Source organism: Bythopirellula sp., assembly GCF_041737835.1.
In the GTDB taxonomy this organism is placed as follows: domain Bacteria; phylum Planctomycetota; class Planctomycetia; order Pirellulales; family Lacipirellulaceae; genus Bythopirellula.
In genome coordinates, this window is the sequence record NZ_JBGSQY010000032.1 from 1 (window position 1) to 114,392 (window position 114,392).

Here is a 114,392-nt window from a genome sequence, read left to right on the forward strand (position 1 = left end):
CGCTGTTGGTGTTGGCCAATGGAGCACCGTGACCAACGGCAGCAGTGTTGCCAGCCTGAAACTCTTGCGGCAATGACTTCGGTTTGTCTTCTACTGTTGCCATGACTTATCAAGATTGCTGATTTGTTATTGAGACTGACACCCGCATCTAACGGCCTCCAGGTGTCAGGCCATCACTGTTGTGCCTTGTTTTCCAGTGCTATTCTCGATTTGGCCAACGGACTCAATATCCGCAGTGCTAATTAAGTCGTGATTCGCTGGCATCACGTTTGATTGGTTCGGCTCACTGGTCAAATTTTCAGTATCAGTTTTGTTAATCCCACCATACCCCTGGATCAGCGTTATTACATCAGCGAAATTGTCAGCCTTCGTCTTCACTGGTCCGATAGTCACTGTCCCGTTGCTAGGCCACCAGTTGGCTATCCGGTGCTTACCCTTGTTGAACATGACATGGCAGTGGTCCCAGCGTTTCCCGCTCACTTGGCTGACTCTCAGGTCCAGGCCATGCGCTGCTGCTTGCTGCTTGTACTCAGCAAACTTGTTATCCACTTTGAGAGCTTCGCCCCGTTTGGGCCTCGCAGTGGCGGCCTTCTTCGTCATCAACTTTCCCCGGCTTGTTAGCCTTCTTCCACAGCGGGAGCAACACGGAGCAAGCAGTCCCTTCTTCCACTCAGAACGCCGGGTGTTGGTCACTGTTTTGCAGGATTCACAAGTCGACTGATACATTTGGAAAACCTACTGAGGGGTCTGAGCGTACCTCCCCCTTGGAATCTGGCGTTGCGACTACTGTGTCTGCTAAACGAGCCTTGCGGCCAACCGTCAACGCTCACTGTCGTTGCTTGCTGTTAGTCCAAGTGGGGACAACTACTAACAGCAATTCCGGTAACTCCGATCTTCCACCGCGTCACGAGAAGTCTTTCAACCGCTCGTGCGTCGAGACACCACCCATCACAGTGGCACGGGTCGCATGGTTCGTTCGTAGGCATTCCTCACCATTTGCAAGATTTCCTACTTGTTGGGAACCTATGTTGCGATATAATTATCGCAGTCGATGCTTCCACTTTCGACATATGTCAACTTGATCGCCGCCAAGTGAGTCAAATTGACACTCTGGTATTCAACCGCCACGGGAATCAGCACCCGTGGCGGTTTTTGTTTGTTCTTCTAGCGTGTCCGCCTGCGATTCCAGCCACGCGGCGATATTGCGAATCTCACGCGCAATGCCTTGGGGAGAATCATCAACCGACAGATAGTTGTGTCACGACTGGGCCTCCCGTAATTCAGGGTTAATGGTCTCTGAAATCTTTCCCAAAAACTTTTCGGCAAATTCTCTTTGCTCTGACTCGGAACACAATCTCCAGCAGCGGAGGAGTTCTTGCAGGCGGGGTTTTCTGACCCTGCCAACCCGCGCTAGTGCTTTTGAGAGGCTCAGCTTTCCTTGCTCGACTTCTGCGACAAGATCGTCGGAAGCGAACCGCAGTAGTTGATCGGCTTCGTGAATTGCTGCTGTCGACAGGCCCATTAGCTCTGCGACGGCTTTGGTGGAATTATGCTTGCCGTCGGTACGTCCAAGGGACGGCTTCAGCATTCTGAAATCGTTCTTGAGCCTGACGGCGATCAGAGCGCGTTGACTGCGATTAAGCCCTTCAGCCCGCTTCTGTTCGGCGGCTACATGGTCGATAAGTTTCATTAAAAGTGCTCCTTCACTCCGGGTCTCAGGCGTCCCTTGTGTCGTTTCGTCGGCTTCGGTGCTGGCGGTTGCGAAGATCGTCGCCGTTCAAAGTCTGCGACATCCTCTAGGCGGATTCTCCAAAGTGGTCTACGTCCTGAATCTGAAACATTGATTGCGGCCAGTTCGCCACGCTTAATCCAGCCTAGAACACGTTCATGCTTTACCCCCAGACGACGAGCATATTCGGGCGGGCTTAGGGTTTCTTGCATAGGTTGGCCTCCCCGTGCAAAGCAAACCGGGCAGCTCGTGCAGCTACTTTGTATGGAACGCCTTTACGCATCAACACGCTGCAAATAATCGCTGCGAACGTGCCTTGCAGATCGTAGGTTCCGCCGATTTCTTGGATGTTAGCATCGCGAAGCAGGCGATTAAGCACTACTTCGTTGAGGCGAGTGACTTGCTGAAGCTCGGCGTGCGTAAAGCAGTCCCGGCCATCGCCCACCCTCTCGAATAGCTTCGCAAAGTGGCACAGGTCGATAACGTGAAACTCAGCACCCCCGCCTTGTTGGGCTGGGTCAGGCGTGAAGATCGCTTGATCGGATGCCAGCCAGACTTGACGGCGAGTGGCGACTAAATACCGCATGCCCGCATCAATGGCGGTTTGTAGATGGCTCGGCACTTCGGCAAAAAAAACAGACATCGGCTTGATTCCTTTTGTGCTGAAAGAATCATTACCGATGTCTGATTTGGCGTCTGTGACGGCAAAGTGACGACTTTGTCACATTAGTCTGCGATACCCTCGATGATTGTCCTTCATCTCCACGAACCCCATCGAGCGCAACGGAAACGCAGGGCGAAGATGCTTGCGGATAACATCGTTTGAATGCAGCCCGTTCAACTTGTCTTCGATTTCACGACCGGAAAGAAACTCTTCTCTGTCGAGTACAGCAAGAATCTCGCGCTCGACTTGCTTCAGGCAACTTGTATCTGGTCCCTGTAACATCCTCACCGCATCACGCAAAGACACATCCGCAGCGGTCGAACGGTTCATTCCCCCTTCGGTACACAACCAGTCTGTGACTTGATCGTAGGTTTCGAGCTTTCGACCAAAACGCTTTGCCCAGAGATGGCGAATAGCGGCGAGATCATTCCCCGCCAAGGCATCGCCAACCAGGGCGAGAGCTTTTTGCTTGTCTTCACTCATCGCCCCGCCCTCCCTTCACGGGCTGCCATGCAGGAGCATCGGCACCACGACGAAACAACCAACGCCGGACATGATTCGACACCGCAACGAGTCGATCATCGTCACGGCCTTCGATGTAGCTTTCGCTGATATGGCTAGACGCATGACCCATCAAAACATTACTGGCACCAGCATCACCGGCACCGTCGCTGACAGTTCGATGGCAATGGCGTAGGCTATAAAAACTCAAACCCGGTCGGTACATCCCCAGCGAGTCCAACAGCGAGCGGAAGTTTTTCGACAGTGGCGAGTCTGCCGAATCCGTTTTCGACCATGCGTAGCCAGTCTCCTGAAGTAGCGCCAAGCCTTCAAATTCGGGCCGTGCGGGCTTGGGGTTTATTGCCATGGCTTCTTTCAAGGCGGCAGTCGTCTCAGGCCACAACGGGCATTTTCGAGCTACTGAAGTTTTCGGTCGTGGGAACGTCGCCCAGCCACGGCGAAGATCGAGGGCGGCAGTCTTCAACTTGCCGATGTCGCCATTGCCATACCCGGCGTTAATGCCCAGCAAGATTGCCGCCCGCATCCCAGGTGAAGCAGCCTTCAGCAGTCGCCGGATTTGGCGTGCCGTGAACATCCTCTCACCCTTCGCCTGACGATGTTCCCGTAGCACCTTCAGGGATGGCCGCTTGAATGTCGAACCGAACTTAACTGGCCGGTCGATCAGATCGTCCTTGTAGGCAAAATTAAACACCACCTTGATTCTCGTGATTTCGTTCCCCAGGGTCACGGGGCCACTTTTCTCGGCGATGTCAGATCGCAGGTTCCGAAAATCAGCGGGTGTCAGGTCGACAACAAGCCGGTTCTTGCCAAAGGCCTTGATAACCCGCTCGCAGGTCCGCTCGTAGTCGTCCAGGCTACGCTTCGATAGTTCTCCAGCCGCCACCATTTTTTCCTTGGCGTCGTAGAATTCGTTGCATAAATCCTGAACCGTCAGCCCGTCGGTACGTGTCCTAGGTTCGCGGCCTGCGAGAAGATCGTCCTTTTGATCGAGCCACAGATTGTTGGCTGCCTCTCCCTTGGGGTCGGTTTTCCACGATCCAAAGTAACGGAGTTGGCCCTTTACCTTTTTGGCCCATCGACCGGAGGCATGCGGGAAGAGTGGGAAGTCTTCACGGGGCTTACTTGGACGCACTTTTGCTGTAGAATCAGCCATTCGTTGCACCTCATTCGTTTAACAGTGAGTAGGTGTGACTGACACCCGTTGGCCGTAATCCAGCGGGTGTCACTTAGATGGCTTTATTGTAGGGTGGTGTCAGATCGGGAGTCAACTAGAAAACGACAACCAGAAAAAATCGACGTAAACCCTTACAGAATAAGAACTAGAGCCCGTAGCTCAGTCGGTAGAGCATCGGACTTTTAATCCGTGGGTCGTGGGTTCGAATCCCGCCGGGCTCAGTTTTTTTCTTTTCCCAGCCTATTCGCCGCGGCTGCCGCTAAGCCACTTAGCAAGAACAAGCCCACGAGGTTGGGGAAAATCTGTAGGGCGTTGAGAATATCGCCCCAGGCCCACACGGTGTCGACTTTGGCCACCGCGCCAAAGGGAATCAGCACGCAGTACAGCCAGCGGTAGGGCATGATGATTCGCGGGCCGAAGAGGTACTCCAAGAATTGCTCGCCGTAGAAGGCCCAGCCGATGAGTGTCGTGTAGCCGAATAAGAGCACTGAGATCGCCAGCATCCAGCCACCCACGGTCGGCATCGCCATGTTGAAAGCATCGGCCACAACAGCCGCACTGGTTTCGCCTTTGTTCCATACACCGGTGAGCAAAATCGACAAAGCGCTGATCGTTGAAGTGACAAAGGTGATGATGAAGACTTCCATCACTGCGTTGAGACCTTGCTGTTCCGGTCGAGAACTTTTGGCCACGCCATAGACGACCGCCGCGGTGCCGTAACCCGCTTCATTGGCGTAGGCCCCGCGTGCGAGACCGTAGCGCAATGCAGTCCAGATGCTCACGCCCCCCGCCACGCCAATGCCGGCGCGAAAGGAAAACGCTTCACGAAACACGAGCGACAACACTTCCGGGAGAGCGGTGATATGCATGCCGATCACGATGAGCCCGCCCAACAGGTAGAGCCCCACCTTGAGCGGAGTGAGCCACTCGGCCACGCGGCCAATCGACTTCACCCCCCCCACGATCACCAGCCATGTCAGCACGGCCAACACACAACCGATGGCAAACCGATTGGGATTGATATTCGCGCCCCACACGATCCAATCATCGAATTTCACGACCGAGCGATCGAGTTGGCTCCCCACGGCGACCGCCACGGAGTTGGGCTGAGTGAGTGGTGTGGTGAACAAACAGGCGAGTCCGGCGATCAGCGCGAATATCCACGCGAGGGCGGGCGACTTGATGCCATCGCGCAAGTAATACATGGGGCCGGCTAATGTTTGCTCGCCGTTGGAGATGCGGAATTCCAAACCCAGCACGGCTTCGGCGAATTTGACTGCCATCGCAAAGAAGCCATAACACCAAATCCAAAACAAAGCGCCCGGTCCGCCGGATACAATGGCCGTGGCGACACCGGCAATATTCCCCGTGCCAATCGTGGCCGCCAGCGCCATCATGAACGCCTGAATGGGCGAGAGCGCACCGGTGGTGCTCGATTGCTGTGACCGGAGCATCGTGCGAGCGGCTTCGGGCAAACGAACAAGTTGGACAAATCCAAGGCGGAACGTGAAGAACAGTCCGGTAAACAGCAGAATGCCGACGGTCCAGGGCATGAACATCGCATCGGCGGCGGACTGGATCAGCGCGGAAAAATAATCCATCAATCTCCCCAGGCCGCCAAGCTCTCAATTGGTTGAAATCGTGGCCGCATTCTAACGGCTGTGACGTGTCGGGGGAAGTTGAATGAACGAGTGGATACGCGTGTTAAATCTTGGCTTTTCGCGAAGTAGAAACTTGAAAGCAGAGCATGGTGTGAGCAAGATAACGACATCCCTAATCACCATTCACGCCCCTCATGCGTTCGCAAATTCTGCTTAGTCTTGCAGCTTTAATCAGCCTGTTGGCCAGCAGCATTCTGACAGCTGAAGAAGCTCAAACGCTCCGGGTGTTGAGCTACAACATCCACCACGGCGAGGGTCGCGATTATATTGTCGACCTGGAACGGATCGCCCGCGTCATACGTTCAGCGAAACCCGATCTCGTGGCGCTGCAAGAAGTGGATTCCGGCACGGAGCGAACCCTGGGGCTTGATCAACCGCAGGAACTTGCGCGACTGACGGAAATGAACGTCCTCTTTGGCGATAACATTCCGTATCAAGGGGGACGCTACGGAAACGTGCTGTTGTCGCGGTTTCCGATTGTGAGACATGAGAATCACCCGCTTCGGAGTTATTACGATGGTGAACAACGGGGCGTATTGGAAGTTGAAATTCAATTGCCGGATGACGAAGCGCTGCTGTTATTCGCAACACACTTCGATTCCCGCCCCAACAGTTGCGAACGGCTCGCTTCGGCCAAAGAAGTGAATGCCCTGATCGAGAATCGCGGCGACACCCCTGCCCTGCTGATCGGCGATCTGAATGCCTTACCGCAAAGCCGCACGCTGCGGATTCTTGGGCAACACTGGACGCGAGCGGGCTGCCGTTACGCACCGACGTATCCGGCGCCCTGCCCCTACAAGCAGATCGACTACGTGATGTTTCGCCCAGCCAATCGTTGGCAGGTTCTGGAAACGCAAGTACTTGGCGAAACAATGGCCTCGGACCATCGCCCCACCTTCGCGGTCTTGGAACTGAGCGACTCTATCGACCAACCGAATGTCGACCAACCCAGCGACGACTAACCCAAAAACGGATCTTCGCCGCAACTGGGGCAGGCTAAGCGTTGCTGCTGTTCTTGATATCGCTCGCGTAACTCATCCTGCGATACTTCGCAGGCAGGGACGGTCTGGTCGGAAGAACGCGAAACCTCGGTGCGGTCTAGAATCTCAGTCATGGCGGATCTCCAAGTTGCTGGGCCGCCTGAATTATAACTGATCTTATGTACACTACAAGTCAGTACGAGCGAATTACCACGCCATCGGCTTGTTGCGGCGGTGGGCCATCCCGCGGACGGGACAGGGGGCGGATCGTTTCTTGAAGTTGCGCCGTTTGGCACGCGAACGATCGGGCTCGGTCGCGCTGCGATGACGAGGAGCGCGTGAAGAGAATTGGACAGACGATTCATCGTCGTTGTCTTGCAGAAACTGTTCAGCGTTCATTAGTCGTATTCCCTGTTCTAAATACCTTGCCTTATCCTGTTGCGCCCGGCCCGCGAACAGCTTGAACAGTGCCAGCAAAGGCAATGGTCGTGCCAAAACCAGCTTCATGCCAACTGAATAAACACTTAACCGATTCTAAATCCAAACGGGGATAGGATTTTCTGCCGAATTGAGCAGCCTCGTTCGCCCTCAATCCGAGGAATTTTTTCTGACTTGTCGCCTATCATGCTGGATCAAGGTGAGACATCTTGCAAAAGAGTGGATGCCACGAAAAATGTCGCAAAGTGTTTTTGGATAAACACTTAAACGCAATTGACCGCATGATCGATTCTTGACCATCAAGAAAATATAATCGCAAACCATTGCTATAAAAAGACTTACGGGCGCATCACCATATTGGGGCCATCGTTTCACCAAAATGGTGAAACTTACAATGACCCAGACGGCGAACGCCCAACCAGTGCGGCGGTGTTTTTTGGTTGCTCAAAACAGGCGTTTGAGCGCTATCTCGCTACAAACAGCTAGGTGCTAACCGGTAAGGGAAAACCATGTCGCAAGCGGGAATTCAGGCAAAAACGCCTGGGTATGGGTCTCGCTAACGAGATCCAGCGACTAGCTAAGCACTGCGGGGGAGGGAAGAGCTTATGCCTCGAAGGAAACGCCGACCATCGAGATGATGGTCATTGGGAGAACCCAAAATCAAACTTGCGGGGGTTGGGTGATTAGCGCGTTCCTATCGTCCGAGGTGTATCGACTGCTTAGAGCAAGCTCCGTGCCAGAGCCTGAAAACACCTCCTTACGCTCGAGCCAAGAAACTGCCAAAATGACACGTTTCCAGAGGCGACGCGGAAGTGAGCAGTAACTTCCTGATTCGTCAAAACCTTGGGAAAACTCGGGGGTTATCGAGACTCGCAGCGGGATTGGCGAAGCTGGCACGGTGCTTGCGTTTTGAGGTACGCACGTAGCGGTACGCCTGCCAAATTGGCGAGAGAGTTTTAACATCCGCACGATCAAATCACACTTTAATCGCGGCCGCCGACAGGTGGCCTGACATCAAATTTCCGGCTCGGTAGAGCCAGTCAACGTATTTCTGAGGAGTAAAACGTGGCCAAGTTAATGCTATTCGAGGATGAAGCACGCAAGCCCTTGGCGGCAGGCGTCGAAAAACTCGCCCGTGCCGTTCGCAGTACCCTGGGCCCCCGCGGCCGCAATGCGGTGCTCGACAAGGGTTGGGGTTCTCCCAAGGTGACCAAAGACGGCGTCACCGTCGCCGAAGACATTGAGCTCGACGATCCGTTCGAAAATCTCGGCGCTCAGTTGGTGAAAGAAGCCGCCAGCAAGACCAACGACGTTGCCGGTGACGGCACGACGACCGCGACTGTACTGGCCGAAGGCATTTTCCGGGAAGGTTTGAAGATGCTCGCCGCGGGCGCCGATGCGATGGCCTTGAGCCGTGGCATCGCCAAGGCCGTGGAAGCCATCTCGGCCGCGATTGGCAAGATTGCCGAGCCCGTCGATGTTTCCAATAAGAAGAGCCTGCAACAAGTGGCCACGATTGCCGGCAACAACGATCCTTCGATCGGCAACGTGTTGGCCGAAGCCTTTGCCAAAGTGGGCAAAGATGGTGTGATCACCATTGAAGAAGGTAAGAGCAACGAAACGACTGTCGAAGTTGTCGAAGGCATGCAGTTTGATCGCGGTTATCTTTCGCCGCACTTCGTAAACAATGAAGACGACCTTTCGGTCGAATTTGAAAACTGCTTGGTGCTGGTTTACGAAGAGAAAATTTCCAACGCCAAGAGCTTGGTTCCCATTCTGGAAGCCGTTTCCAAGGCTTCGAAGCCACTGTTGATTATCGCCGAAGACGTCGATGGCGAAGCCCTCGCGACTTTGGTGGTCAACAAGATGCGTGGCATCGTGAACGTCTGTGCCGTGAAGGCCCCCGGTTATGGTGATCGTCGCAAGGCGATGCTGGGCGATCTGGCCACCTTGACCGGCGCGACCGCCATCTTCAAGGACCTGGGTATCAAGCTCGATGCCATCCAGTTGTCCGATTTGGGCAAGTGCCGCAAAGTGATCATCAAGGGCGACAACACCACGATGGTGGGTGGCGGCGGCAAGAAGGATGACATCCAAGGCCGTGCCGAGCAGATTCGCCGTGAAATCGAAACGACCGACAGCGATTACGATCGCGAAAAGCTGCAAGAGCGTTTGGCGAAGTTGGCTGGCGGTGTGGCTCAAATCAACTGCGGTGCCGCGACCGAAACCGAAATGAAAGAGCGCAAAGCTCTGTTGGAAGATGCTCGTGCCGCGACTCAAGCCGCCTTGGCCGAGGGGATCGTACCCGGTGGTGGTGTGGCTTTGCTACGGAGCGAAAAAGCTCTTTCCAAGCTAGGCCTCGAAGGCGACGAAGCCTTGGGCGTCGAGATCATCCGCAAGGTGCTCGACTATCCGCTGCGTTACATCGCCGAGAACGCCGGTGTCGATGGCGCGGTCGTGGTCAATCGCGTGCGTCAATCGAAGGGTAAAAACGACGGTTACAACGCCGACAAAGATGATTACTGCGACATGGTCGCAGCCGGCATCATTGATCCCGCCAAGGTGGTTCGCACCTCGCTGCAAAACGCCGCGAGCGTGGCCTCGTTGCTGCTCACCACAGATTCATTGATCGTGAATGCTCCCAAGGAAGAGGAAGAAGCCGCCGGTGGTCACCATGACCATGGCATGGGTGGAATGGGAGGCATGGGCGGCATGGGAATGGGTGGCATGGGCGGCATGCCGGGGATGATGTAAGGAGGAGTGAGTAAGTGCAGGGGTGAGTAAGTCAATTAATACTTACTCACTTACTAACCTACTCACCTAGTTTCGCGATCCTACCTAATACGATTTAAATCAATACAAAACATATTCGAATAAGGAACTACCAATCATGGCCAAAATCAATCTTCGTCCTTTGGACGACCGAGTTGTTGTGAAGCCTTCGGAAGCTGAAGAAGTCACCGCGGGGGGCATTGTGCTGCCCGATGCGGCTCAAGAAAAACCCCAACGTGGCAAGGTGATCGCCGTCGGCGGCGGCAAGCTGCTCGACAGCGGCAAGCGCGGGGAATTGTCGGTCGCGGTGGGCGATGAGGTCATCTACGGCAAGTACGGCGGATCGGAAGTCGAAGTCGACGGCGAGGAATACAAGATCCTCCGCGAGAGCGACATTTTGGCCAAAGTTGTTTAATTGTCAGTGGTCAGTCGCCAATCGTTAGTTGATTTCAAGCCACAACTGACCACCTACGACTGACATTGAACCCAATACAACGCTTGACACTTTCGTTAGGCACAAATTAAGGATTTCTTAACGTGGCAAAACAATTGATGTTCGAAGATCACGCTCGCAGCAAATTGCTCAAAGGCGTGGATAAGCTGGCCGATGCGGTCGCGGTGACGATGGGTCCTACGGGCCGCAACGTCATTATCAACAAGTCGTTTGGCGGACCGACCGTCACCAAAGACGGCGTGACCGTCAGCAAGGAAATTGAGCTGGAAGACCCGTTTGAAAACATGGGTGCCAAGCTCGTTCACGAAGTGGCCGACAAGACTTCGACGCTCGCCGGCGACGGCACGACGACGGCCACCGTCCTCGCTCGTGCGATCTTGAAGGAAGGGACCCGCAATATCGTAGCGGGCAGTAATCCCATGGCCGTGCAGCGCGGCATTCGCAAAGCCGTGGAAGCCGCCGTGGAATACTTGGATTCGATCTCCAAGAGCGTCACGAGCAAAGAGCAAATCGCTCAAGTCGGTTCTATCAGTGCGAACAACGACCGCGTGATTGGCGATCTGCTCGCCGATGCGATGGAAAAGGTCGGCAAAGACGGCGTGATCACGGTCGAAGAAGGCAAGTCGATGGAAACGACCCTCGAATTTGTCGAAGGCATGCAGTTCGACAAGGGTTTCCTATCGCCGTACTTCATCAACCAACCGGCCGATATGGAATGCGTGCTGGAGAACGCCTGCATCCTGATTCACGAAAAGAAGATCAGCAATTTGCGCGACTTGCTGCCGATTCTTGAGCAAGTGAGCCAAAAGGGGATGCCGCTGTTGATTATTGCCGAAGACCTCGAAGGGGAAGCCCTGGCAGCCTTGGTGGTGAACAAGCTGCGTGGCATTCTCAACATCTGTGCGGTGAAGGCCCCCGGCTTTGGTGACCGTCGCAAGGCGATGCTTGGCGATATTGCCACATTGACCGGCGGCACGGTGATCAGCGAAGACCTCGGCAAGAAGCTCGAGAATATCACTCTGGCTGAATTGGGCCGCGCGAAGAAGATCACCGTCGCGAAGGAAGCCACCACGATTGTGCAAGGTGCCGGTGCGAAGGCCGACGTCTCGAAGCGGATCGATCAGATTCGTAAAGCGATTGAAGCTTCCACCAGCGATTACGATCGAGAGAAGCTGCAAGAACGCTTGGCGAAGCTCACCGGCGGCGTGGCGATTGTTTCGGTTGGTGCTTCCAGCGAAGCCGACATGAAGCAAAAGAAGGCCCGTGTGGAAGACGCTCTGCATGCGACTCGTGCAGCCGTGGAAGAAGGAATTCTCCCCGGCGGCGGTGTGGCTTTGCTGCGTGCCAAGGAAGCCGTGGCAGCCGCGAAGTCGGGTTGCAAGGGCGACGAGAAGATTGGTGTCGATATTGTCCTCGGCGTGCTTGATGCTCCGCTCAAGCAAATCGCCGACAACTGTGGACTGGATGGCAGCGTGATCGCCGACGAGGTGAGCCGCAAGCCGCAGAACACTGGTTACGATGCCAACAAGGGTGAGTACGTCGACATGGTCAAGGCAGGCATCATCGACCCGACGAAGGTCGTGAAGACGGCCCTGTCGAACGCGGCCAGCATCAGCGGTTTGATGCTCACCACCGAAGCGTTGGTCACGAACTTTGATTCCAAAGACAGCGACAAGCGCGGCGTGGTTGGCAGCGTCCGCTAACGCACCGTGAGTTTGAACGAATAGGCCGGGCCGCTTGGTCACCACGACCAGTGGCCCGGTTGCATATAGTTAAGATGTTGATGTCACGAATGGTTCGCTCACTCGTGCTGCAAAGCACTGCGGGGCAAGCCAGCAGTGGCACCCCGGTTTGTAAGAACGGATTGCAATACGGAAATCATGGCTACCAAGCGTTGCTATTACGAAGTGCTGGAAGTCGAGCGTACTGCTACGCAGGGTGATATCGCTACGTCGTATCGCAAGCTGGCCATCAAGTATCACCCCGACAAGAATCCGGGCGACGAAGAAGCCATCGGACGATTCAAGGAAGCATCTGAAGCGTTCGAAGTGTTGCATGATGCCGACAAGAGGTCACGCTACGACCGCTTTGGCCATGCCGGTGTGAATGGCAACGGCAGCGGGCACTTCAGCGACGTTGAGGATATTTTCTCGGCGTTCGGCGATATCTTTGGCGATCTGTTTGGTGGACGACGGGGACGCAGCCGGCTTCGCAAGGGGCGCGACGTGCGCTGCACGGTGTCACTCACGTTGCAGGAAGCGGCGGAAGGGGCGCGCAAGACCGTTGAGTTCCAACGCCACGAGCCTTGCGAAACGTGTGAAGGAAGCGGCGCGACCAAAGGAAGCAAACGGGAAACCTGCTCCTACTGCGGCGGCCATGGCCAGGTCGTGCAGCAGGCGGGCATCATCCGCGTGCAAACAACCTGCCCCGCTTGCCATGGCGAAGGCACGTCGGTATCGTCGCCATGCAAAGCCTGTCGCGGCTCGGGTCAAAAACTGAAAAAAGTTCATGCCGACGTGCAAATCCCTGCCGGCGTCGACGAAGGCATGCAGGTGCGGATCTCGGGTCAAGGCGAGCCAAGCCCCAACGGCGGACCTCCGGGGGATTGCTACTGCTTTGTATCGATCCTGCCGCACCCGCTGTTCGAGCGGGAAGGACGGCACCTGATTTGCCGCATACCCATCACGTATCCCCAGGCCGCGTTGGGAACGAAGCTGGCAGTCCCCACTCTTGACGGTCCGACGGAAGTCGACATCCCCGCCGGAACACAGACGGGCGATGTGTTTCGCTTGGATGGTAAGGGAATGCCCGACCCGCGGGTTGTGGGTCTCGGCGATCTGCTCGTGCAGGTGAATATCGAAGTTCCCAAAAAACTGACGGCCGAAGAAGACAAACTGCTGCGGCAACTTGCCGAGCTAGAGCACAAGAACGTCGCCCCCGCGCGCAAGAGTTTTTTCGACAAAGTGAAAGAATACTTCAGTCCTGAAGATGAAGAGTGAAGTTGAGGAATAATCATGGCGGTAAATCCAACAACAGAAAACGACGAACCCCTCGAGGGGAACACCGAAGACGCGCTCGATGCGGCGATGGCCGACGTGGCGGGTCTTGATGCGGTTTCGGATGGTTCCAAGGACATGGCCTCGGAACTGGCGGCTGAGAAAGATCGCTCGCTGCGGCTGCAAGCGGAAATGGAAAACTTGCGGACTCGCACGGCGCGTGAGATTGCCGAGCAATCGCGTTATTCGACGATTTCGCTGATTCGCGATTTGCTGCCGGTGGTGGATAACATCGATCGTGCGATCGAGGCCGCGAACAAATCGCAGGATGGCGGGTCCTTGCTGGAAGGTTTCAAGCTGGTTCGTCAGCAATTGATCACGGCGCTCACGCAGCACAATTGCGTGCAGATCGAAGCACTCGGCAAACCGTTTGATCCGCAGTTTCATGCGGCCATCATGCAGCAGCCGAGTGATGAAGTCCCCGCCAATCACGTGTTGCTTGTGGCCCAAGCGGGTTACAAACTGCACGACCGCGTGGTTCGCCCCGCGCAAGTGATTATCTCCACCGGCCCGGCGGCTGGTTGATCTCAAGCTCATTCACGGATTCGAAAACTATGCCCACCTACGATTACGTTTGCGACGCCTGCGGCCACGAGTTCGAGGAGTTTCAATCGATCACCGAGCCCGTTCTGCGTAAGTGCCCGGAATGCAAGAAGTTGAAACTTCGGCGGTTATTCGGGACCGGGGCGGCGGTTGTGTTCAAGGGTTCCGGCTTTTATCAAACGGACTATCGCAGCGAGTCTTATAAGTCCGGCGCCGAAAAGGATAAGCCGAAGAGCGAATCGTCGGAGAAGTCTGACAAATCCGACTCCAAAAGCACGGAAAAGAAGCCCGAGGCCAAGAAAGACGCAAAGCCCAAGAATTCTAAAAAAGATTCGTAATTTTTGGAGCGCTAAGCCGCGAGTGGCGAATATTGAATGCGTTGTCCTGTTTGTAAAAAATCTTTCGATCAAAACAATTCTACGACGCTGCCGTTTTGCAGTGCGCGCTGCCGTACGATCGATTTGGGTCGCTGGCTCGATGAGGGCTATGCACTTCCGGATATTCCCGATCCCGAGGATGATGAAACGCCGGAAGACGAGCCGCATTTGAATGGCAACGGTGCGTAATGAACGGAAGCGGGACGCTACCGGCTAACGGCCTGGGGCGCTATAATGCGGCCTGACATTTTGCCCATTCCGCGCAGACCCTCGCCATGATGAACCCCTCGGGATCGATCTACGAAATTCGCTGGAACGAGCTCTGCCCGTGGCTGATTCTCGCCAAGGCGTTGCGAGTGAGCCTGCTGATCCGGGTGTTGCTCTATGCGTGGCTGGGATTGATGCTGACGCAGTGGGGTTGGTCGGCGATTGAATCGATGGCCGGTAATTCACAGCCGCAACTGGAACGCTTGGCTATTGATCCCGTGACAGTTGATCTACGTGTGTCGGATGCTGAGAATTTTGGCTGGCAGAATTACTATTGGCTCCGATATTCCCAAGGTCCATTAGCACGAGCTTGGTCTTGGTTGAGTTGGCCGATAGTCCTCATATTTGATCAAAACACAACCTTCGTCTCGGGTTTCTTCAAATTGCTATGCGGCCTTTGGGCGATTGCCGTGTGGGCCCTCTTTGGTGGAATGATTGCGCGAACTTCGGCCCGTTATTGCACTCGCGATGAAATCGTTGGGCCGCTGCAATCGGGACGAGCTGCGATAACCAAATGGCCCTCGACGGCGGGTGGGCCGTTGATCGCCTTGCTCTTCGCGCTGCTGCTGACGATTCCCTTGGCGATTGCTGGAGTCTTTCTTCGCGCCGATGTGCTGGCGATGGTCGGAGGACTGCTGTGGGTCTTCGCCCTCGTCTGGGGAATTCTGCTGGCGATCGTGCTCGTGGCGCTTTGGTTTGGCTGGCCGTTGATGTGGGCCACGATTGCTGTTGAGCGGAGCGATGCCTTTGATGCCGCCAGCCGCACGGCTGCGTACATTTATCAGCGCCCGCTGCGGCTCGTGTTTTATGTGATTGTCGCTTCGATCCTGGGACTCTTCGGCCAACTGGTGGTGTCGGGCTTCGCCGCGGCGGGGAGTCACCTGACCGATTGGGCCGTGAGTTGGGGCGCGGGCAACGAGCGGATCGTACAACTGGCCGAACCACCGATTCCTGGCGATGTTTCGCCCACACTTGCGGGCAGCGCAGCGATGGCAGCGCGGTCGATCTCCTTCTGGAAAGAAATGCTCGCCAGCATCGCGGCAGCCTATCCGCTGGCTTTTTTGTTCTCGGCCAGCGTGGGAATCTATCTGTTGCTCCGTCTGCACATCGACTCCACCGAAATGGATGAGATTGTGCTGGAGACGGGTGAGGAATCGGCAGCTGCAGCAGAAATCAAAGCCAGCATCCCCGAGATATTGGATGATCCCGAGGATATTAGCGGCGGCAGCTAAGCGGAAGTCTCAGCAATCAGCTGAGCAACAATCGCATCGGCATCACGATCAAATTGGCCACGGGTGGCAATGATATCGCAAAGCGCTTCACGAGCTGCTTGTAGCGATGCCTCATGCACGTGCGGCCCACAGGCGGCGATGGTCACACTTGGCTTCGCCGTGCGGAGTTGCGAAACGGCCTCGCCGATTCTTAGCCCGGGCAAACGCAGATCGATAATAACGCTGCGGCAATCGGTGTTCTCCAACTCAGCCACGGCTTGGGCGACATCGCCGCAATTGGTCAATGTCGCGCCGCATTTGTTTGCGGCACCTTGCGTGCGAGAAAGGAGCATCAAGTCACGGCTTAATAGAACGACGCCCATGCTTAGATCGCACCCGGGCCGCGCGTGTTATCGCTCACTTGAATGGCCTCTTCGATGGGCAGGACGAAAATTTTGCCGTCGCCGATTGTTCCTTCGGAACTCGTACGGCAAAGCTGCAATAGGCAATCCACGGTGCGGTCGACGAAATCTTCGTTCACCGCGATTTCGAGTTCAACTTTGCGCAGTAGATTGGTGGCATATTCGTTGCCGCGATAGGTTTCCGATTGCCCCCGCTGCCGCGCAAAGCCCATCGCATCGCTCACGGTGAGGCGCGTGACGCCAATCCGTTTGAGGGCTTGCTGGACAAGATCGAGTTTTGTCGGTTGAATGACCGCGATGATCAGTTTCATGGAATTGCCGGGCCGTCGTAAAATGCAGTTATTAGCATACTCGGCCCCGCTCAGACGGCAAAGTGCAGGATGAACGACGGAATTACGAATCCGCAAGAAGAAAGCGCTCGGGCGATGCTCGCCTCGTGGTTAAACGAGTCGGAATTGCTTGAACTACGAATCACGGAAATTACCGGAGGCCTGAGCGGTGCGCGATTTTGGAAGATCGCGCTAAGAGAGCAGTTGTTTTGCCTCCGCTGCGACAAGAGCGTCCAGCTCGCAAAATCAAAAGAACTTCGGAAAATTTATCCCCTTATCGAATTCGTAGATCGGCAAGGTTTTTCTCAGGTTCCCCTCCCGCGGCAGACTTTGGCAGGCGAAACATTTGTTGAAATGCCAGGATCCGTTTGGGAACTTGCGCGGTGGTTGCCTGGGGAAGCGATCAAAAATCCTACTCATAAGCAAGCCTTAGCTGCCACGAAAGCTCTCGCCCAGTTTCACATCATCGCTGCTCAATACGAACGACATCCTGCCGCAATCGCGCCCGGGCTAAAACAACGTCTTGAGAAATTCACCGAACTACACGCGGGGTTACTGGCCAAAGTCTCTGCGGCCGTAAAACAGACACAACCGTCTGAACTCCGAACACTTGCTGGCCTCGTATTGTCGCAAGTGGAATCGACGTTGCCCGAAGCAATCAACTCCGTGCAAGCTTCGCAACAAATAGTTCCCATGCAATGGTGCTTGTGCGACTGTCATCTTGGGAATTTTCTCTTTGTCGGCGATCAGGTAAGTGGGATGCTTGATTTTCAGACAGCGGGGGTGGGCTCGGTTGCCAGAGATCTCGCGCGTCTCTTAGGGAGCATGACGGCACAGAACGCGGGACTATGGCGAGAATGTCTCACAGTCTATCAGCAACTTCGCCAGCTCTCATCCGAGGAGCTGCCACTCGTTTACACATTCCACATGAGTGGCACGGTGGGAGCTGCCGCCAATTGGCTCAGGTGGCGATTTCTGGACGATCTACCGGTGGCGGATGCGGCAACTACCCAAACAAGGTTGAGCGAGCTGAGCATGCGAATGGCAACACTACGCGACTGCAAACAGGCGATCTCTTCGCTTTTAGGCCCAATTTCGTAACTCAGAACCTCTTAGGGCATCAAAACGTACAGATGCTAGCTGCAATCCTGGTATGACAACTGGGGGATGGCCGAATGTCGGCCTTGCTGGGATTTTTCCGCGGCATATAGAATAAACGGATTCTACCCCGGGCATGGAACGCACATGGGTGGACTTCCGCCTCGCCGCAAGGAACAAATAGGGATGTTTGCAACCTACGCTTTAGCCTCTCGTCGCTTCCTGTGGGCCCGCATGGCCCTTGTCTGCGGCCTGCTGCTGTTGCCTTCGCTCGTGATTGCTCAGGGATTTGAGTTTCCTGACACCTTTAACAGCCCGGGAGCGTTTGGCGGTAAACGCGATGCCGAAGTCACCGTGTCGGCGGAATTCACGCCAGCTCAGGGCAAACGCCCCGCGTTGGTGTTCGTCACGGCCAAGATTGCCAATGGCTTTCATGTGTATGCGTTGGATCAAGGAACATTGCCAGACAACGGCGGTGGTCCGATGCCGACAACGATCACGCTTGATAGCAACGATCAATTGAAGTCTATCGGCACTTGGCAAGCGGTGACTCCACCCGACACCCACGTTGATAACGAAATCTGGACCGGGCTTGAGCTCCGGGAACATTCGAACTCGGTGACTTGGTTTATCCCCGTGGACTTGGCTCCCGGTGTATCCCCGGCGAGCGTCACGGTCACCGGCAAGATTTCCGGCCAAGCTTGTAATCCCCAAACTTGTGTCCCATTCGAAAGCACGTTCACTGCCAAAGAGGGGACTGGAATAGCCCTTCCCGAAACGGCAACTTTCGCAGCTGCGCCAGCCACATCGCCCAGCGTGCCAATTCAAACCCAGGCCGCGCCCGTCACTGGTGCTCCGGCAACAACACTTCCGTTCACTTCCTTGGCGCCCGTGGAACCGGCTGTTCCGACGGATCCCGTGGTTGTGCAGTCCGCTCCGAGTCAATCGTTTATGTATCTGCTGGGCCTGGCGTTTCTCGGCGGGTTGATTCTCAACGTGATGCCCTGCGTGTTGCCGGTGATCGGACTCAAGGTGTTTGCCTTTATCGAACAAGCGGGGCAAAGCCGCTGGAAAATCTTCGTGCTGAACCTGTGGTATTCGTTGGGCGTGATTAGCGTGTTCCTGATTTTGGCGGTGCTGTCGATCACATTCCAACTCGGTTGGGGCCAATTGTTCCAGTATGCCGAATTCAACATCGCGATGGCCTCGGTCGTGTTCGCAATGGGACTGAGCTTCCTGGGTGTTTGGGAAATCCCCATTCCCGGCTTTATTGGTACGAGCAAAGTCACCGATTTCGGCCGCAAAGAAGGTTACGAAGGTGCGTTCGCCAAGGGGACAATCACCACGCTGCTTGCCACCCCTTGCACAGGCCCGTTCATGGGTTCGGCTCTAGTGGGAGTGATGAACCGGCCGCCGTATCAAATCGTGTCGGTCTTTTTTGCCATTGGACTGGGCATGGCAAGTCCCTATTTGTTGATCGGGGCGTTTCCGCAGCTGGTCCGCTTCCTGCCCAAGCCGGGCGAATGGATGAATACATTCAAGCAATTCATGGGCTTCGTGCTGATCGGCACGGTGGTCTATTTGCTCACCTTGCTGAAGCCGCACTTTGTCGTGCCGACGGTCGCATTCTTGTTCGGCATTTGGATGGTCTGCTGGTGGATTGGCCGCGTGCCGTTAACCGCCCCCGCCAACCGTCGTTGGAATGCTCTCGGCGAAGGCATTGTGATGGGAACTGTCATCGGCTTGGTGTCATTTTTCTGGCTGTCCCCCATTTTGGAAGAACGGCTTACTCGCGATGCCAATCGATTGGCGGATGCGCGTTTTGAAGAACTGATGGCAACCGGCACGGGCGTTTACACGGTGCGCAACGAAGCGTGGCAACCATACAGCGCCAAGAAGCTGGAATGGTTGCTTGCCCAAGGCAAGACCGTGGTGATCGATTTCACTGCCGATTGGTGTCCTACTTGTAAGCTCATGGAAAAGACGGTCCTCAAGACCGATGCGATGTCTGAGTATTTTGAAGACAACGAAGTCTACACCTTGGTAGCCGACTGGACACACCAAGACTCGTCGCCGGAGGTGACCGAGAAACTCAAAGAGCTGGGCGCACAGCAGATCCCACTCTTGGCGATTTATTCGCCGCAGAATCCAAGCGAGCCCATCGTGATCCCTGGTACCTACACTGTGGGCGGCTTAACAGCCGAGCTCGACCGCGCACGTGACACCGAACGCGGCGTGGCCAAGGTAGCCCCAAGCGCGGGGGCGATGAATTCCTCGGCGGGTGGCTTGAGGTAAGCAGCCCAAACGGAAAAGTCTGGTTTGCCTCCTAAATTTGGTCTATAGTTGGAATATGGACCAGACGATTCCAGCTATCTCTCCATGACATGACCCAAATCGAAGCCCTACAAGCCGAAATTGAAAACCTATCCAGCGAAGATTTTGCCCAGCTTCGTGAATGGATCGCCGAGCGCGATTGGCAAAATTGGGATCAACAAATCGAACGTGACTCCGCAGCCGGCAAGTTGGATTTCCTCTGGGAAGAGGCACAAACAGCAAAGCGGCAAGGCAAATTGCGAGAGCTATAAGTGCATCGAACGACGCCTCAATTATGGCAACGATTCGACAATCTTCCTGAGGACATACAGCATCTAGCGCGAAAAAATTTCGCACTTCTCAAAGAGGATGAACATCATCCGTCGCTCCAGTTCAAAATAGTCGGCAAGTATTGGTCGGCGCGGGTGGGACTTCACTACCGCGCTCTCGCCGTGAAAGATAATTCCGATTTCATCTGGGTTTGGATTGGTCCTCACGCAGAGTATGACAGGCTGATCAAGTGACGAATTGTTTGCTCACGCCCAGTGGCATTCGCCGCAGCCGTCGACGATCTTGCCAATTTGCCAGTTCGCTAGACCGTGGCCGGTGAGCTGTTGCTGGATGCTCTCGGCAAAGTACTCGCTCACGACGAGACACATGCCGATGCCCATGTTAAAGACGCGGAACATTTCGTCGTCGTCGACTTCGCCTAGTCGCTGGAGCCATTGAAACACCGGCGGGATTGGCCAACTGTCGCGGACGATTTCGGCATCGGCATTCGCGGGAAAAACGCGGGAGAGGTTTTCGTGAAGCCCGCCGCCCGTGATGTGGGCGATGCCATGAACAACCGACTTCACCTTGTAGTGATTGAGCACGTCGCGAACGGCACGGGTATAAAGCTGCGTCGGCGTCAACAGCACGTCCGCCACGCTGCCGCCACAACCCTCGGCTGCGTCATCAATCGAAAGTCCAGCGTGATCGAATACAATCTTACGAACGAGGCTAAAACCGTTGGAATGCACGCCCGTCGAGGCAATGCCGATCACCACGTCGCCCGGCACGATGGCTTTGCCGTCGAGCAGGCGTGAACGCTCGACAATCCCCACACAGAAGCCAGCCAAATCGTAATCGCCGCGTTGGTAGAGATCGGGCATGATGGCGGTCTCGCCACCCACCAGTGCCATGTCGCTGTCCAAGCAGCCACCGCTAATCCCCCGCACGATATCTTCGAGCAGTTGTGGATCGTCCTCGGCCATGGCCACGTAATCGAGAAAAAACAGTGGCTCGGCACCACAGCAAAGCGCGTCGTTCACACACATTGCCACCAGATCGATCCCCACGGTGTCGTGGCGACCAGCCATTTGGGCGACCTTGAGTTTGGTGCCGACGCCGTCGGTGCAGGAGACCAACACGGGCTCTTTGTAATTCCGCGAAAATAATCCGCCGGAAAAATCGAGCGAGAACAACCCGGCAAAGCCGTTATTCCACGGTAAAACCCGCGGGCAATGGGTCCGCCGCATCAAAGCGGGCAGGCGCGACATAGACTCTCGATAGGTTTCGAGGTCGACTCCTGAATCGCGGTAGGTTATTTTTGACATGGAATTGCACTATCTCTTGCGGCAAGAACGGGCAATTCTACGGTTGGCCGTTGGCGGGTGTCAACGACCGAGCGACAGATGCGCGGCGGAGTTTCCGGCTCGTGCCAGCCGCGTCGATTATGCCTACAATATCAGGCCGAATTGGCCGTCGAGCATGACCGCTGTGACGTCTATCCCACGTGGCTAAGGTAGTGTTGCGATAGCACTCGCCCGACTTAATCCACTCACACGACCTCGCCGGAAGGCAAGGATGACAACAAACATAGGAAGCAACGAAGCTCTGCAGCGGGGAATCTAAATTTTGATGCGTGCTTGAAGCAAATGTCGAAAGTCAATGGTGTCGTCGGGTGCGATCTTGATCGCCACTTGTCCGTACGCCTGGAAACGGGTCGTCGTTTCGTCATTGATTCTCCGCAGAGAGCATTTAGCCCATGATCAGTCTTTGGACGCCCACGTTTACTTCCGCCGGCGCTTCGCGGTTCGTTATGCCCACTACGCACAATTACATGCAGTTTCACTACCCGTTGCCCTATGGAGCGATCCTCCAAGAAGCAGGGGTGCAGTTCGTTGTTTACAGCCGCTCAGCCACAGCGATGCGGGTGCTGTTGTATCGCCGCGTCACCGACCGCGAGCCGTACCGCGTCGTCGAATTCAACCCCGCGACCGATCGCTGGGGTGATATTTGGAGCGTATTCGTCCCCGGCCTCAAAGCAGGTCAGCTTTATCACTTCCAGGCGGACGGCCCGTTCGCCCCGGAAGAAGGTTATCGCTTCGATCCACGAGCACGCTTAATCGATCCCTACGCCCGCGCCTTGGCAGGTGAGTTCATGCCCGCCACCGACGGCATAGTTCGTCCGCCACGCTGCGTGGTTGTCGATGACATGTTTGATTGGCAGGGAGATCGGCACCTTCGCCGGCCGTTCTCGGAAACCGTCATCTATGAAATGCACGTCAAAGGCTTCACCAAGGCGGGCTCAAGCGCCACCAAAAGCGGGGGCACGTACGAAGGGGTCATTGAAAAGATTCCCTACCTCAAGTCACTCGGTGTGACGGCCGTTGAATTGATGCCGGTGCATGAGTTTCCCATCCTCGATCCGTTTGGCGCAAAGCCCGAGCGGCAGAATTACTGGGGATACGATTCCATCGCATTTTTCTCGCCCCACCGGGGTTATATGCACGGCGACAAACCGGGCGATCAAGTGCGGCAATTCAAAGAAATGGTCCGAGCGCTGCATGCCGCGGGCATTGAAGTGATTCTCGACGTCGTGTTTAACCACACGGCGGAAGGGAATCACATGGGCCCCACGTTGAGCTTCAAGGGACTGCAAAACAACGTCTACTACATGCTCAACGATGACGGCACGTACAAGAACTACTCAGGCTGCGGCAACACGGTGAACGGCAACCATCCCATTTGCCGTGAAATGATTTTCCACTGCCTGCGTTACTGGGTTTACAACTATCACATCGACGGTTTCCGCTTCGATCTGGCATCGATTCTCAGCCGCGACCGGAACGGCGAACTAATGCCCAACACGCCGCTTGTGGAAACCATTGCCGAAGACCCGATGTTGGCCGACACGAAGATTATCGCCGAAGCTTGGGACGCCGCGGGTGCTTATCAGGTTGGCTCGTTTGCTAAGAGTCGCTGGGCGGAATGGAACGGCCACTATCGCGACGACATCCGGAAGTTCTGGCGTGGTGATGCCGCGATGACGGGCCGTTTCGCCACGCGGTTGTCGGGCTCCAGCGATCTCTACCAACACAGCGGTCGTGATCCGTACCATAGCATTAACTTTATCACCTCACACGACGGCTATACGCTCAACGATCTGGTGAGCTATGAGCAAAAGCACAATCAAGACAATCTCGAAGGAAATCGCGACGGCGAAAACAATAACTCAAGTGCCAACTACGGCGTCGAAGGCCCCACGCGGCGTAAAGCGATTGTCGATCTCCGCCTACGCCAAGCCAAGAACATGATGGTGTCGTTGCTCCTGAGCCACGGCACGCCGATGATTGTCTCGGGCGATGAAGTCCTGCGTACCCAGCGTGGGAACAACAATGCCTATTGCCAGGACAATGCGATCAGTTGGTTTGATTGGAAGCTGGTCGAACGCAACGAGGAAATGCTGCGATTCTGTCAGGCGGTGATTGCCTTCCGCAAAGCTCAGCCCACGGTGCGCCGCGAAACCTTCTTGACTGGGCACCCGCACAAAGCGGGCGAGCTGGCAGATGTCAGTTGGTACAACCCCGATGGTTTGCCGATGGACTGGAGCCGGGCGTCGCAGAGTTTCATTTGCGTGTTCGGCACAACGGGCTTGGAATCTCCGGCGGCGAAGAACGTCATGTTGCTGATGCACCCCGGCCATGCCACGCAGAAATTTGTGATTCCCGCGGACTTGCGCAAGCTGCCCTGGAAGACATTTATCGACACGTCCGCCGAAACCCCGCGTGACATCTATCCGAATGCCGATGGCCCGACGCTGTCTGCCAAGGGTGAGTTGCAGTTAATTCATCACACTTTGCAATGCTACGTGGCGTAGGGCTGGAGCGAGTTCCGCGAAAGCGTTAACCTGTATAACGAGCCGGGTCGTCACAGACCCCGATCAATTTCGGGCTCGAGGACGAGCCGGCTCGTTTTGTAGGCAGGAGGAACTTTCGTGGACAAGAATTCGGTTTCCATCATCGGAATTGGCGACGACGGACTCGACGCAGTCCCCAATGCCGTCCGGCAACTCATTCTGTCGGCTGATCTGTTGGCCGGCAATGAACGCACGCTGGCTCTTGTGCCAGAAGCGCCCGGCAAACGGGTCACAGTGGGCGCCGATCTCGATGCTTTAGCGAAGGAAATTAGTGCCGCCGGAGACGCCAAGGTCGCCGTCCTTGTGACGGGTGATCCGCTATTCTATGGATTGGCTCGATTTCTCTGCGACCGCCTCGGCAACGAGCGTTGCGAAATCATTCCCCACGTAAGCAGCATGCAGCTCGCGTTTGCGCGGGTGAAAGAAAGTTGGGACGAAGCCTACCTCACCAATCTAGCCAACCACAATCTCGACGCCGTGGTCGAAAAAATCCGCGTGGCTACTAAGGTTGGTTTGTTCACAACCGAACAAATCACGCCATCGCAAGTCGCCAAGAAAATGCTCGCCCGCAAGATCGATTATTTCGTGATCTATGTGTGTGAAAACCTGGGCGCCCGTAACGAGCGAGTCACGCGCGGCACGGTGGCTGAAATTGCCGATCAAGCGTTTGAACCGCTCAATGTGATGGTTCTCGTTCGCAACGCCGACGTGCCCGACCGCCCCCGGCAGTCGCGGATTCGCAGCATGTTTGGGAATCCTGACGAAGAGTTCGTGCAATCAACTCCCAAGCACGGTTTGCTCACCCCCGCCGAGGTGCGTGCCGTGGCGATGGCCCAAATGGCGCTTCATCACAATAGCATCGTATGGGATGTTGGCGCTGGCTCGGGTTCGGTGAGTGTGGAAGCCGCGCAACTTGCCCCCGGCGGTCACGTTTATGCCATCGAGCGAGATAAAGAAGACGAAGCTCTGATTCGCCAGAATGCCGACCGCTTCGGCGTGGTGAATGTCACGCCTGTTTTGGGGACCGCCCCCGAAGTGTGGGCTAACTTGCCGAATCCCGATGCGGTCTTTATCGACGGCAGCGGCAAGGAAATCGCCCGCTTGGCGGAACTGGCGTTTGATCGCATGAATTCGGGCGGCCGATTTGTCGCCAATGTCGTCAGCATTCAAAGTCTCGACGAAGTGACCGAAGCCTTGGGCAAAAAGACGTCGCATGTCGACGTGTGGATGGTAAACATCTCACGCGGGAAGACCCAATTGGATCGGCTGCGATTTGAGGCTTTGCCGCCGACATTTGTGGTCGCCGCGGCGAAGCCGTAGAACTTGAGTTTACGGCGTTAGCAGGCAACGAAAGCCCGCTTGCTCAAAGTGCCGGTCACTTGTGAAGGCCTCAGTGATGCCGCGGTCTCGCATCACCAGAAAGCTCGCGCAGTCGACGAGGCCCCAAGATTTATCAGAATACCCAGCAAAATCTGCAAGGGCTGGTAAGAGAAAAGAGCTTTTGACGACAACCACCTCAACGCTGGGTGCTCTTAACATCTCTTCAACAATCTGCACAAACTGACTTTTCCGGGTCTTTAACCGTGCCAGGCCATTGCCTGTCTCAGCAATAATCCAATCTGTTAGCACGACGCGTCGATTATCGTGCATTAATTCCAACCAAAACTTGCGTGCCTGTTCGTGGGAGCTCTCTGACGCATTGATTAGTGCGAGCCATCCGTTCGTATCCAGAAAAACACTACCGCTCATCGGTCACCTTGGGATGGCCATAAAGGTAGTGATCGATATTCACTGCGAGGTCAGGAATCCCTGTCTCAATGGCCAAGTCGGTCATGCGGAACAGAATGTCATCCTTTGGTGAGCGGCTTGCTTCGGTAACTTGTTCACTCACTAATTCGACGCGCACGGGTGAGCCTTCCGGAAGTTGCACGCCGGGCTCAAATACAATCACGCCGTTTTGTACGGTTCCTTGGTATGTCATCGCAAATTTCCTCGTTTGCTACCGCAATCCTGCAAGCCCACAGGTCAATTGTACTCCACGGGCTGCCAACGGCCAAAACACGGCTCAAGTATGATAATCGGCGTTCAGTCGCACGTATTCGGCGGTGAGGTCGGTTGTCCAGAAGCGGGCTGATTGATCGCCTTCTTCCAAGAGCAAGAGCACCGCTGTATTGCGGTCGTCTTTCATCGATTGTGAGACGACTTCGGGATCGAACTTCACCGGGGCCCCATGCTCGTAGAGCAAAATCCCGTTGACCAACAGGCTCACCTTCGTGGGATCGAATGGCACGCCGGAATAGCCGGCTGCTGACACAATACGCCCCCAATTGGGGTCGCAACCTGCGATGGCGGTCTTCACGAGCGGGCTATCAGCAATGGTTTTGGCCACTTGCACGGCCTCTTTGCGGGTGCGGCTGCCGTGAACTTCCACGGTAATGAGATGCGTGGCCCCTTCGCCGTCGGCGGGGATCGATTGGGCTAGGTCTTCGCAGACTTCGACAAGCGTGGCTTGGAATTTGGTGAGCGAACTTCCTGACAGTTCAGGGCCACCCGCGGCACCATTAGCTAGAAACAGCACCGTGTCGTTCGTGCTCGTGTGGCCATCGACACTGATGCAATTGAATGACTCATCCGCCGCATCTTTGAGCCCTTCTTCCACCGCAGTTTGGCTGAGCTTGGCATCGGTCAATACAACTGCCAACATCGTCGCCAAGTTCGGGCCGATCATCGCTGCACCCTTGGCGATGCCGGTCACGCAAATGGGAACGCCGTCGAGTTCAATCTCGCGAGTTTTTACTTTGTGAACTGTATCGGTTGTGAGAATCCCTTGGGCCGCGTTCATCAGGGCGTCACTGTCGGCGGCAAGCTTCTGCGCGGCATCGACAATTCCCGCCGAAATCTTTTCGAGTGGCAACATCTCTCCGATAACACCGGTCGACATCACCAACACGTCCTTCTCGTCGAGATCGCAAACTTGCGCCGTCTTGGCGGCCATCGTGGCAGCGTCTTTATCGCCTTGAGTACCCGTACAAGCGTTCGCACAACCCGAGTTGGCCACGACCGCGCGAATCGTCTTGGAAGGGGTTCGCGACTGGCACAATCTCACCGGCGCGGCAACGACCAGATTCTGCGTGAAGACCCCCGCTGCCACGGCCGGGGTTTCAGAAACGATCAGCGTGAGGTCTTTTTTGTTGGGGTTTCGCTTGACGCCGGTGTATACGCCCGCCGCCTTGTAACCCTTGGGTAGCCTGTCCGTCATGTCGCGCCTCTCGCCCAGATAGGATTGCCAGTCGACGCCGGGGCTGCCCAGTCGACGCCATCCACAATCTAACCAAATCCGCCCATAAAAGTAATGCCGCTAGAGTAACGCTGTGGTCTCGGGAAAGCCATAGACGACGTTAAAATTCTGCACCGCGGCCCCCGACGCCCCCTTGATCAAGTTGTCGATCACGCTCACGATCACCGCCTTGCCGCTAACCACACGGGCCGTGACGTCGCAGAAATTCGTGTGGCTGACATCCTTTGTCCCCGGCAAGGACTCGACAACCCGGACGAACGGTTCGTTCTTGTAAAATTCCCGCAAGGTCGCGAGCAAACTTTCGCCCGTCGTCCCCACAGGAACGTCGGCATAGGCCGTCACTAACTCTCCGCGATCCATCGGGATCAAATGCGGCGTAAAAATGACATTCGTCTCGACATTAGCCCACGTGCTCAGGATCTGATCGATCTCGGGCGTATGCCGATGCTTGCCGATGTTGTAGGGCGTGAGATTCTCGTTCGCTTCGGGGAAGTGCAGATTCGCCTTGGGGGATCGCCCTGCCCCACTGATGCCGCTCTTGGCGTCGATAATGATGCCGGAAGGCGAGATCGCTTTCGCTTTCAATAACGGCGCTAGCGCAAGAATCGCTGCGGTTGGGTAACAGCCAGGATTCGCCACCAATTGGGAACCACGAATCTGTTCACGGAACAGCTCAGGCAAGCCGTAAGCAATTTTGCCCAAGCGTGCTGGGTCAGGATGCACAACCTGATACCACTTTTCGTAAACCTGCGGATCGTTCAAGCGATAGTCGGCGCTAAAGTCGATAACGCGGCAATCCGCGGCGAGCAGTTCGCTAATCACCGCTGCGCTCGCCCCATGGGGCAAACAGCCGAACACACAATCAGCCCGCTTGGCGACTTCCGCAGGTGAAAGATTCTCCAGCCGCAAATCCAGCCGGCTCCGCAGCGACGGATGCACGTCGGCCACGTGCAAGTTATCTTCCGAGCGCGTGGCGAGCGCGGTCACCTCCACCTCGGGGTGACGCAGCAAAAGTTCCAACAACTCGCGAGCCGTGTAACCGGTCGCGCCAAGTATCGCCACGCGAATCATACAAATTCCTGTGTTATTATCGGCGCGGACATCGCCGCTAAAGCCCCGCAATTATAACCGGCAAATAGGCTTATCGCTACGTTTGGCACGATAAGATGCTCAGGGAAGACACGGCTGAAAATTGCTGGTTCGCAGGCAGAAATCCAACAACCAAAAGCAGTTACGGTACTTAGTCTGGCACTCAATCCGCTCACCCGCGTAACCGGAACATACTATCCGCACGGCCTTTCAAAACTCACTTTTTGCGGCAGCCCCTAGGCTGGGGTTCAAACTCCGCCCAGCCGGGCTGCGTATCAGATCGAAACCACCCGCCGGGACGAGCTCGTTCTACTCTTTTCGTGGCAGGTATTTCCCGCCAACTTGTTGATATTTCCCCGCATTTCATTGTATTATGAAGATCTGCAACTTTGATCGTGAGGCCGATCATTCTCTCCCTTTGTCGCAGAGAATCTCGGAACCATCGGCCCCACACCGCACCTCTGGAGGCCGCTAATGAATCTTTTGAAATCCTGCGCACTCTCTCTAGCCACGCTTGGCTCGTTTTGCGCTGTCGCCCTTATTCCCACCTTGGCCTCGGCGAGTTTCGTCAATCTAGGCCCAGCTGGCGACTTTAATGTTTACGTCATCAATGACAACACCCAATCCGGCAGCGATGCCGAAGGCCGCGTGGCCGTGGGTCGCGATGCTCTGTTTGGAGCATTCTCGGTGGCCAGCAACTTGGGTTCGTCAACCGACAACCTGATCGTTGGCCGCAATCTCACAAACAGCAACAACACACTCAAAGGTGGCTTGCTGGTGAACGGCAACGTCACTTGGACCAATCCAACCATTACCGGACGCGTTTCGGTCAATGGCAATGCTAACTTCAATGGCGGTGGCGGTCAGATTGGCACACCGGTCACGGTCGGCGGGACTTACTCAGCACCGAATTACTATCCGGCTGCCACGGTGGGAACAACTCCCCAGCCCTTCAGTTTCGACGACGTCTCCAGTTATCTCACCGACCTGTCCGACTTCCTCGCCGCCCAACCGATCAACGGTTCGACGAACATCAGTTTCAACAACATCGTAATGACCGGCAGCGACTCTTCGTTCAATAATTTTTACATCACGGCCGGTCAACTTGCCGCCGGTACTGGTCTGACGATCAACGCCCCCGCGGGATCGACCGTCGTAGTGAATGTTGATGGCTCGGCCGCCGATTTCGACAATCAAGGTATTTTTCTGAATGGCGTCGACAAGCAGCATGTGCTTTACAATTTCAGCAACGCCAGCACGCTCGGCATCTCGGGTATCGGTGTGTTAGGTTCGCTCTTGGCTCCACGGGCCGATGTGAATTTCGGCTACGGCAATATTGACGGCACTTTGATGGCCTACAATCTTACGGGCCCTGGCGAATCGCATCACTTTCCATTCCTGGGTGAGCTGCCGCCGATTGTGCCCGAGCCATCGAGTCTAGTACTCTTGTGCTTGGGAACTTTGGGATTGCTGCGACGGACTCGCTAGTTTTTTAACAGCTAGACCTGCAATGCCTCGAATTCTTGCGAGCTTTAACTCGCCAAGGATTCGAGGCCTTTTTAATACAATCAATCAGGAATTCCAAGCATGATGGCCCGGTAGGTCAATTCATTGCCCATAGCAGCATTGAGTAACGCTATTGCCATGAAATATTCCGCGGCGGCATCGATGGCCAGCAATTCAGCATCGAAGGCAGCGATTTCACGTAAGTTGACGGTCAAGATATCGGAATCGCCGCGAGCTAAACGCTTTCTTTCCGCATCGGCCATTTCATCTGCGAGCTGAGCACCTCGCTTTGCCTGTTTCAGGGCTGCTAAATTCGCATCCAGTGCCGTGCGGTAGTTTTGCACCTGAGCAACGATGGTTTGCTCTAAAAGTTGCCGCTTTGCTGCTAGCTGGGCCAGTTTACCCCGAGCTGTTTGGAGTTTTCCCAATGCCTCACTGCGCTGAAGAGGTACGTCAAGCAAGACGCCTGCTTCCAACTCGGCAGGCGATTTATCTCGCTTGAAGCTCGTCGGTGCTCCAACGTCCTGTGACGCCGTGAAGAGCCCAGTCATCGAGGGAAGTGTCAGATTGGAAGCTTGCTCGACTTCGACTCGTTGCTTTTCTTGTTCTAAACCGATGAGAATTAGTTCCGGCCGCGAACTCAACGCTATCGCAATCTGTTCTTCCTCGATGTCTTGTGCAAGCTCTTCCTCAACGGGAAAACCCGACGGCATTTGTTCTTGGGAAGCCAGCAGCGGGATTCCACGAGGATCGCGCAAGTACAAAGAGAGTTTGATGACCGCTTGTTGAAGTTTTCTCTCTGACTCGATGAGCTTGGCTTGTCGAGAAACGATCAATCGCTCGTTATCAACGATATCAATGGCCGCGATTTCGCCTTTCGCAACGCGTTGTTCGATGCCTGCTTGCCGTTCGACGGCGAGGTCGAGGTTCTGCTTGGAAATTTTGACACGCTGTCCGGCGGCGACCCATTCCCAATAGGCGATCGATGCGGCGCGAACTGAATCGATGACTTCCAGCTGAAAAATAGGTTCCGCCGACGCATTATCCAATTGCGCCAACAGGACTGCGGCGCGGCGTTTATCAATATCTCGGTCTCTCACAAACGGGACCGCGACCCCCACCTTAAATTCGCCCCCTGCGTTGGTCTGTCGTTCCAAATACCAAGGTTCAAACGACCCACGCCCTAATCGGTACTCCGCAAAAGTTTGCGTACCGTTCCATTGATACTGTTTGACGCCGAGTCGATAACGATAGTTCTCATAATATCCCAGCGGCTCGGTCATGATGTCGCCAAAGAGCATCTGGTCAAACTCGCCCGATGCGCTCAATTGCTTTCCAGCCGTAATCTGCTGTTCTCGGGCTGCGGCATCCAGCGACGGATAGCTAGCAAACACGGCCGTAATCACGTCATCGAGGGAAATAGGCGCATCCGGGGGCGGCAGTACTTCTGGAATAGCAGCGGGATCAATTTCGACCTCGGCTGGATTCAGTAGCAACTCCGAGGGCGCGGGCAGTTCCGTCGTTTGGCTCGCTTGAACGACAGGCGACTGAACTGTCGCATTCAAATCCTCTAAGAAAGTTGCCTGCAAATCGAGCGCAGTCGGCTCTGCCTGAGTTTTGGCATCTGACGTGAGGGAATCTATTGCTAGCGGTTCCGTTTTCGCGATGGTTGTTTTCGCGATGGTTTGTTGCGCGCGGACATCATCACGGGCAGAGCGACAGCCTATCGCTGCCGCCGAAATTGCTAGCAGGATCCAGAGAAGAGTCTTCAAAACTTGACCTTGGGAACTTTACTTTTTGAATCGTCGTCTTTTGGTTCCGAAGATGACACAACCGGAGGAAATCCGTTCAATTGACGCCAGAATTCGTAGCCCAAGGTTACCTGGTTTAGCAAAACCCACCCGTTTGCCCGGACACCTTGGCGGAGATAGTTGTCAGATGGCCATTCCGAGGCGTCATCGGGCAATGCCAGCACACGAAACTGACCTTTGCCATTGTCCGTTGCATCGACGTTGACAATGGTTCCGCCGAAGGTACCCACGGCAACGGAAGGCCAGCCAGCAAATTGCACGGCAGGCCAACCCTCAAACTGCAAGCGCACATGCTTGCCCGGTGTGACCAAAGGGGCGTCGTTTCCAGAGAGCCAAATTTCAACGGCCCGATCCGCGGTTTCTGGTACGAGGACAAATAGCGGATCTCCCTGCTTAACAAGTTCCCCTCCCTCGTTGGCCAGAAGTCGCACAAGCGTGCCATCACGAGGAGCAGTAATGACCTGGTTACGCTGCTTGGCCAATTTCCCTTCGATCTCGCTGAGTTCTTTTTCGGCGATCGCGACGTCGCCCAGGGCTTTTTGACGTTCGGCTTGAGTGGTAGCGATATAACCCGTTGCCTCGCGCTCTTTTTGGCTGAGCATGGACTTTTTGGCTTCAAGCGCGCTTTCCGCCGAAGCAAGATAAGCGCTCGCTTGCTTGAGCTTGGCATCGGCTTCGTTAAGCTTTCGCTGCGCGATTTCCACATCCTGGGGTGAGGCCAGGCGATCTGCCAACAAGCTATTTTTTCTCTCAAAATAGGCCAGAGATTGTGTGTAAGCCGCTTCCGCGGCAATGATCCCCTGATTTTCGGCAATCACTTTTTGCTCGGCCATCTCGACTTCTTGGCGAGCGCCTGCGATTGCCATTTTTTGGGCATCCGTAATTGCTTGCAATTTTTCGGCATAAGCCGAGGCAACAACCTTTGCCGCATCGAGCTTTTGTTTGACAGCATCACGCTGCAGTTCGTACCGCTGCAGAGCTTGGGGATCGACGTCGCGTATCTCGACGATTTTTTGGCCCTTTTTTACCTTCGCACCTTCACGGATTCCTTCACCCCATTGATAGACGACGCCTGAAATATTGGCCTGAACCGTTTGTTGGCGTTCCAAAGGTGCATAAGCAACCACTTTACCGGTTCCTTTTACCGATTGTTGCCAGGGGGCAAACAACAGCGCAAACATGGTCATCACCATCAGTAGCATCAGCGCCTTGGCGATTCTTCGGGGGGTTCGTGGTGATGTGACCAATCGCAGTGCCGGGATGGCCCGCTCTTGATAGTGAGCATGCATGCGCAAAGCCCTTCTATATATGATGAAGCTTATAATTCCTGAGCCGTGGGAGAGCCTAAGGGTGAGATCGTCAACGTGCCGTCCAGGGAAAGTTTCAGTTGCCGTTCAAAGTAAGCGAGGACGTCCTGCCGGCCCGTTCCAATAATGACAGTCACGTCATACCCTGGCTCAAGCAATCCTGGCATAACTTTTCTCAGCGCATGGTCAGTCAATTTATCGAGCAGGCCATCGACAATCAACAAGCGAGGATGACCAGCCAAACCGCGAGCGATCATCAATTGCACGACCTGATCCGAGCAAAAAGGAGCGCCGTTTGTCTGGACCGTCGAAGCCAAACCGTCAGGCAAATTGAGCATGTCATCAAGCAAACTGATCGATTGGAGCGAATTGCGCATGTCCGACTCGCTCACTTCGCTGCGCCCGATATGCAAGTTTTCAGCAATGGTTCCAGCGAAGACTTCGATATCGCGTAGCAGCACGACTTGAGCACGTAAACTATCAAGCCGCAGGCGGCGAATATCGTGGCCATCCACTTCAACTTGCCCATAGATGGAAGTCTGATAGCCAGCCAATCCTTCCAGGAGTTCTGCTCGTCCTGCTAAAGACTCGGCAACGATTGCCCACTTTTGCCCGGGCTTAATTGTGATCGCTGTGGATTCCGCGGAATGATTCGTCGCGTCTGAAGCATGAGGCCCGTTGTGAATGCGCACCAAAATTCCAGACTCCGTTCTTGGCAGTTCAATGCCGTCGATACGCTCCAGGGGCATGTCTAGCAAATGACCCAATTTGTCCATCGATGCCATGACGTCATAAAATCCTTCAAGATGCTTGCCTATTTTTGCAAATGAACCAACGATCAGGGTCACAATCAATTCGGCGGCCACAAGTTGTCCCAGGGTCAGTTGTCCATTAATGACCAGCCAACCTCCTAGGCCCAATAGCACGGTGCTTGCGAGCGCCTGCACGAACAATGCGCATACGATTTGACGGATGAGAATTCGGAAATGGCTGGCCCGAGCAATCAAGTATTCGGTGACAAATCGATCAGCTCTGTCGAGTGCGAAAGCTAGCCCGCCTCGAGAGCGAAAGAGCGTTGGATGTCTTGCTAATTCCTCGAGCCAACTTGCTGTCTTGTACTTCTGCCGCGATTCATCGATGCTAGTCGCAACGGCATTACGGCCCAAGAAAAAAACGATGACCGCCATCAACAGGATTAAGAAGGCGTCGAAACCCAAAAATACCGGGTGGTAGAAGGCAATGACGATCATTCCCACTATCGTCTGAAGGACCAGTGATGTCCCGTCGAGCAGGAGTTGTGTTGTCACCTTTTGAACCGTAACCATTTCAAAGTAACGATTCACAAGTTCGGGACCATAATGCGTTTTCCAAAAATCGGCCTGCACGCGGGGGATCCTGTACGCCAGATCAGCCGTGACGCGAACAAACAGCCGTCTTTGAATAATTTCGGCAACATAAGTTTGCACCGCACGTAGGCAGGCTGAAAATGCCATAAAAACAAACAGTATCGCTGCTAGAACAATCACCGGCTGCACGAATTGACCGAACGCAACTGTATTGACCAAGGCTTCGATCGCAATCGGTGTGGAAAGCGCGAGAACACCGACAAACAAGGCAAAGACAAGAATGACTGCGATATCGCTTTTTTCGGGCGCGAGCAAAGTCATGTATCGCGCGAGCGGTTTCCGTTCGTGGTGGTCCTCCGAGGCAAGGGCACTGCACGGATAGCAAGACTGTAGCGACAACCATTGGACTGTCCCTGTCGCGCTTTCAAGTAAGGATCGCATGGCTTTTACACTTGATCGACGAAAATCACCGTTGGCGTTCGAATCCACAAGTTGTATGCGGCCATCGCCATGATCGACGAGCAACAGCCAGCTGAGTTCCCCACCGGCGTTACACCAGACGGCTCCTACAGGCGCCCCGTAGCGAACGAGGTGACCTGCCTCCTCCGGAGATATTTTTAAATGGTCGATGCGGATTTTTAGAGACGGGCCTGTAGCGATTAACTTGGCTGTATAATCTTCCAGATCAAAAGATTCCCCGTGTTGATCAGAGTTCAGACCACCGATCACTCGTCTGAGTTCAGCGCGATCAATTTGAAGATCCATTTCGATCGAAGCAAGAGTCAGAAACTCTAATACTGCCTCGGTCGACTGCGACTGCTGACCTAGAAAATCGCCAGGACGTTCCATAGCACCTGAATTCATGAGTGTCTCTCAGCTGGATTGCTCCACCAATGACATGCTGCCATCAGTAATCAGTTAGTTAAGCTGCTCGGCAACGCTCTCACGATTCATAAGTCTTCAGAAGGACCCCGCATTCATTGGACTTGATAAACCTGGAAGCTTTGCAAAATTAAGGACCCAGTTTACAAGTAATTCCAAAATGTTGCGTCCCCACTGATAAGAGGACAAATCCAGTCCTAAGTCGAGAGCAATTCGGGATGAGCTTCCCCAGATTATCGCTGCATTGAGAGGCTTTCCGAATGCCCCTAAAGATAAAACGGCGTGCGCCGAATTAAATTCTAATTCCTTGCCTCACTGCCTCATGCAGCTAAAAAAATAGTTGCTGCCGAAGCTGAAACTTGAGCGTGCGATGAGGGGCTCGAGCTTGTATAGATTTTCTCGATGGAAACGATAGTTTTTAGTTAGTGCGCAGTAGGACACGGACGCGTTGAGCGGAAGGGGCCGGAGGCCCAATAGTCTAAAGCCTAGTTTTTCCGCCTCATCCATCATGGTGCGTAAAACCTAGTGGGCGATGAGGGACTCGAACCCCCGACATCCACGTTGTAAGCGTGGCGCTCTAACCAACTGAGCTAATCGCCCGATCTTGTTTGCCAAGCTTGGTTTCCCAAGAATAGGACAGTATCTTGTGCCAGAAGGTGACTGTCAATCCAACGGATTTTCGAGGAGTGGTCCACGGTGCTGGAATTGCTAACCTGTTTGCTACTGGCCGTGCATTTGCTGGCCATGAACCTCGCGAGCGCGGGCCCGCTGGTGTGTGTCTGGCTGGGCTGGCGTGATGACGGAGCAATCGTTTCTCTCGGGCGACGGTTGGCGTGGTGGTCGGTGGGTGCATTCGTGATCGGAATGCTCACCGGCGGCGGCATGCTACTCTCTGCCAACAGCACGGGTTTGTCAGCGGCGCTGGCTCGCTTTCCCGCCAGGGCGTATTGGTTTGCCGGTGCGGAGTTGCTGTTCTCGCTCGTGGTGATGCTGTTGATAGCCGGAGCCTGGAGAAAATTGAATCGCTGGGGCCTAGCTGTTCTCGCATTCATCACAGCGACCAATTTGCTTTATCACTTTCCGCCGATGATGACCGTCATTGGCCAACTCGCGTCCAATTCGCGCTGGGCGAGCGAGGGCGTCATCGATCGCCCTACCCTTCTGTCGCTCATGGGACGGCACGAGGTGCTGGCCCTCTCTTTTCACTTTGGAATGTCGTCTTTTGCAGTCGCGGGAATCGCCGTCTTGCAGTTGATCTCGCAACAGGCTAAAGAACCAGCAGGCATCACAAAATCGCGTGCTCGCGGAGCCGCGATCCTTGCCCTGACAGCAACGCTGGCCCAAATCCCGATTGGCCTTTGGCTGCTAATGAGTTTGCCAACTCCCGCGCAAACTTCGCTGATGGGCGCAAGCCTGTGGGCATCACTCACTTTCATGGCCGCACTGATTACGTCGCTGGGCTTACTGCAAAGATTAGTGATGGTTGCGATTGGCGAAACAGATCGGCAAAACCTGAAAAGAGTCGTTTCGCTCTTATGCGGTGTCGTGCTGTTGATGACGCTCTCGCTGCGTAGCTCGCGGCCCACCCCTCGGATGGATGCAGAAACAAAAACAGCCTCGACCCAAGCGGCCGAGGCTGAATAGTTTTTTTGGAAATTACGCTAAGTTAAAAATTACTTGGCGGGTTCTTTCTTGGCGTCTTCCAGCGGACCGCCGGGGAGCTTTCCTTCGCTGATCAATTCGCCAAAAGTGGGGCTTTTGTCGTCTCCCGCCACGCTGTGCATGTCGGCAACCTTCTTCAGCGATTCCACGATTTTCTCGGGATTCTTCATGTCAGCCTTTTTATCGAGCAGCTTCGCGAGCTCTTGGCCGTAGGCGTTTTGATTCTTGCGAAGTTTGCCCTGATGACAAGTAAAGCAACCTGCCTTCTTCACTTCCTTACCAAAGTCAGATTCTTTGTCGGAAGCGTAAAGTGTAATGAATTCTTTTTGAAATTGCGGAATGGCCTGCGCGGGCTTAGTTAATGTCACCAAAGCCAAAACCGCAAGACAGAGAACGAAAGCAATCTGGCGCATAAAGAAAAACCTCTTCGAATTAAGGGTTCGTGAAACAACCAGTAGAATCGCGTCGGAAAGTGATGTCAAGTTAACCGATTTTTATTCAGTGCCGCGACTCGTCGCAGCTTTATCCCATGTGCTTAACGATCGCGTCGCCGAATTCGCTGCACTTCACCAACTTCGCACCGTCCATCAAACGTTCAAAGTCATAAGTGACCGTCTTCGCGCTGATCGCTCCGTTGAGTCCCTTAACAATCAGGTCGGCCACTTCAGTCCAACCCAGGTAACGGAACATCATCTCGCCCGAAAGAATGACCGAACCGGGGTTCACTTTGTCCTGATCCGCATACTTGGGAGCCGTGCCGTGGGTTGCTTCAAAGATCGCATGGCCGGTGTCGTAGTTAATGTTCCCACCAGGGGCGATGCCGATGCCGCCCACACAGGCCGCCAGGGCGTCGCTGATGTAGTCGCCGTTGAGATTCAACGTGGCGATGACGTCGTAATCTTCGGGCCGGGTCAAAATCTGTTGCAGCATCGCGTCGGCAATGACGTCTTTAATGACGATCTTCTTGCCCGTTTTGGGTGATGTGAGCTCACACCAGGGACCGCCGTCGAGTTCCGTCGCGCCGAATTGTTCCTTAGCGCACTGATAGCCCCAATCACGGAAGCCACCTTCGGTGAACTTCATGATGTTGCCTTTATGAACCAGCGTCACCGAGCGGCGATCGTTATCAATCGCATATTGAATCGCTGCCTTGACGAGCCGCATGGTCCCTTCCTGGCTGACGGGCTTGATGCCGATGCCCACCGTGTTGGGGAAACGAACTTTCTTCCAACGATCGGGAAACGCTTCGGAAAAGAGCTTGCTGAACTTCTGGCAATCTTCGCTGCCAGCTTGGAACTCGATGCCCGCGTAGATGTCTTCGGTGTTCTCGCGGAAGATCACCATGTCGGTCTTTTCGGGTTCACGAACCGGCGTGGGGACACCCGTGAAATACTGAACCGGTCGCAAACAGACATATAAATCGAGAATCTGTCGCAGCGCGACATTCAGCGAACGAATCCCGCCGCCAACCGGCGTGGTGAGCGGCCCCTTGATACCGACCAGCAACGTGCGAAAAGCATCAAGCGTTTCGTCGGGCAGCCAGTTCCCCACGGCATTGAAAGACTTTTCGCCGGCGAGGACTTCCTTCCAGACGATTTTCCGCTTGCCGCCGTAAGCCTTTTCGACCGCGGCATCGAACACACGTTGGCTGGCCCGCCAAATATCGGGCCCCGTGCCGTCTCCTTCGATGAAAGGAATGATCGGGTGATCGGGCACCAGCAGGCGGTCCCCTTGCTTGGTGATTGGCTGGCCTGCGGCAACGTCAGTCATCGTCGTGTGCTCCAAATCTCAGAAATCATTTCCAGAAAAACTACCGACCAATGATCGGCGTGGGACAAGCAGCCGATTTTCGGTTGACTCCCGCAAGTGAGTCAATGGGCTCAGCCCCAGACATGACGACGTTTTCCCGGAGTTGTCCTGTCAGAATCCCACTCCTATACTCGGCCAAGAGGATCTCGCTCGCATCATTCTCATCCATTTGGCTTATCACAAAGGGAATCTGTCATGTCGTTTTCGTCCAATCGCCGAGATTTCTTGGCAACCATGGCCGCCACAGGAGCCGGCCTTTCGCTAGGGAGTTCGCCGATGACGCGTTTATTTGCCGAAGAGTCCACGAGCGAGCCGTTCAAAATTTCGGTGGCTGAGTATTCGCTCCACAAAATGATCGCCAAGGGGGAACTCGATCCCCGCGATTACGGCCCATTTTGCAAGGAGAAATTCGACGTCGATGGCATCGAATACTGGATGGGACCCTACGCCGATAAGGCCAAAGATCTCGCCTATATGGATGAAATGAAGAAAAAATCCGAGGATGCCGGGGTCAAGCAGCTGCTAATCATGGTCGACATCCCCGATGGGAAAGGAGATCTCGGAAATCCCGACGAAAAACTGCGGCAAGTTGCCGTTGAAGAGCACTATCAGTGGGTCGAGGCCGCCAAACGCATGGGCTGCCACTCGATCCGCGTGAACGCCCGCTCGGCCGGCTCCAAGGAAGAGCAGGCTAAGCTAGCAGCCGACGGCCTGCGCAAGCTCAGCGAATTCGCCGCTCCTTATGGCATTAACGTCATCGTCGAAAACCACGGCGGCTATTCCTCGGACGGGGCCTGGTTGGTGGGGGTCATGAAGGAAGTGAATCTTCCCAATTGCGGGACTTTGCCCGATTTCGGCAATTTTTTCGTCGATCGCGAAAAAGGCGTCGAATACGACAAGTACAAGGGTGTTGAAGAGCTGATGCCCTACGCCAAGGCCGTGAGCGCCAAGAGCCACGTCTTCGACGCCGAAGGGAACGAATCGGAAATCGACTATTACCGGATGGTCAAAATCGTTCTCGATGCGGGCTACCACGGCTACCTGGGCATCGAATGGGAAGGCCAGACGCCCGAATCCGAGGTCGAAGGGGTTCTGTTGACCAAGGCTTTGCTTGAGCGGATCAGAAGTGAAATGGCTTGAGCCAAACTTAAAGAAATCAGCACTTCGAAAAAAGGCGTCCCTTGGGACGCCTTTTTTCTTGGAATCACCGAGGATTGCAGCTTCGATGACGCGTCTCTCGGACGGGACACCAGACTGGACACCCGAGAATTCGGGAGAGACTGCTGTGCACAAAAACTAGGCACGAGTCGCAGCGCATGACCTAAGCAGGTGCTGCCCAAAAATAGGCACGCATAGGCCATCGACGTAAGTGCAAGCACTGCAAGGGCCTACGTGATGCATTTGCCCGATAGCAAATAGTGGAAGCAAACACGGAGGCCGCAGCGGCCCTTCGGCCACAAATCCTGCTGAATGCGTAAGGAGACCATTAACATGCTAGCCCAATCTCAGGAAACCTATCGGGAAGTCCTACAAGTCGCCGACAACCTTTATCGCCAAGACCCCGACTGGGTCACCTTCTTTCGGGAAGTTGTTGGCATCGACGGCATCATCCGCAAGAAATTCCCCTCTTTTGAAGAACTGACCAAGTTCGAGCAAACCGACGAATTCGACCGGATTCAGAAGATGCTGGTAAAACTCCGCGAAAAGCGAAATGCTTCGGATCCCGAAACCGAGCCCACTCGCGTGATTACGGTTCGCCTACCCAAGAGCATGCACGAATATCTGCGAACCGAGGCTCACGATCTGCGGACCAGCATGAATAAGCTCTGTATTTCCAAGCTGCTCCAGGTGATCGGCGAGGAAATGATCCCCAACGAGCGTTCGGCCACGCCTGAATCGGCCCCGGCTCCTGCCCCGCGGCCAGTTACCAACCACAACCACCTGGGCGGCCCGGCCACGACGTCGTTCACACAGTCGACACCCTCGGCTCAGGGCGGTTACCAACCCAATTTGCAGAACACGCCGCAGCCCCAAACCGCGACGATGCCGTTCAAGCCGTCCCAGCCACGCTTTTAATTAAGCGTTGCAATGAAATTTCGTAGATAGCAGCAGGATAGCCTCGGCCGAACTTATCGGCCGGGGCTTTTTCGCGCGCTCAATTGGATTTTCCACAGGAGGGAGCAGAGTAAGCGGAGACAGAATTCCGGGCAGCGGAAGCAAGATGTTGCTATTGTAAATGCAATCGGATTGCATTTACAATAATGCTAGCTATTTCCTAAGGTCATTCTGAGAGGAGTTCTGCGACTCGAAGAATCTGGCTTCAATCATTTCACGTTTTCTATACGTGGAAGTGCTGCAGACTAGATCCTTCGGTCGGCAAGCCTCTCTCAGGATGACCCATGGGCAATTTTTTCTCTGCTTCCTCTGCTCACTCCTGTAAAAGAAAAATCCGGAGAGGACCATAAGCCGGGTTCTGTCTCGCCGAAGCGAGTGGCGACCATTCCTCTACGACCACGGTTGCCCGTGGCCTCTAGCAACCTACCCGAGAGTCATGGCGAGTCGGACCGACTCTGCTCTCTGCTTGGTCTTGCACCGGGTGGGGTTTACCGAGCCAAGCGAGTCACCTCGCCTGCTGGTGCGCTCTTACCGCACCTTTTCACCCTTACCGCGCGAACGCGGCGGTTTATTTTCTGTGGCACTTTCCCTAACCTCGCGGCCGGTGGGCGTTACCCACCACCCTGTCCTATGGTGCCCGGACTTTCCTCCCGCCCGCGCAAGCGCGAACCGGCGATCGCCCAGTCCTCTCCGGAAGTAATATGATAACCGAAAACAGGGCGAGGCGTAGCTCGTCGGCTACCGTACAATAACTAAAAAGTTCTAAACTTGCTACATGAACGCAGAATCCTTACTTCATCGCATCGCCAAAGTCCTAGCCGAATATCGTCTGGAAGCAGTGATGATTGGCAATTCCGCTGCGGCCTTGCATGGAGCGCCGGTGACCACGCTCGACATCGACTTCATGTTCCGCAAAACACCCGCCAATTTGACCAAACTCAAAAAAGTGGCGCGAAGTTTGGATGCGAGTATTCTAAAGCCCTATTATCCTGTCTCTGATTTCTATCGAGTTGTGAACGACGACAACAGCATGCAACTCGACTTTTTGGTGAAGCTACATGGCATTCGCTCGTTTGAGGGTCTCAGAACCCGGGCGACTCGCGTCGACTTTGGCGATAACTCGCTACTGATTGCCAGCTTAGCGGATATAATCAAAAGCAAGCGAGGCGGGGACGTAACAAAGACCTCGCCGTGCTCGATATCTTGGAGCAAACTCAGCGTGAACAAGAAAACAACAACGAAAAGTAATTCGCGCAAGCCCGACGCGCTTCGTCGAGAAAGCGACCGTGCGCTCGTGGAACAAATTCGCCGGCTCTTGGCGCTCCCCATGAACAAGCGGACTCACTTCCTGCGCGTGCGGCATCCGTCGGGAGGTTCGCACCTTTAGAATTCGCAACGACTCATCGAATACTTCTTTTCTTGGTTACTATCATGAGTGACGTACCCACCACTCCGGTTGCAGCACCTTCATGGCGATTTAGCATCCGCTCGTTGCTGATAATTACGGCCGTGGTATCCGTCCTTCTTGCACCGTTTCATTGGTTGGGAGTGGGTTACTTATTCAACATCATTTTTTCTTCAATCTTAATTGGCACAAGCGTTTCTGTGCGACACACTTCTGGCCTGAGCACAGCGGCCATCATTAGCGCCGTCGGAATCTTGGTTTCGTTTCCGGCCATGTTCTTGGAATTGATGATCGTGCAAGGGCTTTCCGGAACGCCATTCTTAGCCGGCGTGGCTAATTTTGCGGCCTGTCTTATCTGTATTCCGTTTAAACCAAAAACGCTCATCTACACATCCGTATTGTGCATCGCAGGACTCGTCCCATATGCGATCGTGATTCCCGACCGCTACGTGAGATATCGCGAGCTTGTTGACCTGGCCAAGACATATCCCTTGGAATCGTTAGAAACTCGACTCGCGTTTGATCAAGAGATTCCCTTAGCGAGGTCTTCGCAAAAACCACAGTTGAGTTCTGCGGTCGACGCATCGCTCGTCGACTTTGAGCAGCGCTCGAACCATCATTATTACCGTCGTGCCTGGGCACTTGAGCGACTCCACGACGAGACTTATCAGCGATTCACAATTGCAGAGAATTTTGGCGCACTCCGCATGGGATATCTATCGAAACGAGACATTCAGCCACCTCGCCGTGAACAAATCAAGTTGCCTATCCAATTCGGAAGGCCAAAAACTCCGACACCTCTGATCTACGAAGAAGTTCATGCGGTTTCGATAACGAACAGCTTTAATCCCGACATGCTGGGCTTTTCCCCGAGTCGCCGAACAACCGCTGGGTTTGAACCTCACGGCCCTGTCGATTTGGAAGAACGCCTCAACGGAATTCGACCCTATGCGGATCATCACCTACAACTTGTCCGTCTCGAACTCGTCGGCTTGCTGAAACACGATAAGCCCCGTGTCTATATCGCAGAAACAATTCCGTTGATGAACGAGCTAGAGACACTTCCCCACCGTTCGCTCAACGCCTTTGAAGCTCAATCGCTACCGCAATTGGCAACCGAACGCGACACGGTAATTAAAGAAACATCCGAAGGTGCCGTAATGCTCGGTGCGGTGCGTGCGGGTAATGATTGCCTGCAATGCCACAATGGCCCACGTGGCAGACTCTTGGGAGCGTTTTCTTATGAATTTCGCGGTATTGCTGAATCGGCGAACGTCGCGGAGTGACGACTGGGCTGGTAAGTTCGCCGGCTTCTTCAATATTCAAGTGTGGCATTTCATGGAACTTCAATGGAATGGTGGCCGTAGGCTCAAGCAACAAACCTTGCTTGGTAACACCTGCACTTAGCCCGTCGTTAGCAGTTTGAACAATGTTGATCACTTTCGAATCAGCCCTTCGATTTGCCAGATAATTTACCAGACCGCGCGAATGATTCTGGCGCGAACTGTTTCGCGACTAACAAGAATCCCCCTCTCTAGAACTGACAGGTACGTTCAAACACTACAATAGAATAAAAACTTAGTAATTGTGGGCAACTATTTTCGATCTAACATATAACCATTAGCGTATTAATGTCTGATCGATCCCTACCATGAGTGCGATTAGGGAGTATGAATTTCCCGCACTTTCTATGTGTCTTGCCGAGCTAGGCCAGGCAGTTCATAATTCGTCGCATACGGATAACCGAATCAGTTTTTAATTGCGGCGAACACCCATGGCGAAATAGGGTATATTAAGAATACTGATTCATCTAGGGTACTTTCGTTAATTGATTTTCCGTTAATGGGAAATCGAGAATGCGGTTAGCAGTGTGTACATGAACGATACAGGCTGACCACAATGTGTCGTGGTCAGGTACCCACCTGTCAGGCAGCCAGGGATGCTTTCGTTCACAAGTCAGTTATTAGTTGAGTTACCAAACAAGAGATTATGTCAAGCAACATGAAACACAGAATTGCGGCACTGACCCCCCGTCAGCTCGAAGTCGTGCGGTTGGTCAGTCTGGGATGCATCGTCGAGGAGATCGCGAACATTCTCGATCTAGCCGTGAGCACGGTCGACAATCACAAGGCCGCGGCGATGAAGACCCTTGGAACCGACAAGGCGACTTTGTTGACCCGTTTGGCGATCAAGTACAAGATCAGCCCGATGGACGACAAGTTGACGGCTGCTGAAAAACGGAAAAGCGGCCGCAAAAACGACGGCTGGAACTAAGTTTCCTGGCCGATCTTCAGCAGTTTCTGATGCAATTTATGCATTCCCGTCCGTTGCTGCGCTACGATTTGAGACGGTGCGGTCGAGTCGGATCGTTAAAAAATCACGTCGGGGGGATGTCGTAAAATCTTCATCCCCCTGTAAGTGTTGCAATTGGCACATGGTCTCCGAGCGACCGCTAGCTGCACTTGAGGTGGCGATTGGCAGTAAGACGTAGGGACTGGGAAATTTCTGCGTAGCGGATAAAGAATTTGCGTCAGGGACTTCCGCTAGCAAACCCCCGGCATTAGATTCGCGTAGAGACAAACTATCGGAACGGAGCGAACGTGCCTGTCGCGGGGCGGGACGGTCGCTGACCAAGGGAGTTTGAACTGGAGGCCTCTCATGCTCAGTCCAGCATTGTTGATCGCTTGTGTCGGTTTTGTCGTCTATTGCACTCTTGATATCGTGCGCTCACTGCCCGGCAGTAGCGAAAGTTAAAGCCCGGTAGAAGTGAGAGCTAAGCGTCTGCTGATTGAGCGTCGCTTTTCACATCATTTTTATCCGGCCAGCACGATCTGCGCTTCTTTTTTCACGCCTACTATGGCAGGCGCGGGAGCTCCCCCTATGGTGGGGTCGTCGAGGCGTTCGATCATGACCTGGGTTTCCAGCGTTGAAGTCACGCCATTGCCACGATATGTCCCACTCGTGGGAGCCGCATCAGCGGGGTCACGCGCTGCAGCCACCGCTACGTGGCGGTCGGAAACGGCCAACCCAATCGTGGGATCAAATCCGCGCCAACCGGCACCGGGTAGATAAACCTCGGACCAGGCATGAAGATGCCGCTCGTCGCGAAAATCGCTATAGCCGTACCCGCTAACAAACCTCGCGGGTAATCCGACCAAACGGCAAATCTCGTTGAACAGGATCGCTTGATCTCGGCAGGCACCGCTGCGCTGCTGCCAGGTGGTCTCCGGATCATAGGCGGCACCTTCCTGCCGGACAACGGTTTCGCAGTCGCGATAGATTCGCCCTGTGAGTTGTGTGAGAAACGCCAGCGTGTCTCCACCCGATTCCTGCAACACTTCCGAAGCCAAGCGGCGCAATACGTCCGAGTCGGTCATGGGGGCGGCAAAGTAATTCCACAACGGATTGGACTGGTCGCAATGCCGTAGTGGCAAAGTCACCGCCTCGGGAGCCATCAAGAAATTGAACGGATTATTGAGCAGCGTTTCGACCACGCATTCAGTGGTGACGATCAGATTGGCCGTAAAACCTTTAAACCAGCAACGGGTGACGTCGTTGCCATGCAAATCTTGAAAGTGAGTGATGCCCGTCGGCTCGGGCTGAATTCGTAAGCGAAACCGCTCAAGTCGCTGGAAACTATCGTTGCGGGGCCGCAGGCGGATGGTCAGAGGTTCACAGTAAACAGCTTTGTCATAGCGATACGTCGTAATGTGCCGAATTTGAAGTAACACGCTGGGTTCCTTGACTGGGTCATTGGACAAAGGAATGGAAGGCGGAAACTAACTCTGCGACTGCAATTGCTTGTTGTGGTTGAGAGATTGAAACTGCTTCATGCTGTTGCTGTACGATTCAATGGGCCGCATGGCAAAAAAGGTTTCGTAGATCGCGTCGCTCAAATCATTGAGCCGCGTTTGCAAATCGTCGACGAACTCGTGCAAACCACGGGAAATGATTTCCGGAGCTCGGGCATAGGCTAGGCTCGCGTGGAGGTGGCCCAACTGCTGCTCGGCGGGATTGCTAAAGCCCCCTAAAGCGGCCCCCGAAATCGCGTGGAGCGATTCATTCGCTTTCGTCAGGCAATACAGCACCGCCCGGGGAAATTCCCGGTCTAAAATCAGAAAATCAACCACGCGGTCGGGCTTAATCTGCCCGTGACGTTGGCGATACATCTCAAACGCGCTGGCCGATCGCAGGAGCGCCGTCCAGTGCAAATCGTCATAGGCCGTGCCGACGTCCTCGGGGCTGGGCAAGAGCATCAGGTATTTCACGTCCAGAATTCGCGAAGTCTTATCGGCCCGCTCGATCAGGTGAGCCATCCGGCATAAGTGCCAACCTTCGCCGTGCGTCATCGTGGCGTCGGTCACGCCGACAAAATGCTGTCCGGTGTAGCGGATCTGCTCGTAGAAATCGACCAAATGCTCCAGGCTTTGGCTTTTGCCGTGCGTTTCTTGCACCATCAAGTAGAAGCGATTGATGTGCTCCCACATTTCCGACGAAATGATCTCGCGGATGCTACGGGCATTCTCGCGAGCCGCGTACAAGCATGAGATGATCGAATTGTGATTTTCGTGATCGCCGGTCAAAAAATGGAGCACATTCTGCCGGGTCGCATCGGTGTACCGTTCTTGAAACTTGTCGTAATCGCCGGTCGTCAGCACCAATGGCAACCATTGCTCACGCGCATTGCCGGGCAAGTCGAGAATCAAATTCAGATTCACCGAAATGAAACGGGCGACGTTTTCCGCCCGCTCGACATAGCGGCTCATCCAGTACAAAGATTCAGCTACACGACTGAGCATCGGACTTACTCTCCATCCAAAACCCAGGTGTCTTTGCTGCCGCCACCTTGCGATGAGTTCACCACAAGCGAACCCTTGGTCAGCGCCACGCGAGTTAACCCGCCGGGCAAAACATGAATTCCACGGCCGTAGATAATGTAGGGCCGCAGATCTACGTGCCGGCCTTCGAGACCATTTTCCGTGAGGATCGGCACGCGCGACAATTCCAGCGTCGGCTGAGCGATGTAATTGCGGGGATTAGCTTTGATCAAATCGGCGAACTTAGCCCGCTGCTCGGCGGTTGATTGCGTGCCGATGAGCATGCCATACCCACCCGATTCGTTAGCCGGCTTCACGACGAGCTTATCCAAATTGGCCAGCACATAGTTCCGCTGCTTCTCATCCCAGCACAAATACGTGGGAACATTGGGCAGAATCGGCTCTTCCTTGAGATAGTAACGAATGATGTCGGGGACGTAGGCGTAGACGACCTTATCGTCGGCGATCCCCGTGCCGGGTGCGTTCGCCAAAGCAATGTTGCCGTTGCGGTAGACGTTAAACAGTCCCGGCACGCCAAGCATCGAATCTTTGCGGAACGCCTCCGGATCGAGGAAATCGTCATCCACCCGGCGATAAAGCACGTCGATCCGCTCAAAGCCGTAAATCGTCCGCATGAACACAAAGCCGTTATTCACGACCAAATCCCGGCCTTCGACGAGCCGCACGCCCATTTGCTGGGCGAGATAGGAATGCTCGAAATAAGCCGAGTTATAAATACCCGGCGAAAGCACCGCCACGGTCGGTTGGTTGGACTGGCCTTCCATCAAATACTGGAGCGAATCCAACAACTTGCTGCAGTAATCCACCACGGGTTTGACACGCAATTGTTCGAACAACTGCGGGAACGTCTGCTTCATCAATTGGCGATTCTGTAGAACATACGACACACCCGAAGGGCAGCGCAAGTTGTCTTCCAGCACATAAAGCTGACCGTCACCCCCACGGACCAAGTCGGTGCCCGTGATATGGCACCAGATTTTTTTCGGGGGGTTCAAGCCCACGCATTGTTGCCGGAACGATGGGGCCGACAGAATAACATGATCGGGAATGACCCGATCTTTAAGAATTTGCTGACGATGATAAATATCGTCGATGAACATATTGAGCGCTAAGATGCGCTGTTTGAGACCACGATCGATCCACTGCCACTCTTTGCTCTCCATGATGCGGGGAACAATATCGAAAGGGATCGTTCGCTCGGTGCCGCGTTCGTCGCCGTACACATTGAACGTTATGCCCAGCCGCACCATAGCCCGATCAGCCGATTGTTGGCGAAGCCGCAGCTCTTCGACAGACATTTTCTGGAGATGATCATAGAGCAAGTCGGCCTGCTTCCGCGGCCGGCCTTCCTCATCGAACATTTCGTCGTAGAACCCCTCATTTGCATACTGGGGTAACGTGTCTGACGTAGCCAACGGTCGAGATTCCAGAGTTTGAGAGGCTACAGACATGGAGTTAGGACTTCATTGCATGGTAGAAAGAGAAGGGAGCGCACTCCTAGCGCCTCGCCTGATTCTATGCATGCAAATCGTGCGCCCACATCCGCAACCTCGAAATAAGTGTCCAACTGTTAAGGAGTTAGATTGTAGCAACTTCGCCGGGACTCGCAAAAGTGCCTGTTTCACTTGCAGTTCAGAGCGCGACTTTGTTGCATTGACCGATCACGATGGCCCATCCTGCACAGCTACCAATTGATGATTTACTCACCGATTGCGACATTCGGCGGACCCGTCGATCAGGCCCAGGGGGACAACATCGCAATAAGGTCGAAACCGCGGTGGTGATCGAGCATCGTCCCACAGCCATCCATGCCGAGGCGAATGAACGGCGTAGCCAGGAACAAAACCGGCAAGTCGCTCTTCACCGGCTACGAATCAAACTTGCGATCACACATCGCACAAACCCAGCGTCGGTGCCCTCGGAACTCTGGCAAGCTCGCACCGCAGGGGGCAAACTCTCAGTGAATGGCGAGCACGACGACTTTCCGGGACTTTTAGCCGAGGCGCTTGATTGGATCGCCGTCGCTGAATTTGATCTGGCGGGCGCTGCGAAATCTTTAGGGGTTAGCAGCTCGCAATTGGTCAAACTTCTGAAAATCGAGCCGGAAGCCTTGTCGCTGGTCAACCGCGAACGCCAAGCCCGCGGCCACAGTCCCTATCGCTAGCGCAGCCCCTACCGCTAACCGGTCGGCTCGTCAGCCAGGACCCACTTCTTTACAATGCCAGATTGCCTACCTCCAACGACCCGCACAGCTTTCATGACCACAATTCTATTTGATATCGACGGCACACTGATCAACACGGGTGGCGCGGGGAAGATCGCTTTTGCGGAAACCTTCCACGAGCTCTTTGGCATCAGTGAAATTTCGAGCAATGTGGGATTCGCGGGCCGCAGCGATCGTGCGATTGCCCAAGAATTGATGCAAGTCCATGGCATTGATGCCACGCCCGAGAATTGGCAGTTGTTCACTACCGCTTTCTTACCCCGACTAGAACAAGTCTTGCCCCGCTCTGCCGGTGAAATTCTGCCTGGTGTCGTGGAATTGCTCGATGAATTGGCCACGCTGCCACATGTGTCGATTGGATTGCTCACGGGTAATATCGCCGTAGGTGCTCGAGCGAAACTTTCGCATTACAAATTGTTCGAGCGATTTCACTTCGGCGGTTATGGTGACGATTGGACCGATCGCTGCGACATAGCTGTGGCAGCACTCGACGCCGCCAAGCAACATGCCAATGGTCACGGAGCGCGAAATGGCAAGGTCGTCGTTATTGGCGACACGCCTGCCGACGTGAGATGCGCCCGGGCCATCGATGCCTATGCCGTCGCCGTGGCAACCGGCGGCGCTACGTTGGACCAACTCGCGGCTTGTGAGCCCGATCTGCTGCTCGCTGATTTGACTGACACAGAACTACTCATGGCGCATGTGAACTCAGTGATCGCCCCCTAATGGCCGCGTCAGAAGCTCCCGACAATCGCCGAAGTTGGTCCTTTGCCGAGCGCCACGGCTTGTTGATCGTCGGTATTTCGCCGGTGATTGCCAACGTGGTCGGCAGCATCTTCAACATTCTCTACAATCAGCGGCAAATCTGGCCCATTCTTTCTGAAGCCCAGCAGCATCGGTTCGATCAATGCTGGCTGGTTTACAACGCGATTATCTATCCGCTCGCAGTGGCCTGCTGGGTTGCCCCACTGATTTGGCTGCGGCCGATTCATCGCAATCTGCTGCAAGGATTCCCCGTCGATGAATCGCGGCTCTTAACGGCTCGACGGAGCGTGATCAACTTGCCTTGGTGGATCCTAATCGTTGCCGGCTTGAGTTGGTTATCGTGTATCGCCGTCTTTCCGCTCGCACTCGCGACCGTGCCGGGAGAACTGAAATCCGAAGTGGTATGGCACTTAGCCGCCTCGTTCGTGACGGCATCGCTCATTGCCGTGAACCACAGCTTTTTTGCCGTGGAGTTGCTCAGCCAACGAGTTTTGTATCCCGTATTATTTCGCAATAGCAGCCCAGCGAATGTCCCCGGTGCCGTGCCGCTGAACATCATTGCCCACGGCATGATGTTCACGATCTCCGCGGTTGTGAGCCCCGTTGTTTCGCTCGTGCTGCTACTGCTCGTTCCCCAAGCCTCGAAAGACGCTCCCTTTTTCGGCGCCGCCGTGGGTGTGGTCGCGATCATCTTCGCGCTCACAACGGCTTGGATGTTGGGCCAACTTGTCGTCGGACCGGTCCGACGGCTCGGTGAAACGGCCATCAAAGTCAGCGAAGGCAACTATGATGTTCGCGTCAATTTGCTGCGGGCCGATGAGTTTGGGCCCTTGATCGAACGCTTCAATTCGATGGTGCAAGGCCTACGTGACCGCGAACGCTTACAAGAAACCTTTGGCCGTCATGTCGGGCAAGTTGCCGCACGTCAGATTCTCGCGCAAGGTGATGGGCTCGTCGGCAGCGAGCAAGTCATCACCGTCATGTTCGTCGACGTCCGTAATTTCACCGAGCATTCCGCCAAACACACACCGCAAGAAGTTGTGGCGGCGCTGAATATCTTCTTTCGCGATGCCGTGGAAACCGTCGAGGCCAACGGCGGGATGGTGAATAAATTTTTGGGCGATGGTTTTATGGCGTTGTTCGGCATTGGACCACAGCAACCCGATCACGCGCGGCAAGCCGTCACGGCCGCACAGCAGCTATTTCACTGTCTGGACAACGTGAGCACAGAACTCGCGAAAGTTGGTTGGCCGGGGCTTAAGATTGGAGTCGGCATCAATTCCGGCCCCGCGATTGTCGGTAGCATCGGCTCGCCTAAACGGCAGGAATTTACCGCCATTGGCGACACGGTGAATATCGCTTCACGCGTCGAGGCTCTCACCAAAACCGTGGGGCAACAGCTGTTGATCACGGAACAAACCAAAGCCCTGCTGCCAGCAGAGTTCCAAACGCTGCCGCTGCCACCTCAAGCAGTCAAAGGCAAAGGCGAACCACTGCAGCTCTATGCTATCGCCGAGAAATCCGCGTGATTTCATGGGGTTACAGCTGCCGTCGGCACAATAGTCCTAATCGTCAAAGTTTGCCTGAGTGGTGCTTGCGGAAAAAAGCGATCAACTGTTGCGCCCGGCATAAGTGGTTTTCGATAACAAACGCAGTCGGTGGGATCAACACAACTGCAACAGTTATCATGCTTCGACGGTTTTTCGCAATTCTTGGGCTCATACCGCTGATGACGTTTGGCGTGGGTTGCAAATGCCCCTGTGCCAAGTGCGGCGTCCCGCGCACCCCGTATGCACCTTGCGTTTACTCAAGTTGCGAATGTGAATCACCCCCACCTGATCTCGCCCAGGAAATTCCGTTGGAATGGGTGCCTCAACCGCTCCCCGCGCCATCGGAAACCTACGAACTCATCAACGCCGAAACAGCCCAATGCAATGCCGCTGCCAATGCGACCGTAGCGAACATGGTCGAGCTCGAACGGCATTGGGCCCAGGTCATCATCGAGTGCGATACCAAAGGCGTTGCCGAGAACTATTGCCTCGACCGCGATTTGTTGTCGCTCCACGCCTGCTCGGTCAGAAACAACGCCGCCGCCTCCGCTCTTACGGCATTCTATCAACTCGGCGGGCTGGAAGCGCAAAAGCATTACCTCGAGCATGCGCTCAAGGAAGTCGAGCTCACTTACAATCGCATCGACAAGCTGCGCGAAGCCGGTATGAAGGTTCCCGACGGGCTCGATCGCGCGACCGTGGGGACTCAATATCGCGATCTCGAAGACAAGCTCGCGCAGCTCGATTTGCAGCGACTGCAACTCAACGGCCAGCTGCAAACTTTGGTCGGCTGCCCGCTCAACGAACACAAATTCTTCTGGCCCCACGTCGACTGGCAGCCGGAACTAGAAACGGTCAATGTCGACATGGAGCTGACTCTCGGCCTGCAAAACCGACACGACTTGCGTGGGCTCGGCATCGTGCTCTGCAACATGGAGAAAGTCACGTTGCCAGTCACGCGTGGCGTGCTCGCGTTCGCGGATTCCACGCTTGGCACGGTTGAGCCGCGTGAAGGTCTGATCCACACGATTCGCTGCCTGCATTGCTACGAACATGAAGTACCCGTCCGTTGCCGGCAACTCGCCATGTTCTACGAAGATACCGAAACCAAAGCCTCGGCCGAAATTAAGAGCGCAGCATACAAGATTGGCTTGCAGCAAAATCGCATCGTGTTGGCTCAAGAAACGGTTCTAGATTTGCGCAAGCGAGTCGAAGAATTGGAAAAAACTCGCGATTCCGATGATGTGCCCGTGTTTAAAATCAGCAGTGCACACACCGACCTAGACCAAGCCGAAGCTAACCTGATCGAGCAGATCGTCGCTTTGAAAATCGCTCAAGTGGAACTCAAAAAAGCGCAAGGCGTACTTGCCAACGAATGTGGCTTCCTCCCTCAACTCTGCCTCGAAGGTTGCTGTAATGGCGCCTGCATGCGTTGCGAAGGGGGACTGATCTGCGAGGAGTGCAAATCCGGCAAATGCTCGCGTTGTGCAACCTCGAAACCCGCCTGCGAACGCTGCGAATAGTACAGATTTTAAGTCAAAATATCTTCTACAGCGTTTGTCGCAGGCCTCACGATTCGCCTGTCGGGCGCGCTGTTGGCAATGGCCCTCACGGCTTATGCTTTGGTGTTTCACGTTGTGACCAAAGCACACTTTGTTTAGCAAGAAGGCAGTGATTGCCTTGGAACGTGTAATGTGCTACAATTGAGCAGTTGTAGCACAAATGGTTCTGTAGGATTCTAACAATGGCCTCAGTCATTCATGCACGATTAGACGACGACACAGCCAGTCTGCGTGACGAATTGCAAAAGCAACTGGGCTGGAGCGACTCACAAATCGTCCGCGAAGGAATTAAATCTCTGGCCGCTCTCGTGCACAAAAGAGGCCAGCGAATCATTATCGGTTTGGGTAAGTTTGAATCCGGTATAAGTGACTTAGGTTCTAACAAAAAGCATTTGCGAGGCTTTGGCAAGTGAAACCAGTATTGTTAGATACTGGGCCCATCGTCGCGATGTTAGATCGTTCTGAGAAACGCCATCGTGATTGCGCTGACATTGCGACACAACTCGAAGCACCTCTCATCACCTGCGAAGCTGTCATCGCCGAAGCATGTTATTTGCTGGGCGGTATTATAGGGGCTCCTGAAGCAGTCTTGGAAAACATCGAACGTGGTGTATTTCTGGTGCCCTATCATATTGCCGGGCGTGCAACCAAAGTATCACGGCTTATGAAAAAGTACTCAGACCTTCCCATGGATTTTGCTGATGCTTGCCTCGTCGATATGGCTAATGAACTTGGAACGGGACAAATTCTTACGTTAGATTCTGACTTTCAAATTTATCGCTGGGGACGTAACCGAGCGTTCGACGCATTGTTGAAACTATAGAGCTACGATCACAGCGATTCTTTTACGGGACGCATCCATGTACGCCAAAGCGATCACGCCCATCTTGAATGTTTCCAATCTGTCGGAGAGCTTCGCGTGGTTTGAAAAACTGGGGTGGAGGAAGCTCTGGGATTGGGGCACACCCCCGGCGTTTGGTGCAGTCGGTTCGGGGGAATGCGAAATCTTCTTGTGCGTGGGAGGTCAGGGTAATCGCGGCAAGGGTCCTGGCAAAGCAACCTTTGGCCCCGACGGGGACGAGACGGCTGACAAAGGAGTCTGGATGTCAATTTGGGTGGACGACGTCGATGCCGTTCATCAGCGATGTGTGGAACAAGGTCTGGATGTGGCTTGGCCTCCGACCGACATGCCCTGGTGCGTGCGCGAGATGCATGTCCGCCATCCCGATGGCCATGTGTTTCGGGTAAGTCGCGGACTCGGCGAGTAAAAGTCAAAACCTTGGCACGCAATTCGCATCTCTTGGCAGTGAATTTTTTCACTCGCATGAGGAGCGACTGCCATGGACTCGATCAACAAGAACCAGCCCGAACAAAATCACGCCGACTTGAGCGGTGACAGAGCCGTCGAACAAATCAAAACGATTGTCGATAAGGCCCAAAGCTGTTTCTTTTGTAGTGCTGTCCGAGCGGAAGGCTCCACCGGCGCGCGACCGATGAATGTTCGCAAAGTTGATGACGCTGGAAATCTGTGGTTCTTGAGCCCGATCGATAGTCATAAGAATCAGGAGATTGCGCTCGACCCCGAAGTGACCCTGTACTTCCAAGGCTCACCCCATTCGGACTTCTTGGAGATTCATGGCCGCGCGACGATCACCCAGGACAAAGCCAAGATCAAAGAGCTATGGCACCCGACGATCGGCACTTGGTTTACCGAAGGAGTCAACGACCCGCGGATCACGGTCATCAAGGTCACGCCCAGCGAAGGCTACTATTGGGATACCAAACACGGCAACGCCGTGGCGGGGATCAAAATCATGATCGGGGCACTCATCGGCAAAACGCTCGACGATTCGATCGAGGGGAACCTGAAAGTTTGAAAATTACGGCTAACGGTCGGGCGTTATGAAGCTCCTTTTTCTGGTACCGGCTCTCGTTTATACTTTTCTCTTTCGATCAGCCGCTATTTATTCCGCCGAAGGGATTCGCCATGCCGACCGTTGCCGAGGAACGTGTTCTTGTCTTGCCGACTCGTGAGTTTCACGCCCTGGGGCACTTTCAAGGCTTCTCGGCGGACCTCGACACGTATCTGCCGGCCCTCTTGGATAGCCAAGAGCTCAGCTACCGCCCTCGCGGCGAGATGGAACAAGATCCCAGCTTCAAGCAATTGATCCCCTACATGGTGTTTCGTCATACCGACGATCAAGGGGTGGCGCGGTTGTTTCAATACACACGCGGCGGCGGGCAAGGGGAGAAGCGGCTGCACGCCAAGCGAAGCGTCGGCATTGGCGGTCACATCTCCACCGACGATTCCGAAGCCGGCAGCATCGCCGATGTTTACCGCGTGGGCATGCTGCGCGAGTTGGAAGAAGAAATCGCCCTCGATACGGCCTACACGGAAAAATGCGTCGGCTTGATCAACGACGACGAAACCCCCGTGGGTCAGGTCCACCTGGGGGTCGTGCATCTGTTCGACGTGACCGAACCCTTGGTGCAGCCACGCGAGACCGAAATCCTCGAAGCCGGTTTCCGCCCTGTGGATGAAATCCTAGCCGAACTCGACCACTTCGAATCGTGGTCGCAGATCGTCGTCCGGGCACTGTTTGGCCGCTAAACCACAAGTGACTGCTTGCGGCTTAGCTGGCGGGGCTGCGTGCTTCGGTATACGCTTAAAGTATGCCCGCCCCTACGCTCATTTACATGGACAATCACGCCACGACGCGGACTGATCCCCGCGTGGTCGAGGCGATGCTCCCCTATTTTTCCGAGGAGTACGGCAACGCCGGAAGCGTGAGCCATCACTTCGGAGATTTTGCACGGACGGCTGTCGAAGAAGCGACGGCTTCGATTGCATTTAATATCGGCGCTCAACCGGAAGAGATCGTTTTTACGAGCGGTGCCACCGAGAGCAACAATCTCGCCATTCGCGGCGTGGCAGAACGCAACCAGCGCCACGGCAAACATCTTATCAGCGTTCGCACGGAACATCGCGCGGTGCTGGAACCTTTGGAACGGCTTGGCCAACGCGACTTCACCGTCACCTTGCTCGACATCGAACAACACGGCTCGCCCCGCGCGGGTTGGCTCGATCCCGCGCAACTCGCCGAAGCAATCACCGACGAAACAATCTTGGTGAGCGTCATGCTCGCCAACAACGAGATCGGCGTGATTCAACCGATTGCCGAGATCGCCGCCGTGTGTCGGCATCGCGGGGTGCTGCTCCATTGCGACGCCACCCAAGCCGTCGGCAAGATTCCGCTCAATGTGCGAGATCTGGGTGTCGACCTGATGAGCTTCTCGGCGCACAAAATTTACGGCCCCAAAGGAATTGGTGCGCTGTACGTGCGGCAAGGGAGCCCGATGGTCCGCTTCACTCCGCTAATTACCGGCGGGGGACAGCAAGGGGGACGCCGTAGCGGCACACTGAATGTGCCGGGAATCGTCGGGTTCGCTAAAGCACTGGAACTTTGCGAGGCAGAAATGGCGCACGAGGAAGCACGTCTCACAGGATTGAGAAATCGACTTTTCGCTGGACTTCAGCAAAACCTCACTGGCATTCAATTGTGCGGCCCACAACTTGAATCGCCGCTTGACCATCTCTTACGCTTGCCAGGCAACTTAAATGTCGCTTTCGGCGATGTCGATGGCGAAGCCTTGCTACTGGAAATGGGAAGCCTGGCCGTGAGTTCGGGGGCAACCTGCTCGTCGCACGAGCCGGGGCCAAGCCATGTTCTCTTGGCGCTGGGGCTCAGCGAAGATCTGGCCCGCAGCAGTTTGCGGTTTGGGCTGGGACGGTTCAATAGTCCCGCTGAAGTGGACAGGGCCGTGCAAATTGTCACGACAGCAGTCAAAAAGCTGCGAAAAATGGGCTAGAGCAGTTCGGGCTTTTCTCGCAGGATTTTTTGCTATAATTTGGTTGCAGGCGGAATTTGTGCTTCGCCACTGGAAATTTGCATCCGCATTGATCGAGGATTCTGAAATGAGCGTTATTTTGACCGAGAAAGCCGCCAAGGAAGTTAAGCGGATTATTGAAGATCAGAAGCTCGAAGACGGCACGCTGCTACGAGTGGGCGTGGCTGGTGGTGGGTGCAGTGGTTTCAGCTACTCACTCGGCTTCGACAAGACTTACGACGAGACCGCCGACTCGAAATTCGAGTTTCATGGCATTCCCGTGGTCGTCGATAAGAAGAGCGCTCTATATCTCGATGGGACAACCGTCGATTTCTATGATGGTTTGGAACGGCGTGGCTTCACGTTCGAGAATCCCAACGCAGTGAAAACCTGCGGTTGCGGTAGCTCGTTCCAAGCCTAAGTGTCTGAGCCTTCTCATAGCCAGCTGTATAACCGGCACGACCGTTTCCATGTTGCTGCGCTCTTTCGTTGTGCGGCAATTTCGCCGCTACAGTCCGCGTGCCCCTCATTTTTTGAGATAAGTTTCAGGTAGGACATGGATTGGCTCCCCACCCTCGGGGGACACACCTATTTGGATGGATATCTCATGAAAACTTTTCTCAAGCGCCTTCTGATCGAGGAAGATGGTCCCACTGCCGTCGAGTACGCTGTAATGCTTGCGTTGATCGTTGCCGTTTGCATCACCTCCGTGGGTTTGTTGGCCACGGAAACCGGCAACAGCTTTGACCGTTCAGCCACGGAACTCAATTCAGTGCTTGGTTCATAGCTATAGCGTTACCGCGTACAGGCAAATTTGCTCCTCATGAAATCAGAAATCACTAATTGCCACTAAAGTCCAGTCGATGGGTGGTCGATCTTATTTTTGTTGGTTCAACCAACCCAGCGACCATGCTCCGCGCTCTGCCGCTATGTCGCACACGAGCCAAGTGTTCTGCTAACACATGGGCTCTCCTCGCCACAGGGAGTTACTGCCCCAATTTCCTGGAGGAGAGCCTTTTTTATGCGCTGCGTGCCAGCTACAGAATGAGCATGGCATCGCCGTAGCTGTAGAAACGATATTCATCGGCGATAGCCAACTCGTAAGCACGGCGAACCAACTCCGTTCCGCCGAAGGCTTGAACCAACAACAGTAAGGTTGTTCGGGGAAAATGAAAGTTCGTGAGCAAGCCGTCCACGAGCTGGAAATCATACGGGGGACGAATGAATAAGTTGGTATCACCTTGCCACTTCTGTGCAGGCTGTGCTTTGTCATCGCTCAGGCTTTGCTCACGGGCGGCAGATTCCAACACCCGCGTGACGGTTGTGCCCACGGCGATATTCCGCCCCCCTTTGCCGCGGGTGAGCGTGATTTCTTGCGCCGCGACTTCGCCCAACTCGCCCCACTCGGTGTGCATCGGATGTTGCGATACGTCCTCAACGGTAATCGGGCGAAACGTTCCCATGCCGACGTGCAACGTCACGGCCGATAAGCCAATACCCGATTGTTCGAGCGCTTTGAGAAGTTCCTTAGTAAAATGCAATCCCGCGGTCGGTGCCGCCACGGCACCGGGAGTTCGTGCGAACACGGTTTGATAGTCGGCAAAGTCGGAATCGACCGAATGGCCTTTGCGAATATAAGGGGGCAATGGCACGTGCCCAACTTCATTGAGAACTTCGAGCGTGGGTCGATCCCCTTCGGGGCGTGCGAGCCAAATCCCTTCCTCTTGCTGCTCCAGCAGCCAAAGTTTAATCGAAGTCTTGCCGTTGCGATCGACGAGCGTGATTTGCTCGGGGGGATGCAGGTGACCTCGCGTTTTACACACAAGCCGCCAATCCCCTTGGGAATTCGTTCCCAAATAAAGACCCTGCCACCGTCCGCCGGTGCTCACACGGTTTCCTCGTAACTGAGCGGGGATCACTTTGGTGTCGTTAAGAATCAACCGGTCGCCTGGCGCCAGGATTCGTGGCAGATCGCGAATATGAGCGTGGCTGATCGACTGAGCTTCGCGATCAAGAACCATCAAACGCGCATCCGCCCGATGCTCGAGCGGTTGCTGAGCTATCAATTCGGCAGGCAATTCGTAATCGATCCATGGTTCCATGTGTACTCGCAAATCCAGGCTCAAGACGAAGTGAGTAAATATTGTATGATGATGGGGAGAGGCTGGTCGCGGGTGTGGCCGGTTCCATGCGAAAGGCGGATTGTACGTGGCCGAGCCAACCTGCCATATCCCTGTTTTATTTAACGAAGTTTTGGAATGGCTCGCCCCTGCGCCGGGGAAGATTTTTGTCGATGGCACGCTCGGCGGAGGAGGACACACCGAGGCCCTCGCTCGTGCGGTTGGTCCCACGGGTCTTGTCGTGGCGGCGGATCTCGATCCCGCGGCACTCGTTCGCTGTGAAGTCCGGCTAGCGGGCTTACCCGTAAAACTCGCGGGCACGAATTACGCCGACATTCCTGAAGTACTCGACGATCTTGAGATCCAAGGGGTCGACGGCATACTCCTCGATTTGGGACTTTCCAGCGATCAATTAGCCGATGCGGAACGAGGTTTTTCGTTTCAACTTGATGGCCCGCTCGATTTGCGTTTCGATCCAGAACGAGGCGAATCCGCGGCAGAGTTATTGTCACATATCGGCGAGCAACGATTGGCGGACATCATCTATCAGTACGGCGAAGAACGCTGCAGTCGCCGCATTGCGAAAAAAGTTGTCGAAACGCGGCGAAACGCTCCCATCCGCACCGCGGGACAACTTGCCGAATTAGTGCGGAGTTGCGTCCCCCGCACGCCAGGCCTGCGTATCGATCCGGCGACACGAACATTCCAAGCCCTGCGAATCGCGGTGAATCAAGAACTTGCATCGCTGGAAAAATCGCTCGCCACGTTTCCCGGATGCTTAAAGCCTGGAGGGCGACTGGCGATTATCAGCTTTCATTCGCTTGAAGATCGCTTGGTGAAGCACGCCTTTCGCAATGACGAACGCTTGGAAGTACTCACCAAAAAGCCCATTCTGCCTTCCGAACGTGAGGAAGCTGAGAATCCCCGCGCACGCAGCGCGAAACTCCGCGTCGCCCAGCGGCGGGCCTAAAAATGTTAAGTGTTCCGCCCACCTGCGGTTCAAGCCGCTAACCGTTATAATCAGCGTATCACCTTACTTTGGAGAAGTATCAATGGCTCGCCTGAAAGATTTGTTTTCGTTGGGGGCATCGCTCCTTGCACTCGCCACGGGTTGCGGCCACAGCGTGCCGGGAATTGCTCAAGAGGAGTCTGCTTTGAAATTCAACATGGAATCGCTAGACGGCGAAAAGGTCGATCTGAGCAAGTACCAAGGCAAGGTCGTGCTGATCGTCAACGTTGCCAGCAAGTGCGGACTCACTCCACAATACGAACAACTCCAAGCCCTCCATGAAAAGTATGCCGACCAAGGGCTCGCCATCTTGGGCTTCCCTTGTAATCAGTTCCTAGGACAAGAACCCGGCACAGCCGAGCAGATCGAAGAGTTTTGCCGTGCGAACTATGGCGTCGAGTTCGACATGTTTGCTAAGGTCGACGTCAAAGGCGACAAGGCCTGCGATCTTTATAAAATGCTGACGGCTCTCGACACCAAGCCGACCGGTGCGGGAGAGATCAGTTGGAATTTTGAAAAGTTCGTTCTCGACCGCAATGGATTCGTCGTGAGCCGTTTTGGCCCGCGCACCAAGCCGGATGCCCCCGAGGTGATCGAACTGATCGAAGCAGAACTCAAGCGCGAGCCCGCCGCCAAGCCAGCCATTGCTGAGAAATCAGCCCAGTAATTCCAACCGCTTAACGAATGGCCGGCAGTGTCATGGGCTGATAACCGACAGGTACGCTCACCGTTTGTGCCGGCACGGGAATCACTTGCGGCACACCCGTCGAAGGATACGCCGGTCCGTTGTTGACTTGCAGTGGCCCACTGGGTGCGTAGGGTGTAGGCGTAATGTCGTTGGCCACCGACACATTCATAACGGGCTGTGTAGCAATCGGGGCCGTCCCCGCCATCGGTGCGCTGAACGAAATTGGCGAGCTTAACGCCGAGGTCATCGCGGCGGTAGCCTGCTGCACCTGCGTTCCGCCGGTGATGTTTGTCAGCATGGTATGGGCTTCGGCAAATTGTGGATTCGCCGCCAAGGCCTTGTGCAAGAAGGGCACGGCCTCGGCAGTTCGTCCACGTTCCTGCAAGAGCGCAGCCATGTTGTAGTTGGCAACAGCCGGATCGTAAACGGCGGCTAGCTGGGTTGCCGCCTGATCGAGTTGATTCATTTCGATCAGCACTTTGGCAATGTTGTTGCGATAGAGCTGCTTCTCGGGAAGCATTTTGACGGCCTGACTGAGCAGCTCATACGATTTTTGCATGTCGCCGCAGCGGGCTTGGCACAGAGCCAAGTCGTTGAGCGCCCGGGCATCTTCAGGATGATTATTGACGGCTTGCTGATAAATCCTGAGTGCTTCTTGCAGATTGCCTTCCCGATCTTCCAGGCGGGCAAGCCCCAGCAACGCGTCGAGGTTCTTCTCGTCGATCTTGAGCGCTTGCTGATACATCGATCGAGCGTGTGCCGCATTTCCACCCTGATCGCTCATCTGTGCCATGGCAACGTAGAGCGACGGAGTCGTTGGCCCACTGGCAAAGCCCAGCGAGATCGGATCGGTCTTCGACAGATCCTCGACTTCCGACTTCTTGGGGGCGAGCGACTTGAACGGGGCGGTCACCTTTTCGGTCCAGCTCGTCTGGCTGGTCACAGGCGGCGCGGTTTCGTTCTTGCTGGAAACGCCGGGAATGGCACATCCGGTCGCGGCCACAAGCAACGTCAATTGCATTAACCTAAATGGTCGCACGACTTCACCCTCCCTGGTGTAAGTTCGATCCGCCTCGAAAAGATTCGTAACAGAAAAAGTTTTCTGCCTTTGGGCAGTCGTTGTGTTTATCAGTTTGCCGTAGTCGTACCGCCCGAATCAGGCGGTAATACCGGAGCAGGTTGATTGGTTTGGAATCCGACAAATACGTGATCCACGGAAGCCGCCGTGCGGCCTTCGGAAACAATGTGAGTGTCATTTACCATGGCGGGCTCAAGTGTAGGGCTCTGATGCCCTGCCCAGGACTGCACCGCGGCAATGCGTGCGGTGGTATCCTCTTGAGTGTGGCCACGTTGAACAAATATCTGACGGCGTTCTTCAGGGGCCTGCGTAAGGATCCACTTGGCCTTCAATTTACCTGCTGATGTCAGATTATTTGTCCCGGGTTCAAAGTGATAATCACCGAGCAAATTCTGTCGCCGCCAGCCGTTGTTGATCATCGCCGTGTAGGCGCTGTTTACATAGCAACGCGACGTGGGAATGTATTGGGCAGGCCACATATTATTGGAATGGTAGCCAGCTTCCATGCGCCAGCAGAATCCATGATTCTGCTGGTAAGTCCCGCAGCTCTGGCAACTCATGGGGCTGCACTGCCCCGAGTTGCACGCGCACTCTTGGGCAATAACCGAACCGGCGCTGATTACCAGCGAACACATCAACAGAGCCAACGCAATGTTCTTCATCGTGGGGGTCCACCAGGTTGTGAGTCGGTTAAGACTCGCGGCGAAACTGAATTGGTCGATGCGAGTCCGAACAATTCACCGGGGGCCGTCACCTCGGGGTCACGGCATCCTTCGTCGTTATCGACCTGGCTAGCGCAGTCGCTACGCTACTTTTGGATCAACCGGCATTGTTTGCTCAGTTTACCCAAAGTCGTGCTAGCAGTGCTGTTGAAATGGCTACTTCGTGCCGTTCATCGATGGGAACAACTCATTGATCATCGTGATAGCAGCAGGACCAACCAGCACCACGAAGATCGCCGGGAAAATGAAAATCACGAGCGGGAAAATCAGCTTCACCGCCGTCTTGGCGGCCTTTTCTTCGGCCAATTGCCGGCGACGAGTTCGCATCGAATCGCTTTGCACGCGCAGCGCTTGTGCCACGCTCGAACCAAATTTGTCGGCCTGGATTAAAATCGCCGACAACGCTTTGAGATCATCCACACCGGTGCGGGCGCCTAAATCGTGGAGCACTTCATTGCGGGCTCGGCCCATCTGCAACTGCAAATTGCACAAGCTAAACTCCTCGGCAACGATGCGGTATGACTTTTTCATCTCTTCGGCCACTTTGCGCATCGCCTGATCCAAGCCAAGCCCCGCTTCAACGCAAACGACCATCAAGTCCAAAGCATCGGGCAAACCATAAAAAATATTGTCTTGTCGGCTCTTGGTGCAAAACCAAATGACAATCTCAGGCGCAAAAAACATGAGCAGCCCGATACCGCCGGCATAAGTAATCGAATCGATATCAAATCCGCGAGTAAGAATGACGGCTCCACCGCCGATCAAAAACCCGCCCAAGAGGCCAACCATTTTGCAGGCCCAGAAGACTTCCGGCCCCTTAGGACCACGGAAGCCTGCCTGATTGAGTTTCAACCGGGTTTTGCTCACTTCTTCATGTGTCTTTGGCTGTAAAGGTTTGGAGAGTGCGGGAGACGCCATCTCCAACACTTTGCTCATCGCACTTGTTTTGCCTTTTCCGTCGCGTACCAAATCCCCTCTTCGGCCGTTGGGCTCGCGGAGTTCGGCCAAACGTTCTTCAGCGCGTGGCTTGTGGCCGGCAAAGAAGTCAAGCAACCACCACACCGCTGCGGCAGTGGCGCCGAAGATGGCCAGGTTCATGACCAATGGTGAATCCCAAATGCTTGTAGCGAATAATGGCATATCAAACTCGAATGTTGACAATTTTGCGAATGGCTAAGGCCCCGAGCAACTGCATAACGATCCCGCCGACGAGCATTCTTTTACCCAGTTCGTCGGTAAACAACAGCGACAGATATTCAGGGTTCATGCGATAAACAGTGATGAACAATAACGGCGGCAAAGCCAACAACACGATGCCCGACAAACGACCTTCACCCGTCAGAGCTTGGACTTGGCCCCAAATGGCAAACCGCTCGCGGACCAAGTGGCCAATCTTGTCGAGAATCTCAGCTAAGTCACCGCCCGTTTGACGTTGCAGTATCACTGCCGTGACAAAGAACTTCAGGTCCAAGTTGGGCACCCGCTCGCTCAAATTATTCAACGCTTCTTCAAACGGGATACCCAGGTTTTGTTCTTCAAACACGCGGCCAAATTCCGACGCGATCGGGTCAGACGATTCCTGCGAAACAAGATGAAAACCTGCGGCCAGACTATGCCCGGCACGCAGAGCACGGGCCACGAGTTCTAAAGCCTCGGGCAACTGTGCCGCAAATTTGGCGAGCCGCCGTTTGCGGCGAAATAGCAGCCAGAAAAATGGCAATGTCGCAAAGGCGATCCCAACGGGAGGGGCAATCAACACGTTCGCCCCTGACGCTCCCACCAAGACCGACGAGCCGATGCCTAAGCCAGCACAGATCGCGACAAAGGTCCCCACGGACATGTGAACTTCGGCCTGGTCAAACAGCAGCGAGAGATTGAGCCAATTCGACAAGGCAGCTTCGAGGGCGCTCTTGCCGAGCTTCTCGCGTTGCAGCATCTGGGCGATTTCAGAAAGATTCGACGGATCGCTACGGTCACCTTTAGTAAGTGACGCCAATCGACCTTCCATTTGCGATACGGATTGATCGCGGAAGAACACGGCGATCCCCACGATCAATGCAAAGACGCCGACAAACACGGCGCCAATGATGAAGACACTTGGAAGCATGACCGACTCGCAATGATTGGGTGATTGATTTGATTGACAATCAAAATGGCTCGCCGGGGCCCCCCTCTTGAGCCCCGGCAAGCATGGTTAATCTCTTAGCATGATGCGTTCGCGGAAAGCGCTCGCCGGCAACCGTACGCCGTGAGCCTCAAGCCGCGGAATAAAAGTCGGACGAATTCCCGTCGACTGGAAGTAACCGGTCGCGCGTCCGTTGCCGTCGACCCCTTCTTGCACGTAATTGAATATGTCCTGCATCACGATCGTGTCTTGTTCCATGCCGATGATCTCGGTGATCGCGGTCACCTTACGAGGACCGCCGGAAAGACGGTTCACCTGCACGATCAAATCCACGGCACTGGCAATTTGCGAACGCATGGCCTTCACGGGCATATCAAAACCGCCCATCATGATCATCGTTTCCAAACGGGCAATCGCGTCTCGCGGCGTGTTGGCGTGGCAAGTGGTCAGCGAGCCGTCGTGGCCGGTATTCATTGCTTGCAGCATGTCCAACGTCTCGGCCCCACGGCATTCGCCGATGATGATGCGGTCGGGTCGCATACGCAAACAGTTACGTACCAAGTCGGTCGCCGAGATGCGGCCTTTGCCTTCGATATTGGCTGGGCGCGTTTCGAGACGCACGATGTGGCTTTGTTGGAGTTGCAATTCCGCCGCGTCTTCAATGGTCACAATACGGTCTTCGTTGGAAATAAAGCTCGACAACGTGTTGAGCAGCGTCGTCTTACCAGATCCGGTACCACCAGAAATGATGATGTTCAAATGGGCCTTCATCGCACCTTCAAGCAGCATCACCATCTCGGGGGTCATACTTTTGTAGTTCAGCAAATCTTCGAGCTTGAGCGGATTCGAGCCGAAGCGGCGAATCGTGACGCTCGGGCCGTCGAGGGCCAACGGCGGGATGATCGCGTTCACGCGGGAACCGTCCGGCAAACGGGCATCGACCATCGGGCAAACCTCGTCAACCCGGCGGCCCACTTTCGACACGATACGGTCGATGATCTGCATCAGGTGCTTGTCGTCGCGAAAGGTGACCGACGACTTTGTTAGTTTGCCACCCTGTTCAACAAACACATTCTTAGGACCGTTGATCATGATTTCGCTGATCTTTGGTTCTTTGAGCAACAATTCCAACGGACCCAGGCCGAAGGTTTCGTCGAGCACTTCATCGATCAAGCGATCACGTTCCTGACGATTGAGGAACGTGTCTTCCGTATCGCACAAATGCTCAACCACCAAACGAATTTCACGGCGCAGCACGTCGCCCTGCAATTCACCAACGTGCGACAGATCAAGCTTATCCACCAACTTCGAATGAATGCTCTGCTTGAGCTTTTCAAACTCGTGCTGCTTATCTTGAGCAGCAACGGCGGGCATGGTTGTATTGAGTTTTGTCATGAGTTGAAAGTCCCAAATGCTTGATCGCGTGGAGAGGCTTTGGCCGTGAAACCGCCCATGCGGCCACGTATCGTGAAAAACCAGCAGAAATTGCGTCAAGCAAAGATAGCTTACGCCCGGTCAACTCGGGGCAGACGAAGTAGCTTCCCACAAAGGGCGAGTTGAAAGCTGACGAAAAGACGGGTTGGGACGGTTATGCGTGAGCAGCGGAAGCAATAGCCACGATTCAACGAATAGCAGGTCCGTCCGAGTTGGTCCTAGCTCTTCGCCGGCCAGAGATTCAGCCAACGGCGGCTCTTGGAATCCTTGTCGCCGGATTCGCCGTCCTCGCGTTGCTTGCCGCAGAGCGAGTCGGCCAGTTGCATGATCGAGCTTGTAATGCCCGCCTTGGGAGCATGTTGAATCAACGGTACACCGTTATTGCGCACCTCAACCATCACGCGATAGTCATTGGGAATTTGCCAATAGATTTCCCGACCGATCGTTTCCTGAGCTTTCTTCAAGCTGATCTGGCCCGTGTCTTGTCCCACACGATTGATGATGATCCGTACTTTATTACGCAAAGCTTCGTCGCCATCGAACGTCATCATCAATCGAACGACGTTCCGCAAACACGGCAAATCTAGCTGCGTGATTAACAGAATGTCATCAGCCATATAAATGGCCTGCATATCGAGCTCTCCGAAAGATTTCGAGAGGTCGATCACAATGTGCGAGTACGAAGTTTTCAACAATCCCAACACGCGCTGCAAACTGTCGGGCGTAATCAAACGCACGTCTTCCAGCTGTACGGGGCGAGGAAGCAGATGCACGCCCGAAGAGTGCTTAGTCAGTGATTTCTTCAGCAGCGTTAGGTCCAAGCGGGCGACATTTTGCGCCACGTCGGCCAAGCTGTATTCGGGAATCGTGTCGAGAAACACGTCGCAGTCGCCCAAGGCCAAGTCCAAATCGACGAGCACGACCGAGTTGTCGCGGTCCGAGGCCAAGGCACAGGCCAGATTCACGGCGACGCTCGATGTCCCCACGCCCCCGGTCGCTCCGGCGACGGCGATAACGCGGCAACCCTGAACGGCAGTTTTCTTTTCGCCAGGACTATGCCGCTTCACGCGGTTCAAGGCTGAGACAAGATCTTCTTCCTTAAGCGGTTCGGTGAGAAATTCCTTAGCCCCAGCCCGCATCGATTCGAGAATCAAGCGGCCGTCGGTCGAACTGCTCGTTACAAACAAAGTGCAAGTCGGCACTTTGGCAACGATTTCTCCGATCAGGCGAATCGCCTTCTCGGGATCGTTGTCCATGGAGACAATACCGATTTCAGGATTTGTCTGCTCCACAACGTCGGCGAAGAACTCATAGCGCGAGCATTCCGCTTCGAGCCACACGCTCTCAAGCCCTAGCAAGATTGCTTTGAGGCTGTCACGCGTGGCGTCGTTGGGATCGACTACCGCAATGCGAAGCACGTTTGCCATGATAGAAATTCAAGTTCCCGGATCCGTCGCGGAATGGTTAGTCACAATGCCAACAGGCACATACCAGAGACACCCCTAGCGCCGACTCCTCTAATCAGTGCTAACGTAGCTTATTTTTCCATGTCGTAGCCGATGGGCCCGATTAACCCCGGCGTTGACGTGGCACTGCGAATGGGCGCCGTCAGGGTGGGAGTTTGCGGAGCTTGCTGGTTGCGCTGAACCATCGCCTGCGCATCCTGCCAAGGCGAGGGGAATTTGATCGCCGACGGATCGGGCATCGTTTCCTCAGGCGTTTGCACGGGGACAGGTTGTGACGGTTGTGCTTGTGGTACATAGGGCTGACTTTGTGGCGGCAGAGCTGGAACCTCCACGGCTTGCGGCTCACCCACACTATTGTAGGCAGGCTGGTAGTATCCTTCCGCCGGCACAGGTTCGGCACCGTAGGCTTCAGCCGGTGCAGGCATCGGCATATAGTTCGAGCCACCGTCGCTGCTCACGCTGTAGCCACTTGGTTGAGTCATATTATACGAGGTTGCACAATTCATCGGGCAACCACTAGGAGCACACGCTCCACAGGCCGGAACTTCCAAGTGACCGCCAAAATAGAGCTGGCAGTTGTTCGGCGAAACAGTTTCCATGCCAGGCCCGCAAGGTGGCACTTCGTGGGGCTCCATGCCGTCGGCGAACTCAGGAGTCACCATGATCAAGAGTTCTACTTCGTTGGTCTCTTCGCTCACATCACGGAACAAGGCCCCGAGATAAGGAATATCGCTGATGTAAGGAATACCGCGTTCCTGGGCTTCGACCCGGGTCTGCACCAAACCGGCAAGAGCCAAGGTTTGTCCCGCCTTGAGTTCCACACCGGTGTCAACTTCACGCACCTTCAAACCAGGCACGGTAAAGCCGTTCTGCTGGACGCCGATCGCGGGATCGCGTTCGCTAATCTTGGGACGTACCTCTAAGCGGATATTCCCGTTGCCAAGCACAATCGGTACGAAGTTAACCTCTGTACCGAAGGTCTTAAATTCAATCGTGCTTTGGCCCAGACCCGAGGGAACGATGATGGGAAATTCGCCGCCGACATTAAAGTAGGCCGGGCGTCCACTCACGGTTGTGATCGTCGGATCCGCCAATATCTTGGCGACCTTGTTTTCTTGGAGTGCTCTCAGAAAGCCAAAAAAGGCATTGTCACCATCGATCACACCAAAGGCGACGTTCGATTGTCCAACGGTACTTTCGATGGTTCGACCACTGATTGAAAACGCCTGCAGCAGTCCAGAAAGGTCAGTGACAACACCTCCATTAGGGCTAAACGCGGCGAAATTGGCACCCAATCTGCGCAACTTGGTTCGCGAAACTTCCATCACTTTGACTTTCAGCAGAATCTGCTGCACGCCACCCACCGTGATGTTATTCACGACCTTCGGAGCATAATCTTCCGCCAAACGCAAAATCGGTCCGACAACTTCGGGCCGCTCGACATAGCCTTCCAGCACCAAGCTGTTGGTCAGCCGCACGACTTTGACCGAGGATTCAGGGAATAACTTCGCCAAGGCGAGTTCCAATTCACGTACGTCGCCGTAAATCAGCACATCGACGGTATAAACGTGGTCGTCTTCATCCCACAGGTTGACCTGGGTCACACCCGGCTTGCGTGCGGCAAGTTGAACTTGATTGGCACTAATCGGGGTGACGGTCACCAATTCCGGATTGTTCACCACCATCCGCGGAATCCGTTTATCGAGCGTGAGGATCCGACTCGAATTGACGGTCATCTCCATGCGCTCAGTGGGCTGCGTGATATTGCGAACCACTTGCGCATCCTGGCCAATGACGTTATTGCTCAAACAGCTCAAGACCGCCAGGCTCACCAGGGTGGTAAGCGATAACCAACTGAATTGAGTCTTGCGCGGGGTGGATTTAAGGTACATCCTTGTACTTCCTTCGCGTGGAGTAGGCCGGGCCTGCGAGCGTGATTAACACGTCACACACCGGCTTGGGAAAACCGTGACGTCCTTGTCCGGCTTTCGTTCCTGTCTCTTATTTGTCATCCAAATCAATGGGGAAACCCGAGTCCGGATCGGGTACAAAATCTCCCTCACTATCTCCCTCACTGCTGCCACTGGCAGTATCTTTTTCTTTGTCATCTGACTTGGTATTTGTCTCTTCGTTATCGCTGCTGACGTCTGCGTGGCTCTCTTCAGCATCCAACGGTTCACCCGTGGTCGCGTCGAAATCGACTTTGCTCACTTCGTTCGGATAGATGATTTTCATCTGGAACGGGGGCACAACTTCAGCCACGGGAATGTGCTTTAAATCTTTTTCGATCGTCGTGACGGCTGGTTCTTCGTCCTTGTCAAAGGCTTCGCGTTCTTTCTCACGGCTGCTCGCGTCGCTTTTGGCAAAGATGTCGTCGAGCGATTGTTCCGCGTCGTCGACGATCACATCATCCTCGGGATTCCGAGGTATCAAACTGATTTCGCCCATGTTTTCGGCGGTCGTGATCCGGCTTGCTTGTTGAGGTGTCATCACCAACGAAACCGTCTTCGCCACGCTCCGTTCCTCGGTGCCTTCCGAAGAACGCTGTACGGCTTGGTCGACTGCATAGACGCGGATATTCTGCAGAATGATCTTGGTAAACGGGTGAGTGATACCGGCTCGCTCGTTGCGCTGCACGAAAAGTTGAATATCCACGCGGTCGCCCGGACTTAACAGACCGGCCGCGCTTTTACGAGCATCCACCGATACTGTTTTAAGCCGCATTCCAGGCGGAATGCCGGCAATCGGGTCGTGAGTTTCGCCCTTGGCCAAGAACTTGCCGTCGTTGAGCGGTTCGCCCTGGAAAATGATCGCTTTAGGCCGGCGGCCTTCGATGTCTTCCCACTTCGTGACGGCGCCATTAGGAACTTTGTCCTTGGGCCATTCCTGGAGACTGACCATGCCGTCGTCGACGGGGTCACCCAAGTTGATGTTGTGCAGCGCCACATAGATGGGCACCGTTTCCACCGCAACTTGTTTCTTGTTATGGCTGTCGAGAACCTGGCTGATGCCGATCGAGGCCACCAGACCGCAGCCGAGCGCAAGCACTAAAAGAATAAGCGATTTTGGACGCATCATACCCCCCTGGCATGAGGTCGGAATATCTTGTCCGTCAGTGGCCGTGACACGCTGTCGCGAACCAACAAAAGCTCGTCCGGGAACTCTTGTGACGTCTGCCTAATCAACACTCTGCTAAGTAACGCCAATCCGCACTCAGCAGCCTTCTCTGTAGCGCAAAGTCCGCAACCCGTGGGTTCACCGACCGTACACTGTCAGAATTTTCGGCAGAGTCTACCTAACCAGATCAATGATTTGATAAAATTCGCGGGTTCTTTCGGTTGTGCTGGCACGCGTTCTTAAAGTTGCATGCCGTGCCACGCGAAGTAGGCAATCGAGCCAATCGCGATGGGAATCCCGTAAGGCAGCAGGAACATCCGTGGCTTACGTTCCGCGGCGATCTCGGCTAGTTTCTCGGGATCTTTCACCGTGATAATCTCGTTATAGATGCCCCAGAACTGGTCGCGATGCTTGGCCCAGCTCTTGGTCCACAGGACCATACCGATAGCAATCACGCCGCCGACCAAAGCGGAAACCGCAAAAGCATAGAACGTAACAGTCGGCCACATCCAAGCCCCGACGCCCGCTAGCAGTTTGACGTCGCCGGCCCCCATGCCACCGATCGCGTAGGGTGGCAGCAACAAGGCCAAGCCAACTGCCGTGCCGCACAGGCTATAGCCCAAGCCTTCCCAACCAGCAAACGGCGAGAACGCAGCACTGTAAATCCAACCGCTGATAATGAACGGGTAGGTAATCCAATTGGGTACCTTGAGCTGATAACCGTCAATCACCGCAGCGACGACCAACGTGATGGTCACAACCCATACATGCCAGGTTTCAGTAAACCAAGTCAACAGCTCTTGATATTCAGACATCACACACCCATTTTTCAAGTTAAGTAAAAAATTTCGTTCGCCAGAGGGAATCGTTGGCAGATCATGCTCGTCGACGAATCGCTTGGCTTAGGCTCGTGGCGTGAAGAGAAACGACACCACAAACGTCAGCATGGCCACGCAATAGCAAGCCAACTGAAACGCATTGGCAAACATTTGTTCGGGGATCAAGCTCAACATGGTGACACTCTCAATAACCAGTCCCGGGCAATAAAGCCTGCGCGTCGGCAAAGCCTCTGCTCGAAACCTAGCTCACAATTTGAAGGAAAAACAAGAATTTCATCGCGCGGACTGATCGCTTCAGCGTCTAGTCCAGCAAAACCAACACAAACGTAAAAAAACCTCTCGGGACCGTAGTCCCGAGAGGAGTTGTCAACATCGTTTTTCGTATGTTTGGCTCCCTGAAAGGCAAGCCCACATCGATCAGCTAGGAGCGGCCAAGCTGTTCGCAACACCTTCAAACGTCGTGTTGGCGTTGGTGCCGACCGAACGAATCGCTGTCAAGCAGACGATCACGATCAGGGCCAGCATCACGGCATACTCGACGGCGGTGGGGCCATCTTCCGAGACGAGGAAACGTTGTACCTTCTTAGCGAGACTCTTCATTGCATTCCTCCAATTCCCGGTGTCGTGGATCACGACACCTTTCAGGTTGTCAGGAGCTTTCGTTGCTCCCGTTAATTAGCTCTAACACCACTCTTCCAGCTTCCAAGCCTCAGAGCCTGCATCAGCGGTATTAGAGCCAGACATTTAAACAAGTGCGCGTCTCATCTCGCATGGGCTGTGCTTCCGCTGCGTCGCTATTTTGCATCCTTTCGGCAGCCAGGCTAACGCCGATCTTTCAACCGTCGTCCCTCGGCTTTGCGCCCCAATCTTGCGATTGGTTTGCCTTTATCGAGGATGATGACGCAGCAGGCTCGATTCTGCTCTGCCTCTCTTGCTCCACCACTTCCGTGAAAAACCGAACGGTTCAGGAGAAGAAAAGTTTCGCAGGTGGCGCCTGCAGCGCTCACCTTTTGTAGTCCGCTAACAACCTGTTAGTCGAACCACACTTGAAACCTATGTCAGATTCGTCGGGAGTCAAAACCTTTCAACCCTGGCCCGCGAAAATTTCCTTTCGCCCTGGCCTACAACATGACTACCCCGCACGACCCGCCCTGAAGGCTCGTTTTCCTCGCAGAAAATCAGCCCTTTTGCTGCTTTTTCGCAACCTAGACTTGTCATGTGTCGTGTTTCGCCAACATTGAGCCGCGGTACTTTCGCCGTGCAGTGAATGAATATCAATCGCACATGCATCGAACGACTTCGCCGCACCGATCGTTGCGGCTACAGCGCGCACGGTGTGTGGGCTGCGGAACCCACCGCGCTTGCGTGCTTGGCGTTGATGCATAGCGGCGAACACGCTGCCGCTCAAAATTTTTCGACGCAACTCGCCGACGTGCAGCTCAGTGATGGCGCTGTTCCCACTCAGGCTGAAGGCGATTCCCCTTCTTGGACCACAAGCTTGGCGATTCTCGCTTGGTTAGCAATCGATGGCTTTGAAGAAAACATTGACCGCGCGATTGCCTGGACCTTGCAGGCTCACGGCAAGACGATCCCCAGAAATTCTGAAATTGGTCACGACACAACACTGCTCGGCTGGTCGTGGGCCGCGAATACGCATGCTTGGATGGAACCAACATGCATGTTTGTCGTGGCACTCAAAGCAGCTGGCATGCGCGATCATGAGCGCACGCAGGATGGCTTGAAACTCGTGACAGACCGCTTGCTCTCCACGGGTGGCTGTAACTTCGGCAGCACGGTCGTACTCGGCCAAGCCACGCTTCCCCAAGTTCAATCCACGGGTCTCGCCATGCTTGCCCTCGCGGGTGAAGTGAATACAGACCCGCGCGTTCAATTGTCGCTTCGCTATTTAGAAGAGAATTTGAATCCACATACAACCACCGGCTCGCTCTGCTACGGCCTGATCGGTCTCACGGCTCATAATCGCCGACCACGGAACGCCGACGCGTTAGTCCAAGCGGCTTTAGAACGCGAACTCACTCGCGAGCCAAGTGCCTACAAGCTCGCACTCATGGCGTTGGCCAGTTCCCCCGACTTATCGTGGCTCCCCCAACGCCCAGAGGTCGCCCAAGCATGAGCGAGCCCAAACCCAATACGAACGCCCCCAGCCGCCGAGCATTCCTCGCCGCGGGTGGCCTAGCCACTTGCGGCTTAGCGGCTACGGCATTAGCACGCCGCGCTTTTCTCCCCACCGCCAAAGTCTTCATCGCCAAAAACCAGCGCTACGATGGCCCACTCGCCACCACCATCCGCGACGGCCTCACCGCTTGCGGCTTAACTCCCACCCAGTTCCGCGGCAAGCGTGTGCTCCTCAAACCCAACATGGTCGAGCCCACGCGATTGATCCCGCACATGACCACGCATCCCGCGGTAATCATCGCCGCAGCCGAAGTCTTTCGCGGCTGGGGCGCCAAAGTCACCGTCGGTGAAGCGCCGGGGCACGTGCGCGACACGGAAATGGCCCTAGTGGAATCCGGCGTTGCCGAAGCACTCTCCGATGCCCGCTTGGACTTCGCGGATTTGAACTACGAAGAAGCCCGCTGGTTTGCGAACCGTGGCCGAGTGAGCCCGCTCAAGGGAATCTATTTTCCCCGTTCGATTTGCGAAGCCGATTTCGTGGTGTCGATCCCGAAGATGAAAACGCATCACTGGGTCGGTATCACTTGTTCAATGAAAAATCTCTATGGCACTTTACCAGGAATCAAATATGGTTGGCCCAAAAATGTTCTCCACCACAATGGAATCCCCGAGACGGTCGTCGATATCAATGCCACCCTGCCCCGCACACTATCAATCGTCGACGGCATCGACTGCATGGAAGGCGACGGCCCCATCCTCGGAAGCGTCAAGCGTATGGGACTTGTGCTGGTGGGAACCAATCTCCCAGCCGTCGACGCCACCGCAGCACGAATCATGAGTCTGCGTCCTGATCGCGTAAGCTACTTGCAACTCGCCGCGGATCGCTTAGGTCCGATCGCCGAAGATCGCATCACCCAACGCGGCGAGCGCTGGCAAGATTTGGTGAGCCCGTTCCAGATTCTCGACCAACCACACCTGACGCCCTTGCGGGCGGACGGGGAGTTGGTGAGTTAAGAGTTTCGCATCCCCCCAAGCGTCTACGCAAGGTCTTTACCTCGTTCTAACGCCGCAAAGTAAACGATTTTATCCGCCACGACGGGAGCGCTTCAATAGGATTGCGCCATATGCTTCCTAGGGACACTAAGTTGTCCAAAACAAAAATGTTCCTTATTCGATTGGAGAAGCAGATGTACGCTACGATTCGACCTCTGGTGCTTTTGTTGAGTACGATGATTTCGCTCGGAGCAAGCAACGCATTGGCAAAGGACGCTGCCTCAAATAACGATGACTTGCAGAATGCAGTACTATCGGCCAATGATCAATTCTACACAGCCCTGAATGCGATTTTCGTCGGCAACATGGAACCGATGGACTCCGTCTGGTCCCACGCCGACGACATCACCTACCTTTCGCCGACGGGTGAACAGCTAACTGGCTGGGAGGCTGTGCGTAAGAGCTGGCAGATACAAGCGGACAATGAGCTAGGTGGGAAAGTCGAGTCCCGCGACGTGCAGATTGTTTTACTCAACCCGACGCTCGCCCTGGTTACGAATCGAGAAGTTGGCGAAAACCCGAATACTCCCCAGGGCCCAATGAACGTGAACATTCGGTCCAGCAAAATCTATCGACTGGAATCGGGCAAGTGGAAGCTGGTCTTCGACCACGTTGATTTGCTTCCATTGCTCAGCGACAAGGCGATATGAGCTGAGCGGATTTCAAAATGCCAAATAAAACCGGACGCTAGCGCGTGGCGCTGATTTCATCAGCCGCAGGGCGCTAGCCCCGGTTTTTGAGGCTAGTTCTAGTTACCATGACATATATCGGTTAGTGTTTGGCACCAATAAGCGTACGGGAGTGGCAGCTAGAATTTTTCGCCCTAACTAACCAACTCACCCTTCATCACCAGCACCGCTTGGCCACCGAGGATCACTCGATCTCCTTGCACCTTCACCTGCACGGTGCCGCCGCGTGCTGATGCTTGAAAGCCAACAAGTTCGCTCTTGCCGAGTTGTTCTGCCCAGTAGGGACCAAGGCAACAGTGAGCTGAACCCGTCACGGGGTCTTCATCAATACCGACAGCGGGTGCGAAGAAACGCGAGATAAAATCGACATCTGGCATGTCCGACTTGGCGGTGACGATCACACCGCGGGCAGCGACTTTCGCGAGGGTACGGAAATTGGGTTGCAGCGAGCGAACAGTCTCCGCGGAGTCCACGACCAAAAACCTATCGAACTTTGTTTTGCCCACGAATGTAGGATTCACTTCCAATGCGTCCAGAAGTTCAGCTGCTGGTTCGCACTGCTCAACAGTGACTACAGGAAAGTCAAGGAAGATGGTTCCCTGCTTGCGCGAGGCCGTGAGAACTCCACTGCGCGTATGAAACGCAATCTGCTGATCGCCAGGAACAATTCCCATTTCCCAGAGGGTAAACGCTGACGCCAGAGTTGCGTGGCCGCAAAGGTCGACTTCCACTTTGGGCGTGAACCAACGAAGCTCAAAACCATCGGCAAGCGGCCGCACAAATGCCGTCTCCGAAAGATTCATCTCCGCAGCGACTGATTGCATCCACGATGCTTCGCGGCTTTCTGAAAGCAAGCACACAGCGGCGGGATTACCGCCAAACGGCTTATCGGTAAAAGCGTCAACTTGCCAAAGGGGAATAGCGGGCATAAGGCTTCCTTGAATTTTGTCCGATGCTAACCACTCAGAGACTGTTTAGCCTTAAGTCTGGTTCGTTTCACTGGTCGAAAATCTCACCAAGGCATAAAAAAATGACCAATCCACTCATAGGGATTGGTCATTCGGCATTTGGAAATTGGCCAATTCTCAAAACGACCTAAGCGTAGGCTCGCGGTCCCAAATTCGATGCTTCTTGGCTTGGTTAATGAACTGGCCGAAGTCATTACCCTTCAACGCAAAAACTCCTGCATCCGCTTGAATACTTGCCTCGTCGATAAGCGGTTGAGCGGCAGGCGTATACGCAATCACCTTGAGATGTGCGTACGCCATGCGAATCCAATCAATCGCCGCCGCTTCGGTGAGCAGCGATTCGACTTGATCCTCGGCGGGAGCAATTACCACCGCATCAAACAAAACCGAAGGTGCGCCGGCCAGGAAATCATCGGGCACGACCTGTTTCCCTCCGTCAGTCATAACAGGCCCAGCCATGGGAGTAATCACGGCCAGTTCCGCCCCTTCGGCCTTTAAATCCTTGAGGAGCGCATTGTAGATTTTGCCAGGAATGCCGTCGGATGTCAGCAAGCCGATTTTTTTGCCCTCAAGGCTCTCTGGCGCTTTGGCATACTGCGACAGAGCCTTGGAGGGCTTAGGACTGCCAGGCGGAACGGCCGGCTTGATCTTCTCGGCCATTCCCTCCATCCCCAGGTTTTTCGCGACCTGCTCACCCAGCATCGTATCGATAATTGCCAAGTGTCCCAGCATGCGTTGCCGCACGGCAAGAGTCTTCACTTTTCCCAACTCAAACGTAAAGCCACCGATCATATGCCGTTGCTCGGGTTCGGTTAGGGAGCGGAAAAACAACCCGGCTTGCGTATAGTGATCCGCAAAACTTTCGGGACGAGTCCGCATTTTGTCGCCCGCTTCAGGGGCCGGAAACGTGGTGAACCCACGCTCGGGATTTTCCCGAGGCGACGTCGGATCAAGGCTGTTCGGTTCGTAGTTGGCCGTCCCCTTGCGCGGCACATTCATTTGCATTTGCGCGTCACGCTGCAAGTTATCGATAGGACACTTGGGCGCATTGATTGGCAACTGATGAAAATTGGGGCTGCCGAGTCGCGAAAGTTGCGTGTCGAGGTACGAAAACAATCGGCCTTGAAGCAATGGATCGTTGGAAAAGTCGATACCCGGCACGACGTGCGAAGGACAAAATGCCACCTGCTCGGTCTCGGCAAAGAAATTATCAACATTCCGGTCGAGCACCATCTTACCGAGCGGTGTCAATGGAACGATTTCTTCGGGAATGATCTTCGTGGGATCAAGAACATCGAAATCAAATTTCTCGGCTTGTTTCTCGGTAAAAACTTGCACTGACAATTCGTATTCAGGATAAGCCCCGTTCTCGATGGCATTCCAAAGGTCGCGGCGATGGAAGTCGGGGTCGGCGCCGGAAATCTTCACGGCCTCGTCCCACACAAGTGAAAATGTCCCCAACTTGGGCCGCCAATGAAACTTCACGAGCTTGACGGCACCTTTGGCATTAATCATGCGAAACGTGTGAACTCCAAAACCTTCCATCATCCGATACGACCGTGGGATCGCGCGGTCGGACATGACCCACGTCAGCATGTGCATGCTTTCGGGGGTGAGCGACACGAAATCCCAAAAAGTATCATGAGCTGACTGAGCCTGCGGAAAATCACGATCTGGCTCGGGTTTGACCGAGTGAATCAAGTCCGGAAACTTGATCGCGTCCTGAATGAAGAACACGGGGATGTTGTTCCCCACCAAATCGTAGTTGCCCTCGCTCGTATAAAACTTGACGGCAAAACCCCGAACATCACGCGCCGTATCGAACGACCCTAAACTACCAGCCACGGTTGAGAATCGCACAAAGACGGGTGTTTTCGCTTTGGGATCTTGCAGAAACGCCGCCCTAGTGAGGTCGGAATGAGACTTATACGTTTGAAAATACCCATGAACCCCAAAACCGCGCGCATGAACCACACGCTCAGGAATTCGCTCATGGTCGAAATGCGTGATTTTCTCACGCATGACAAAGTCTTCGAGCAACTGCGGGCCGCGCGGACCAACGGTGAGCGTGTTTTGGTCGTCAGCAATCTGCAGCCCCTGGTTGGTGGTTAAAGTCGGAGCCTTACCCCCCGCGATTTGATGAGTTTCGCCACCGGTCCCCTTTTTTGTGGTAATTTCGTCGCCCTGCTTCGGTGCCTTGGCCATGATCGTCCTCACGTACGAGTTACCTTATAAGTAACTCACCGTGAAAGCACATCTCGCGCCAACGTGATGTCCTGACGATCATGCCTCCAAAAGATAAGCTTATGGAACGTTGTACAGCGGCCAGAAAAACACTCTGGTCAAGATTGAGCCAACAGTGTGACCGCTAGACGATCAGCATGCTGAAACTGCTGCAGTTGACCGCTTTAAGCTAACTGTGGAGTTAGACTACAGTTCGAGTGCGCGGTCATGACAATCCCATAATTTTGAGAGTTCGCTGATCATCAATACCATCAAAATATTTGTGTAGCGCATCTACAAAAACCTGATTGTCTATAGCGCTTGCTTTAAACAAAGTCATACAAGACCTAAATTTCAGATCGTCAGGATAATCAAAGATGCTTTCAATACGGTCAGTATCAATATCTATTACCATTCTTGTACATTCCAACAATCTTTGCCCTAAAACGTCATGTTGAATATAAGCTTGGGCTTCTTCTTTTGAAGCTAATGCATATCTTTTTGACATGGCACTATCTCCAAGACCATTAACTTGAGGGAAAATGTACCAAATCCAATGACCTCGCTTTCTACCAAACTTTAACTCCGCCAGAACCTGTTCGTATATGTCGCGTTGGGCATCCAAGAAACGTTGAAGGTTATAAATGTCATCGTTTTGAATTCTTGACATGCTTGTATCCTTGTTTTGACGATGCTCATCCAATCGATTAACACCGACACTTTGTCGGAAAACGCGATTCATTAACGAAGCTGATGTCGGATCCACCGCCGCGGACCGGTGTGCGCAACACTGAGCGTTTTCTACACCGATCACCTCGTGTCGTACAGACACTAACACTTGCCCTGTAAAGCCTCTCGGTATTAAACACATTTTCAGAACAAAAGTGTCAGTGCTGCCTTCGGAATGACAATCTCCAAAAATTCTCCAAGATTTGGCCACCCCAATTGGATAAAATACAGGAATCGCCACTAAGGCCTGTGTTCTTTGATAACTGAAACAGCTGAGTGAGTTTTGGAACGCGCTGATCGCGCGATTCGACCAAAAGTCGACTTGTTTTGTCACGTGCGATTTTCGCAATGCCTTGAACTATCAAGACTTGTAACATCGCGAAGTGACAAAACCCAAGACTTTCGTCACCAAAGTTGGGACCCCGTCGCAGGCGCGAAAAATCAGGTTTGCGTGCTCAGGGGAGCCGCAAACCACGCAAAGCTGGCAAACCTAGCCAAGCTGAGTGGCGGATAACAAGAAGCCCTAAGGAGTTTAAGGCGCTTCGATGTTGATCTCGATTTCGCCGAGATTAGCCGGCCCCATCACCGCGTCGATGATCTTGCGGACTTCCTCCGACGGATCGATCAACTCGACCTGCTCGGGAATGCCCGCCTGATCGGCTTCTTGCTCGGCCGTCGCGATCAGTTGGCGAAGCTCTTCATCAGTTGCCTTCTTGCGAAATTCCCATCGATTGCCTTGCCTATCGGCCACGTAAGAGATGACCTGTTCAACTGCTTTGTCGTCAATCTTTCCGGTGATCACACCGCGCGTGAACCGTCGCAGGGCCAGACTTCCCGCCTGTTTTTCTTCGGCGGTTAGTGTCGACTGGTTGAAATAGTGGGCTTCGATTGCTGACACACCGAGCGAGGGCATGAGTGGCGATTCGATGATGGCGATAGAAAGTTGCTGCAACTGCTCGAGGGTCAATGTCCCATCGCGCAGGGCGTTGAGCGGCCGCTCGAGTTCGCTCGAGATTTCGGTCTGCTCTTGCTCGGGGATGTTCGAGGCGTCGAGTGTTTCATCGACCATCACCAACGACAATTCAGCACCCCAATTACGCCAGTTCTGAGAAACCACGTAACCGAGGATCACGATCAGCACGACCATGATCAACAGGACGATAAAGCAGCCCTTGAGACAGCCGCCGAAGCAACCCCCTCCGCCCCCTTCACCACGGTCATCGTCTTTGCGCGGCTCGACTTCCTGTTCGATCTCGAATTTATGACTTTCCGCCATCGCCCTTTACCTTCGCTAGAATACCGCGCATGAAAAAGCCCGGCGTCTGATGATACAGCTTGGCCGGGCCAAATCTAGATGAATCTAGGGTTTCAGTGAACCTAGTGGAGGATAACGGGATCGAACCGATGACCTTTTGGCTGCCAGCCAAACGCTCTCCCAGCTGAGCTAATCCCCCGGGAAGTTCGTAGATTTAGGGAGATCGAGCAGATAAGCCGCTCTGGTCCCTTCGGCCACGAACTGGCAAACTAACACCCTGAAACAGGATTGTCAACGCCGCCACATTTTCTGTCGTCAACACACGCCATGAGCCACGCACGAAGTAGCCTGAAAATTGCGATCACCGCGGGCAAGGTGGTGTTGGCTCTAGGAATTGTCGGCTATTTGGTCGCAAAAATTCAGCGTGACGCGGGATTCTCGCGACTCTTGCATGAGCCCAAGGAATGGGGATATCTGGCCGCGGCACTAGCCATGGTGTTCGCCGCTTTCACATTGAGTTTTGTACGTTGGTATGTGCTCGTGCAGGGACTCGGCATGCGATTCTCACTACGCGATGCCCTGCGCTTGGGTTCGATGGGATTCACGCTCAATCAAGTGATGCCAGGCAGCGTGGGCGGGGATTTGTTCAAGGCGGCGTTCCTGGCTCACGAGCAACCGGGCCGACGGACCGAGGCCGTGGCCTCAGTGTTTATCGATCGCTTCATCGGGCTGGTGGCGATGTTTGTGGTCGCGAGCGTCGGGCTACTGTTCGCCAACCAAAGTTTGGGACGCAGTCCGTGGCTGAGCAGCTTGGAGGTAACAATCTGGTCGGTGGCAATCGGCGGAGTCGTGGGAATCCTGTTGGTGACGAGCCACCTTTTCTCAGGACTGAAGACACAACAGCTGGCAAGTCGCGTTCCGGCGATTGGCCATATACTGAGCCGACTCGTGGCGGGCTTGAACCGCTTTAGTAGCAGACGCCGTTATTTGGCAGCGGCCTTTGCGATGGCGATCACGACACATTGTTTGTTGGTCAGCACGTTTTGGTGCATCAGCCGTGGGCTGCCAATTGTCGGCCCGACGTTTCAACAAAACACGACAATCGTGCCACTCGCCCTGGTGGCGGGTGCCTTGCCCCTGACGCCAGGGGGCTTGGGAATAACCGAAACCGCGCTCGCCAAACTTTACGGAGCCATTCAACTGAACGAAGCCGACGGGGCATTGGTGGCGCTGACCTATCGGGCTGTGACTTACGTCGTGGCGATAGTAGGGGCCTGCTATTATCTTTCCGCGAAACGTCGATTCGAGCACATTATGGAAGAGGCCGAAGAGTTGGCCGAGGAAATCGAGTGAACTAGGACTCGTCCCCAGAGCAGCTCAATTCGCGCAAGACTTGGATCGCGTCTTCCACTTCGGGAACGACGATTCCTTGCTTGCGGCCAGCAAGATCGAAATTCGCCAGCAGCGTGATCTCTTCGAAGTCCTCGTCGGCCTCTAAACGATTGCGGGCCCGCAGCCCCAAGGTCCCCTTCGTAAGGGCTTGGGCAACAGGCATGTTCTCGATCAGCCACAACGTCCGCTCGGTGACAATTCCATCAAGGGCCGACATTGTCGCGGCATGGTGATCGCGGCGGTCGATAGCCTTGCCGACATCATGAAGTAGTGCCGCGGTAAGAAACTCTTCGTCGTAAGGGATCTGCTCCGCAGCGAGCTGGAAAACCTGCAAGCTATGATACAGGGCGTCACCTTCGGGATGAGCCTGTGGATCCTGCTTCACATTAGCGAGAGGATGCAAGCGCTCGGCATAAATCCCGAAGCGATTCTCCCACTCTTGAGGCTGAAATGCCTTAGCAAGGGAACGCAGTTGCTCGCCGACTTCTGCATCCGATGGCAAATCGCGGACTCGAATCCCTTCGGGAAACATGCGTTCGATGGCGGAACGGCGGGCATCCGAATGGCGAAGTTCAGGCTGCTCGTTGATCAAACGAGCGGCCTCCCAGGCAATTTGACGTCGGGCTTTGGAAGGCTTCACGGCGGGCAAGTTGCTAGTGTCCGAGAAGATAACGCCAAGTGATCGACACTCGGCTCATACCTTAATTTTACCTGGCAGCTGCGATAATGGCACTATCGATTCCTGCATCGAGAACGAGTTCTTTTTCAGCAGGCAGATAGGCCTCAAGGGGCAAATCCTGATTTCCGACGGAAATCCGATAGAAATCTCGCTCCCGGGCGATAAAGGCTTCGACGACCATTGGATCGAATTGCTGGCCATAGCGGCTGACAATCCAATCGCGTGCCACTTCGTGAGAGACTGCGGCCTTGTAGGGCCGATGTGAAGTCAGGGCGTCGTAGACGTCGGCCAGCGCGACAATTCGACCGGCCAGCGGGATATCTTTCCCCTGGAGCCCCTGAGGATAGCCACTGCCGTCCCAATGTTCGTGGTGGGTCGCGGCAATTTGTTCGGCAACTTCCAGGAAGTCATCTTCTTCAAGTTGCTTACGGATCGCGGCGAGGCATTCACTGCCCAGAATGGTGTGCATTTCCATGGCCTTGCGTTCAGTTGCGCTGAGCCGTGCCGGCTTGAGCAACACCGCGTCGGGTATGCCCACTTTTCCAATGTCGTGCAGCGAGGAGGCCACTGCCAAATCGGCGACAAATCCGCGTTCGATTTCGGGATTCGTGCGGGCAAGTTCCGTGGCCAAGATTGAAACATAAGAACGAATTCGTTCCAAATGCTTGCCGGTATCTTTGTCCCGTGATTCGGCAAGCTTCGCCAAGCCAAAAGTCACGGCATTGCGAGTTCTCACCAGGGCTCGAGTTCGCGCGCTGACTTGATACTCTAAACGAGCATTGGCCGCCGCGAGACCTGCTTCGTAGCGATTCAATAAAAAGCCGGTGAGCATCGCCGTCGCGCCTATCACAAATGCCATCAAGATGTAACCAACTTGCATCACGGGCTGAATGGTAGACGCGATGAACGAATCGATAGCCATATCGGACTGATAAATCGCCAAAATCGCATTGAGTTTTGGCAAAGCAAATCCCGTAAATGCGTGCACTTTGCCATCGAGGTCAACTTTGCCAGTAATTACCGGCGGGGTTTTGGAATCGATCTCATCGACCAACTTGGTAATTGGTCCGGACGTCTCATTATTGATCAACAAAGACCGTCCAGGAAAAAGTCGCAACAGCCCTGGGTCTTTTTCCAAATTGGGATGGCAAAGCATCGCGCCATTATTGAGACGCATCAAGCAAACGAAACCATCATGCGGAACAAGCGTCGTCTCGCAGATATCTTGCAGCTTCTGCCAATCCGCCGTGCCAGGTTCAGCCGTGGTGAGCCCCAACGCCCCGACTTCCAGGGCAATTTGATGAGCTTCAGCCTTGCCTTGAGCAGCAACGTAATTGTGCACCACGACTTCAAAGGTCTTCCACAACCAACCCGTAGCCCAGGCTACACCAAACCCGAGACAGGCTGCCTGAGCGACAATTAACAAAGCCAGCAGGAAACAACGATTCTTAATTTGCATGCACGACATGAGCACAATTTCGGCGGGCAAACAGAGTGGAGGATAATCGTTTGATAAGCAGCACCTCGTCGAGGTGGGCGATAAGTACAGTGAAACGTAGCTTGCGATTTGTAGATGCCGGAATCAGATTGCCGCATGATTCGCGACCGCCAAGACTTTGTTCTCTGTGAAGCCTATTTTCCCTACAACCGGCTTGACCGGCCGATGTCAGAGGGCACAATTGGCTGAAACGCCAAGAATGGCGACAGCTTATGTGTTTCTACCTTGTTGGGACGATTGCATGTCACTGCTTATCAAAAATGGTCGCATTATCACGGCAAGCGATGATTACGTCGCGGATATTTTGTGTGAAGGCGAAGTCATTACCAAAATCGCGCCACAGATTTCTGCGGAAGGTGCCACAGAGGTCATCGACGCGGCGGGAAAATATGTGTTTCCTGGCTTCATTGATCCGCACGTACATATCTACCTGCCGTTCATGGGCACCTTCGCCAAGGATGACTATATTACGGCAAGCAAGGCCGCATTGGTTGGCGGCACAACGTCGCTCATCGAGATGTGCTGCCCGGCTCGTTCGGATGAACCGCTGGAAAGCTACGAGCTTTGGCTTTCTAAGGCGAAAGAGAGTGCTTGCGACTATACATTCCACATGGGCGTTGCCCGGCTCGATGACTCGGCCGTTACCCAGCTTCGTGAGATTGTGAAACGTGGCATTGCCTCGTTCAAAATCTTCCTCGCTTACAAAGGTGCTTTTGGCATCAATGACGAAGAGCTTTACGGCACGCTGAAACTGGCCAAGGAACTCGGCGTCATCGTCACGGCCCACTGCGAAAACGAAACCTTGGTTTCGCAGCTTCAAGCCCAGCTGATCAGCGAAGGCAAAACGGGTCCCGAGTGGCAAGACGCTTCACGACCTCCTCGTGTCGAGGCCGAAGGTGTTCACCACCTCATGACGTTTGCCGAAATGACGGGCGCCCATGTTTACTGCGTTCATACGTCCTGCCGTGAAGCTCTGGAAGCGGTTCAGGAAGGGCAACTCCGCGGCGTGCATGCTTGGGTCGAATCCGTGATTCCCCACTTCGTGCTCGACAAAACTTATACGGCTAAGCCAAATTTTGAAGGCTCCAAGTATGTCATGTCTCCTCCCTTACGCGATGCGATTCAACATGATGCCCTGTGGGCTGGTTTACAGTCGCGTTTGATCAGCACCGTCGGCACCGATCACGCGCCGTTTGACTTCGCCGGTCAAAAAGACATGGGCAAAGACAACTTCACCAAAATCCCCAACGGCATTCCTTCGATCGAAGATCGTGTCAACATCCTCTACACTCACGGAGTTTGCCGAGGCCGGATCGACCTCAATACGTTCGTCGACGCCGCCAGCACACAAGCCGCCAAGTTATTTGGGCTTTACCCGCGCAAGGGAACCGTGGCGGTCGGGAGCGATGCCGATCTCGTGATTTATGATCCCCAGTATCGCGGCAAGCTGTCGGTCAAAACCCAAGAAATGGCGGTCGACTACAACGCCTTCGAGGGTTGGGAAATCGAAGGCCGACCGACGGAAGTCACCGTGCGCGGCAAGGTTCAAGTCCGCGACAGCAAATTCGTCGGTGAGTTAGGCTATGGCGAATTGCTCACCCGTAAGCCGACCCATTTTTAAGTGGGAAGCTTAACCGCGCGCCAACGCGTCGGTCTGATCGACGAAGTCTTCGCCCGTCCACTGGGCATCGTCGCGGATCATCTTCTTGTCGTGCTGGGCTTTGGCTTGCTCGCGTGCGGCGGCTTGGCGTTTTACAAGATCAGCGTGGGTCGTAAAGTACTGCACGCTGTGTCCTTTGAAATCGGCGATCGTTTCAAACTTGTGCTTCTCCATGAACGCCAGTAATTCTTCGCACATCTCTTTGACAATGCCGTAGCCGAATTTCATCACGCCCGTGCAAACTTGCACCGTGTCGGCACCGAGCAAAATAAACTGGGCTGCGTCGCTACCGGTTTCCACGCCGCCGATCCCGCTCAGCGTACGGCCTGGATATTCATCGCGAATCACGCGAGCAATTTCCATACACATCCGCAAGGCAATCGGCATCACCGCGCGGCAGGAATATCCGCCCGGTGTTGTGTAACCTTCGACTTGTGGTTCGGGACGTAATGTTTCCAAATCGACGCCGAGCACACTGCGAATCGTATTGATCGCGGCGATCCCTTCGCACCCGGCTTTCAGCGCGGCTCGCGTGGGGTCTTCGATATGCGTGACGTTAGGAGTCATTTTCGCCCATACCGGCACCTTGGCGACCGCATTCACCCACTTCGAAACCTCGCCGAGAATGTCGGGATTCTCGCCCATCGCCGAGCCCATCTTTCTTTCAGGCAAACCGTGCGGGCAAGAGAAATTCAGCTCGAACGCATCCACGCCGAGGTCCTGGCAACGCTCGGTGATTTCGACCCACGCATCCTTGTTGAACTCCTCCATGATCGAGGCGATCAAGATGCGGTCGGGATACTTGTCTTTGACTCGCTTGAGCTCATCAACCCACACATCAAAACTGCGGTCGCTGATCAGCTCGATATTTTCCCAGCCGATGATTTCCTTCGAATCGCGGCCACGCAAGCGAGCGTAACGGGGCTGGACGTTCGTGACCTTGCTGGCGTCGAGGCTGATCGTCTTGCAAATGACGGCTCCCCAGCCTTCGTCGAACGCCTTGCCGATCACGTTGCCGTTGGTTCCCGGCGGGCCCGAACCAATCACAAAGGGGTTCGGCATCTTGAGGCCATTGACGACGGTTTCAAGCGTGGGCATGGGCATGGCTCCTGGTCAAACGAATCACCCGTCCAGTGTGTCTTATCAACACCGCAGAGTCAATTAGTGATTACCTCGCCTCGCAGAGTTGATAAAGTATTTGCTTGCCCACACTTCTTAATACTTGAGGCCGTTCCCCATGATTGCTTGGCTTTACCTCCTGATCGCTGGTGTCCTGGAAGTCGCTTGGGCCGTCGGGTTGAAGTATTCGGAAGGGTTCACAAAGCTGGTGCCATCGGTACTGACGCTCGTGGGGATGGCGGCAAGCGGAGTGTTTCTCGCTCTCGCTGTGCAGAAGCTTCCTTTGGGGACGGCCTACGCCATTTGGACCGGCATCGGTGCGGTAGGAACAGTGCTCCTCGGGATGGCGCTCTTCGGCGAACCAGCGGCCCCCGCGCGACTCTTCTTTATCGCGCTGATCGTAGCGGGCATCGTTGGTTTGAAAGTGGTAAGGTGATAGAACCACTCCCGGCCAGTTCAATATCTGCTTTGCTAGGTTTGCGTGGTTTGCGGCCTCTTAAATGTTGCCAAGCAGCGGAAAGTGTCTGTGGACTATGGGCAGTAGACTGTAACAATTCTCCTTACAGTCCACAGTCCTACCGACTACGGTCTTCGTTCTTTGTCAACTTGTCCAACTTGGTCAACTTTTCAGAGTCATTTTCAAATTCAGAATTGGAAAATTGCATTGCAACGTAGCTTGAAACCGCTGCATGCGCGCATTTCTAGCCCAGTTGGAGTTGTGCGCGAATAGCGCAGCGTCATTCCTGGTCGCTCCGGGCGCTGACGCTGACGGCTCGCCGTTGTGGATTATCAAATTATCAAAGAACACGGCATCGATGTGCGGTCTCTATTATCGCGATTTAAGAAACGCGTGCCACAACAATTATTGGCCGGGGTGTAATGACTGTCGTGTCGACGAGAACCTGCTGATAGACGCCAATATAGAAATCAAGAATCGCTACCAACCAGTGCTATTTTCATCACGCCCTCGAATGCTAACGCTACACATTTCCGCAAGCTGATGTAAACGCGTCAGGATCCCGTAAAACGAACAGATCCTTCTCACGCATAAATCGTCATTGCTTGTTATGCGACCAGTGGGGCACCACCAGTACACCCACTTGAAATCCCAAATAATGTGAAGTTTCTAGATTTTTGTGGACTTCTCAAACGAAGTTAATTAGATTATCGGGTGATTTATCGCTATTCGTCCACGGACTTATTTACTGTCATTCTTCGGAGGTGGCGCTCATGAACCGACACTTTTCTCAGGCAATTTTTCTTCTCGCGTTGCCCTGCCTTCAGCAAGCTGCACTCGCTTTTACGACGGTTTACAATGTTCCGCCGGATATTGCGCCTACTGTCATCGGCTCGAATACGCAACTGAATCTTTTTGACGGTGGCGTGATCGGCCCTTCCTTTGATGCTGGTACTCCCGTTGGGCCGAACACAAATATTGAAGTCAATATCAGCGGCGGGTCTACTGGCTTTGGTTTGGATGTGTTTTCAGGAGCCACCCTAAATATTAGTGGTGGCACTGTTGGCGATTCTTTGGAAGTTTTTTCTGGGGGGGTCGTTCATTACACGGGCGGCACCGTAGGCCAAAATTTTACATCGGCGAGTGGCGGTTCTGTGGCCATTATTGGTGGAGAATTTGTTCGGAATGGGGTCCCCATTAGTGGTTCCACAACGGTTTCCAGCGGAACGATTCTCACGGGCACTCTGGCGGATGGCACAGTTATCGTGCTTGTTCGAGACACTGCTGCGAGCGAGACCCGGGATACATTTCCATCGGGAACATTAACGCTTGCAACAACTTCGTTACCTGCTGCTCCAAGCATTGTTAACTCGCCCGTCGATTCGGTCCCCAGGGGCCTTCGTGCGGGTCAGACTCTCACCTTGGGGGCAGGCGCAAACACAATTGAAAATTTTGCCGGAGTTGATGCGACTCTGAATCTCGCTGGCGGATCAATTGCTAGGGGATTAGAACTCGTGGGTACTGATTTGAATCTCACTCAAGGCAGTATCGGCGACCGTTTCCATATGTTCGCCGGAAGTACACTCAACATGAGTGGAGGAACAATAGGAAACGATTTCAGGAGTCTTGCTGGCACCCAAATCAATCTCTCGGGTGGGACCGTTGGACAACAATTTCGCGTGTATGCAGGGAGTACGATTGATATCACTGGCGGAGAGTTTGAACTCGACGGAGTTCCCGTCACAGGTACAACGAACTTTCCTTCCGGTTCCAAACTCTTGACAGGTACACTGGCGGACGGGTCGGTCTTCATTTTCGATCGCAGCTTTGCATCAGTCAATCTCAATACTGTTTCGCTTCCCTCTGCTCCTAGTGTGATCAATTCACCTACGGACCCAGCACCGAAAGGACTGCGTGCCGGACAGACACTCAATCTCGGCACCGGCGCCTCTGTAGGTGATAACTTCGCGACCGTCGACGCCACCGTAAATATGACGGGGGGAACAATAGGTAACGGCCTGGAAGTGCTGCGTACCAACGTGACGATCGATGGCGGCATAGTGGGTCAAAATGTGCTACTCCACGCCGGTTCTCACCTTGGCATCAATGACGGGCAAGTGGGTTCAATTCAACTGAGCGATGCGATATTGGATATCACGGGAGGCATTGCCGGCTATTTCAGAGCGGAGAGCAATTCAGTGGTCAATATTAGAGGTGGGGACGTAGCAGGTGGCGTCCTAAGTGGCGCAAACAACTCGATTGTTACGATTTCTGGCGGAAACATCTCCGCTGAACTTTCCGTATTCGCGGAGAACACTCTGAACATAGCCGGTGGCTCAATTAACGGAGGAGTTACCGTCTACAGTGACTCTGTGGTGAATATTAGTGGGGGAGATCTGAACAGTAACTTTAGGGCGTTGAGCGGACAGGTTAATATCCTTGGACGTTCATTTTTCATCGACGGCGTTGAAATCACGGATGACGTTCTGGTTAACGGTTCCCTACCAATCACAGAGCGCAACGTCACCCTATCTGGATTGTACAGAGATGGAACTCCATTCAGCTATTTCCTCAATTCGAGCCCGTCGCTTGGAGGCTTTTACGCCGAAACTTTGGTGGTAGCGATTCCTGAACCTAGTACATTGCTCTTATGCCTTGCGGCTTCGATGTGTGCTTATTCGCGACGACGATTGCAAAGCTAGCTTAAACAAGGTGCGTATTAACTTGTGACGGCCTTCATACACGCTCTACTGACGCGCATGATGGCTTATACGACTCGCGCAATCTTCCACATTTCACTGCGCGCTGACGGTTCGCCTTGCCGGAAAAGGGCATTACTCGGTTCGGACTACGTCAAAGTTTCAAAGAAAAACGCATCAATGTGCGGCCCCTATTATCGCGATTTGGAAGCTGCGTGCCACAACAATTATTGGCCGGGGTGAAGTGGCTATCAAGAGAATCGACGAACAACGTTAGCCGGCATCGTCCCGATGCCGTTCCCGGATTTCGCTCGGCAGTGGGACACTGCCGGCTAACCCTACTTCTTCCCACCCACCACCGTCAGCACTTCATCCAAGCATTCGATCATGAAGTTGGCGTCGTCCTTGGTGATGCACATCGGGGGCTTGATGCGCAAAGTGTTGCCGAAGAGGCCGCCCTTGCCGATGATCAGGCCACGGTGTTTGCATTCTTCCATCACGGCGGCGGCTTCGGCCTTGGCGGGTTCTTTCGTCTTTCGATCGGTCACCAGTTCGATGCCCAGCATGAGGCCCATGCCGCGGACTTCGCCGATCAGCGGCTGCTTCTCTTGAAGTTCGAGTAATCGTTCTTTGAGGTATCCGCCAACTTCCAAAGCATTCTGCTGGATGTTCTCTTCGTCGATCACTTCGAGCGTGGCTAGGCCCTGCGTCATGCTGATCGGGTTACCACCGAAGGTGTTGAAGTGAATGCGGTTCTTCATCACTTCGGAAATTTTTTCCGTCGTAGTGAACGCCCCCAGCGGGATACCGTTGCCAATGCCCTTGGCCATGGAGATGCCGTCGGGCACGACGTCGTAATTCTGATGCGACCAATAGTGATGCCCGGTGCGGCCAAAGCCCCCCTGCACTTCATCGGCAATGCACAGCCCACCATGTTGGCGGACGATGTCGTAAACGATTTTGAAAAATTCCTGGGGAGGCGTGACCGTGCCACCGACCCCTTGAATCGGCTCGCCGATGAAGCAGGCGATCTCGCCCGAGGATTGATACTGGATGACGTTCTTCACATCGTAGGCACACTTGAGTCCGCACGACGGATATTCCAAATCGTAGGGGCAGCGATAGCAGTAGCCCGCATTGGAGTGCAGGATGTTGAGCTGGGGATTGGATTTGAATTTCCATGTGCCGTGGGCCGTGAGTCCCATGGGAACGGACGTGCCACCATGATAGCCGTTGCGCAGAGCAACCACGGCGTCGTTCCCCGTGTATTCGCGGGCTGACAGGATGGCGACTTCGTTGGCTTCGCTGCCACTGTTGGTGAAGTAGCTGCGCGTGAGGCCCTCGGGCATCTTGCTGGCCAGCTTCTCAGCGAACTGCCCGATCGACGGGTGCAAATAAATCGTGGTCGTGTGCTGGAGCTTGCCAGTTTGTTCGCGGACCTTGTCGATCACTTTGGGATGACAATGGCCCACGCTCACGGTGACGATCCCCGCGAAGGCATCGAGATAGCGCTTGCCCGTTTCATCCCACAGGTACTGCATCTTCCCCTCGACGATCATCAGAGGGTCTTTGTAGTACGTGATCACGCCGGGTGAGACATATTGATGCCGCAAGGCGATGACTTGTTCGCGCGTGGGGCCATCGTAGGGCGTGGGGGTGAGGTTGGTGGGGGGAAGTTTTGCTGATGTCGACATCGTGATACTCCGCGCAGTGGCGAATGAACTTGTATGGTGTTTTCGATTCTAACCGGTGACATTGGCCTTGCCCAGAACAATCGCTTTACGACAAATTAGGGCTACAACATACTGCGGCCAACCGTGATGTACATGGGATTTGGCCCCGTGCATACTCACGCTTGGCGGCACATACCTTGAGCATCACTATCATCACGACAGGATCATGCGATGGCTGATTCTTCCGCCCGATCTTTTCCCGCCGATGGCATCGTCGAACTGACGACCGACGTCTCAAGTTCTCCCTACTTCAGTCACGACATGGCTCCTGTGCCGCGCAGCGAGCGGCGTTGGTCGATGCGCGACATGGCGGTGCTGTGGATTTCGATGTCGGCGTGCGTGCCGACGTACATGCTCGCCTCGGGCATGATCGAAGAAGGCATGAATTGGTGGCAGGCGATCGCGACGATCTTTCTCGGCAACGTGATCGTGTTAGTGCCGATGGTGCTCAATGCCCACGCAGGCACGAAGTATGGCATCCCCTTCCCCGTTTATTGTCGACCGTCGTTTGGGATTTTAGGAGCGAATGTACCAGCGCTATTACGTGCGCTCGTGGCCTGCGGCTGGTTTGGGATTCAATCGTGGATTGGCGGGGCGGCGATCTATCAAATCCTTGTGGTCTTTGTGCCCGCTTGGGGGAAACTCGAAAAACTGCCGGTGCTGGAAATCAATGCCGCGCAGGCGATGTGTTTCTTGCTGTTCTGGGCGATCAACATGTGGGTTATCTATAAAGGCGTGGAATCGATCCGCATCTTGCTCAACATCAAAGCCCCGCTGCTGATTGGCTTGGGATTCGTACTCCTTGGCTGGGCATATTACGCGGCGGATGGTTTTGGCACGATGCTCAATAAGCCTTCTGCATTTGAAGTGGGTGGACCGAAAGCGGGGCTGTTTTGGCCTTTCTTTTTTGCTTCGCTCACCGCCAACGTCGGTTTCTGGGCCACGCTGTCGCTTAACATTCCCGACTTCAGCCGCTATGCCTACTCGCAGCGGGACCAAGCCTTGGGACAAGCGCTGGGCCTACCCACCACGATGGCGCTATTTTCGTTCATCGGTATCGCGGTCACGAGTGCCACGGCGGTGATCTATGGTGAAACGATTTGGGACCCCGTGATCGTGTTGAGCAAGTTCACGAACCCAATTGTGTTGGTCGTGGCGATGGTGTCGCTTTGCATCGCGACACTCGCCACGAACATTGCCGCCAACGTGGTGAGTCCCGCCAATGATTTTGCACACTTAGCGCCTAAGTGGATTTCATTCCGCACGGGAGGATTCATCACGGGTATCATCGGCATTTTGATTCGGCCTTGGAAACTGGTTGAAGACCCCACCGGCTACATCTTTCGCTGGTTGGTGGCTTATTCCGCACTGTTAGGGGCCGTGGGAGGCGTGTTGCTGGCCGATTATCTGGTGTGGCGAAAAACACAGCTCGATCTCGCTGGGCTTTATCGCCGCGAAGGACCATATTGGTACAACGGCGGGTTCAACCCTTGGGCGATCATTGCCATGGTGCTTGGTATCTTGCCTTGCATCCCCGGCTTTTTGATGCAAGTGTCGAATCGTTTTTCTGAGTTGCCCAAAATTTGGGGCGATCTTTATCACTACGCGTGGTTCATCAGCTTTGGTGTGTCGTTTGTCACCTATCTCGTGCTGATGAATCTGTTTGCTCGTAAACCTGAGAATGCCAACAACTGACCAAGACTTCCGTGGGCTCGGTAAGCACACCCTCGCGGCACTGATCGTGGGCGTCGTTCTGGTTGTGATTTGCTATTTTTTCGTTGATCGGCAAGTGGCCTTCTTCGTTTACAATCGCGGCATCAACAAGATCACGATCTTCAAATGGCTGACCTACCCGCCACCGATCGTGCAAACGTGGTCGCCGGTTGTTCTAGCACTGCTCGCGTTTAAGCGATTCGTGGGTCCTTGGAAGAACTGGCAACATGTTTTATTTGTTGCCTGTGTGAGTCTGATTGTCGCTGATCAGTTTCGTTATTCAATCGGTGACGCAGCCGGTCGATATTGGCCGGAAACTTGGCACGATGACAATCCGTCGCTAATCGGCAACGGCACATACGGATTCCATCCGTTTCATGCCGACGACGACGAAGGAAGTTTTCCCTCGGGCCACGCCGCGCGGATTGCTGGCTTCCTGGGCGTATTCTGGCTCACTTTGCCGCGGTGGCGATGGCTGTATGGGTTTATCGCAGTGCCGATGCTTATCGCTCTCGTGGCGATGAATTACCACTTTGTCGGCGACGTAGTTGCCGGATGCATCGTGGGCGGGATAGTCGCGTCGTGGTCGGTTCAACTGAGCCAACTGCGAACTTCTCAATCCGCCACAATCGCGTCGTAGCTATCTGGCCGGCGATCGCGGAAGAACTGCCACACGTTGCGCACTTCGCGGATCGAGTCCAGATCCATGTCAGCCACGACGATGGCATCGCCCGAGCGGTCGGCTTGAGCAATAAATTGTCCGCGGGGATCGCAGAAGTAGCTTTGGCCATAGAATTCGCCGATGCGCCACGGCTCTTCAAACCCGGGCCGATTGATTGCTCCGACGAAGTATTGGTTCGCCACGGCATGGGCCGGTTGCTCGATCTTCCAGAGGTATTCGCTCAATCCCGCGACGGTCGCCGAGGGGTTGAACACGATCTCAGCGCCGTTGAGGCCCAGGCAGCGTGCCCCTTCGGGGAAGTGCCGATCGTAGCAAATATAGACGCCGATCTTACCTACCTTGGTGTCGAACACGGGGTAACCCATGTTGCCGGGGCGAAAATAAAACTTCTCCCAGAAGCCGGGATTGCAGTGGGGGATATGCATCTTGCGGAACTTGCCGAGATATTCGCCCGTGGAATCGATGACCGACGCCGTGTTGTAATAAACGCCGGTGAGGTCCTCCTCGTACATCGGCACGACGATGACCATCTTGTGCTTCTTGGCGAGCTCTTGCATGAGCTTCGTGGTGGGGCCGTCGGGTACACGTTCGGTCAGGTCATACCACTTGGGGTCTTGCTCGGCACAAAAATAGGGGCCGTAGAATAGCTCCTGCATGCAAACGACTTCGACTCCCTTGTCGGCGGCATCGGCCAAGAGCGCCACATGCTTGTCGATCATCGCTTGCTTGACTTTTTGAACTCCCGACGTGACCGGCTCACAAAGAGTGGCTTGAATCAACCCACCACGAACGATTCTCGGCATCGTATGCTCCTAAAAGCTAGGCCGCCAAAAAACTAAGGGGAACGCCGAAATGGCATCGGCACTATTTCAATGCGGGCCAATCACTAAGTAGTTGGCGCACTGTGGTAAACCACGACAACTTGGCTATGATAACTGGTTGGAATTGCTATGACTACTGCCAAGTTGTTTTGCGGATAATACTTTCGCAGTTCCGCGCGGAGCAAGCTCCGCTGCTAAAGTTTCAACACCATCATAAGGTTTCGCCATGGCTGCCACCGCCACTCCTGCTGTTTCGATTGTTCCGGTCCTCTCTGGCGGTCGTTGGTACAACAGTGCGTCCGCCGAAGGGGGCGATGTTTACAATCCCTCGACCGGCAAAGTGATCGCCCGCGTGCCGTTTTGCAGTGTCGACGAAACGGCCGAAGTTGTAGCAGCAGCTGCCGCGGCGCTTCCCGCGTGGAGCGAAACGCCTCCCGTGGAACGTGCCCGCATCATGTTCCGCTATCGCGATCTGGTCGCCGCGCACTTTGAAAAGTTTGCTGCCCTCGTGACGCGCGAACATGGCAAAACGCTCCCCGAAGCTCGGGCCGAAGTGCAGCGCGGCATGGAAATGATCGAATTCGCGTGCAGTGTCCCCACGATGCTGATGGGCGACACGCTCCCGAATATTGCTTCGAGCGTCGACGCCGAAACCAATCGCCATCCCGTCGGCGTGTGCGTCGGGATCACTCCGTACAACTTTCCGTTCATGGTGCCGCTGTGGATGTATCCCGTGGCCATCGCCTGTGGCAACACCTTTGTGTTGAAGCCCTCGGAAAAGGTGCCTTTGTCGTCTGTGCGTCTGGGCGAGCTGCTTGTCGAAGCGGGACTGCCCGATGGCGTGTTCAACATCGTCCACGGCAATAAGTCTTGTGTTGACGTGTTACTCACGCATCCCAAGGTGGCGGCGATTTCGTTTGTCGGTTCCACGGCCATTGCTAAATACATCTACGAAGTCGGCACAAAGAACGGCAAGCGGGTTCAAGCGGCTGGTGGTGCCAAGAATCATCTGATCATCATGCCCGATGCCGATCTCGATCAATCGGTGAAGGCCCTCTCGGCATCAGCTTTTGGCTGTGCAGGTCAACGCTGCATGGCGGGGAGCGTGGCGGTGGCCGTGGGCACGGCCGGCGATCCGCTTGTGGACGGGCTCGTTGATTACGCTGGCAAATTCCGGGTTGGCCCCACCGATGGGAATGAAAACGTCGACATGGGACCGTTGATTCGTCAGGATCATCTCAATCGCGTGGCTGGCTATTTGGAAGTCGCCGCGCAGGATGGTGCCCGAGTCGCTCTCGACGGTCGCCGCGAATTCGACAGCGCAGGTTTTCTGCTGGGTCCCAGCGTGATCGATCAAGTCGAACCTTCGATGCGCGTCGCGCAAGAAGAAATCTTTGGCCCGGTGCTCTCGGTGATTCGCGTGAACGATCTGGAAAGCGCCCTCGAAGTCGGCCGCCAATGTCCTTACGGCAACGGAGCATCGATCTTCACGTCGAGTGGCTATGCCGCGCGGGAGTTCAAGCGCCACTTCAACGCCGGCATGATCGGCATCAACGTCGGCGTGCCGGCCCCGATGGCTTGGTTCCCGTTCACGGGCTGGAATCAATCCTTCTTCGGCGACCTGCATATCCAGGGCACCGAAAGCGTGCACTTCTATACACGCCAAAAGATGACGCTCACCCGCTGGTTCGCCTCGGCGCAGGAATCACACCAAGACCCGGTGTGGAAGACGGGGCGGTAGAAAGTTAACCACTAAAGACACGAATTACACGAAATAGGAATAGCTTTCGCGTCATTCTGAGAGAGCTTCCAGCGACCGAAGAATCTTGATTGTCTCATCATAGATGCTGACAATCACCTTGATGCCACGCCCAAGGACTTTTGGCCAACGGCCTCGCTCACCGTAGCTTGGGGTATCACCCCAGGTCTGCGAGAACCATTAAAGATGTTTGGCTGAAAGCCATTTTCACCCTTATCGGCCATGTACGATGACTATGGACTTCGGCCAAACATGTTGTTGATTAACCTTATCTGGGGCGTTGCCCCAGGCTACGATGAGAATTGACTTTCAACCAGCGATCAAAACTCTCCACCGTTATGCCCATGCCTTCCGCGATCGCATCGATCGCAATACCAAAGATGTTTATTTGTGCCAAACATCGTTAACATTATCCGATTTGCCAAAAAGATCATCAACGTTTTGTTGGTTTAAAGGCATGGTTACAAGCTCGTCGTGATTTCTAAGCCCTAATCTTGGAGGGCGTTCGTCTGGTCTCAGCCCCACCGAATTCAGGTAAAGATAAAGTATGCGATTACCCTTCACAGTAAAGAAAATCCGTGTGCCAACAGTGATCGTTTTACTTCCTATTGGCCAAGTTGAATCGTAACCAAGTTTATCCAAATCGGTGACCTTGGATTTATGTTCCTCCAAATACTTAATGGTTATTTCTTTAAGTGATATCGGCTTTCCTTCTACGATTTCGATTACTACGTCTTCATACAAACCAATGTTCTTATCGAACGGTTGTTCCGGGGTTCCAATTTGCAGACTCCTGTACGTTGCAACCTGTCCACTTAAGTCAGCAGAAAGCCGAATATTCCCTTTCTCATAGTATCGAGAGTTTGGACTGCATCCGAGAATCATCACAATTAACCCCGCTGAGCAAAACATTTGCCGGGAGATTCGTTTGTGGGTCGATGAAATTGCTAGTTTTGAAGTCACGTGTTTACCTTCTTTGTCACACAAACCGCAAAAGCGCGTACTTCTTCTTCCCGCTCCGCAGCACCATCACTGTTTCGCTCGCCAGATAATCGGCCGTGAGCAGCGTGTCGATCTTTTCGATGCGGCGATTGTTGACGTAGGCGCCCCCCTGCTCGACCGCGCGGCGGGCGTCGCCTTTGCTTTTGGCGAGGCCGGCCTCGACGAGCGCGTTGACGATGTTAAGGTCGTTACCATCCAACCAGGAACGACTCAGCGTTTTGCTCGGCACGTCGGCGAAGATTTCGCCGAGCTGGTTGTCGTTCAAATCACTGATCTCGGCGCCGAAGAAAATCTCCGTGGCTTTTTGCGCTGTTTGGAGACCTTCGTCACCATGAACAAGGCGCGTGATTTCTTCGGCTAGGCGGCGTTGGCTGTCGCGTTTGTCGGGATGATTCGCGCGGGCAATGTCGAGCAGCTCGATCTCTTGATGCGAAAGCTCGGTGAGCAACCGCAAGCATTTGCCCGCGTCGGCATCGTCGACGTTAATCCAGTATTGATAGAACTGGTAGGGGCTGGTCCGATCGGGTGCCAGCCACACGGCACCACTCTCGGTTTTGCCCATCTTCGTGCCGTCAGACTTGGTCAACAGCGGCCAAGTCATCCCGTGAAGATGGACGCCGCGCATCCGGCGGGCGAGATCGATCCCGGCGGTGACGTTGCCCCATTGGTCGCTGCCACCGGCTTGGAGTTCGCAGCCATACTTGTCGCTCAGGTACACAAAGTCATAAGCCTGGAGCAGCATATAGCTGAACTCGGTGTAGCTCATGCCGCCGCTGCCGGCGTCTTCACCGCGGCCTAGGCGGCTTTTGACCGAGTCTTTGGCGAGCATCACATTCACGGGGAAGTTCTTGCCGATGTCGCGCAAGAAATCGAGGTAAGTCCAATTCCCCGTCCAGTCAAAATTGTTGACGAGCAAGGCGGATTGGCTCCCGGAATCGAAATCGAGGAAGCGCGCCATTTGCCGGCCGATGGCTTCGACGTTGGCTTGCAGGTCTTCTTTGGAAAGGAGATTACGCTCGTCGCTCTTGCCGCTGGGGTCGCCGATCATGCCGGTCGCGCCACCCACCACGGCGATGGGGCGATGCCCAGCCTGTTGGAAACGCCGCAGCATGATGAGCCCCATCATGTGCCCGACATGCAAACTGGCCGCCGTGGGATCGAACCCGGCATAAAGGGTGCGCGGCTTCTCGGCAAGCCAAGCCTCCATGCCATCATCGTTAGTGGTTTGATGAACGAGGCCACGCCATTGGAGATCGGAGAAAAAATTCATTGCGGATTGCGGAGTTGGGATTGCGGAGTGATGAATGTCATCCCGAGAGAGCCTAGGCGACCGAGGGATCTGGCATGCAGCACGAACACGCTTGGCTAAACGTGCTCAGATTGCGGCCAGATTCTTCAGTCGCCTAGGCTCCCTCAGAATGACTCAATATCTTAATTCCGAAATCCGCATTCCGAAATCCGAAATCAAACTATCTCCAGATATCGTCACCAGCAAAGGGATTCGCAAAACCGTCGAGCTTTGGCTTGGGGAGAACCTTGAGCACTTGCTCGGCCAGCTTGAGATCGTCGCGGGTCGTGATTTTAAGATTCAGCGGTGACCCCTCGACCACGGTAACCGGATGTCCCAACTGCTCGACGAGCATGGCGTCGTCGGTGACGTTCTTTCCCGCCCGGGCGGCGTAGGCCTTCAGCAATAAGTCACGGCGAAACACCTGTGGGGTTTGAGCTTGCCAGATCGCTTCCCGGCTCACAGTCTCGATGATCTTCCCTTGAGAGACCTTTTTGAGCGTTGCAGGTTCGGGGACGGCCAGAATCGCCGCACCATCTTTCTCCGCCGCGGCAAAAACTTCGTCGATCCATTTCTCAACGAGACAGGGCCGGGCGGCATCGTGAATGGCCACCAAGTCGATGTCGCTTTTCACCTTGGCCAGGGCGTTTTCCACCGAGTCAGCCCGTTCGTGTCCTCCCTTACAGACCTCGATTCCCATGATCGCGATGTTCGCGCCGAACTTGCGATTGAACTCTTCTTGGTCCTCGGGCGAGATCACCACGATCACTTGCTTCACATCGCTGCGATTGAGAAATTTCTCCGCCGAGTGGAGCCACACGGCTCGCCCTGCCAAGGGGGCGAAAGGCTTTTTGTAGTTCTGATCGCGGAACCGGCGGCTGGCCCCGGCGGCTGGCATAATGACGGCGATTTTGGGCATAGGTAGGACTGTGGACTTTGGACTGTCGTCAGTGGACTGTGGCGAATTGTTATTCCGAGGGGAGTTCTGCGACCCGAGGAATCTGGCTTCAATCGTAACACGCAATCAAGGCGTACTCAGATGGAAGCCAGATCCCTCGGTCGGCAAGCCTCCCTCGGGATGACGAGAATGCCATCCTACCAAATCCCAATTCCCTTTGCCTTAAGCCATTCCCTTGCTTGCACTTCGTGCGAATAATTCCGTTTGTGACGACCGGCTAACAATTCTTCGGCTGTTGTATCGGGGCAACGTGGGTTCGTGCCGTGGGTTGAGTTTTCTCATCACCACGGCGACGAGCAAGGACTCGTGGAACGAAGCGGCTCGCGCGCAAACTGCTATCGGGAACAGAGTTAGGCATCAACGCGGCGCATTCTCTCGGCCAGCGGCATGGGCTCTGCAATCCACGGTTCAGCACTCATCCAATCACGAGCACCCGAGGAAGCAGCCGTGGCCTACAACTCTCGTACGAATTCAGGAACTTCTCCCAAGAAACCTCTTAACGGCTCGGCCAACGGATCGGCCAAAACCAGTGGTGCTCCTCGCAAACCGGCTAACACCGACAATTTTGAAAACGAAATCGACGACGAGGCCTTCGATGATTTCGCTCCGGCCGAAGAAGTCGAAACCGATGACGAAGGTGCGATCGACGATCCCGTGCGGATGTATCTAATGCAGATGGGTGAAATTCCCATGCTGAGCCGCGAGCATGAAGTTTCTTCGGCCAAGCGGATTGAGCTGACCCGCACCCGCTTCCGCCGCGCACTGTTGTGCAACGACTTCATGCTTCACGGTGCGGCCGAGTTGCTGCAAAAAGTGTTCGAAGGCTCGCTGCGTCTGGATCGTACGATTGAAATCTCGGTGACCAACACAACCGAAAAGAAGCGAATCCTCAAGCGGATCGGACCGAATCTGGTGACGGTTCGCCACTTGCTCGCTCAAAATCAGGCGGACTACCGTCTGGCCGTCAGCCGTCGGGCGACCCGTGAAGAAAAGCGTGCCGCCTGGCGTCGGTTGATTACCCGCCGCAACAAGGCCGTCCGATTGGTCGAAGAGCTGAATATTCGTTTGCAGCGTTTGATGCCGCTCTGGGATCAGTTGAAGGAAATTAGCAAGCGGATGACCTCGATCAAGGACCAACTCAAGAAGCCGGAAGAGCTGCTCCATTCGGTTCTGCACCGCGAGTTCACCGAAGAGTTGCGTTATCTGATGCGGATTTCGTTGGAAACGCCGCAAACTTTGTCTCGTTTGGTTAAACGCACCGAAGGTCACAAGGTGCAATACGATGCCGCCAAGCGTGAGCTTTCCGCCGCCAACCTGCGGCTCGTGGTGTCGATTGCAAAGCGTTATCGCAACCGCGGCATGAGCTTTCTGGATCTCATCCAAGAAGGCAACACCGGCTTGATGCGGGCCGTTGATAAGTTTGAGCATGCCCGTGGTTACAAATTCTCGACGTATGCCACATGGTGGATTCGCCAAGCGATCACCCGTGCCATCGCCGATCAAAGCCGCACGATTCGTTTGCCGGTTCACATGATCGACACGATGAGCAAGATTCGCACGGTCACCGCAGCGTTTGTCCAAGATTTCGGCCGCGAGCCAAACCCCGAGGAAATCGCCGAACGTGCCGGTCTCTCGTTGGAAGATGCCCGCTGTGTTCACAAGATGACTCGTCATCCGCTGTCGCTCGACCAACCGGTGGGCGATCACGAAGACAACTACTTTGGCGAATTCCTCGAAGAGCAACGCGACGACGATCCGCTGTACGATTCGAACTTGGAAGCTTTGAAGCTGAAGCTCGAAGAAGTGATGACCGATCTTTCGCACCGTGAACGCGAAATCCTGCGTTTGCGTTACGGTCTGGCCGATGGCTACACCTACACGCTCGAAGAAGTCGGCAAGATTTTCTCGGTGACTCGTGAACGGGTGCGGCAGATCGAATCGAAGGCCGTTCGCAAGTTGCAATCGCCTTATCGCAGCCGATCGTTGACGGGATTTCTCGATGGCGTCGAGCCAGCTCCGGTCGAAGCCAATTAGTTCTCGCTTATCTCCTGTCGTGGGGATGCGTCGGAAATTCTCCCGCCGGCGCATCCTCACTGGCTTTGAGCTTTGGAACTGCTCAGTTAAGCGAGAAGCATTCGATTTCGAGCCGCATCAATTCTTCGCTCACCGATGCGGCCGAGTTGGGCCGACGGAGCGGGTCTTTCGACAGCAGACGATGGACCAAGGAAGCCACCGGCTTTGGTAATCGAGGCGACATATCACGCACGCACACCGGTTTGCTTTCGCGGTGCATGCGGACGAGCTCATCAGGCGATTTCGCGGCAAACGGCAAGTGGCCAGTGAGCATTTCGTAGAGCGTCACCCCCAAGCTATAGAGATCGCTGGTGACGTCCACGGAGAGGCTGGAAGTCACGGCTTCGGGGGCAATGTAGTTGAGCGTGCCGGTGATGGGTCGCGACGACCAATGACGAGCCTCGCTGATCGCATAAGCAAAGCCCAGGTCAATCAACGTGGCATGGCCCTCGGCCGAGACCAGGATATTGTTGGGTTTGACGTCGGAGTGAATCATCTTCACTGACTCGTGCAGCGCCGACAAAGCTTCGGCCACTTGGCGGGCGATCCACAAGCTCATCGGCAGCGGCAAGCGCGTGCCTTGCTTGAGGATCGTAGCCAGCGAGCAGCCAGCGAGTTTCGGCGTCACGAAATAAAACGGCGCTTGTTGGACGTTGGCCGACAGGACGGGCAGCAAATGCGGGTGCGAAAGTTGCCGGCCAATCCAAACTGCCCGCCGCTGCATTTCAATGGCTTGCGGATCGCGCCACCATTCTTTGCGCAGGGCCTTCACCACGTAGTTGGCGGATTGGTTTGACGGCGCGTCGGCAGGGCGAGCCGAGTAAACGCGGGCCAATTCGCTTTCACTCAACAATCGCACCAACTGCCACGGGCCCATGCGGCCCACGGCGGATTGTGAAGTTGAAGCGTCGGTCGCGGCAAAATTGGCAGTAACAGGAGATGAGGTTTCAGCAGTAGCCATACAAAGTTGCAGGTCTCGTGAAAAGGTTTGAGCGCAGAGGAAGCGCAAGTTCTTAGCTGCTCCATACGCGCACTTTGGGTTCGGCAAGGCTAAGAAGCTGGGTCAGCTGGGCTTGAGCCGCCGAAGATGCTGGGTCTAAATCTTCCATCGGCCAGACGGACCCACCGACTCGACGAACAGTGCTTGAACTTGGGCAGACAAAATTTATGGCTGAGAATTTGGCCAAGCCGCGTGAGATGTAACGTCACGAACCGACGTATTTTGCCAGCACCGTGCGGGCAACAGCCTCATCCTCGGTGCCGCCGACGATGGCGCGGCCATCAGCAAACACGGTGATCAGGAAGTCATCGATCGCTAGCCGCAAGAGATAGTTGTTGGCTGTCACGGTTCCAACCGATCGAAGCTTCTCTGCTAGCACAGCAAGATTGAGGGTGTTTGATTCGGCAGGGGAAATCTGAACCGAATTTCGCCCACAGAGTTTTGTCACGGCCGAACCACGCTCGCCAGCGAGCCAGGGAAATTGCCGCTGGCCGCAGGTGGGGCAATCTGGCCGACGGCTGGACTGCATGTTGATTGAGCGTACCTGGTTGTTCCACAAATCGAACACGGTCAGTTGCGAATTCACGGCACCGGCGTTACCGCTGCACAACTTGATCGCTTCCATGGCCTGATAGGCGGCCACCACCGAAACAATCGGCGCTAGCACTCCGGCCGTTTCGCAGGTGGGCATGCTCGCCGCTGGGGGTGGCTCCGGTAAAAAGCAACTCAGGCAGCATGACTTTCCGGGTTGTATCGCCATGGTTTGCCCTTCAGCACCGACGCAGCCGGCAAAGACCCACGGCAAGTTATTGGCCACAGCGAAATCGTTGATCAGATAGCGTGTTTCAAAATTGTCGGTGCCATCGACGATCACATGCACGTCGCCAGCAAGTCGCTGAATATTCGTGGGATTGACATCGGCGACAATGGGTTCAATCTGAACCGAGGAATTCACCGCGGCGAGGCGGTTGGCACCGGCGACCGCCTTGGGAAGCTGTGCCTCGGCATCGGCTTCGGTAAACAAAACTTGCCGATGGAGATTGTCGCGTTCCACGAAATCGCGGTCGACGAGCCGCACGAACCCAACGCCAGCGCGGACGAGCAAATCGGCACTCACACAGCCGAGCGCGCCGCAACCAACCACGAGCACGCGGGCGTTGCGCAAATGGCGTTGTCCCTCTTCACCGAAAGGGGCGAAGCGTGTTTGACGGCGATAGCGATCAATTGGCTTGCTCATAGCTCTATCACACAAAGTAACCAGCTAAATCGAACTCGGGTGCCAACTCTGCTTGTAAGCGATCGCAGCCGGCGCGTGCCGTGGGGATTTCGCTTGCTATGTTCCTGCAAATAGCGATTACCGGTTTAGCGCAGGTGGCTAACCAAGCGGGGGGCCGGTCGCCGGGATCGAGTTCGATGGCAAACGCATCACACACGACATCGGATTGCGGGTCGCTGGGTGTCACGCTGGCCACGACATAAGACTCGCGTGGGCGTGTCCAAGAATTGTCGCGAAGTTGCTCCACTGTGACCAGTTGCAGCATCACCGCCGGATAGAAGTCGCAATTCTCAAACTCAGCTGCTTCACGCAAGTCAACAATCAAAGGTACGCCGGATCGACTCGCTTCGCTGCATAATCCCTCATCGACGCCCTGCACAATGAGTGCCGTCTCGAACTTGCGTGCCAGTCGCAAGTCTTCTTCGCTCGGGTAGTCGCAGCGCAAACCACGCAAAACAGTTCTTTTGCCCTCGAGAAGAAAGTTCTTTCCTTCGCAATAAAACCGCTTGAACCCGATGGGAACGATTTCCTCGTACGTCTCACCATTTTGAAGCTTGAGCGTTAGCCGCGTGTCGTACCAAAACGGCAACCGCGGTGTCCAGTAGCACGGTTCCGTTACCGCTGTGCTTGATGAGCATGCGTTCTCCATGGGCCGCAACGGAAAATCTGCGGTCAAAGTTTTAGCAAACTGCGAGAACGGGCCGCGCACGAATCCCGTTATCTCTACAATTCCTGATTCCGCGTTTGCCAAAAAAGTAAGCTGAGCACGATGCTCAGAACGTTCACCCACGACCAGGGATAGTTTGTCGTTCATGATCAGCCCGCCGCCAATGCTTTGGCAGTTTTCTTGAGTTCCCGGGCGAGAAATTTGCCCGTCACCGACGCGGAGTTGGCAGCAAGTTGTTCGGGGGTCCCCATCGCCACGACGCGGCCTCCTTCGTCGGCAGCGCCCGGGCCGAGGTCGATGATCCAATCCGCCGCCTGCATGATCAGCAGGTTGTGATCGACCACGACCAAGGAATGCCCCATATCGACGAGCGAATCGAAACAATCCAAAAGTTGCAACACGTCGGAATAATGGAGCCCCGTCGTCGGCTCGTCGAGAACGAATAGTGTGCGACCGCGGCGCTCGGCAGAGATATACGTTGCCATTTTCAGGCGCTGGGCTTCACCACCGGAAAGCGTGTTGGCCGGTTGGCCCAAGCGGAGATAATCGAGCCCAACATCCATCAGGCATTTGAGCTTGGCGAGGATCTTACGATGCCCGCGGAAGAACGTGAATGCCTCGCGCACGGAGAGATTCAACACTTCGGCAATGTTGTAACCACGATACTTCACATCGAGTACCTCGCGACGAAAACGCTGGCCGTGGCACTCGGGGCATTTCATATACACGTCGGCCATCAGCCGCATGTCGATCTGCAAAAAGCCATCGCCCTGGCAGGCTTCGCAGCGTCCCCCTTCGACATTAAAACTAAAGTGGCTGGCCTTGAATCCGCGCGATTGCGCTTCGGTGCTTTCGGCAAAGAGCGCGCGGATCGGGTCGAAGGCCTTAACATAAGTCACCGGATTCGACCGCGGCGTGCGGCCAATAGGGCTTTGATCGATCAAGACTGCGTCTTCAATCTGATGCACACCTTTGATTTCAGTGAATGGCTCAGGCCGTTCGACTTCTTGGCGCAGGCGTTGAGCTACGGCTGGAAACAAAGTTTGCTGCACGAGCGTACTCTTCCCCGCGCCGCTCACACCGGTCACGACACAGAGCGTCGAGAGCGGGAAATCCACCGAGACATCTTGCAAATTGTTACCGCTGGCAACTTCCAAACGAATCACGCCATGTTCGAGCGGCCGCCGTGCCGCGCGTTTGCCGATTGTCCGCCGACCCGAAAGCCAATCTCCCGTGCGACTGTCGCGACTTTCAACCATTTCGGCGGGCGTGCCTTGGAAGACCACCTTGCCGCCGAATTCCCCCGCACCGGGCCCGAGTTCGACAACTTGATCCGCCGCTTGCAGAACCGCGCCCTCATGTTCGATGACGGCGACCGTGTTACCCCGGTCGCGAAGTTCGCGAATCGAGCTCACCAACTGCGGCACATCGGCCGGGTGCAAACCAACACACGGTTCGTCGAGAACATACAACATGCCGACGAGATTGGAGCCCAACGCCGATGTGAGTGAAACACGCTGAGATTCGCCGCCACTCAAAGTGCGCAAGGGCCGTTCGAGGGATAAGTGCCCCACGCCCACACGGTCGAGATATTTCAACCGGTTCACAACTTGATCGAGCAGTAAGCGGCCCACTTGCTGCTGCCACGGCGTGAGATCAAGCTGAGCGAACCAGTTGAGCGCTTCGCGAATCTTGAGCCGTGATAGTTCAGCGATGTTGGCCCCGCCGATCCGCACGGCCAGCGCAGCCTGATTGAGCCGTGCCCCGCCGCACTCTTTGCACGGATAATAACTCCGCCAGCGGCTCAAGAACACGCGGAGGTGCATTTTGTATTTCCGCCGCTCAAGCCAATTGAAAAAGCCCGTGAGCCCTCCAAACTTTTTCTCAGGCACGCCATCGCGAACAATCGCCAAATGACCGGGCGTAAGTTCGCGAAACGGAATATCGACCGGCAAATTGTATTCTTTGGCGAGTGCCAACAATTCTTTCAGCTCATGCTCATAAGCAGGCGTGTTCCAAGGAGCAATCGCTCCGTCGCGTAGGCTTTTGTTGGGGTCGGGAACCACGCGATCCATATCGATGTCGATCACATTGCCAAAACCTTCACACGCCGGGCAAGCCCCCAGCGGATTGTTGAAGTTCAATAGCTGCGGTTCGGGCGTGGGGTAATCGATCTTGCATGTTTCGCAACGGAAGAACTGGCTGAAGCGCCGACGGAGCCATGGTTGCCCTTCGATATCAACGTGCTTACCCAAACCCTCGGGCAAAACTTCGGGATCGCGGGCATCAATCCAAACGAGCGACGTGCCGCGACCCGCTTCTTGGGCAGCTTCGAGCGAATCGCGCAGGCGTGTCATGCCCTCGCCGCCAGCGGTGAGTCGATCGAGCACCACCTTCACCGATTCGCGCTCGGCGAGTTCCGCAACAGCCGCGGGGCCAAGTTCGACAAACTTTCCATTGAGAACGACTCGGCGATAACCAAGCGCCACCAAATCGGCGACCCACACTTCCGTCGGCCGTTGCTGGCCGCGATGAGAGATAAACCCAACCATCATGCGCGTGCCGTCGGGAAGCTGCGACAATTTGTCCGTCGCGGATTCTGCCGAATCTTGGCTGACCTTTTGGCCACACGTGTGACAGATCACTTCCCCCACGCGAGCGAACAGCAATTGCAGATGCTCGTTGATTTGCGTGGTGCTCCCCACGGTCGCGCGGCTGGAACGGCTGACGTTCTTGCGCGTGACGGCAATCGACGGGGGAATTCCTTCGATGCTCTCCGCGGCGGGCTTGTCGAGTTGTTCGAGAAATTGCCGCGTGTACGTAGAAAAGCTTTCGATATAGCGGCGTTGTCCCTCGGCGTAGAGCGTGTCGAGGGCAAGGCTCGTCTTGCCGCTACCGCTCACGCCACAGAAAGCGATCAACTGCCGATGGGGCAGATCGAGATCGATTTTCTGCAGATTGTTGACGGCAACGCCGCGCAAGGAAATGGTGGACTGCTTCACGGCGGCCTATCCAGCAAGGGCTCGTGGGTTCTGGGAAACCCCTTATCTTAGCGGAGAAAGCCCGCGATTGCACTACCCATGCCGTCACGCCACGGCTGCGATATAATCGCTTGTCTCACTAACTAACCCTTTCCAATGCAGGCCGACATTGTCTCTCAAAAAGTGGAAAAACCCGTTTTACACGCTGCTTATCCCCGTTGGGATGGCGTTTGTGGTCACGGTGTTTGCCTATGGTTACATGGCATTCGTGGAAGTGAATGCCACGAATCCGGAGGTGCGCGAGCAAACGAAACAGCCATTGTTCACATGGCTCAACAAGCACGGCACACGCGTAATCCTATGGGAGTTGGGCGTGATGGGCGTGTTGACAGTGGGGGCGATCGCGACGGACAGTTGGTGGATGAGTGAAGCACCACCGAGCAATAAAGAAATTAAGGATCAATAGCATGAAACTGAAACGTGCGAGCGATGTCCCGCAAAAGCCTGTGGAGATGGAAGGGGCCGCGGGCTGCAAGGTGCAAATCCTTGTGGGGAACGAAGAGCAAGCCCCTAATTTTGTCATGCGGCAATTTGAGGTCGCACCGGGCGGACACACACCACGGCATTTCCACAACTACGAACATGAAATCTATGTCGTCGAAGGAAGCGGTGTGATCGTCGACGGCGATAAGGAATTGCCATTGAACCAAGGAGATGTCGTGTTTGTCGCCCCCGACGACGTGCATCAATTCAAGAACACGGGCGATGCGCCGCTCAAGTTTTTGTGCCTGATCCCCAATTCTGCGACGGGGAAGAATGTGACGGTGGTTCCCGAGTGTGGGCTTGAAGATTGAGTAAGAATATTGCTAGCCGCAGGCGGTAGCCTACGGTTGAACTTTCTCACCGTAGGCTACCGCCTGCGGCTATAACAAATATGAGTAATGCTCGAACGGAAATCGAACAGCTGCGCGAGGAAATTCGCACACACGATGAGCGTTACTACGTCGATGCGAAACCGACGATTTCGGATCTCGATTACGACCGCTTGATGGAGCGGCTCAAGCAGCTTGAAGCCGAGCATCCTGATTTGGTCACGACGGATAGTCCCACGCGACGGGTTGGTGGGCGGCCGGTCGAATATCTCACGCAAGTGCGGCATCTCGTGCCGATGATGTCGATCGACAACACGTACAGCTTGGAAGAGTTGCGCAAATATGGAGAACGAACCGCTAAGCTGCTTCCTGGTGAAGAGATCGAATGGGTCGTAGAGTTGAAGATCGATGGCGTGGCGATGTCGCTCATCTATGAGAATGGCGAACTGATCCGCGGGGTCACACGGGGCGACGGCACCACGGGTGATGACGTGACGCATAATATCCGCACGGTGGTCGACGTGCCGCTGCGACTCAAGGGAAAAAGTTTTCCGCCCTTGGTCGAAGTACGCGGCGAGATTTACATGACCAATGCCGAGTTGACGCGACTCAACGCTCAGCGGCAGGAGCAAGGGCTCGAAGCCTACGCCAACACTCGCAACACTGCGGCAGGCAGCATCAAACTTTTAGACCCGCGCATTTGTGCGCAGCGTCGTTTGCGACTTTTCAGCCACGGTGTGGGCAAAGTCGATGGCCTCACCGCCAAAACTCATATGGAGTTCCTCAAGCAACTCGGCCAATGGGGTTTGCCGTTGACGCCTCACGTCGAGGTCTTTCCCAACCTGGAAGCGGCGATCACGCACTGCGAAAGTTTGATCGAGCGGCTTCACGAGTTGGAATTTGAAGTCGATGGCCTTGTGCTCAAAGTCAACAATTTTGAGCAGCGTGAACGGCTGGGGGCGACCAGCAAAAGCCCGCGCTGGCTGATCGCCTACAAATTTGAAAAGTACGAAGCCGCCACAAAGCTCAACGAAATTCGCGTGCAAGTTGGCAAGACGGGCACAATCACGCCCGTCGCCGAACTTGAACCGGTTGAGTTAGCCAACACGACGGTTAGCCGCGCGAGTTTGCACAATGCCGAGGAAATTGAGCGCAAGGATATCCGCGTCGGCGATACGGTCATCGTGGAAAAAGCGGGGAAAGTGATTCCTCACATCGTTCGCGTGGAAACACATCTGCGTCCCGAGGGAGCGAAGCCATTCAAGTTCCCCACCAAGTGCCCTGAATGTGGCACCGCGGTCGAGAAGGACGAAGGGGGCGTTTATATTCGCTGCCCGAATCACACGTGCCCCGCTCAATTGCGCGAACGCTTGCGGTATTTTGCCAGCCGCTCGGCGATGGATATCGAAGGCCTTGGGGACAAGCTTGTCGATCAGTTAGTTTCGGCAGGGCTCGTCAAAGAGTTTGCCGATCTCTATGAACTCACGGTCGAGCAGCTCGCCAATCTCGAACGGATGGGGAAGAAATCGGCACAGAATGTCGTCGAAGCGATCGAGCAAAGTAAATCACGGGGCCTCGCGCGGTTGTTGAATGCCCTGACAATCCGCCACGTGGGAACACGAGTTGCAACGATCCTGGCCGATCATTTTCAAACGATGTCCAATCTGCAAGCTGCCACTGAAGAACAGCTCAGCGAAATCAACGAAATTGGTCCGATCATCGCGGCGAGTGTGCATCACTTTCTTCAGAGCGAACATGGCTTAACGACCATTGAAAGCCTAGCCAAAGCTGGTCTCGATATGGGAAGCATGCGTGAAGTTTCGCTGCCAGCAGAAGAGCAACTCTTCGCTGGGAAGACGGTCGTTGTGACGGGCAAACTTGAGAAATACACACGCGACGAAATTCATGCGCTCGTGGAACGCCTCGGTGGCCGCGCGGCGGGGAGCGTTTCCAAAAACACCGACTATCTAGTGACTGGCGAAAGTGCCGGTAGCAAGTTGGAAAAAGCAAGCAGCCTGGGCGTAAAAGTGATTAGCGAGGCCCAGTTTCAAGAAATGGTCGGCGAGAAATAGGCTGCAATTTCCAGCCGCAATTTGATTGCCACGAAAGGCACGAAAAGTCACAAAAATGGAGATTGAATATCTTGTGTTTTTTTCGCGTTTCTTGTGGCCATTGAACAGGCAACGACTACTCAATACGCTGTAGCGCCTCGCGAACTTCTGTCGGCACTTTGAGGCCAAGTTGTTCTGCTCTGAAAATCAACTCCTTGGCGGAAGCCTGTTCTCCTTTTTGCAATAACAGCAATCCCAAGTTGTAATTGAGTTCCCTCGAATCGGGAGATTGTTTGAGTGCGGCGCGATAAACTTTTTCGGCTTCCTCGATCATACCCAATTGAAAAAGCAACCCGCCGAAGTTGGCGCTCACGGTGGGGTCGGAGGGACGAAGATCAAGTGCTTTCTGATAGGCTTCTAGAGCCGCATCGGCTTCGCCCAACGTGTAATACGTGTTCGCCAACTGGAACTGTGCGCCGAAGTGCTTGGAATCGAGTTTGAGGGCCTTTGCCAAGGTCACCAAGGCTTGCGGATATTGACCTAGCTGAAATTGAGCGAGCCCTAGTTGATACTGAGCTTCCGCGGAATTTGGCCGCAGAAGCACTGCTTGATTGAGTGGAGCGAGCGCCTGATCAGGTTCGCCAGCCGCGTTGAGCGAAGCTCCCAGGGCCACGAGCACCCGCCAATCGTTGGCATTCGCCGCTGCTAGAAAACTTGCCAACTCGACCGCCTTGTGATGATCTCCCTGGCGGTTGAGTAGCATGATCTTGCCGAGCTCGCCGCTCAGGGATAACGCGAATTTTTGGCTGATTTGCTGATAAAGCTCTGCTGCATCGTTCGTGCGATTTTGATTCAAGTAGAATTCTGCTAGTTGCTCGTAAGCTTCCGACTGGTTGGGGCCAAGCTCGACAGCCAATCGCAATTCCTGTTCAGCTCGTTCTGTGTTTCCTAACCGTTCAAGCACCATGCCCAAGTCGCAGTGATGGGTCCACTGATCGGGGGCAATCGCGACGGCTTCCTCAAATTGCTGCTGGGCATCCTGCAATCGTCCGCTCATAAGATAGGCCAAGCCCAAGTCAGCATGGGCGGTGTGCGAACTCTCGCGGTGCTGCAGTGCCTTCTCGGCAAACACGACGGCCGTTTTCGCATCGCCCCGAGAGAGCGCATCGCGACTGAGCATCGCGTGGCATTCCGGCAGATTGGGCGTCAACGCTGCCAAGGCCGCCAAACGGCGGACGTCATTAGGGCCCGTTTCGCGCAAGCGGCGTTTCTCGGCAATGAGCAATCCTGCCACAATCGCCAACAGCACGGCCCATTTCGCGGCATGAACGAGCCCCGAGACGCCGATCATAGCCGGTGCCGTATCGAGCGGCTTATCAACGAGATTGTCTTGCGTTTTGCGTTCGCTCACTTTCCAGATGAAGCCATCAAAATAGAAATGCAAGAACGAAGATGTCACAAACAGAGCAACGAGCCATTGATAAGCGTTCTCGTTGGAGCCACTGAATATGTATGCGTTGGCATCAACAGTAAAGAAACGGATCGAGCTGTAAGCCCCAATTGCAGCCAGATACAATCCGAGCATCGTCCAGCGGTCGCTGAATAAGAAGCCGAGCGGTCCAAACTTTTCTCCCGCACGATTGAACAAGCGCCGATTGTAGATCCAGACAATCGCGTAGTATTGCACCGCGTGGAAAATCTCGAACATCGCGATACCGATCAACACGTTCACCGAAAGTCGTCCGGTGTACCAATAGAACCAGCCCGTGATGCCAATCAATAACAGCTTGATCCAGCTGACCGGCATGCCTGCGCGTGTTTGCCGCACGAGGTTGATGCAGTAAGCAGTAAACACAATCGCTGCAATCGCTGCGACGCCCACCCGCGTCCACTTCAGCCAATCGGGGCCAACGATGGGTAAACCGGATTGCCACATCGCGTTGGCAATACCAAACACGCGAGCATCACTGAATACCACTCCCGAGATGAAGACGATCAGACACAGCCAATGATCGAGTCGAGCCGACCAACGATCGTGCACGCCGCGTTTGACGTCGTAGATCCGCATGAAGCCATACGTCTGCATGAGCCCATGCCAAGTGCCCCAAATCAGCAGGACGAGTTCCAGTCCATGAAGATGCTTCCAGGGAAGTCCCAGGTCTTCAGCGAGCCACGTGGGTGGCGAAAATAACAGGGCGATGGCGAATATCAACGGCGGCACAAGCAGGAATCGCCACGGGTAGCGCCAAAACAGTTCGCGGTCGCCATAGGCCCGCATGAAGCCTGGCAGATGATGCCCCAGCGATGCAAAGGAAATCACCGCAAGCGACACTTGCTCGGGGGTGAGCACCTGGCGTACGAGAATCAGCACCACCGGCACAATCAGTAGCGGCGTAATAACTACGTACGACATGTCCCACCAAGGCGAGACAATCCAGCCTTGGGAACGGACGGGGGTCGAGGAAGTCGTGGCGGCGGCGGACACAGGTTGCGGGTTCACCCAGGATCGTAGCGGGGTTGTCGGCTGAAATAAAGTATTGCACTCTCGCCCGGCCTGGATGAGCCACAGATGCGAAAACCTGCGGGAATCTCGCAGAAAAGCGGTGGGTTAGGGTTGGAAATAGGCCCACTGGGTTCGACACCACCGATTCTGCCTGGATTGCCTGTTTTTCTTGGATTTTCATGCCGTGCAGTTTATGCTGGAGGGATAGCTGGCTGGGCCCGCCTCGTAAGAGCTGGGCTAGCTTGTCAGAGTCATTGTCATTTGAAGAGGCTAGAAACCCATGACGTTTTTTCGATCAATAAGTTGGCACTCGACATTCGCGCTCGCGGTCCTGGCTTGCGCTGCACTGGGCTCATCAGCTCATGCCGAGGACACTGCTACAGATAAGCAACCAGTCGACGTGTTTGACGCGATCGACCAAGGCTTGGTCGATGTAAAATTCATGGCCCGAAACAGTCAAAGTGGCCGGCTGTTCGTCACGAATAAAACCTCCCAGCCGGTCGACCTGATCATTCCCGACGCCTTTGCCGGAGTTCCCGTGCTGCACCAATTCGGTGGCGGCGGTGGTGGCATGGGCGGCGGTGGTATGGGTGGTGGCGGTGGCCAAC

General features: G+C 54.8%; 101 protein-coding genes, 3 tRNA genes, 1 other RNA gene, 1 pseudogene and 1 riboswitch. Of the genes and pseudogenes, 51 read left to right on the forward strand and 55 right to left on the reverse strand.

Annotated elements, in window-relative coordinates; all coding sequences use genetic code 11:
- Positions 1-165 precede the first annotated feature (165 nt).
- The 6 genes from AC6T8Q_RS10630 to AC6T8Q_RS10655 form a co-directional block, all read right to left on the reverse strand.
- Positions 166-600 (reverse strand): hypothetical protein, encoded by a 435-nt coding sequence (locus AC6T8Q_RS10630; RefSeq protein ID WP_500679064.1) that lies wholly within the window; start codon positions 598-600, stop codon positions 166-168.
- A 658-nt stretch (positions 601-1,258) separates the two neighbouring features.
- Complete coding sequence (locus AC6T8Q_RS10635; RefSeq protein WP_500679065.1) at positions 1,259-1,690, reverse strand: hypothetical protein; 432 nt, start codon at positions 1,688-1,690, stop codon at positions 1,259-1,261.
- A complete protein-coding gene (locus AC6T8Q_RS10640; protein WP_500679066.1) occupies positions 1,690-1,941 on the reverse strand; it encodes a helix-turn-helix domain-containing protein in 252 nt (83 codons plus the stop codon). Before AC6T8Q_RS10640 ends, AC6T8Q_RS10635 begins: the two co-directional genes overlap by 1 nt.
- A complete protein-coding gene (locus tag AC6T8Q_RS10645; RefSeq protein WP_500679067.1) occupies positions 1,926-2,372 on the reverse strand; it encodes a hypothetical protein in 447 nt (148 codons plus the stop codon). The genes AC6T8Q_RS10640 and AC6T8Q_RS10645 overlap by 16 nt, the downstream gene beginning before the upstream one ends.
- 78 nt (positions 2,373-2,450) lie before the next feature.
- Positions 2,451-2,876 (reverse strand): hypothetical protein, encoded by a 426-nt coding sequence (locus AC6T8Q_RS10650; protein ID WP_500679068.1) that lies wholly within the window; start codon positions 2,874-2,876, stop codon positions 2,451-2,453.
- A complete protein-coding gene (locus tag AC6T8Q_RS10655) occupies positions 2,869-4,068 on the reverse strand; it encodes a tyrosine-type recombinase/integrase (RefSeq protein ID WP_500679069.1) in 1,200 nt (399 codons plus the stop codon). The genes AC6T8Q_RS10650 and AC6T8Q_RS10655 overlap by 8 nt, the downstream gene beginning before the upstream one ends.
- Positions 4,069-4,237: 169 nt before the next feature.
- Between AC6T8Q_RS10655 and AC6T8Q_RS10660 the strand changes: the two genes are divergently transcribed.
- Positions 4,238-4,310: transfer RNA gene (locus AC6T8Q_RS10660), tRNA-Lys, on the forward strand.
- Here the strand turns inward: AC6T8Q_RS10660 and AC6T8Q_RS10665 are convergent.
- Positions 4,308-5,690, reverse strand: a complete 1,383-nt coding sequence (locus AC6T8Q_RS10665) for an alanine/glycine:cation symporter family protein (protein ID WP_500679070.1) — start codon at positions 5,688-5,690, stop codon at positions 4,308-4,310. The two genes, AC6T8Q_RS10660 and AC6T8Q_RS10665, sit on opposite strands and share 3 nt — an antisense overlap.
- Before the next feature lie 194 nt (positions 5,691-5,884).
- On the opposite strand from AC6T8Q_RS10665, the gene AC6T8Q_RS10670 reads away from it, so the two are divergent.
- Positions 5,885-6,712, forward strand: a complete 828-nt coding sequence (locus AC6T8Q_RS10670) for an endonuclease/exonuclease/phosphatase family protein (protein WP_500679071.1) — start codon at positions 5,885-5,887, stop codon at positions 6,710-6,712.
- On the opposite strand, the gene AC6T8Q_RS10675 is transcribed toward AC6T8Q_RS10670, so the two are convergent.
- Both AC6T8Q_RS10675 and AC6T8Q_RS10680 read right to left on the reverse strand, forming a co-directional pair.
- Positions 6,709-6,864 (reverse strand): hypothetical protein, encoded by a 156-nt coding sequence (locus AC6T8Q_RS10675; RefSeq protein WP_500679072.1) that lies wholly within the window; start codon positions 6,862-6,864, stop codon positions 6,709-6,711. The two genes, AC6T8Q_RS10670 and AC6T8Q_RS10675, sit on opposite strands and share 4 nt — an antisense overlap.
- Before the next feature lie 73 nt (positions 6,865-6,937).
- Complete coding sequence (locus AC6T8Q_RS10680; RefSeq protein WP_500679073.1) at positions 6,938-7,129, reverse strand: hypothetical protein; 192 nt, start codon at positions 7,127-7,129, stop codon at positions 6,938-6,940.
- 1,116 nt (positions 7,130-8,245) lie between these two features.
- On the opposite strand from AC6T8Q_RS10680, the gene groL (AC6T8Q_RS10685) reads away from it, so the two are divergent.
- The 8 genes from groL (AC6T8Q_RS10685) (at position 8,246) to AC6T8Q_RS10720 (ending at position 15,869) form a co-directional block, all read left to right on the forward strand.
- Positions 8,246-9,922 carry a chaperonin GroEL gene (groL, locus tag AC6T8Q_RS10685; protein WP_500679150.1) on the forward strand — a complete coding sequence of 559 codons (1,677 nt, stop codon included), beginning with the start codon at positions 8,246-8,248 and terminating at the stop codon, positions 9,920-9,922.
- Between the two features lie 136 nt (positions 9,923-10,058).
- The gene (gene groES, locus AC6T8Q_RS10690; protein WP_496919127.1) at positions 10,059-10,355 is read left to right on the forward strand and encodes a co-chaperone GroES; all 297 of its coding nucleotides are present in this window, start codon (positions 10,059-10,061) and stop codon (positions 10,353-10,355) included.
- A gap of 122 nt (positions 10,356-10,477) precedes the next feature.
- Positions 10,478-12,097, forward strand: a complete 1,620-nt coding sequence (gene groL, locus AC6T8Q_RS10695) for a chaperonin GroEL (RefSeq protein ID WP_500679074.1) — start codon at positions 10,478-10,480, stop codon at positions 12,095-12,097.
- 177 nt (positions 12,098-12,274) lie between these two features.
- Positions 12,275-13,393: a molecular chaperone DnaJ gene (gene dnaJ / locus AC6T8Q_RS10700; protein ID WP_500679075.1), complete on the forward strand. Its 1,119-nt coding sequence runs from the start codon at positions 12,275-12,277 to the stop codon at positions 13,391-13,393.
- A 15-nt stretch (positions 13,394-13,408) separates the two neighbouring features.
- Complete coding sequence (gene grpE, locus AC6T8Q_RS10705; protein ID WP_500679076.1) at positions 13,409-13,975, forward strand: nucleotide exchange factor GrpE; 567 nt, start codon at positions 13,409-13,411, stop codon at positions 13,973-13,975.
- A 29-nt stretch (positions 13,976-14,004) separates the two neighbouring features.
- Complete coding sequence (locus tag AC6T8Q_RS10710) at positions 14,005-14,331, forward strand: FmdB family zinc ribbon protein (RefSeq protein ID WP_500679077.1); 327 nt, start codon at positions 14,005-14,007, stop codon at positions 14,329-14,331.
- A 36-nt stretch (positions 14,332-14,367) separates the two neighbouring features.
- Positions 14,368-14,559, forward strand: a complete 192-nt coding sequence (locus tag AC6T8Q_RS10715) for a DNA gyrase inhibitor YacG (RefSeq protein WP_500679078.1) — start codon at positions 14,368-14,370, stop codon at positions 14,557-14,559.
- Positions 14,560-14,645: 86 nt separating this feature from the next.
- Complete coding sequence (locus tag AC6T8Q_RS10720; RefSeq protein ID WP_500679079.1) at positions 14,646-15,869, forward strand: hypothetical protein; 1,224 nt, start codon at positions 14,646-14,648, stop codon at positions 15,867-15,869.
- On the opposite strand, the gene AC6T8Q_RS10725 is transcribed toward AC6T8Q_RS10720, so the two are convergent.
- Together AC6T8Q_RS10725 and AC6T8Q_RS10730 are read right to left on the reverse strand one after the other, a co-directional pair.
- Positions 15,866-16,231, reverse strand: coding sequence for a response regulator (locus AC6T8Q_RS10725; RefSeq protein ID WP_500679080.1), 366 nt, complete (start codon positions 16,229-16,231; stop codon positions 15,866-15,868). The two genes, AC6T8Q_RS10720 and AC6T8Q_RS10725, sit on opposite strands and share 4 nt — an antisense overlap.
- A 2-nt stretch (positions 16,232-16,233) precedes the next feature.
- Positions 16,234-16,581: a P-II family nitrogen regulator gene (locus AC6T8Q_RS10730; protein ID WP_500679081.1), complete on the reverse strand. Its 348-nt coding sequence runs from the start codon at positions 16,579-16,581 to the stop codon at positions 16,234-16,236.
- A gap of 69 nt (positions 16,582-16,650) precedes the next feature.
- Here AC6T8Q_RS10730 and AC6T8Q_RS10735 point away from each other — a divergent pair, with 69 nt between their 5' ends.
- The 3 genes from AC6T8Q_RS10735 (at position 16,651) to AC6T8Q_RS10745 (ending at position 20,282) form a co-directional block, all read left to right on the forward strand.
- Positions 16,651-17,700: a phosphotransferase enzyme family protein gene (locus AC6T8Q_RS10735; RefSeq protein WP_500679082.1), complete on the forward strand. Its 1,050-nt coding sequence runs from the start codon at positions 16,651-16,653 to the stop codon at positions 17,698-17,700.
- Positions 17,701-17,883: 183 nt separating this feature from the next.
- Positions 17,884-19,992 carry a protein-disulfide reductase DsbD family protein gene (locus AC6T8Q_RS10740; protein ID WP_500679083.1) on the forward strand — a complete coding sequence of 703 codons (2,109 nt, stop codon included), beginning with the start codon at positions 17,884-17,886 and terminating at the stop codon, positions 19,990-19,992.
- An 89-nt stretch (positions 19,993-20,081) separates the two neighbouring features.
- Positions 20,082-20,282, forward strand: coding sequence for a hypothetical protein (locus AC6T8Q_RS10745; protein WP_500679084.1), 201 nt, complete (start codon positions 20,082-20,084; stop codon positions 20,280-20,282).
- Between the two features lie 264 nt (positions 20,283-20,546).
- On the opposite strand, the gene purM is transcribed toward AC6T8Q_RS10745, so the two are convergent.
- On the reverse strand, positions 20,547-21,608 hold the full coding sequence (gene purM, locus AC6T8Q_RS10750; RefSeq protein WP_500679085.1) for a phosphoribosylformylglycinamidine cyclo-ligase: 1,062 nt from the start codon (positions 21,606-21,608) through the stop codon (positions 20,547-20,549).
- A gap of 485 nt (positions 21,609-22,093) precedes the next feature.
- Here purM and glgX point away from each other — a divergent pair, with 485 nt between their 5' ends.
- A complete protein-coding gene (gene glgX / locus AC6T8Q_RS10755) occupies positions 22,094-24,154 on the forward strand; it encodes a glycogen debranching protein GlgX (protein ID WP_500679151.1) in 2,061 nt (686 codons plus the stop codon).
- 117 nt (positions 24,155-24,271) lie between these two features.
- Entirely contained in the window at positions 24,272-25,513 is a 1,242-nt protein-coding gene (cbiE, locus tag AC6T8Q_RS10760) for a precorrin-6y C5,15-methyltransferase (decarboxylating) subunit CbiE (RefSeq protein WP_500679086.1), read from the forward strand.
- Positions 25,514-25,522: 9 nt separating this feature from the next.
- Here the strand turns inward: cbiE and AC6T8Q_RS10765 are convergent, their stop codons facing one another.
- From AC6T8Q_RS10765 to argC, 4 genes are all read right to left on the reverse strand, one after another.
- A complete protein-coding gene (locus AC6T8Q_RS10765) occupies positions 25,523-25,942 on the reverse strand; it encodes a type II toxin-antitoxin system VapC family toxin (RefSeq protein ID WP_500679087.1) in 420 nt (139 codons plus the stop codon).
- Positions 25,932-26,174, reverse strand: a complete 243-nt coding sequence (locus tag AC6T8Q_RS10770) for a hypothetical protein (protein ID WP_500679088.1) — start codon at positions 26,172-26,174, stop codon at positions 25,932-25,934. Before AC6T8Q_RS10770 ends, AC6T8Q_RS10765 begins: the two co-directional genes overlap by 11 nt.
- 84 nt (positions 26,175-26,258) lie before the next feature.
- Positions 26,259-27,452, reverse strand: coding sequence for a bifunctional glutamate N-acetyltransferase/amino-acid acetyltransferase ArgJ (gene argJ, locus AC6T8Q_RS10775; protein ID WP_496919142.1), 1,194 nt, complete (start codon positions 27,450-27,452; stop codon positions 26,259-26,261).
- Positions 27,453-27,551: 99 nt separating this feature from the next.
- On the reverse strand, positions 27,552-28,562 hold the full coding sequence (gene argC / locus AC6T8Q_RS10780) for an N-acetyl-gamma-glutamyl-phosphate reductase (RefSeq protein ID WP_500679089.1): 1,011 nt from the start codon (positions 28,560-28,562) through the stop codon (positions 27,552-27,554).
- 492 nt (positions 28,563-29,054) lie between these two features.
- Here argC and AC6T8Q_RS10785 point away from each other — a divergent pair, with 492 nt between their 5' ends.
- Positions 29,055-30,068, forward strand: a complete 1,014-nt coding sequence (locus tag AC6T8Q_RS10785) for a choice-of-anchor A family protein (RefSeq protein ID WP_500679090.1) — start codon at positions 29,055-29,057, stop codon at positions 30,066-30,068.
- A gap of 80 nt (positions 30,069-30,148) precedes the next feature.
- Here AC6T8Q_RS10785 and AC6T8Q_RS10790 read toward each other — a convergent pair whose 3' ends face one another.
- From AC6T8Q_RS10790 to AC6T8Q_RS10805, 4 genes are all read right to left on the reverse strand, one after another.
- Entirely contained in the window at positions 30,149-31,858 is a 1,710-nt protein-coding gene (locus AC6T8Q_RS10790; protein WP_500679091.1) for a TolC family protein, read from the reverse strand.
- Positions 31,855-33,186 (reverse strand): HlyD family secretion protein, encoded by a 1,332-nt coding sequence (locus tag AC6T8Q_RS10795; protein ID WP_500679092.1) that lies wholly within the window; start codon positions 33,184-33,186, stop codon positions 31,855-31,857. Before AC6T8Q_RS10795 ends, AC6T8Q_RS10790 begins: the two co-directional genes overlap by 4 nt.
- Before the next feature lie 29 nt (positions 33,187-33,215).
- A complete protein-coding gene (locus AC6T8Q_RS10800) occupies positions 33,216-35,414 on the reverse strand; it encodes a peptidase domain-containing ABC transporter (RefSeq protein WP_500679093.1) in 2,199 nt (732 codons plus the stop codon).
- A 544-nt stretch (positions 35,415-35,958) separates the two neighbouring features.
- A tRNA-Val gene (locus AC6T8Q_RS10805) sits at positions 35,959-36,032 on the reverse strand.
- Positions 36,033-36,128: 96 nt separating this feature from the next.
- Between AC6T8Q_RS10805 and AC6T8Q_RS10810 the strand changes: the two genes are divergently transcribed.
- On the forward strand, positions 36,129-37,076 hold the full coding sequence (locus tag AC6T8Q_RS10810) for a hypothetical protein (protein WP_500679094.1): 948 nt from the start codon (positions 36,129-36,131) through the stop codon (positions 37,074-37,076).
- Positions 37,077-37,105: 29 nt separating this feature from the next.
- Here AC6T8Q_RS10810 and AC6T8Q_RS10815 read toward each other — a convergent pair whose 3' ends face one another.
- Complete coding sequence (locus tag AC6T8Q_RS10815) at positions 37,106-37,507, reverse strand: hypothetical protein (RefSeq protein ID WP_500679095.1); 402 nt, start codon at positions 37,505-37,507, stop codon at positions 37,106-37,108.
- Positions 37,508-37,616: 109 nt separating this feature from the next.
- Positions 37,617-38,864, reverse strand: a complete 1,248-nt coding sequence (icd, locus tag AC6T8Q_RS10820) for an NADP-dependent isocitrate dehydrogenase (RefSeq protein WP_500679096.1) — start codon at positions 38,862-38,864, stop codon at positions 37,617-37,619.
- A gap of 234 nt (positions 38,865-39,098) precedes the next feature.
- Between icd and AC6T8Q_RS10825 the strand changes: the two genes are divergently transcribed.
- The gene (locus AC6T8Q_RS10825) at positions 39,099-40,043 is read left to right on the forward strand and encodes a TIM barrel protein (RefSeq protein ID WP_500679097.1); all 945 of its coding nucleotides are present in this window, start codon (positions 39,099-39,101) and stop codon (positions 40,041-40,043) included.
- 351 nt (positions 40,044-40,394) lie between these two features.
- Entirely contained in the window at positions 40,395-40,979 is a 585-nt protein-coding gene (locus tag AC6T8Q_RS10830; RefSeq protein WP_500679098.1) for a hypothetical protein, read from the forward strand.
- A 371-nt stretch (positions 40,980-41,350) separates the two neighbouring features.
- Here AC6T8Q_RS10830 and rnpB read toward each other — a convergent pair.
- Positions 41,351-41,710, reverse strand: an RNA gene (rnpB, locus tag AC6T8Q_RS10835) — RNase P RNA component class A.
- A gap of 83 nt (positions 41,711-41,793) precedes the next feature.
- On the opposite strand from rnpB, the gene AC6T8Q_RS10840 reads away from it, so the two are divergent.
- The 3 genes from AC6T8Q_RS10840 to AC6T8Q_RS10850 all read left to right on the forward strand — a co-directional run bounded on the left by AC6T8Q_RS10840 (position 41,794) and on the right by AC6T8Q_RS10850 (position 44,697).
- Complete coding sequence (locus tag AC6T8Q_RS10840) at positions 41,794-42,405, forward strand: hypothetical protein (RefSeq protein ID WP_500679099.1); 612 nt, start codon at positions 41,794-41,796, stop codon at positions 42,403-42,405.
- A 218-nt stretch (positions 42,406-42,623) separates the two neighbouring features.
- Entirely contained in the window at positions 42,624-43,709 is a 1,086-nt protein-coding gene (locus AC6T8Q_RS10845; RefSeq protein ID WP_500679100.1) for a hypothetical protein, read from the forward strand.
- 715 nt (positions 43,710-44,424) lie between these two features.
- Positions 44,425-44,697 (forward strand): response regulator transcription factor, encoded by a 273-nt coding sequence (locus tag AC6T8Q_RS10850; protein WP_496919154.1) that lies wholly within the window; start codon positions 44,425-44,427, stop codon positions 44,695-44,697.
- Between the two features lie 539 nt (positions 44,698-45,236).
- Here AC6T8Q_RS10850 and AC6T8Q_RS10855 read toward each other — a convergent pair.
- The 3 genes from AC6T8Q_RS10855 to AC6T8Q_RS10865 are packed head-to-tail and all read right to left on the reverse strand — an operon-like array spanning position 45,237 to position 48,712.
- Complete coding sequence (locus tag AC6T8Q_RS10855; protein ID WP_500679101.1) at positions 45,237-46,154, reverse strand: transglutaminase family protein; 918 nt, start codon at positions 46,152-46,154, stop codon at positions 45,237-45,239.
- A gap of 48 nt (positions 46,155-46,202) precedes the next feature.
- Positions 46,203-47,222, reverse strand: a complete 1,020-nt coding sequence (locus tag AC6T8Q_RS10860) for an alpha-E domain-containing protein (protein ID WP_496919156.1) — start codon at positions 47,220-47,222, stop codon at positions 46,203-46,205.
- A 5-nt stretch (positions 47,223-47,227) separates the two neighbouring features.
- A complete protein-coding gene (locus AC6T8Q_RS10865; protein ID WP_500679102.1) occupies positions 47,228-48,712 on the reverse strand; it encodes a circularly permuted type 2 ATP-grasp protein in 1,485 nt (494 codons plus the stop codon).
- Positions 48,713-48,927: 215 nt separating this feature from the next.
- Between AC6T8Q_RS10865 and AC6T8Q_RS10870 the strand changes: the two genes are divergently transcribed.
- From AC6T8Q_RS10870 to AC6T8Q_RS10925, 12 genes are all read left to right on the forward strand, one after another.
- A complete protein-coding gene (locus AC6T8Q_RS10870; RefSeq protein WP_500679103.1) occupies positions 48,928-49,425 on the forward strand; it encodes a peptide chain release factor family protein in 498 nt (165 codons plus the stop codon).
- A gap of 93 nt (positions 49,426-49,518) precedes the next feature.
- Entirely contained in the window at positions 49,519-50,211 is a 693-nt protein-coding gene (locus AC6T8Q_RS10875; RefSeq protein WP_500679104.1) for an HAD family hydrolase, read from the forward strand.
- Positions 50,211-51,779 (forward strand): adenylate/guanylate cyclase domain-containing protein, encoded by a 1,569-nt coding sequence (locus tag AC6T8Q_RS10880; protein WP_500679105.1) that lies wholly within the window; start codon positions 50,211-50,213, stop codon positions 51,777-51,779. The genes AC6T8Q_RS10875 and AC6T8Q_RS10880 overlap by 1 nt, the downstream gene beginning before the upstream one ends.
- A 158-nt stretch (positions 51,780-51,937) precedes the next feature.
- The gene (locus AC6T8Q_RS10885; RefSeq protein ID WP_500679106.1) at positions 51,938-53,323 is read left to right on the forward strand and encodes a TolC family protein; all 1,386 of its coding nucleotides are present in this window, start codon (positions 51,938-51,940) and stop codon (positions 53,321-53,323) included.
- A gap of 221 nt (positions 53,324-53,544) precedes the next feature.
- Entirely contained in the window at positions 53,545-53,775 is a 231-nt protein-coding gene (locus AC6T8Q_RS10890) for a ribbon-helix-helix domain-containing protein (protein WP_500679107.1), read from the forward strand.
- Positions 53,772-54,185 carry a type II toxin-antitoxin system VapC family toxin gene (locus AC6T8Q_RS10895; protein WP_500679108.1) on the forward strand — a complete coding sequence of 138 codons (414 nt, stop codon included), beginning with the start codon at positions 53,772-53,774 and terminating at the stop codon, positions 54,183-54,185. The genes AC6T8Q_RS10890 and AC6T8Q_RS10895 overlap by 4 nt, the downstream gene beginning before the upstream one ends.
- Before the next feature lie 37 nt (positions 54,186-54,222).
- A complete protein-coding gene (locus AC6T8Q_RS10900; protein WP_500679109.1) occupies positions 54,223-54,630 on the forward strand; it encodes a bleomycin resistance family protein in 408 nt (135 codons plus the stop codon).
- A 72-nt stretch (positions 54,631-54,702) separates the two neighbouring features.
- Complete coding sequence (locus tag AC6T8Q_RS10905) at positions 54,703-55,239, forward strand: pyridoxamine 5'-phosphate oxidase family protein (protein WP_500679110.1); 537 nt, start codon at positions 54,703-54,705, stop codon at positions 55,237-55,239.
- A gap of 110 nt (positions 55,240-55,349) precedes the next feature.
- Positions 55,350-55,973, forward strand: a complete 624-nt coding sequence (locus tag AC6T8Q_RS10910) for a phosphoesterase (RefSeq protein WP_496919166.1) — start codon at positions 55,350-55,352, stop codon at positions 55,971-55,973.
- Positions 55,974-56,035: 62 nt separating this feature from the next.
- Entirely contained in the window at positions 56,036-57,232 is a 1,197-nt protein-coding gene (locus AC6T8Q_RS10915; protein WP_500679111.1) for a cysteine desulfurase family protein, read from the forward strand.
- Between the two features lie 106 nt (positions 57,233-57,338).
- On the forward strand, positions 57,339-57,671 hold the full coding sequence (locus AC6T8Q_RS10920) for a HesB/IscA family protein (RefSeq protein WP_496919168.1): 333 nt from the start codon (positions 57,339-57,341) through the stop codon (positions 57,669-57,671).
- Between the two features lie 186 nt (positions 57,672-57,857).
- Positions 57,858-58,037: a Flp family type IVb pilin gene (locus AC6T8Q_RS10925; RefSeq protein WP_496923073.1), complete on the forward strand. Its 180-nt coding sequence runs from the start codon at positions 57,858-57,860 to the stop codon at positions 58,035-58,037.
- Between the two features lie 250 nt (positions 58,038-58,287).
- On the opposite strand, the gene queA is transcribed toward AC6T8Q_RS10925, so the two are convergent.
- Positions 58,288-59,352, reverse strand: coding sequence for a tRNA preQ1(34) S-adenosylmethionine ribosyltransferase-isomerase QueA (gene queA / locus AC6T8Q_RS10930; protein ID WP_500679112.1), 1,065 nt, complete (start codon positions 59,350-59,352; stop codon positions 58,288-58,290).
- Positions 59,353-59,458: 106 nt separating this feature from the next.
- Here queA and rsmH point away from each other — a divergent pair, with 106 nt between their 5' ends.
- Positions 59,459-60,340 (forward strand): 16S rRNA (cytosine(1402)-N(4))-methyltransferase RsmH, encoded by an 882-nt coding sequence (rsmH, locus tag AC6T8Q_RS10935; RefSeq protein WP_500679113.1) that lies wholly within the window; start codon positions 59,459-59,461, stop codon positions 60,338-60,340.
- An 82-nt stretch (positions 60,341-60,422) separates the two neighbouring features.
- Positions 60,423-61,046 carry a glutathione peroxidase gene (locus AC6T8Q_RS10940; RefSeq protein ID WP_500679114.1) on the forward strand — a complete coding sequence of 208 codons (624 nt, stop codon included), beginning with the start codon at positions 60,423-60,425 and terminating at the stop codon, positions 61,044-61,046.
- A gap of 10 nt (positions 61,047-61,056) precedes the next feature.
- Here AC6T8Q_RS10940 and AC6T8Q_RS10945 read toward each other — a convergent pair whose 3' ends face one another.
- From AC6T8Q_RS10945 to AC6T8Q_RS10990, 10 genes are all read right to left on the reverse strand, one after another.
- Entirely contained in the window at positions 61,057-62,106 is a 1,050-nt protein-coding gene (locus AC6T8Q_RS10945) for a tetratricopeptide repeat protein (protein WP_500679115.1), read from the reverse strand.
- 89 nt (positions 62,107-62,195) lie between these two features.
- Positions 62,196-62,807, reverse strand: coding sequence for a hypothetical protein (locus tag AC6T8Q_RS10950; RefSeq protein ID WP_500679116.1), 612 nt, complete (start codon positions 62,805-62,807; stop codon positions 62,196-62,198).
- A gap of 216 nt (positions 62,808-63,023) precedes the next feature.
- Positions 63,024-64,007, reverse strand: a complete 984-nt coding sequence (locus AC6T8Q_RS10955) for a type II secretion system F family protein (protein WP_496919174.1) — start codon at positions 64,005-64,007, stop codon at positions 63,024-63,026.
- A 1-nt stretch (position 64,008) separates the two neighbouring features.
- Positions 64,009-64,974 (reverse strand): type II secretion system F family protein, encoded by a 966-nt coding sequence (locus tag AC6T8Q_RS10960; RefSeq protein ID WP_496919175.1) that lies wholly within the window; start codon positions 64,972-64,974, stop codon positions 64,009-64,011.
- Positions 64,975-65,061: 87 nt separating this feature from the next.
- Positions 65,062-66,387: a TadA family conjugal transfer-associated ATPase gene (locus AC6T8Q_RS10965; RefSeq protein ID WP_496919176.1), complete on the reverse strand. Its 1,326-nt coding sequence runs from the start codon at positions 66,385-66,387 to the stop codon at positions 65,062-65,064.
- A 257-nt stretch (positions 66,388-66,644) separates the two neighbouring features.
- The gene (locus tag AC6T8Q_RS10970) at positions 66,645-67,853 is read right to left on the reverse strand and encodes an AAA family ATPase (RefSeq protein ID WP_500679117.1); all 1,209 of its coding nucleotides are present in this window, start codon (positions 67,851-67,853) and stop codon (positions 66,645-66,647) included.
- A gap of 110 nt (positions 67,854-67,963) precedes the next feature.
- Positions 67,964-69,784 carry a secretin GspD/PilQ domain-containing protein gene (locus AC6T8Q_RS10975; RefSeq protein ID WP_500679118.1) on the reverse strand — a complete coding sequence of 607 codons (1,821 nt, stop codon included), beginning with the start codon at positions 69,782-69,784 and terminating at the stop codon, positions 67,964-67,966.
- A 109-nt stretch (positions 69,785-69,893) separates the two neighbouring features.
- Positions 69,894-70,970: a Flp pilus assembly protein CpaB gene (cpaB, locus tag AC6T8Q_RS10980; protein ID WP_500679119.1), complete on the reverse strand. Its 1,077-nt coding sequence runs from the start codon at positions 70,968-70,970 to the stop codon at positions 69,894-69,896.
- Positions 70,971-71,248: 278 nt separating this feature from the next.
- Positions 71,249-71,824, reverse strand: coding sequence for an A24 family peptidase (locus tag AC6T8Q_RS10985; protein ID WP_496919180.1), 576 nt, complete (start codon positions 71,822-71,824; stop codon positions 71,249-71,251).
- Positions 71,825-72,265: 441 nt separating this feature from the next.
- On the reverse strand, positions 72,266-72,448 hold the full coding sequence (locus AC6T8Q_RS10990) for a Flp family type IVb pilin (RefSeq protein ID WP_496919181.1): 183 nt from the start codon (positions 72,446-72,448) through the stop codon (positions 72,266-72,268).
- Between the two features lie 208 nt (positions 72,449-72,656).
- Positions 72,657-72,742, reverse strand: a riboswitch (cyclic di-GMP riboswitch).
- A 373-nt stretch (positions 72,743-73,115) separates the two neighbouring features.
- Here AC6T8Q_RS10990 and AC6T8Q_RS10995 point away from each other — a divergent pair.
- The 3 genes from AC6T8Q_RS10995 (at position 73,116) to AC6T8Q_RS11005 (ending at position 75,687) form a co-directional block, all read left to right on the forward strand.
- Positions 73,116-73,982 carry a hypothetical protein gene (locus tag AC6T8Q_RS10995; RefSeq protein ID WP_500679120.1) on the forward strand — a complete coding sequence of 289 codons (867 nt, stop codon included), beginning with the start codon at positions 73,116-73,118 and terminating at the stop codon, positions 73,980-73,982.
- A complete protein-coding gene (locus tag AC6T8Q_RS11000; protein ID WP_500679121.1) occupies positions 73,979-74,998 on the forward strand; it encodes a DUF362 domain-containing protein in 1,020 nt (339 codons plus the stop codon). Before AC6T8Q_RS10995 ends, AC6T8Q_RS11000 begins: the two co-directional genes overlap by 4 nt.
- 173 nt (positions 74,999-75,171) lie before the next feature.
- Positions 75,172-75,687, forward strand: coding sequence for a YybH family protein (locus AC6T8Q_RS11005; protein ID WP_500679122.1), 516 nt, complete (start codon positions 75,172-75,174; stop codon positions 75,685-75,687).
- A 173-nt stretch (positions 75,688-75,860) separates the two neighbouring features.
- On the opposite strand, the gene AC6T8Q_RS11010 is transcribed toward AC6T8Q_RS11005, so the two are convergent.
- From AC6T8Q_RS11010 to AC6T8Q_RS11030, 5 genes are all read right to left on the reverse strand, one after another.
- The gene (locus tag AC6T8Q_RS11010; protein ID WP_500679123.1) at positions 75,861-76,655 is read right to left on the reverse strand and encodes a PhzF family phenazine biosynthesis protein; all 795 of its coding nucleotides are present in this window, start codon (positions 76,653-76,655) and stop codon (positions 75,861-75,863) included.
- A 156-nt stretch (positions 76,656-76,811) separates the two neighbouring features.
- Positions 76,812-78,899 (reverse strand): catalase, encoded by a 2,088-nt coding sequence (locus AC6T8Q_RS11015; protein ID WP_500679124.1) that lies wholly within the window; start codon positions 78,897-78,899, stop codon positions 76,812-76,814.
- A gap of 244 nt (positions 78,900-79,143) precedes the next feature.
- On the reverse strand, positions 79,144-79,587 hold the full coding sequence (locus AC6T8Q_RS11020; RefSeq protein ID WP_500679125.1) for a DUF1810 domain-containing protein: 444 nt from the start codon (positions 79,585-79,587) through the stop codon (positions 79,144-79,146).
- A 591-nt stretch (positions 79,588-80,178) separates the two neighbouring features.
- Positions 80,179-80,922 (reverse strand): hypothetical protein, encoded by a 744-nt coding sequence (locus AC6T8Q_RS11025; RefSeq protein WP_500679126.1) that lies wholly within the window; start codon positions 80,920-80,922, stop codon positions 80,179-80,181.
- Positions 80,923-81,027: 105 nt separating this feature from the next.
- Positions 81,028-81,100: transfer RNA gene (locus tag AC6T8Q_RS11030), tRNA-Ala, on the reverse strand.
- A gap of 128 nt (positions 81,101-81,228) precedes the next feature.
- On the opposite strand from AC6T8Q_RS11030, the gene AC6T8Q_RS11035 reads away from it, so the two are divergent.
- Positions 81,229-82,254 carry a lysylphosphatidylglycerol synthase transmembrane domain-containing protein gene (locus AC6T8Q_RS11035; RefSeq protein WP_500679127.1) on the forward strand — a complete coding sequence of 342 codons (1,026 nt, stop codon included), beginning with the start codon at positions 81,229-81,231 and terminating at the stop codon, positions 82,252-82,254.
- A gap of 1 nt (position 82,255) precedes the next feature.
- Here the strand turns inward: AC6T8Q_RS11035 and AC6T8Q_RS11040 are convergent, their stop codons facing one another.
- Both AC6T8Q_RS11040 and AC6T8Q_RS11045 read right to left on the reverse strand, forming a co-directional pair.
- Positions 82,256-82,933 carry an HD domain-containing protein gene (locus AC6T8Q_RS11040; protein ID WP_500679128.1) on the reverse strand — a complete coding sequence of 226 codons (678 nt, stop codon included), beginning with the start codon at positions 82,931-82,933 and terminating at the stop codon, positions 82,256-82,258.
- 67 nt (positions 82,934-83,000) lie between these two features.
- A complete protein-coding gene (locus AC6T8Q_RS11045; RefSeq protein ID WP_500679129.1) occupies positions 83,001-84,440 on the reverse strand; it encodes an HD-GYP domain-containing protein in 1,440 nt (479 codons plus the stop codon).
- A 271-nt stretch (positions 84,441-84,711) separates the two neighbouring features.
- Between AC6T8Q_RS11045 and hydA the strand changes: the two genes are divergently transcribed.
- Positions 84,712-86,091, forward strand: a complete 1,380-nt coding sequence (gene hydA, locus AC6T8Q_RS11050; RefSeq protein WP_500679130.1) for a dihydropyrimidinase — start codon at positions 84,712-84,714, stop codon at positions 86,089-86,091.
- A gap of 9 nt (positions 86,092-86,100) precedes the next feature.
- Here hydA and preA read toward each other — a convergent pair whose 3' ends face one another.
- Positions 86,101-87,228, reverse strand: a complete 1,128-nt coding sequence (gene preA / locus AC6T8Q_RS11055) for an NAD-dependent dihydropyrimidine dehydrogenase subunit PreA (protein WP_500679131.1) — start codon at positions 87,226-87,228, stop codon at positions 86,101-86,103.
- Between the two features lie 139 nt (positions 87,229-87,367).
- Between preA and sugE the strand changes: the two genes are divergently transcribed.
- Positions 87,368-87,685: a quaternary ammonium compound efflux SMR transporter SugE gene (gene sugE, locus AC6T8Q_RS11060; RefSeq protein WP_500679132.1), complete on the forward strand. Its 318-nt coding sequence runs from the start codon at positions 87,368-87,370 to the stop codon at positions 87,683-87,685.
- A gap of 794 nt (positions 87,686-88,479) precedes the next feature.
- Positions 88,480-90,408, forward strand: a complete 1,929-nt coding sequence (locus AC6T8Q_RS11065) for a hypothetical protein (protein ID WP_500679133.1) — start codon at positions 88,480-88,482, stop codon at positions 90,406-90,408.
- 335 nt (positions 90,409-90,743) lie between these two features.
- On the opposite strand, the gene AC6T8Q_RS11070 is transcribed toward AC6T8Q_RS11065, so the two are convergent.
- Complete coding sequence (locus AC6T8Q_RS11070) at positions 90,744-92,099, reverse strand: aspartate aminotransferase family protein (RefSeq protein WP_500679134.1); 1,356 nt, start codon at positions 92,097-92,099, stop codon at positions 90,744-90,746.
- 210 nt (positions 92,100-92,309) lie between these two features.
- Between AC6T8Q_RS11070 and AC6T8Q_RS11075 the strand changes: the two genes are divergently transcribed.
- Positions 92,310-93,833 carry an NCS1 family nucleobase:cation symporter-1 gene (locus AC6T8Q_RS11075; protein WP_500679135.1) on the forward strand — a complete coding sequence of 508 codons (1,524 nt, stop codon included), beginning with the start codon at positions 92,310-92,312 and terminating at the stop codon, positions 93,831-93,833.
- Positions 93,820-94,491 carry a phosphatase PAP2 family protein gene (locus AC6T8Q_RS11080; RefSeq protein ID WP_500679136.1) on the forward strand — a complete coding sequence of 224 codons (672 nt, stop codon included), beginning with the start codon at positions 93,820-93,822 and terminating at the stop codon, positions 94,489-94,491. Before AC6T8Q_RS11075 ends, AC6T8Q_RS11080 begins: the two co-directional genes overlap by 14 nt.
- Here AC6T8Q_RS11080 and AC6T8Q_RS11085 read toward each other — a convergent pair.
- Positions 94,467-95,336 carry a nitrilase-related carbon-nitrogen hydrolase gene (locus tag AC6T8Q_RS11085; protein ID WP_496919196.1) on the reverse strand — a complete coding sequence of 290 codons (870 nt, stop codon included), beginning with the start codon at positions 95,334-95,336 and terminating at the stop codon, positions 94,467-94,469. The two genes, AC6T8Q_RS11080 and AC6T8Q_RS11085, sit on opposite strands and share 25 nt — an antisense overlap.
- 244 nt (positions 95,337-95,580) lie before the next feature.
- Between AC6T8Q_RS11085 and AC6T8Q_RS11090 the strand changes: the two genes are divergently transcribed.
- Positions 95,581-97,095 carry a CoA-acylating methylmalonate-semialdehyde dehydrogenase gene (locus AC6T8Q_RS11090; protein WP_500679137.1) on the forward strand — a complete coding sequence of 505 codons (1,515 nt, stop codon included), beginning with the start codon at positions 95,581-95,583 and terminating at the stop codon, positions 97,093-97,095.
- A 402-nt stretch (positions 97,096-97,497) separates the two neighbouring features.
- Here AC6T8Q_RS11090 and AC6T8Q_RS11095 read toward each other — a convergent pair whose 3' ends face one another.
- The 3 genes from AC6T8Q_RS11095 to ispD form a co-directional block, all read right to left on the reverse strand.
- Positions 97,498-98,076, reverse strand: a complete 579-nt coding sequence (locus AC6T8Q_RS11095; protein ID WP_500679138.1) for a hypothetical protein — start codon at positions 98,074-98,076, stop codon at positions 97,498-97,500.
- A 16-nt stretch (positions 98,077-98,092) separates the two neighbouring features.
- Positions 98,093-99,385, reverse strand: coding sequence for a tyrosine--tRNA ligase (gene tyrS / locus AC6T8Q_RS11100; RefSeq protein ID WP_500679139.1), 1,293 nt, complete (start codon positions 99,383-99,385; stop codon positions 98,093-98,095).
- Between the two features lie 199 nt (positions 99,386-99,584).
- Positions 99,585-100,322 carry a 2-C-methyl-D-erythritol 4-phosphate cytidylyltransferase gene (ispD, locus tag AC6T8Q_RS11105; RefSeq protein WP_500679140.1) on the reverse strand — a complete coding sequence of 246 codons (738 nt, stop codon included), beginning with the start codon at positions 100,320-100,322 and terminating at the stop codon, positions 99,585-99,587.
- A 426-nt stretch (positions 100,323-100,748) separates the two neighbouring features.
- On the opposite strand from ispD, the gene AC6T8Q_RS11110 reads away from it, so the two are divergent.
- Complete coding sequence (locus AC6T8Q_RS11110) at positions 100,749-102,395, forward strand: sigma-70 family RNA polymerase sigma factor (protein WP_500679141.1); 1,647 nt, start codon at positions 100,749-100,751, stop codon at positions 102,393-102,395.
- An 82-nt stretch (positions 102,396-102,477) separates the two neighbouring features.
- On the opposite strand, the gene AC6T8Q_RS11115 is transcribed toward AC6T8Q_RS11110, so the two are convergent.
- The 4 genes from AC6T8Q_RS11115 to uvrA form a co-directional block, all read right to left on the reverse strand.
- Positions 102,478-103,395 carry a serine/threonine protein kinase gene (locus AC6T8Q_RS11115; RefSeq protein WP_500679142.1) on the reverse strand — a complete coding sequence of 306 codons (918 nt, stop codon included), beginning with the start codon at positions 103,393-103,395 and terminating at the stop codon, positions 102,478-102,480.
- Positions 103,396-103,639: 244 nt separating this feature from the next.
- Positions 103,640-104,671 carry a ThiF family adenylyltransferase gene (locus tag AC6T8Q_RS11120; protein ID WP_500679143.1) on the reverse strand — a complete coding sequence of 344 codons (1,032 nt, stop codon included), beginning with the start codon at positions 104,669-104,671 and terminating at the stop codon, positions 103,640-103,642.
- Positions 104,672-104,678: 7 nt separating this feature from the next.
- The gene (locus tag AC6T8Q_RS11125; protein ID WP_500679144.1) at positions 104,679-105,524 is read right to left on the reverse strand and encodes a hypothetical protein; all 846 of its coding nucleotides are present in this window, start codon (positions 105,522-105,524) and stop codon (positions 104,679-104,681) included.
- A 2-nt stretch (positions 105,525-105,526) separates the two neighbouring features.
- Positions 105,527-108,379, reverse strand: coding sequence for an excinuclease ABC subunit UvrA (gene uvrA, locus AC6T8Q_RS11130; protein ID WP_500679145.1), 2,853 nt, complete (start codon positions 108,377-108,379; stop codon positions 105,527-105,529).
- Positions 108,380-108,527: 148 nt separating this feature from the next.
- On the opposite strand from uvrA, the gene AC6T8Q_RS11135 reads away from it, so the two are divergent.
- The 3 genes from AC6T8Q_RS11135 (at position 108,528) to ligA (ending at position 111,302) form a co-directional block, all read left to right on the forward strand.
- Positions 108,528-108,824, forward strand: a complete 297-nt coding sequence (locus tag AC6T8Q_RS11135) for a hypothetical protein (protein WP_500679146.1) — start codon at positions 108,528-108,530, stop codon at positions 108,822-108,824.
- A gap of 1 nt (position 108,825) precedes the next feature.
- Complete coding sequence (locus tag AC6T8Q_RS11140) at positions 108,826-109,212, forward strand: cupin domain-containing protein (RefSeq protein WP_500679147.1); 387 nt, start codon at positions 108,826-108,828, stop codon at positions 109,210-109,212.
- Positions 109,213-109,292: 80 nt separating this feature from the next.
- A complete protein-coding gene (ligA, locus tag AC6T8Q_RS11145) occupies positions 109,293-111,302 on the forward strand; it encodes an NAD-dependent DNA ligase LigA (RefSeq protein ID WP_500679148.1) in 2,010 nt (669 codons plus the stop codon).
- 115 nt (positions 111,303-111,417) lie between these two features.
- Here ligA and AC6T8Q_RS11150 read toward each other — a convergent pair whose 3' ends face one another.
- Positions 111,418-113,781, reverse strand: coding sequence for a tetratricopeptide repeat protein (locus tag AC6T8Q_RS11150; protein WP_500679149.1), 2,364 nt, complete (start codon positions 113,779-113,781; stop codon positions 111,418-111,420).
- A 283-nt stretch (positions 113,782-114,064) separates the two neighbouring features.
- Between AC6T8Q_RS11150 and AC6T8Q_RS11155 the strand changes: the two are divergent.
- Positions 114,065-114,392 (forward strand): annotated as a pseudogene (locus AC6T8Q_RS11155) (hypothetical protein); the annotation flags it as partial.

Coding starts and splice junctions, on each gene's coding strand:
- dnaJ (WP_500679075.1), top strand. CDS start 12,275: ATGGCTACCAAGCGTTGCTATTACGAAGTGCTGGAAGTCGAGCGTACT.
- AC6T8Q_RS10900 (WP_500679109.1), top strand. CDS start 54,223: ATGTACGCCAAAGCGATCACGCCCATCTTGAATGTTTCCAATCTGTCG.
- AC6T8Q_RS10815 (WP_500679095.1), bottom strand. CDS start 37,507: ATGCGCCAGATTGCTTTCGTTCTCTGTCTTGCGGTTTTGGCTTTGGTG.
- AC6T8Q_RS10710 (WP_500679077.1), top strand. CDS start 14,005: ATGCCCACCTACGATTACGTTTGCGACGCCTGCGGCCACGAGTTCGAG.
- AC6T8Q_RS10680 (WP_500679073.1), bottom strand. CDS start 7,129: ATGAACGCTGAACAGTTTCTGCAAGACAACGACGATGAATCGTCTGTC.
- AC6T8Q_RS10950 (WP_500679116.1), bottom strand. CDS start 62,807: ATGAAGAACATTGCGTTGGCTCTGTTGATGTGTTCGCTGGTAATCAGC.
- ispD (WP_500679140.1), bottom strand. CDS start 100,322: ATGCCCAAAATCGCCGTCATTATGCCAGCCGCCGGGGCCAGCCGCCGG.
- AC6T8Q_RS10740 (WP_500679083.1), top strand. CDS start 17,884: ATGTTTGCAACCTACGCTTTAGCCTCTCGTCGCTTCCTGTGGGCCCGC.
- AC6T8Q_RS10655 (WP_500679069.1), bottom strand. CDS start 4,068: ATGGCTGATTCTACAGCAAAAGTGCGTCCAAGTAAGCCCCGTGAAGAC.
- argJ (WP_496919142.1), bottom strand. CDS start 27,452: ATGACGGACAGGCTACCCAAGGGTTACAAGGCGGCGGGCGTATACACC.
- icd (WP_500679096.1), bottom strand. CDS start 38,864: ATGACTGACGTTGCCGCAGGCCAGCCAATCACCAAGCAAGGGGACCGC.
- AC6T8Q_RS10645 (WP_500679067.1), bottom strand. CDS start 2,372: ATGTCTGTTTTTTTTGCCGAAGTGCCGAGCCATCTACAAACCGCCATT.
- AC6T8Q_RS10735 (WP_500679082.1), top strand. CDS start 16,651: ATGAACGACGGAATTACGAATCCGCAAGAAGAAAGCGCTCGGGCGATG.
- AC6T8Q_RS11000 (WP_500679121.1), top strand. CDS start 73,979: ATGAGCGAGCCCAAACCCAATACGAACGCCCCCAGCCGCCGAGCATTC.
- AC6T8Q_RS10890 (WP_500679107.1), top strand. CDS start 53,545: ATGGCCTCAGTCATTCATGCACGATTAGACGACGACACAGCCAGTCTG.
- AC6T8Q_RS11075 (WP_500679135.1), top strand. CDS start 92,310: ATGGCTGATTCTTCCGCCCGATCTTTTCCCGCCGATGGCATCGTCGAA.
- groL (WP_500679150.1), top strand. CDS start 8,246: ATGCTATTCGAGGATGAAGCACGCAAGCCCTTGGCGGCAGGCGTCGAA.
- groES (WP_496919127.1), top strand. CDS start 10,059: ATGGCCAAAATCAATCTTCGTCCTTTGGACGACCGAGTTGTTGTGAAG.
- AC6T8Q_RS10630 (WP_500679064.1), bottom strand. CDS start 600: ATGACGAAGAAGGCCGCCACTGCGAGGCCCAAACGGGGCGAAGCTCTC.
- AC6T8Q_RS11110 (WP_500679141.1), top strand. CDS start 100,749: ATGGGCTCTGCAATCCACGGTTCAGCACTCATCCAATCACGAGCACCC.
- AC6T8Q_RS10840 (WP_500679099.1), top strand. CDS start 41,794: ATGAACGCAGAATCCTTACTTCATCGCATCGCCAAAGTCCTAGCCGAA.
- tyrS (WP_500679139.1), bottom strand. CDS start 99,385: ATGAATTTTTTCTCCGATCTCCAATGGCGTGGCCTCGTTCATCAAACC.
- AC6T8Q_RS10730 (WP_500679081.1), bottom strand. CDS start 16,581: ATGAAACTGATCATCGCGGTCATTCAACCGACAAAACTCGATCTTGTC.
- AC6T8Q_RS10915 (WP_500679111.1), top strand. CDS start 56,036: ATGCCCGCCCCTACGCTCATTTACATGGACAATCACGCCACGACGCGG.
- AC6T8Q_RS11090 (WP_500679137.1), top strand. CDS start 95,581: ATGGCTGCCACCGCCACTCCTGCTGTTTCGATTGTTCCGGTCCTCTCT.
- sugE (WP_500679132.1), top strand. CDS start 87,368: ATGATTGCTTGGCTTTACCTCCTGATCGCTGGTGTCCTGGAAGTCGCT.
- AC6T8Q_RS10880 (WP_500679105.1), top strand. CDS start 50,211: ATGGCCGCGTCAGAAGCTCCCGACAATCGCCGAAGTTGGTCCTTTGCC.
- AC6T8Q_RS10940 (WP_500679114.1), top strand. CDS start 60,423: ATGGCTCGCCTGAAAGATTTGTTTTCGTTGGGGGCATCGCTCCTTGCA.
- AC6T8Q_RS11015 (WP_500679124.1), bottom strand. CDS start 78,899: ATGGCCAAGGCACCGAAGCAGGGCGACGAAATTACCACAAAAAAGGGG.
- AC6T8Q_RS10785 (WP_500679090.1), top strand. CDS start 29,055: ATGAATCTTTTGAAATCCTGCGCACTCTCTCTAGCCACGCTTGGCTCG.
- purM (WP_500679085.1), bottom strand. CDS start 21,608: ATGTCAAAAATAACCTACCGCGATTCAGGAGTCGACCTCGAAACCTAT.
- AC6T8Q_RS10965 (WP_496919176.1), bottom strand. CDS start 66,387: ATGACAAAACTCAATACAACCATGCCCGCCGTTGCTGCTCAAGATAAG.
- glgX (WP_500679151.1), top strand. CDS start 22,094: ATGCCCACTACGCACAATTACATGCAGTTTCACTACCCGTTGCCCTAT.
- AC6T8Q_RS10885 (WP_500679106.1), top strand. CDS start 51,938: ATGCTTCGACGGTTTTTCGCAATTCTTGGGCTCATACCGCTGATGACG.
- hydA (WP_500679130.1), top strand. CDS start 84,712: ATGTCACTGCTTATCAAAAATGGTCGCATTATCACGGCAAGCGATGAT.
- AC6T8Q_RS10725 (WP_500679080.1), bottom strand. CDS start 16,231: ATGGGCGTCGTTCTATTAAGCCGTGACTTGATGCTCCTTTCTCGCACG.
- queA (WP_500679112.1), bottom strand. CDS start 59,352: ATGGAACCATGGATCGATTACGAATTGCCTGCCGAATTGATAGCTCAG.
- AC6T8Q_RS11020 (WP_500679125.1), bottom strand. CDS start 79,587: ATGTCAAGAATTCAAAACGATGACATTTATAACCTTCAACGTTTCTTG.
- AC6T8Q_RS10905 (WP_500679110.1), top strand. CDS start 54,703: ATGGACTCGATCAACAAGAACCAGCCCGAACAAAATCACGCCGACTTG.
- AC6T8Q_RS10830 (WP_500679098.1), top strand. CDS start 40,395: ATGCTAGCCCAATCTCAGGAAACCTATCGGGAAGTCCTACAAGTCGCC.
- AC6T8Q_RS11115 (WP_500679142.1), bottom strand. CDS start 103,395: ATGGCTACTGCTGAAACCTCATCTCCTGTTACTGCCAATTTTGCCGCG.
- AC6T8Q_RS10795 (WP_500679092.1), bottom strand. CDS start 33,186: ATGCATGCTCACTATCAAGAGCGGGCCATCCCGGCACTGCGATTGGTC.
- AC6T8Q_RS10665 (WP_500679070.1), bottom strand. CDS start 5,690: ATGGATTATTTTTCCGCGCTGATCCAGTCCGCCGCCGATGCGATGTTC.
- AC6T8Q_RS10920 (WP_496919168.1), top strand. CDS start 57,339: ATGAGCGTTATTTTGACCGAGAAAGCCGCCAAGGAAGTTAAGCGGATT.
- AC6T8Q_RS11125 (WP_500679144.1), bottom strand. CDS start 105,524: ATGAACGACAAACTATCCCTGGTCGTGGGTGAACGTTCTGAGCATCGT.
- AC6T8Q_RS10745 (WP_500679084.1), top strand. CDS start 20,082: ATGACCCAAATCGAAGCCCTACAAGCCGAAATTGAAAACCTATCCAGC.
- AC6T8Q_RS10770 (WP_500679088.1), bottom strand. CDS start 26,174: ATGACATACCAAGGAACCGTACAAAACGGCGTGATTGTATTTGAGCCC.
- AC6T8Q_RS10975 (WP_500679118.1), bottom strand. CDS start 69,784: ATGTACCTTAAATCCACCCCGCGCAAGACTCAATTCAGTTGGTTATCG.
- AC6T8Q_RS11085 (WP_496919196.1), bottom strand. CDS start 95,336: ATGCCGAGAATCGTTCGTGGTGGGTTGATTCAAGCCACTCTTTGTGAG.
- AC6T8Q_RS10925 (WP_496923073.1), top strand. CDS start 57,858: ATGAAAACTTTTCTCAAGCGCCTTCTGATCGAGGAAGATGGTCCCACT.
- AC6T8Q_RS10825 (WP_500679097.1), top strand. CDS start 39,099: ATGTCGTTTTCGTCCAATCGCCGAGATTTCTTGGCAACCATGGCCGCC.
- AC6T8Q_RS11080 (WP_500679136.1), top strand. CDS start 93,820: ATGCCAACAACTGACCAAGACTTCCGTGGGCTCGGTAAGCACACCCTC.
- cpaB (WP_500679119.1), bottom strand. CDS start 70,970: ATGATGCGTCCAAAATCGCTTATTCTTTTAGTGCTTGCGCTCGGCTGC.
- AC6T8Q_RS10970 (WP_500679117.1), bottom strand. CDS start 67,853: ATGGCAAACGTGCTTCGCATTGCGGTAGTCGATCCCAACGACGCCACG.
- AC6T8Q_RS11010 (WP_500679123.1), bottom strand. CDS start 76,655: ATGCCCGCTATTCCCCTTTGGCAAGTTGACGCTTTTACCGATAAGCCG.
- AC6T8Q_RS10765 (WP_500679087.1), bottom strand. CDS start 25,942: ATGAGCGGTAGTGTTTTTCTGGATACGAACGGATGGCTCGCACTAATC.
- AC6T8Q_RS10910 (WP_496919166.1), top strand. CDS start 55,350: ATGCCGACCGTTGCCGAGGAACGTGTTCTTGTCTTGCCGACTCGTGAG.
- AC6T8Q_RS11070 (WP_500679134.1), bottom strand. CDS start 92,099: ATGTCGACATCAGCAAAACTTCCCCCCACCAACCTCACCCCCACGCCC.
- AC6T8Q_RS10675 (WP_500679072.1), bottom strand. CDS start 6,864: ATGACTGAGATTCTAGACCGCACCGAGGTTTCGCGTTCTTCCGACCAG.
- AC6T8Q_RS11025 (WP_500679126.1), bottom strand. CDS start 80,922: ATGGCGGAAAGTCATAAATTCGAGATCGAACAGGAAGTCGAGCCGCGC.
- AC6T8Q_RS11140 (WP_500679147.1), top strand. CDS start 108,826: ATGAAACTGAAACGTGCGAGCGATGTCCCGCAAAAGCCTGTGGAGATG.
- AC6T8Q_RS10990 (WP_496919181.1), bottom strand. CDS start 72,448: ATGAAGAGTCTCGCTAAGAAGGTACAACGTTTCCTCGTCTCGGAAGAT.
- AC6T8Q_RS10635 (WP_500679065.1), bottom strand. CDS start 1,690: ATGAAACTTATCGACCATGTAGCCGCCGAACAGAAGCGGGCTGAAGGG.
- AC6T8Q_RS10860 (WP_496919156.1), bottom strand. CDS start 47,222: ATGCTCAGTCGTGTAGCTGAATCTTTGTACTGGATGAGCCGCTATGTC.
- ligA (WP_500679148.1), top strand. CDS start 109,293: ATGAGTAATGCTCGAACGGAAATCGAACAGCTGCGCGAGGAAATTCGC.
- AC6T8Q_RS11005 (WP_500679122.1), top strand. CDS start 75,172: ATGTACGCTACGATTCGACCTCTGGTGCTTTTGTTGAGTACGATGATT.
- AC6T8Q_RS10800 (WP_500679093.1), bottom strand. CDS start 35,414: ATGAATTCAGGTGCTATGGAACGTCCTGGCGATTTTCTAGGTCAGCAG.
- AC6T8Q_RS10640 (WP_500679066.1), bottom strand. CDS start 1,941: ATGCAAGAAACCCTAAGCCCGCCCGAATATGCTCGTCGTCTGGGGGTA.
- AC6T8Q_RS10960 (WP_496919175.1), bottom strand. CDS start 64,974: ATGCTTCCAAGTGTCTTCATCATTGGCGCCGTGTTTGTCGGCGTCTTT.
- AC6T8Q_RS10985 (WP_496919180.1), bottom strand. CDS start 71,824: ATGTCTGAATATCAAGAGCTGTTGACTTGGTTTACTGAAACCTGGCAT.
- AC6T8Q_RS10720 (WP_500679079.1), top strand. CDS start 14,646: ATGATGAACCCCTCGGGATCGATCTACGAAATTCGCTGGAACGAGCTC.
- AC6T8Q_RS10995 (WP_500679120.1), top strand. CDS start 73,116: ATGAATATCAATCGCACATGCATCGAACGACTTCGCCGCACCGATCGT.
- AC6T8Q_RS11035 (WP_500679127.1), top strand. CDS start 81,229: ATGAGCCACGCACGAAGTAGCCTGAAAATTGCGATCACCGCGGGCAAG.
- preA (WP_500679131.1), bottom strand. CDS start 87,228: ATGCCCACGCTTGAAACCGTCGTCAATGGCCTCAAGATGCCGAACCCC.
- AC6T8Q_RS10955 (WP_496919174.1), bottom strand. CDS start 64,007: ATGCCATTATTCGCTACAAGCATTTGGGATTCACCATTGGTCATGAAC.
- AC6T8Q_RS11045 (WP_500679129.1), bottom strand. CDS start 84,440: ATGTCGTGCATGCAAATTAAGAATCGTTGTTTCCTGCTGGCTTTGTTA.
- AC6T8Q_RS10870 (WP_500679103.1), top strand. CDS start 48,928: ATGGCCCATCCTGCACAGCTACCAATTGATGATTTACTCACCGATTGC.
- AC6T8Q_RS11065 (WP_500679133.1), top strand. CDS start 88,480: ATGAACCGACACTTTTCTCAGGCAATTTTTCTTCTCGCGTTGCCCTGC.
- AC6T8Q_RS10650 (WP_500679068.1), bottom strand. CDS start 2,876: ATGAGTGAAGACAAGCAAAAAGCTCTCGCCCTGGTTGGCGATGCCTTG.
- AC6T8Q_RS10715 (WP_500679078.1), top strand. CDS start 14,368: ATGCGTTGTCCTGTTTGTAAAAAATCTTTCGATCAAAACAATTCTACG.
- AC6T8Q_RS10850 (WP_496919154.1), top strand. CDS start 44,425: ATGAAACACAGAATTGCGGCACTGACCCCCCGTCAGCTCGAAGTCGTG.
- AC6T8Q_RS10875 (WP_500679104.1), top strand. CDS start 49,519: ATGACCACAATTCTATTTGATATCGACGGCACACTGATCAACACGGGT.
- AC6T8Q_RS11120 (WP_500679143.1), bottom strand. CDS start 104,671: ATGAGCAAGCCAATTGATCGCTATCGCCGTCAAACACGCTTCGCCCCT.
- AC6T8Q_RS10670 (WP_500679071.1), top strand. CDS start 5,885: ATGCGTTCGCAAATTCTGCTTAGTCTTGCAGCTTTAATCAGCCTGTTG.
- grpE (WP_500679076.1), top strand. CDS start 13,409: ATGGCGGTAAATCCAACAACAGAAAACGACGAACCCCTCGAGGGGAAC.
- AC6T8Q_RS10865 (WP_500679102.1), bottom strand. CDS start 48,712: ATGTCTGTAGCCTCTCAAACTCTGGAATCTCGACCGTTGGCTACGTCA.
- argC (WP_500679089.1), bottom strand. CDS start 28,562: ATGATTCGCGTGGCGATACTTGGCGCGACCGGTTACACGGCTCGCGAG.